Below are 110665 nucleotides of genomic sequence, written 5' to 3' on the forward strand. Positions count from 1 at the left end.
CGTCGTCGAGGCGCCCGAGGTCGATGCCGCGCACCTCGGCGCCGAAGCCCGGGCCGAGCCGGGTGATCCGGGCACCCGCCGAGGTCAGCCGGTCGGTTCCGGTGCCGGTTCGCCGTTCGCTGATGACGGTCATGTGCGTGGTCCTTCCGAGTGTCGTGTGTGCCGTGCCGGGGCTCGGACACGGACAGCAGGCGCGCCGGGGAGAGCGCGGCGTAGGCCAGGACGAGCGATGGGGAGCCGAAAGGGCGGGAGGGCAGCCGTCACGAGCGCGTGGAGAGCCGCCGGGTGGTCTCACCGGAGGGCGAGCACCTCACGGACGCGAGGTCAGCGACAACACGGGACGGAGCGACGACACAGGTCGACGACCGGGCGCTGCACCAAGGGTCCGTGATTCACAGTGCCTACTTCTACAACAGGGACAGTGCGTCTCCAAGAGCGAGTCCACCGACTGGGACGGGGCCCGGAACTCCGCGGACGGGCTCTCGGCCGCGGTCGTCGACCGTACCGTCATCATGTGTGACGGTATCGACAGATATGACTGAACTCGGAATTTCGTGGCAGGTTCTGCTGGGAAAGACGACAGACCAGCATGGGCTCCGGTTCCGGAGTGTTATGCCCGGAGGAAGGAGCCGGCCACGTCCTCCAGCGACAACGGGTCAGTGCCCGATTCCGCAGCGATCAAGCGTCACCGCACCCTCTTCCGGGCCGTCCGGCGCCGGCAGAACCCCAGGTTGCGCCGGTCGGACATCACGGTGACGGACGAGCGGGCGGTCAAGCGGGCGGTGAAGGCCGCCTCGCTCGGCAACGCCATGGAGTGGTTCGACTTCGGTGTCTACGCGTACCTGGCCGGCACCATCGGCCGCGTCTTCTTCCCGTCCGGGAGCGACACCGCCCAACTGCTGTCGTCCTTCGCCACGTTCGCCGTCGCCTTCCTGGTACGGCCGATCGGCGGCATGGTCTTCGGGCCGATGGGCGACAAGGCCGGCCGCAAGAAGGTGCTCGCGCTGACGATGATCCTGATGGCGATCGCCACGTTCGCCATCGGACTGCTGCCGTCGTACGCGGCGGTCGGCTTCTGGTCACCGCTGCTGCTGATCCTCTTCCGGCTGCTCCAGGGCTTCTCCACCGGCGGCGAGTACGGCGGTGCCTCCACGTTCATCGCGGAGTACGCGCCGGACAGGCGGCGTGGCTTCTTCGGCAGCTTCCTGGAGCTGGGCACGCTCGCCGGGTACACCGGAGCGGCGGGCCTGGTGACCGCGCTCACCGCCTGGCTGGGCACGGACGCGATGGACTCCTGGGGCTGGCGCATCCCCTTCCTGGTCGCCGGTCCGCTCGGCATCGTCGGTCTCTACCTGCGGATGAAGCTGGACGACACCCCGGCCTACCAGAAACTGGAGGAGGGCAACGTCCGCGTCCCGGATGCGGCGGGCCCGGCGGAGACCACGGCCCGGGGCGACCTCGCCAGGATCTTCCGCTCGCACTGGCGGATGCTGGTGCTGTGCATCGCCCTGGTCGGCGCGTACAACATCACCGACTACATGCTGCTGTCGTACATGCCGACGTACCTCTCCGACGAGCTGCACTACTCCGAGACCCACGGGCTGCTGATCCTGGTGGTCACCATGGTGGTGCTGATGCTGGTCATCAACCAGGTGGGCCGGCTCTCCGACCGGTACGGCCGCAAGCCCCTCCTGATGACCGGCATGGTGGGCTTCCTGGTGCTCTCCGCACCGGCGTTCCTGCTGGTGCAGCAGGGCAGCCTGGCCGCCGTCGCGGGCGGCATGCTGATGCTCGGCCTGTCGCTGGTGTGCCTGCTGGGCACGATGTCGGCGGCGCTGCCCGCGATGTTCCCCACGCCCGTCCGCTACGGCTCCCTGTCGGTCGGCTACAACCTGTCGACGTCCCTGTTCGGCGGCACCACACCGCTGGTGATCACCGCGCTCATCGGCGCGACCGGCTCGGAGATGATGCCCGCCTACTACGCGATGGCCGCCGCCCTGGTCGGCATCGTCGCGGTCGCCTGCATGAAGGAGACCGCACGACAGCCGCTGGAGGGGTCGCCGCCCTCGGTACAGACCGAGGAGGAGGCGGCCGCCATGGTGGAGGCACGGACCCCGGCGCCGAGGTTCTGACACGTGCCGGCACCGGCGGGCGGCGCGGGCGCACGATCCGCCGGGCCCCGCGACGACCGGGCGGCGTCCGGACACCGTGGTGATGTCCGGACGCCGCCCGGTCGTCCGCTGCGCTGCGGGCGCCGGCACCGCCGGGCCGGGCTACATGAACCGCCGGAAGGGAAGGACGGCGGCCTCCCGCATACGTCTCGGCACGGCACGCCGCTTCCAGCGCCGCGGGTCGACGGCCTCGCTGCGCTCCACGTCCGCCTCGTAGTCCCGGTCCAGCTCCGCGGTGAAGGACTGGTCCAGAACGGCGAGCATGACCTCCTCGTCGTGGTCCATGGAACGGCGGTTGAAGTTGGTCGATCCGACCAGGGAGGCCACACCGTCCACTGTGACGATCTTGGCGTGCATCATGGTCGGCTGGAACTGGAAGATCGACACGCCCGCTTCCAGCAGCCGGGTGTAGTGGTGCTGCCCGGCGAGCTGGCAGGCGCGCTGGTCGGTGTACGGCCCGGGCAGCAGGATCTCCACGCGCACGCCGCGCCGCGCGGCCTGGCACAGCAGGTCGATGAAGTACACGTCCGGGGCGAAGTAGGCGGTGGCCAGGCGGAAGCGTTCCTCGGCGGAGGTCAGCATGACGCGGAGCAGCGTCTGCATGTCCTGCCAGCCGATGCTCGCGGAGCCGCGGACGACCTGGACGACCGACGAGCCGGGCTGCGGCTGCTCGGTGAAACGGTCCCGGTCGTCGTAGAGGTCGTCGTGGCACTCGGCCCAGTTCTGCGCGAACGCGGCGCCGATGCCGTCCACGGCCGGCCCGCGCACACGCACGTGGGTGTCGCGCCACTCCGTGGGGTTGCGGGCGTCGCCGCACCACTCCTCGGCGATGCCGACACCGCCGGTGAACGCGGTGTGCTCGTCGACGACGAGGGCCTTGCGGTGGCAGCGGTGGTTCTGTTTGAACGGCGACACCCAGGCGGGCTTGCGGAACCACGCCACCTGCACACCGGCGTCGTCCATCGTCTCCAGGAGGTCGTGCTCGATCTTCTTGGCGCCGAAGCCGTCCAGCAGCAGCCGCACCCGCACCCCGGCGCGGGCCCGTTCGGCGAGTGCGGCGGCGAAGTCGCGGGCGATCTGTCCGCGCCAGTACACGAACGTCATCATGTCGATGGTGTGCTCGGCGGACCGGATGGCGTCGAGCATCGCGGGGAAGATCTGGTCGCCGTTGCGCAGGGCGACGAGCTCGTTCCCCTCGGTCGCCGCCACGCCGATCAGCCGCTCCAGGCGGCGGCGCAGCTTCTGGACGCGCTCCTGGGCGTCGGCGCCGGTGCCGGAATCGCCGGACGTGTCGGATGTGGTGCCGCCGGGATGTGGCGTAAGCGTGCGGTCAAGAGTCATGCCAGGTCTCCGAGACGACGAACAGCAGAACGGCGGTGGTGCGGTACCTCTGGCTGCCACGCCGCAGGCGAGGACGAACATCGTGCGTTCGTGCCCGCCCCGAGCCGTCCACTTCCCCGTGTTGTTGGGAACATGCCCGACCGGCACGGTGCCGTGGCGCCGGTGCCGGTCGACCCGGTCAGCCGCGCCCGCCCGGGGGCGCCGCCTCGCCGTCGACGGACAGACCCAGCCGCCCGGCCACGGTGGTGAGGGCCGTACCCAGGGGGAGCGCGACCCGGGTGAGGGCGTACCGGTCGCCCCGGGTCGGGTCCAGGTTCACGATCAGGACCGGCTTCCCGGCCTGGGCGGCCTGCCGGACGAAGCGCAGCCCGGACATCACCGTGAGCGAGGAGCCCAGGACCAGCAGCGAGGAGGCCTCGCGGACCAGCTCGCGGCAGTGCTCGACCCGCTGCGGGGGAACGGCTTCGCCGAAGAACACCACGTCCGGCTTGAGGACACCGCCGCAGACGGCGCAGGGCACCACGCGGAAGTCCCCGACCTGTTCGTCGGTGAGGTCGGCGTCGCCGTCCGGGTTGATCGCGGCCGCCACCGGCTCGAACCCCGGATTGGCCGCCTCCAGCCGCCGGGCGAGGTCGCGGCGCGGGCTGCGGGTGCCGCAGGACAGGCAGACGACCCGGTCCAGGCTCCCGTGGAGCTCCACGACGTCCTCGCTGCCGGCGGCCTGGTGCAGACGGTCGACGTTCTGCGTGATCACACCCGTGAGCAGGCCGTGCCGCCCGAACGCGGCCACGGCCCGGTGCCCCGCGTTGGGGAGGGCGCGGCCGAAGGTGCGCCAGCCGAGGTGGCTGCGCGCCCAGTACCGGCGCCGGGCCTGGGCGCCGGCCGTGAAGTCCTGGTAGGTCATCGGCGTGTGCCTGCTCAGGCTTCCGCCCTCGCCGCGGTAGTCGGGAATGCCCGACTCCGTGGAGATGCCCGCCCCGCTGAGCACCAGCACACCGCCGGCGCTCAGCGCGTCGACGACCGGCTGCGGATCCGTGGTCCCCGGCGGCAGGTCCTCGGTGGGGGTCCAGCTCAGGGTGGGGCGCATACGCATGCCGCAAGGGTACGGAACCGGCCGCCGGTACCTGTCCGCGACGGCGGAGGGACGGACGGGTCCCGGCGGAGAGTAACTCCACGGTTACCCCATGCTCGGCACTCGCGAGAGGAAAATCGAGTTAATCGGTTCGTAAATCGATCGCTCGATCGGTGGAACCGTCCGGTCCTCAGGGGCGCTCGGCGACCTAACGTCGCATACGTAACCGGGCCGTACGACCAGAAAGGCTCGCCGCCTCATGCCCCTCTTCGACACCGACACCGATGTCATGACGGACGCCCGCCTCGACCTTCTGACCACTGGGCCCGGCGCCGGCCACGGGCTCACGGAGGCCCTGCTGCCGCCGGTCGACGAGCTGCCCGTCGTGGCGTCCCGCCCCGAGGAGGCCGGCCGCCGCGTACGCGACGAACTGCTGCTCGACGGCAACGCGCAGCTCAACCTCGCCACCTTCACCACCACCTGGATGGAACCGCAGGCGCGGCAGCTCATGGCGGAGACGGCGCAGAAGAACCTCGCCGACCGCGCCGAGTACCGGCGGATCACCGCGATGGAGGAGCGCTGCGTGCGGATGCTCGCCCGGCTGTGGCACGCTCCGCACCCGGAGCAGGTGCGCGGGTGCGCCACCACCGGTTCCAGCGAGGCCGCCCTGCTCGGCGGGCTCGCCCTCAAGCGCCGTTGGCAGGCCCGCCGCCGGGCGAAGGGCCAGGACACCGGGCGCCCGAACATCGTCATGGGCGCCAACGTGCAGGTGTGCTGGAAGAAGTTCGCCAACTACTTCGACGTCGAGCCCCGGTATGTCCCGATGCAGCCGGGCCGCTACCACCTCACCGACCATGCGCTGACCGCGTACTGCGACGACCGCACCATCGGCGTGGTGGCCGTCCTCGGTTCCACCTTCGACGGCTCCTACGAGCCCGTCGCGGACATCTGCCTGGCCCTGGACGGATACCGGGCCGCCACCGGCACCGACATCCCCGTCCACGTCGACGGTGCCTCCGGTGCCCTCGTCGCCCCGTTCCTCGACCCCGGTCTGCTGTGGGACTTCCAGCTGGACCGGATCGCCTCCATCAACACGTCGGGGCACAAGTACGGCCATGTCTTCCCCGGTCTGGGCTGGGCCCTGTGGCGCGACGCCGCCGCGCTCCCCGACGACCTGGTCTTCGAGGTCGACTACCTCGGCGGCCGCTCACCCAGTTTCACCCTGAACTTCTCCCGCCCGGCGGCCCATGTCGTCGCCCAGTACTACACCTTCCTGCGCTACGGCCACGAGGGCCTGCGCGACCTGGCCCTCCGGTGCCGCGCGACCGCCCGCGCGCTCGCCGCGCGGATCGAGGACCTCGCTCCGTACCAGCTCATCACCGACGGCTCGCAGCTGCCCGCCTTCGCCTTCCGCCTCACGCCCGGCACCACCGGGTTCACCGTCTTCGACGTCTCCGAGCTGATGCGTGCCCGCGGCTGGCAGCTGCCCGCCTACGCCTTCCCCGCCCCGTGCCAGGACATCCGCGTGCTGCGCGTGGTGGTCCGGGCCGGCTTCACCACCGAGCTGGCCCGGCTGTTCCTCGCCGACCTCACCCAGGTCACCCAGTACCTCCGCACCCGCGGCGCGGACGCCGTCCCGTCGCTGCCCGAACCGTCCGCGGCCACCTGATCCGCACACCGCGGACCCCGCGGACGGGTGCGCACGAGCGCGTCGACCCGCCGCCGGGTGAGGCGGCGGGTCGACGCGCTCGTGCGGCTCTACGGGGCTGCGGACTCAGCCCTGCCACGACTCTCTCAGGCCCGAGGCGAAGCCCGAGTCCTCGTCCTGGGCGTCCTCGGCCTCGTCCTTGGACTCGTCCTCGACCTGGGCGGCGTTGCTGCTCTGGAACGGGTCCTCCGGGTCGGCGAGTGCGGTGCCCGCGCTCCCGAGTACGGCGGAAGCGGCGACGGCGGCGGCCGCGAGGGCGATACGAATGCGCACAGCTCTTCTCCTGACTGAAGACTGCTCAGGGTGGAACCCTGAGACGTTCGGTACTCACCGTAGTCAACGAAGTGCGCAGAGCGACGGCAGCCGGGAAGGGCATACGTGTTACATCGCACGTCGGGCCTACTGCTCGCGCGTCTGCCGGTGCCGGTTGTGCCACGCGATGGCGCGCCGGATCTCCGGCGCGTGCAGACCCGTGCGGCAGCCGAGCTGCGTGAGGGTGAGGGCCGGCGGACCGGTGGTCAGCGCCCTTGTGATCTTCGCGGCCCAGAGCTCTTCCTCGACGAACGGGCGCCGCCGGTACGTCTCCCGCAGTTCCTCCAGGTGCTCCTCGCGGCATGCGGTGAGGAGCCGGAGGCCGTCGTACCGGTCACGGGTGGCGTGCGCGGAGGACGAGTCCGGCACGTACTCGCGCACGGCCTCGTCGGCGGGGAAGGTCGCGGCGCACAGGTCGCACAGTTCGAGGGGGAGGGGCCGGGCGCGCTTCCTGCGTTTCCACATCGGGCCTCCCGCAGAGGGTGACGCGGATGTTCCGGCGCTGCGGCCGGACGACCGGCCAGGAGTCCATTCTTCCCGCTGGAGCCGGGCCCGACACCTCCGGCTCGCGCTTCCGGCGGCTCCGTCGGCAGCCTCTGTACCCGGTCGGCACCGTATCCGGTCGGCACCGTACCCGGACCTCGGAGGTCAGGCGCGTACGAGTCCCGGCCGCCCGATCTCGGAGACGAACGACGCCGCCGTCCCGACGGGCGCGCCCGGCCGGGTCACGTACGGCAAAGTGCGGAAGTCCGCCCGTACCCGCTCAGGGGTCAGGGTGAGGATCACATAGCCCCGGCGGCCGTTGTAGAACCTCATGTGCGGGTTGGCGTCCGTCATGACCGCCCAGTCGCGGGGCCTGTCGGCGCCGTCGGAACCGCTGGAGACGGAGGAGGCGAGGAACTCCACGGCGGCCGTCGGCGAGCCGGGGTCGTGGAAGTCGCGCAGGACGTCGAAGGCGTGGTGGACGTGGGCGTCGCCGGACAGGACCACCAGTCCGTCCAGGCCCGCCTGCTCGGCGCCGGCGAGGACGCGGGCCCGTGCGGCGGGATAGCCGTCCCAGGTGTCCATGGAGACCCGGGAATGCGCGGCCGTGCTGTTGGCGCGGCGCGAGAAGGCGACCTGCTGCACGAGGAGGTTCCAGGTCGCGGTCGAGGCCCGCAGCCCGTCGAGCAGCCAGCGTTCCTGGGCGGCACCGGTCATGGTGCGTGACGGGTCCTCCGACTGCGGTCCCGGGTACTGCCAGCCGTCGCCGTACGCCTGGTCCGAGCGGTACTGCCGGGTGTCCAGGACGTCCAGCTGGGCCAGACGCCCGTAGCAGAACCGTCTGTACAGCCTCATGTCGGGCCCGGTGGGCCGCTGCGCCTCCCGCAGCGGCATGTTCTCCCAGTACGCGCGGTAGGCCGCGGCCCGGCGGGCGCGGAACACCGGGACCGGGTCCGCGTGCTGGGAGACGTCGCCCGCGTAGTTGTTCTCCACCTCGTGGTCGTCCCAGGTCACGTACCAGGGATGGGCGGCGTGCGCGGCCTGCAGGTCGGGATCGCTCTTGAACAGGGCGTGGCGGACCCGGTAGTCGTCCAGCGTCCGCGTGGTGTGGTTCAGGAAGTCGGGCAGCGGGGCGCCGGTGAGCCTGCGCGCACCGCCCTGCGCGTCGATCGGGTACTCGTAGACGTAGTCCCCGACGAACAGGACGGCGTCGATGTCCTCGGCGGCCAGGTGGGCGTAGGCGGTGTAGTAACCGTCCCGGTACTGGGCGCAGTCGGCCAGTCCGAAGCGCCGGGCGGTGAGCGTCGCGCCGGGGAGGGGAGCGGTACGGGTGCGTCCGGTCGGGCTGATCCACGGGCCGGTGCGGAACCGGTAGAAGTAGGGGCGGTCGGCGTCGAGTCCGCGCACGTCGACGTGGACCGAGTGGCCGTCGGCGGCGGGCGCGTCGAAGACGCCCTGCTGCCGCACGGACGCGAAGTGCTCGTCGTCCGCGATCTGCCAGCCGACGGGGATCGCCCCGCAGGTCGGCAGGCCGCCGCCCGGCGTGTACGGGTCGGGGGCCAGCCTGGTCCACAGCACGACGGAGCCGGGCTCCGGATCGCCGGAGGCGACGCCGAGGGTGAAGGGGGTGTCGCCGTCCGGGATGCCGGTGACGGCCGTGTTCTGCGCGCTCACCCGCTCAGCGTGCCCGCGTCGGGGTGGGGCCGGAAGGCGCCGGCCGGTAAGGGTCTGGTTCGAAAGGGCGCGTCGGAATGCTGGAAAGGGGAGCATTGGCGCGTGTCGGAACAAGGCGCCCCGCACCCGGAGGAGACACCACGGTGAACCACCCGTACCTCGTCCCGCACCCGGCGCAGTGAGCGGCCCGGCACCGGTGACGCGGCCGACGGTGCGCGCCGGGTGCCGTGATCTCCCCTCCGCGTGCTTCGCCCCCCGTCATGGCCACCGGCATGGCCACCGGCATCGTCTCCCAGGCGCTCGCCCAGACCGGTGTCCGGGGCGTGTCCGCAGTGCTGTCCGGAGTCGCGGCCGCCCTGTGTCCGACGCTCCTGACGGCCGTCGCCGTCAAGGCCGCGTACCACCGTGACGCCGTCGTGTCCGAACTCGGCGACCCCGCCCGCCTGTTCGGGCACTTCACCCTGGTCGCGGCCGGCGGTGTCCTCGTCACGGGCCTCGGTCACGGCGCCGCCGTCGTGGGGTGTGTGCTCCTCGCCGTCGTGGCCGCCGCGCGGACGGCACTCGCGCTGGCGGTCGTCCGACTGCTGCGGGCCGGCCCCCACGCCGCGCTCCGACAGGCCGACGGCACCTGGTTCCTGGCCTGCGTCGGCCTGCGGAGCCTGGTCCTCTGCCTCGTGCCCCTCCGCCCCCAACGCCTCGTCCTTGCCGTCGCGACCCTGCTCTGGGGCGTCGCCGTGCTCCTCCTGCGCGGTCACGTCCGCAGCCGTCGTGCGGCGGCTGCGGTGCGGTCCGCCGCACCCCGCCGACCTGTCCGCCGGTTACTGGGTTCACCATGGGCGCCGCCGTCAGCACCCTCGCCGGCACCCGGCTCCTCGCGCACGAGGGGCTGCTGCGGCCGGCGGCCCGGGCTCCGCTCGGTACCGCGGTCACCGCGCTGTGGGTCTGGGCCACCGCCATGATCCCCCTGCTGCTGGCCGCGGGCGCCCGGCGCCACCTGCGCCACCGGGTCCCGCTCCGTCACGGCCCCGCCCTGTGGTGCATCGTCTTCCCCCTGGGCATGTACGCCACGGCCACCGCCCGACTCGTGTCGGCGCGGAGGGCCGGCGCCCTGCCGGTCCCGCAGCGTCCCCTGGCGTGGGCCGCCGCGGCGGTGTGGCCCGCCGTCGCGACGCACTGCGTCCACCACCGGTTCCGCCGCCGGGTCACATGACGGCCTCTCGGGCGGGCCGCCCGGCCGGGCGGGCACCGGCCGGCTGCCGGGAGGCGGCCCCGGCGGTGCGGCGGAACTCGCTGGGGCTGACGCCCCGGACCCGTTTGAACGCCGCGCTGAACGCGAACGGGTCGGAGTAGCCCACGGTGCGGGCGATCTGCGCGACGGTGGCCGTCTCGCGCTCGGTCAGCAGGTCCGCCGCGAGCGTCATCCGCCAGCGGGTGAGGTAGGTCAGCGGCGGTTCACCGACCAGGTCGGTGAACCGCTTCGCCAGCGTGGCACGCGACACCCCGGTCCGGGCGGCCAGTTCGGCGACCGTCCACGGCGCCGCCGGTTCGCCGTGCAGCAGGCGCAGCGCGTCGCCGACCACCGGATCCCACCCGGCGGAGTACCACCCCGGGGGAGTGCCGCCGGGCCGGTCGAAGTACTCGCGCAGCGCGCACACCAGCAACCAGTCCAGCAACCGGTCGAGCACCACCTGCTGGCCCGGGGTGTCGGCGGCGACCTCGGTGGCGAGGTGGTCCCACACGGGGTCGGACCCGCCGCCGGGAGGCACGCGCAGCACGACGGGCAGCGCGTCCAGCAGTCTGCGGCTGATCTCGCCGCGCACCGGGTAGGCGCCGACGATCAGTGTCGTCGCACCCGCACCGCCGTCACCGGGGTCGTACCAGCCGAGCCGGTGCCGGGTCCCGCCCTGATCGGGCGTCGAACAGAACGCGCCGCACGCGACGGGTTCGGCCCGCGTGCCCACCTCGTCGACGAAGAGGAACGGCGCGGGGCCCCGTACGATCACCGTCTCCCCGACGCCCAGAGGCTCGGGCGGGCGGTGTTCCGGCACGATCCAGCCGCCTCCGGAGAGGACGGTGCACAGCGTCAGTGGTGCACCGTCCACGAAGTGCAGCGCCCAGGGCGGGGTCAGGATCGAGCTGCCGAACAGCGAGCCCTGGGCCCGCACTCCGCGCAGCAGGTCACCGAAAGCGTCCATCCCACAAGAGTAGACGAGTTGGACGATCACCCAGGTGATCCGGCCTCTCACCCATGGAGGCGTCCGGGCATGTGCCGTTGAATCGCCGTCATGAGCAACGACACCACTCTCGTCCTCGGCGCGACCGGCAACACCGGCCGGCGGATCGCCGCCCGGTTGCGGCTGCGCGGCACGCGTGTGCGCGCCGCCTCCCGGTCGAGCCGGACCCCGTTCGACTGGTTCCGCCCCGACGGCTGGGACCAGGTCCTGCGGGGCGTCACCACCGCCTACGTGGTGCCCCCGCCCGTGCCCGGCCCGGCGCACGAGTTCGTGGCGCGGGCGGCGGCCGCCGGCGTGCGGCGCCTGGTCCTGCTCTCCGGTCGCGGTGCCGACGACTGGGGCGACTCCGCGTTCGGGCTGGACATGCGCTCGGCCGAGGACGCCGTGCGCGGTTCGGCGCTGGAGTGGACCGTCCTGCGCTCCTCCAACTTCGACCAGAACTTCGACGGGCCTCCCTTCCGCGCCCCGCTGGCCGCCGGCGAGCTGGCGCTTCCGGCCGGTGCGGTCCCCGAGCCGTTCATCGACCTCGAGGACGTCGCCGACGTGGCGGCCACGGTGCTGTCCGAGCCCGGCCGGCACGCCGGGCGGATCTACGAGCTGACCGGGCCGCGCGCCCTCACCTGGGCCGAGGCCGTCGAACTGATCTCCCGGGCCGCCGGGCTGCCCATCCTCTACAGGCGGGTCTCCCCGGCCGAGTACACCGCGACACTGGTCGGGGAGGGCTGGAACGAGGAGGAGGCCCGCCACCTCGCCGAGATGTTCGTGCTGCTGGAGGGCGGGGTGGCCACCCGGCCGACGGACGGCGTCGCCACCGTGCTGGGACGCGCGCCGCGGAGCTTCGAGGACTTCGTCGTGCGGGCCGCGGCGGCGGGGGCCTGGAGCCGATGACGTCACCGGGCGGCCGGTGACCTCCCGGCCGGCGCCACGGCTCCGGTTCCGGTCCCGGACCCCGCACGGTCACGCACGATCGTTCTCAGCCGCCGTGGCGCTTTTCCCCCTCGCGAGGGCGGGCACTCGCTCCGCCGGTGAGCGGGACGTTCGAGCGGGAGGGTGCCCGCCGCCGCACGGAACGACGACTGTAGGGATGCACCATGAAGGTTGTAGGCGTCACCGAGTTCGGAGGGCCGGAGGTCCTCGCCGTCCACGAGGTCCCGGAGCCGCACGCGGGTCCCGGGGAGGTCCGCATCAGGGTGCGGGCGTTCGCCGTCAGCCCCACCGACACGGCCGGGCGCGCGGGACAGCAGGACACCAGCGGTGTCGAGCTGCCGTACGTACCCGGTATGGATGCCGCCGGCCTGATCGACGAGGTCGGCGAGGGCGTCGAGGGCTGGTCCGCCGGTGATGCGGTCATGGCGATGGCGCTCCCGCTCGGAGGCGGCCGCGGCGGTGCCTACGCGCAGGAACTCGTCGCTCCCGTCGGGTCGTTCACCCGCGTCCCCGCGGGCATCTCGCTCGAGGAGGCGTCGACGATCCCGATGAACGGGCTCACGGCGACACAGATGCTGGAGAAGGCCGCCCTGTCCCCCGGGCAGGTGCTCGCGGTGCCCGGTGCGGCGGGCCTGCTCGGCAACTATCTCGTGCAGCTCGGCAAGGCGGCCGGTCTCACGGTGATCGCGGACGCCGCGGACAAGGACCGCGCCCTCGTCGAGTCCCTGGGCGCGGACCACGTCGTCGAGCGGGGGCCGGGGTTCGCCGACGCGGTCCGCCGAATCGTCCCGGAGGGTGCGGACGCGCTCGCGGACGCGTCCGTGCAGCGGGAGGAGGCGCTGCCGGCCGTCCGTGACGGCGGGGTCTCGATCGACGTGAGGTTCTGGGAGGGAACCGGTGAGCGCGGCATCCGCTTCGAGCGGGCCGTGGTGCGGGACGAGTACCGGTCCTTCGACAAGCTGGACACGCTGCGCCGGCGAGTGGAGGACGGCGTCCTCACGCCCCGCGTGGCGGAGGTGCTGCCCGCCGCGGAGGCCTCGCAGGCGCACCGGCGCCTCGAGGCCGGAGGCGTGCGCGGCCGCTTCGTACTGGTCTGGTGACCACCGGCCGGGTGACAGTTCCGCACCCGGCCGGGAACACACGGTCGCGCCGCTCGGCCCCCGGTCCGTGACCTCGCGCCCGGGGAGAACCGGCGGGGCGGCGCGGACGGCCGTGACAGTGGTGACAGGACGGTGACGGGAGATCCCGCAACCGTCGCAGGGGCTGCCGGGTCTTTGTTCACGGGTGCGACGGACGCCTGTATGAGTTGCGCGTCGGGACCGCCGCGCCCACCGACTGTCATCGCTGCCAGGGGGAACACCGTGAATCCGAACAGCCGCACGACCGCCACCGACCGTCCCGCCGCCTCGTCCCGTACCACCGCCTCGTCCCGTACCACCGTCTCGAAGGGGCACTTCCGCATGCGCGGGCGCAACACCATCGGGATCACCGCCGCCTTCGCCCTCGCCGCCGGCGCGGCCGCCCTCGCGGCGCCGGTCGCCCAGGCGGCCCCGAGCGACACGGCCGCCGTCGTCCACGAGGACGGCGAGCTCTGGTACAGGGCGGCCCCCGGCCAGCAGAACCGGCTGACGGTCGACGAGGAGATCGAGCACCGCGGGGAGTTCGAGTCGTACTACGTCCTGACCTTCCGCGACAGCTACGACATCGCCGTCGACGCGGACGCGGCGGACCATGACGAGTGCTCCTACCCCACCGAGGGCGACCGCACCGCGGTGCGCTGCGCGGTCAGGATCCCGGTGAACTCGGACGACTCGAACAGTTACAACATCGTCCTGAACGACGAGGACGACACCGCGACGCTCGAACCGGACAGCGAGGCGTGGGCCGGGGTCTTCGGGGGTCAGGGCGACGACGTGCTCAAGGCGTCCACGTCCGCCATGCTCTACGGTGAGGACGGCGCCGACCGCCTGGACGGCGGCGGTGGCCCGCTCGGCTTCGGTTCCTACGGCGGCCCGGGGAACGACACCGTCACCGACTGCGCGTACGACTGCTTCGGCGGGGCCGGCGACGACTTTCTGACCGGTACCGGCGAGGAGAACAACCTGCACGGCGACGACGGCGACGACGTGCTGCGCGGCGGGAACGGAACGGACGTCCTCCACGGCGGCAAGGGCGACGACGTCCTGTACGGCGAGGGCGGTGACGACGTCCTCTGGGGCAACAGCGGTGACGACGTCCTGTACGGCGGCGCGGGCACCGACGAGCTCAACGGCGGTGCCGGCAGCAACGAACTGCACCAGGACTGGACGCGGGTCCAGTCGCCGAGCTGAGCCGCGCCCCGGGCCACTGAGCCCGGCGTCCGCGCCCCGGCCGGTCCCGCACCCGTGGGGGACCGGCCGGGGCGCCATGACGTTCAGCGGCGTTCCGCGTAGCGCCGCACCAGCCGGTCGCCACCCCATCCACCGGCCAGAAGTCCCTGTACCCGACGATCCTGCTGTCGGTGCTGTGGATCACCCAGACCATCGGCTTCTTCGGCTGCTCCAGCCGGGCGCCGACCCTGCTGGCCGCCGAGGGCGTCAGCGTGGAGGACTCGATCCTCTACGTGGCCCTGACCACGGTCGGCGCGCCGCTCGGCTCCTTCCTCGCGGCGATGGTCACCGACCGGTTCGAGCGCAAGCGGTGCCTGGCGGTCTTCGGACTGGTCGTCGCCGGGTCCGGCCTGCTGTACGGGCTGAGCTTCACCCCGCTGCTCATCGTCGCCTTCGGGTTCCTGGTCAACCTCTTCGAGCGGGGCTGCACCGCCCTCGCCCACGCGTACTCGCCCGAGCTGTACGACACGCGGGGCCGCTCGCTCGGCACCAGCATCCCCTACGGTCTGGGGCGGCTGTCGAACGCGGTCGGCCCGCCGACGACCGCCGGGACCTACAACGGGGTCGGCTGCCAGGCGGTCTTCATCTTCATCGCCGGCACCTGGACCGTGGGCGCCGTCGTGCTGGCCGTCCTCGGGCCCGCCACGCGCGGGCAGCGGCCGGCGGCGGAGGGCGCGGCGAAGGAGCGGCAGGACGCGCTGCCTGCGGCGGGCTAGGACACGTCCTCAAGGCGCAGCCGCACGGCGGTGCGCCGCGTGCAGGGTCCCGAGCGCCCGCCGGGCCGCCCGCCCCGCCCGCAGCGCCTCGGCGTGGGCGTACGGCGCTCCGGTGCGCAGGGCCTCGGAGCGGGCCACCGCGGACAGGACCTCGCCGGTCCGCCCGGGGCCGCCGAACTGGAAGCCCAGCTGGGTGACGTACCGCCGGGCCGCGGCGGTCTTCCCGGCCAGGACGGCGCCGATGTCGACCGTCACCTCGGCCGTCCCGCGGCGCGGTCCGCCCGCGGTCCGCGGCGCGCGGGCGACGTAGGGCACGTCGCGCCACCAGCACGTCCGCGCGGACGGCGCGACGGCGGCGACCGCGCGGGCGGTGAGCAGATGGTCGACGTGACCGCCGATCGCCTGCGGGGCGAGGACCAGGTCCGCCGCCGCCAGCCGGGGGCGGAGCAGCCGCCGCAGCTCCGCCTCCGCCGTGTCGTCCGGACGGGGCGGCGTGAAGAGCTCCGGCGCGCTGCCGTAGCCCCGGTGCGGCGCCTCCGGCAGCCGGAGGTGTACGGGGGTCAGGGCGCCCAGCGTCCGCTGCGCCGCGCCGTCCTCGGCACGGCGCAGCGCCATGTAGTCGACGTCGGCGGGCAGCCCCTTGTCGAGCTGGGTGGACAGGGCGAACGGGCAGGGATCGGCCACCGACGCGGTGAAGCAGGTGACCACCCGCACCCGCCAGCCCGCGCGCACCAGGAGCGCCAGCACGCCTCCGGCGGAGAAGACCGCGTCGTCCAGATGCGGGCTGACGGCCACGGCGGTGCGGGCGGCCGGTGCCGACGCGGTCACAGCAGGTGGGGTTCCCACCGGAACCGGCAGGTCAGGTCCACGGCCGACCGCCCGGTCCCGTCCGCCGGGACCTTCCGTGCGGCGGTCCTCCGCGTCGGCCAGGAGGCACGCACCTCCTCGTAGACGGCCCCGATCCGGGCGGCGGCCACCGGCCACGACCACTGGTCCCGCACCTGGCGCAGGGCCGTCCCCGCGAGACGGTGCCGCAGCGGCGCGTCGTCGAGCAGCCGCCCGACGGCGCCGGCCAGTGCCTGCGGGTCGCGCGGCGGCACCAGCAGCCCGTTGACGCCGTCCCGTACGCAGTCCACCACCCCGACCACGTCGGTGGAGACCACGGGGAGCCCGCTCGCCATCGCCTCCAGGACGGTGTTGGAGAAGCCCTCGGCCCAGGTCGGGCTGAGGAAGAGATCGCCCCGGTGGTAGACGGACGGGGCGTCGTGGTAGCCGACGGGGCCCAGCACCTCGACGGCGCCCGCCAGATCGGCCCGGCGCGCGCGTTCGGTGAGCCGGTCCAGGTCGGGGCCGGTGCCGGAGACCAGCAGCCGCAGCCGTCGGCCTCCGGCGAGCAGCGTCCGGACCGCCTCCAGCAGGTCGAGCACGCCCTTCCGGACGTCGACCCGGCCGTGGTAGAGCAGCACCGGCGGATCGCCGAGGGCTCCCGGCTCCCGCCCGGGCCGGGGACGGAAGCGGCCGGTGTCGGTGGCTCCGGGGACCACGGTGAAGCGCTCCGCCGGCACCCGGTGCCGGGCGGCCACCTCGGCCCGGAAGGACGGCGAGCCGATCAGCAGGGCCGGGGTGTCCCGCAGCACCCGCCGGATCGCCGAGCGGTGGGTGCCGCAGCAGGTGCCGACCCAGTGGCCGTCGCCGCCCTGGATGGACACCACCGCAGGGACCCCGAGCCGGTCGGAGGCGTCCAGCGCGGCCAGTCCGGGAGGGTAGCCGTACTGGGCGTGCAGCACGTCCAGCGGCGCGCGGGCGTGCAGGGCGACGACCGTGTCGCACAGGGCACGCACGTCGGCCTCGAAATCCGCGGGCCCTCCGTCGCCGACGGCCTGCTCGCCCAGGGACTCCAGCGCCACCAGCCGCACCCCGTCGGGCACCCGCTCGGGCGGGGGAGGGCCGCCGCCGTAGACGGCACGGCCCTGCGGGTCGCCGCGGTACTGGGAGACCAGGGTGACCTCGTGGCCCGCCGCGGTCAGCGCCCGCAGCAGGTTCTCCGCGTAGGCGCTCATGCCCGACACGGCCGGCCAGTAGCGCCGCGAGACGAAGCAGATCCTCATCGCACGACCTCGATCCCCAGCGCGCCCGCGCGGAACGCGGCGGCGGGAGCGGCCACGTCCCGCAGCCCCGGTTCCCCGCCCGCCGCCACGCGTTCCGCGTACCGCAGCGCCTCCAGCGCCGAGGGCACCAGGGTGTCGGCGCGGTGCGCGTCGCGGGAGAGCTCCAGGCTCACCAGGCCGCCGTACCGCACGGCGCGCAGCGCGCCCAGTACGGCGGGCAGGTCCATGTCGCCCTCGCCCGGGGCCCGGTGCTCGTGCCGGCCGTACGGCATGTCCTCCACGGCGACCGCCCCGAGGTCCCCGGCGTGGCGCAGCACCGCCTGGCGGGGCGTCAGCCCGCCGGCGACCAGGCAGTGTCCGGTGTCCAGCGCCAGGCGCAGGCCGGGGACGCGGGCCGCGAGACGGGCGAAGCCCGCGCAGTCCTCGACGAGCATGCCCGGCTCGGGCTCGAAGGCCGCTCCCACACCCCGCTCGCCCGCGTACGCCACGACGGCGCGCACCCCGTCCACCAGGTGCCCCCAGGCCGTACCGCCCGGGGAGGCGTCCGTGCCCGGCGCCGGTACGCCCGCCCAGAACGAGACCGCCTCGCCGCCCAGGTCGGCGGCGACGTCCACGCACAGCCGCAGGAACGCCAGGCGGCGGGCCCGGCCGGCCGGGTCGGCGCTGACCAGGGTCGGCTCGTGCTTGCGCCGCGCGTCGAGCAGGAAGCGCGCCCCGGTCTCCACGGTGCAGGCCAGGCCCAGGCGGTCCAGACGGCGGGCCAGCGCCGCGGTGCGGGAGGCCAGGTGCGGCGCGAAGGGATCGTGGTGGGCCACGTCCAGGGTGAGCGCGACCCCGTCGTACCCGGTGTCGGCCAGCAGTGCCAGCGCGTCGTCCAGCCGGTGCGAGGTCATGCCGTTGGTGTTGTAGGCGTAGCGCAGCCCGTCCGCGGAGCCGGCCGGCACGGTCGAGGCCGTCATCGGGTCACCTCCTCGGCCGTGCGGGCCACCGCGTGGCGGTCGGGTTCGCGGTACAGGGGGTACAGCGCCCCCACCGCCTCCCGCGCGCCCTCGGCGTCGAACCACGCGGGCCCGCCCAGCCGTTCGCGGGCCTCCGCAGTGAGGTGCACCGGCCGTGCGCCGGGGCGGGGAGGGGCGCCCACTCCGGCCAGGGGGCGCCCGCCCGGGGTGTGCCCGCGCTCCATCAGCCGCCGTACGCCGCGTTCCCCGATCCGCGCGTAGGACATCGTCTCCACCTCCGTGCCGGGCACGAGCACCTTGACCGCGTACGCTCCCGGGCCACCCGTCGCGACCACCAGGACGTCGAAGTCCGCCAGTCTGCGCAGCAGGTCGTCGAGGAGGGCCGCGGGGTCGTCCAGCGAACCGGGCGGCACCGTCGGCAGGGACGAGAAGGGCACGGTGGCGCGCCGCGACAGCACGGTGGGCTCCAGCAGCTCCCGCAGGCGCGCGGCGTCCAGGGCGGCCCACTCCGTCATCGCCGCGAGCGCCCTGGGCTCCTGCTCCGCCAGGGGCGCGGACAGCTCGCGCTCCAGGTAGCCGGGCGGGGCGATCCGGGCGGCCGTCCCGAGCGGACCGTGGAAGAACACCTTGCGCGCCCGGGAGGAGACGTACTCGGCGAGGGCCTTGCGCAGCGCCGCCTCACGGTCGGGGTGGGCGGCCTCGCCGCACGCGGTGAGCGTCAGCGGCGACACGGCCCCCTCCGGTCCGCCGTCGGCGTCCGTGCCGACCACGTGGACGTCGGCGAGGCCGAACCGGGTGGCGGCCAGCTTCGGCAGCACCTCGACGCCCGCCCCGCGCAGCCGGTCGAGCATCGCGAGGGTGACCGGGTCGGTCACTTCGTCCAGGTCGATGACCACGCCCTCGTCCATCGCGCGGTGCGCGGTGGCGTTGCCGTCGCGCTGGAGGATCTCCAGCAGCGCGTGCGACAGGGCGCGCTGCCGGGTGTCCCCGGCTCCCAGGCCGTTGGTGACCGGTGTGGTCAGCCAGCCGCCGGGCGGGGGCCCGCCGGGCAGGTCCGCACCGCAGGCGGCGGCGAACTCGGCGGGCACCAGCACCTCCTCACCGGTGCGCAGACGGCGCGCGGGCACCCACTCCAGGGGGCGCTCGGGGGTGTAGTCCGCGCCGGCCGGCAGGACGAGTTCCACCGGGTCGGCGACCCGGTCCCGGCCGCGTTCACGCACCAGCTCGGCGTAGGAGGCGCGGCGGCGCCCGGAGCGCGCCAGGTGCCGCGCCAGCAGCACCTCCTCGGTGAGCTCGCCGTAGGCGCCGACCCGGGCCTGCCCGGCGTCCGCCCCGTAACCGCAGGCGCCCTTGCGCACCCCGGCCGCGTCCAGGTGGTCGGCGGAGACCACCGGCAGCCCGGTGCGGTCGGCGGCGCCGATGTCGAAGTCCCGCTGCTCCCCGGGGGCCAGCGCGTCGCGGTAGGCCCGCACCACCGGGTGTTCCGGCGGGTCCTCCGTCACGTCCTCCATGCAGGTGGTCATCGCAGGGCTCCCATCGGAATCGGGTCTGTACCGGGCCGCCCCGCCAGCTGGTGGTCGAACAGGCGCAGGACGTCCGCGGTGGTCACGGGGGCGGCGAACTCGAAGGGGGTGGCCACCGCCTCGAAGTCCAGCTCGCCGAGCACCGCCCGGTAGCGGCGCACCTCGTCGTGCGAGAGCGGCACCCGGGCGTGGAAGGCCTTGTGGCACGACAGGGCGCGCGGCACGGTGCCGTCCAGGTCGACCTTGAGCGTGTCGCCGCAGAAGAGGACCCCGCGGCGCGCGTCGTGCAGGACGCAGTGGCCGGGGAAGTGACCTCCGGTGCGGTGGACCGTCAGGCCGGGAGCCAGCTCCAGCGTCTCGTCCACCGGCCAGGTCACCCGGAACGCCTTCGTCCACACCAGGTCCCGCACCCCGACGGCCACCACGGGCGGCGCGAACCGCTCCTGCAGCTGCCACAGGGCGCCGTAGCCGTGGACGTGACTGGCGCCCAGCCGGGCGATCCCGCCGAGCCGCCCGATCTCGGCCAGCGCCTCGGGCGGGTAGTAGGGGGCCGCCTCCCAGGCGACGTTGCCGCCCTCGGCCCCGATCAGCCAGCCCGTCGGACCGAGGCCGAAGGAGGGGACGGTGCGGAACCCGGTGACGCCCGGGACGGGCTCGTACCAGTCGGCGACCAGGCCGGCCGCGACCTCCTTCTCCCCGGGGAAGTCCCAGCCGTCCTCGGGCAGCGCGTTGCGCACGTCGCAGCAGACCGGGCAGGCGGGCGGGGGCCCGAACCACCGTTGCCAGTGGCCGCAGTGGGAGCAGGCGTACATCGTCAGGGTCATCGGCGGCCTTCCTCGGCGGGGGACGGGGCGGTGCTCGGGGCGGTGGTCGGGGCCAGGACCGGGAGCGGTACCGGCGCGGGGGTGCGCGGAGCGGTCGCGCGGGCGCGGGACAGCGCCTCCAGGAGCAGCCGGTGCAGCGCCAGGTCGCGCCGCAGCGGCCAGGGCCAGGCCCGCTCCGCCGGCGTGCCGGCGCGTACGGCGGCCACGGCCGCGGAGAACGCGCGGACCTGGCCGGCGAAGGGGGAGGCGCCGGTGTCGAAGGGCACGGGCACGTGCCCGCCGGTGCGCGCGTCGGTGAGCCGCAGCGTTCCCCCGGCGTCCTGGCCGAGGGTGTCGGCCGCGGTGAGCTGCCCGCGGGTGCCGACGACCTCCAGCCGCCGCCGGGGCAGCGTGTCGGGGGTGTTGTAGGCGACGTGCAGGGTGAGGAGGACCCCGCCGCCGGTCCGGCCGGCCAGCACGGCGCCGTCGTCCACCGGGTACGGGTGCACCCGGTGCTGCACCAGCGCCGTCAGCTCCGTCACGTCGTCCCCGCCGAGCAGGACGCCCGCCAGGTCCAGTCCGTGCGGCGCCAGGTCGAGCGCGGCCCCGCCGCCCGCCCGCGCGGGATCGGCGCGCCAGTTGTCGTACGGGCGGCCGTCGGGCGACCAGGCGGGCGGCAGCCAGCAGCAGTAGGTGACGCGCACCGCGGTGACCGTGCCCAGCGCCCCGGAGGCCACCACGTCCCGCACGGCCCGGTGGGCCGGGTGGAAGCGCTGGTCGTAGGCGGTCGACGCGAGGACGCCGGCCCGCCGGCAGGAGGCGGCCAGCCGTTCCGCGTCGGCGAGGTCGGCGGCCAGCGGCTTCTCGCACAGCACCGCCGCCCCTGCCGCGGCCGCCGCCTCGGCCGCCGGGCGGTGGGCGTGGTTGGGCGTCGCGACGTACACCGCGTCGGGCCGGTGCGCGGCCAGCAGTTCCGCGAGGCCGGCGGCGGTCCGGGTGCCGGGCGCCCGGTCCGCCAGCCGGGCGGCGGCCGCGGGATCGGTGTCGGTGACGGCGACCAGACGGGGCACCGTGCCACCGGCCGCGCTCGCCGCGGCCGCCAGCAGCCCGGGCAGGAAGTGGTCCCGGGCCACCCAGCCGCATCCGGCGACCGCCCACCGGCACACGGCCGGCGCGGCGGCCCGCCCGCCGGCGTTCACCAGCGCTCCGGCAGGTCCAGGAGCACCCGGCGGCGGGCCAGTCCGGCCACCTCGGGCGTCAGGAGACCGGCCCGCGCGTCGGCGAGCACACCACGGGAGAGCTCGACGCGGCCCGGCAGGTAGGCGGCGACGCCCGGCCCGTACTCGTCCCGCCAGCGCGGCCCCGGCCAGCGCAGCAGACCGTCGCGGTAGAGCGGGTTGGGGCGCAGGGGCCGGCCGGGGACGGGACGGTCCGTGGAGAGGACACCGGAGGAAGGACCGCCCGAGGAAGGGTTACCGGACGCGGGACCACCGGACGCAGGGCCGCCGGACCCGGCGGTGGGTGCGAGCGGGCCGTGCACCAGGGCCATGGCCGCGCAGCCCGCCAGGTCGCCGGGCGGACGCGGACGGGGAGCGGTCTGCGCCAGCAGCGCGTGGGTCAGCTCGGCGTCGTCGTAACAGAGGGCCCCCGGCAGCAGGGCCCGCCAGCCGGCCGGGTCCAGGGGGAGGCCGGCGACCGGCCCGGGGACCAGGGCGTTGTGGCAGTGGCCCAGCACGACACCGCCGCCGTCACCGGCGTACTCCAGCGCGCGGCGCACCACCTCGTCCTTGCGCGGCAGGAAGTACAGGGCGTCGTGACAGGCCACGTAGGCGGGAGAGCCCGGGGGACGCAGCGGCCACGGCGCCGTCACGTCGGCGCACACCAGCCGTGCCCGGGGGACGACGAACCGCCGGGCCAGCCACAGTTTCGCGAACACCACGTCGACACCCGTCAGGTCCCGGTGCCCGCGCAGGCCCAGCTCCCGCAGCAGGTGCCCCGCGCCGCACGCCAGTTCCAGCACCGGCAGGCCGGCGGGGGAGTGCCGCGCGGTCAGGGCGAGCACGGCCAGCCAGGTCGGATCGCTCCACCGGTGCAGGAAGTACGCGCCGACCCTGCCCAGGCCCAGCAGGACCACCGCCTCGCGCAGGGTGGCCGCCCGCAGCGCGGCCCGTGCCGCCGCGGGTGCGGGAGCCGGGCCGTCCCACCAGTCGTCGGCGTCGGCGAGCAGCACGGCCGCGGCACCGTCCGGATCGCCCTCCTCGATCCGGCGCACGGCGTGCTCGCGGAGCGTGTCCCGGCCGGTGCGCAGCCAGGGGATGCCCGCCACGACCGGCCAGCGCCGTTCGCCGTCGGACAGGAGGCCGGGGCCGCAGGAGCGCAGGGGGGCTCCGTTCACGGGGCTGTGCAGCCGGGGCGGGATGCCGTTGCCGGAGCCGCCCGGGGCGGGCGCCCCGGCCCGCCCGGCCGCCCGGCGGCCCGCCGCGCGCCTCACACCGTCTCCGCTGCGTCCGCCGCGTCCGCCGCGTCCAGGACGGCGCGGTGGAAGCCGTACACGGCGCAGGGGTGCACCAGGTCGAGGTCGTCCAGGGCCTGTTCGGCGGTGAAGGCGGCGGCCCGCGCGTGGTGGCGGACCTGCAGTACGCGGTCGAGGACGTCGGCGGCGTGGAAGGCCCGGGCGACCGGGGTGTCCGCCGCGTCCCGGGCGGCGAGCAGCGGCTCCAGCCGCGCCGCGAGGGACGGCGGCAGGGCGGCGAGCCGCTCCCGGGTCAGCCGTGCCACGACCGCGGGCAGTTGCCCGCCCAGCAGTTCCTCACCGGTGAAGCCCGCGTCGGGCAGCACGGCGTTGTGCAGGTGGTGGGCCAGACCGAGCAGGAAGACGTCGCCGGGATCCGCGCCGAACGCCTCGGCCAGCAGCACCCCGTGGACCGCCACCGCCCAGCAGTGGTCACCGTGGCTCTCCGGCGGCTCCACCATCAGCCGGGGCCGCCCCGGGCAGGTGGCGCCCGCCCGGGGCTGGGCGCACAGGGCCGCGACGAACTCCGGGACCGGACCCGCGCGCGCCTCCTCCGCCGGGTCCGCCACCAGATCCGGCAGCGCCCCGCGCAGCGACGCGGACGTCAGCGGCCCCACCCGGCCGGCGTGCTGCGCCACCGAGCGCTCCAGCACGGCCACCGCCTCGTCGGCCGTCAGCCCGCACCGCCGCAGCACGGGGCCGTCGATCCCCGCCAGGCGCGCCCCGGCCACGGCGGCCGCGCCCGCCCGTACGGCGACCTCGCAGGGATCGGCGTCCGGCCGCACCAGCTCCGCCCAGGACCGGCGGAAGGCGCGTTCCGCCATCGAGGCGCCGCCGCCCGCGGCCGTACGGACCCGCTTCAGGTCGCCGATCTCGCGCAGCAGCGGAACGACCGCCCGGACGGCCTCGCGCGGCACCTCCGCCTCCACCGGGGCCGGCCGCACCGGACGCGGAGCGGCCCGGGTCACGGCCGTACGCTCCGCGCGGCGGCGCGGTCCGCGCCGTCCAGCCAGTCCAGCAGGTTCTGTTCCTGCCGGTGCAGGGCGTGCTCCGGGACGCCGCCGTGGGCGGTCATCGGGGCCTTGAAGAAGTACCCGAACTGCTCCTGCACCCCGCGCTCGCCGCGGCGCCGCGCCTCGGCCAGCAGCCGGACCAGCTCCAGCACCAGCGGGGCGGCCAGGACGGAGTCCCGGCACAGGAAGTCGATCTTCATCTGCATCCGGCGGCCGAGGAAGCCCACCAGGTCGACGTTGTCCCACGCCTCCTTCTCGTCGCCGCGCGGCCGGTAGAACTCGATGCGGACCCGGTGGTCCTCCACCGGGTAGCCGAGCACCGAGTCCAGCACCGACTCCTTGGTGGCCGTCTTGCTGGCCAGCGAGTCGGGGTCCTCCAGCGCCCGGCCGTCACGGTTGCCCAGCAGGTTGGTGGAGTACCAGCCCTCCACCCTGAGGGCCCGCGAGCGCAGGGCGGGGGCGAGCACCGTCTTGACCATGGTCTGGCCGGTCTTGCCGTCCTTGCCGGCGATCGGCACACCCCGCCGCTCGGCCAGGCGCGTCAGCGCCGGCACGCCCGCTCCGGCGCTCGGCGTGAAGTTCAGGTACGCCATGTCCTCGCGCAGGGCGGCGTAGGCGTACAGCATCGAGGGGGTGACCGCCTCGTCGCCGTCGTCCAGGGCCGCCTCGAACGCCTCGACCGAGGCCAGCGCGGGCGACGCCGGGTCGGGGAGCCGCTCGGTCGAGGCGAGGTTGACCACGACCACCTGGTCCACGTCCTGCTCGTCGCGGAAGCGCCGCAGGTCCTCCCGGATCCGCTCGGTCCGCGCCCGCAGGCCGTCGGCGGCCACGACGTTGGCGCCGACGACGGCACGGCAGTACTCCGGGTCCGCCACGGCGGGCCACGGCCGCAGCCGCTGCAACTGGGGTGCCACGGCCTCGATGTGCGCCGGATCCAGGACCCGGTGCAGGTGGGCGGCCTTGGCCAGGTCGTCGGCCGACACGTCCCAGCCGCCGAACACGATCTCCTCGTAGGGCACCAGGTCCGTCCGCGCCGCCAGCGGGAGCCCGTCCTGACCGCAGACGCCGAGCCTGATCAGTTCCACCCCGGCCACGGCGGTGGTGGCGACGGCCCCGCCCAGTCCCACGACGGCGGCGCCCAGCCGGCCCGCCGCGCCGCCTCCGTCCTCGTACCGGGAAAGCCGTCCCTCGGTCGGTCCGTGCATCGCTCTCTCCGTTCGACTCGCCCGTGGGGACGGGCCGGACCCCGGTCGTGAGGCGAGGGGCACGGCCGCGGTCCTCCGCGGTCCGCAGAAGCAGTCGCTCGCGCGGCGGTACGAGCCACCGCCGCGACGTCACAAGACTCCGTGGACCCACGGTCCGGCGCATCCCGCGGGACACACCGCCGCGGCGGCGTTTCGTCCGCGTCCGCCCGCCGGTGACGCGCCCCACCGCGGCACGGCGGCTCGCCGGGCGAAGCGGTGGGGGCGCCCGTACGGGACGGCCGATCGGGTGAGCCGTGGGACGAGCGGACGGGGAACGGCAGCCGGGCCGGGCGGCGCCTCATCCGCCGCCGAACGGACTCACAGCCGGTTCTCACCGAGGAACGCGCGGACGAGTTCGCCGTAACCCGCCGGATCCTCCAGGAAGGCCGCGTGCCGCCGGCCGTCCAGGACCGTGGGGGCGCCCCGCCACAGCGCGGCGTACGGGACGGCGGCGACGTACTGGTGGTTCACGAACGGATCGTCGCGCCCGTCGATGATCGCGAGCGGTACGGTCGACCGGGCGACGAGCGCCTTCTGGTCCGGCTCGTGGCCCCCGGCGAACGACTCGGACATGATGCGCCGGGCCCGTCCGTCCGTGCGCGGCACGTCCTCCACCACCCAGGCGGGGGCGGCGAGACCGTGATCTGCCCGGCGAACTCCGCCGCCCGGCCGGCCGTGAGGTCCTCGGCGCCCGCGTGGCCGACGGCCGGCAGGAAACCCTCGGCCGGCGTGTCCCTGCCGACGGGCGGCGTGCCCGTCACCGCCAGCCCCGCCAGGCCGGGGAGGAGCGGCACGAGTTCCAGGCCGATGTGCCCGCCGGGCGACCGGCCGACGACGACGGCCCGCTCGATGCCCAGCGTGCCGAGGAGCTCCGCGACCGTCGCCGCCTGACCGCGTTGGGCGCAGGCGCGCCCGGGATCGCGCGCGTCGTCGGACTCCCCGTGCCCCAGCAGGTCGAGGGCCGGCAGCCGCCGGCGGCCGAAGTCATCGGCCGGCTGCGCGTGGAAGACCTCGCGGGACGACGAGTTCCCGTGTACGAGGACGAGTGGCGGCGCGGAGAACGATCCCTCGAGGTCGGTGTCCGTACAGGCGACCCGGCCGGACCGCGTCCCGGCGCGTCGGGTGACGCCCGGCAGGGACACGGCACCTGACACCGTGTCACCTCTCATGGCGGAAGCGTATGCGGTACGAGCGGGCTTCCGGGCGCTCAGCCGAAGTACCGGACGGCCTCCTCGTACGAGAGCGGTTCGACGGCGGTCTGGTCGCGGACGATGTGCCAGTCGCGTTCTCCGGTGCGCCGCCACACCAGGGAGTTGTGGCACTTGAGGCAGGTCACCTCGCCGTCGGCCGAGGTGAGGACCGCCACGAAGACCATCCGTCCGGCCGCGAGGTCGCCGGAGACCAGCACGTCCGGCTCCTCCGGGATCGCGTGCGCCGCCGACCGCATGGCCGTGAACGCGGGCCAGAACGCCTCCGCGTAGGCGCTCACCGAGCGGAACGTCCGGCGTTGCGGGTCGGCCTCGTCGAAGAGGATCACGTCGGCGTCGAAGTCGTAGAACCGGTCGAAGACGGTGCGGAACGCGCGCGGCGCCGCCCCTTCCTCCTTGTCCCAGGCGAGGATCCAGTCACGCTGGAGCGCGGCGATGGTCCGTGTTTCGGTCCGTGCGGTCGTGTCGGACATGCTTCACCTCTGGTGGGGGGCGTCGGGAACGCGTCGAGTCTGCCCACCGTCGGGTGCCGGATCCAGGGTGTGCCGCTCCGAGGACCGGCACCCCCCGCCCCGGATCCCGGCAGGTGTGTCCCGTCCGGCCCGGGACACCCGGCACCCGGGCGGCCTGAGGGACAGCCCGCCCGCCGGAGGAGGAAGGCAGCGATGGAGGAGCGGCGGAGCCGACGCGGTGACCGGGCCGAGGGCAGGTGCAAGGCGTGCGGGAGCAGACCGGTCGTCCCGGACCCGGACGGGACGATGCTGTGCGGCCACTGCGCCGCCGCGCTCGAACTGCCGGACGCCTCGGGACTGGTCGAGGACGAGGGCGCCGCGGTCCGCCGTGCGTTCGAGCACCGTGACGTGCGCCCCGGACGCCGATCCGGGACGGACGGGCGTCACCAGTCGTGCAGCGTGCCGTCCCGCAGGCGGTTCACGGGCAGGTAGGCGGCCTGGTACGGGTGGGCGGCAGCGAGGTCCTCGTCGAGGTCCACGCCGATGCCGGGGGCGTCGCCGGGGTGGAGGTGGCCGTCGGCGAAGGTGAACGCGTGCCGGAACACCTCGTGGGTGAGGGGGGTGTAGCCGGAGTACTCCTGGATGCCGAAGTTGTGGACGGCCAGGTCCAGGTGGAGCGCGGCGGCCATGCCGACCGGGGAGATGTCCTCGGGGCCGTGGGGCGCCGACCGGATCTGGTACTGGGCGGCGAAGTCGAGCAGTCTGCGCAGCGGGGTGACGCCGCCGAAGTGGGTGACGGCGGACCGGACGTAGTCGATGAGCTGCTCGGTGACGAGGGTCTGGTAGTCGAAGAAGGAGTTGAACACCTCACCGATCGCCAGGGGCGTCGTGGTGTGCCGGCGGACCAGGCGCAGGGCCTCCTGGTTCTCCGCCGGGGTGCAGTCCTCCAGCCAGAACGGCCGGTAGGGCTCCAGGTCCCTGCCGAGCCGGGCGGCCTGGACGGGGGTGAGCCGGTGGTGGGCGTCGTGCAGGAGGGGGAGCTCGGGGCCGAACTCGGCGCGGACCGCTTCGAAGACGGCCGGCGTGTGGCGCAGGTAGGCGTCGGTGTCCCAGTCCTCGACGAGCGGGCGGGCCTGCTGGTGCAGGACGGCCGCGCCGTCGGCGTCGGTGGTGTGGACACCGTAGACCGCCCTCAGGCCGGGGATGCCGGACTGGATGCGGACGGCGGGGTAGCCCTCGTCGAGGCGGGCCCGCACCGAGTCGAGGAGTTCGGGGATGTCACGGCCGTTGGCGTGGCCGTAGGTGCGCAGCCGGCTGCGGCTCGCGCCGCCGAGCAGCTGGTAGAGGGGCATTCCCGCGGCCTTGGCCTTGATGTCCCACAGGGCGGTGTCGACGGCGGCTATGGCCGCCATGGTGACCGGTCCGCGCCGCCAGTAGGCACCGCGGTAGAGGTACTGCCAGGTGTCCTCGACGCGGTGCGGGTCCAGGCCGGTGAGGAGGGGCACCACGTGGTCGGTCAGGTAGCTGACGACGGCCAGCTCCCGGCCGTTGAGGGTGGCGTCCCCGAGGCCGGTGACGCCCTCGTCGGTCGTCAGCTTCAGGGTGACGAAGTTGCGGCCGGGGCTGGTGACGACGACCTTCGCGTCGACGATCTTCATGCGTGTGCGCTCTTTCGCAGGGGGTGTATCGGCGGATGGAGTCGGGGTGGTCATCCCTTGGTGGCGCCGGAGGTCAGCCCGGCGACCAGGTACTTCTGGCCGAGGACGGCGGCGAGCAGGACCGGCAGGGTGATGAGGGTGGTCGCGGCCATGAGCCCGCCCCAGTCGGTGCTCGCGTAGGAGATGAAGTGGAACAGGGTGACGGGCACGGTCTGGGTGCTGTCGTCCGCGAAGACCAGCGCGAACATGAAGTTGTTCCAGCTGAAGACGAACGCCAGCAGGGACGCGGTCGCGGTGCCCGGCGCCGCCAGCGGGAGCGTGATGCGCCGGAAGGCGCCGAACGCGCTCAGCCCGTCGACCTGGGCGGCCTCCTCCAGTTCGACGGGCAGTCCCGCGAAGAAGCTGATCATGATCCACATGATGAGCGGCACGGAGACGAACATGTGGCTGAGGACCAGCACGGTGTAGGAGCCGACCAGGCCCGCCTGCGCGAACAGGTAGTACCAGGGCACCAGGAGGGAGATCGCCGGCACGATCCGCGCGACGAGGATCAGGGAGGCCGTCCGGTGCATGGCGAACCGGCCGACCGCCCACGCCGCGGGCACGGCGATGACGGCGGACAGGACGGTGGAGACCACGCCGACGAGCAGCGAGTTGCCCATGGAGCGGACGATCTGGCCGGCCTCGAGGACGGCGCGGAAGTTCTCCAGGGTGGGGGTGAACCACAGGCCCACCGACGGGTCGGTGACCTGGACGTTCGTCTTGAACGCGGCGGCGAACATCCACACGATCGGCAGTCCGAGGAGCAGCACGACCAGCGCGATGGCGGTCCCGCGGGCGACGGCGAGGGCCTTGCGGCGGCGGTCCCGGGCCGCGGCGGTCGGGGGTACGGGGCTGGTGGTGGCGGTCACGCGTTCCTCCCTCCGCCGCGGCGGCGCAGGAGGACGACGACGCCGATGATGAACAGGGTGAACAGCACCAGGACGGCCGCGGCGAGGCCGTACTCCTGGTAGTCGAAGGTGAGGCCGTAGGCGTACACGTTGAGCGTCTCGACCTCGAAGTCCGAGCCGCCGCCGGGGCCCTTGGTCGCGTAGAGCAGGTCGAACGTCTTCAGGGCGTCGACCGCGCGGAGCACCAGTGCGGTGGCCAGGGTGGGCAGCAGCATCGGCAGCGTCACGTACCGGAAGCGCTGCCAGGCGCCGGCGCCGTCGACGAGCGCGGCCTCCTCGGGCTCCTCGGGCAGGGTGGTCAGGCCGGCGAGCAGCAGCAGGGTCATCATCGGCGTCCACTGCCAGACGTCGATGAGGACCAGGGTGGGCAGTGACTGTCCGACCGAGCCGAGAAACTCCTGCGGAGGCAGGCCGACCGAGGTCAGCAGGTGGTTGGCGATGCCGTTGGTGGGGTCCAGGATCAGCAGCCACAGGATGCCGACCGCCACGGGCGTGGCCAGCAGCGGAATGATCAGAACGGTCCGCACCCAGCGCATCCCGCGGAACGGCCTGCGCAGCAGCATGGCGAGCGCCAGCCCGAGGACGGCCTCCAGGAGCACGGCGCCGACGGTGAAGACGACGGTGCGCCCGAGGGCGGGCCAGAAGCGGCGGGTGTCGGCGAGGGCGTCGGTGAAGTTCGTCGGCCCGATGTGGTCCTTGGCCGCGTTCACCGCGCCGAAGGCATTGGTGAGGCTGAGGTCCGCGGTGAACACCAGCGGGAAGACGATCATGGCGCCGACGAAGAGCAGGGCGGGGGAGAGCATCGCCCAGCGCAGCCGCCGGTTGGCCTGCTCGAAGGTGACCGCGGACCGCCGTCCGGTGGGGCGGCGGGGCGTCCGCCGCTCGCCGCCGGCGGGGGCGGAGGTGAGTCCGGCCGCGCTCATCAGGACTCCTTGTGGCGGTTGTCGCGGACGAGGAACTCGCCGAACTCGGCGTGCGCGTCCCTGGCGACCGGGCCGACGTCCTGGCCGAGGACGGCGGCCACGAGGGGGCGGCCGACGATGTCCCGGGCGCGCCCCACCTGGAGCACGCGGGGCCGGTCGTGGCCGATGCCGCGGGAGGCGTTGACGCGCATGGCCTCGGCCAGTTCGGGTGGGAACTTCCTCAGTGTCTCCGGGTCCTCCCACACGGAGGTGCGGGCGCCCGGGATGCCCTCGGACTGGAGCTCACGGGACCGTTCGACACCCGCCGCCCAGCGGATGAACCGCCAGGCGTCGTCCCGCAGCAGCGAGAACTTGTTGATGCCGAGGCTCCAGGACGGGATGTTGTGCGGCCGGGCGCCCGCGGGACCGGCGGGGAAGGGGGCGAAGCCGACCGCCTCGCGCACGGCGGGGGTGGTCACCGCCGGGTCGAGGAAGCTGCTGTAGATCGCGTCGGCGTCGACGTAGAACGCGGCCTTGCCCTGGGCGAAGACCGGCATCGCCTGTTCCAGGCTCATGTTGGTCGCGCCGGGCGGCCCGGTCCGGCCGAGCAGGCGCCCGTAGTACTCGTAGGCGGCGAGCGCCTGCGGGCTGCCGATGCCGGAGGCACCGTCGACGACGAAGTCCCCGCCGTGGGAGTACAGGAAGCTGGACCACTGCGAGACGGCGCCGGCGCGCTGCCCGCGGCCCACGAACCCGAACACGCCGCGCGACCGGTCGGCCGCCTCCCGGGAGGCGGCCTCCAGCTCGTCCAGCGTGCCCGGCACTCCGCCCAGGTCCTCGGCGAGGTCCTTGCGGTAGTAGAGCACCGGCCGCTCGGTGACGACGGGGACGCTGAGGACCCTGCCGGCGGTCACCGACGCCTCGCGCGGGGCGTCCTGGAAGTCGTCCCAGGCGAAGTCCGCGTCGTTCCGTACGCGGTCGGTGAGGTCGGCCAGCCAGTCGTTGTGGGCGAACAGCCCCTGCTCCTGGAGCGCGCGCACCATCATCACGTCGACGTCCGTGCCGGACGCGTTCAGCTTGACGTTGTAGCTGCTCGCGAGCTGGTCCGCGGTGAGCAGGCTCATGGAGACCCGGCGCCCGACCAGGTCCTCGAACTCGCCCAGCCGCCGTCTGACGGCCTGGGACCAGACGTGGTTGATCGCCATGATGCGCAGGGGCGTGCCGGAGGCCGGGGTGCGGCCGCCCGGAGCGCATGCGCCAAGGGCCATGGTCGCCGCTCCGGCCGCCCCGCCGGCGATCAGCCGGCCGAAGGAGCGCCGACTCGGCGGCTGGCTGCTCGTGGACATCGTCGTCCTCTGTCTCTCTGTACGGTGCTGTGCGGCCCGCGAGGGCCTGGTCCAACTGGTAGGACCAGTTGGACCAGGCGCAACCTAACAGCAGGAAAGCCCGGGGCGACACCCCCGGGCACGGATTTTCTCGCTCGCCCGGCTCACCCCGCTCACCGGACGAGGGCCCGGCGGGCTACGCCCTGTGCTGCTCCAGGAGCGTCTCGATGTGGTTCCGGGCCATGAGGTCGACCTGTACGTCCAGGTCGGGGCCGTAGGTCCGCAGCGCCAGGGTCAGGTGCTCGCGCATCCGCCGGGCGGCCTCGTCCGCGTCGCGCCTCTCCAGCGCCTCGAAGATCTCGGGGTGGTGCGGGACGCCGGGCTCGGCGATCGAGGGGTCGGAGTTCGAGCGGAGCATCAGCTCGAACATCATGCCGCTGATCGACGACAGCATGATCCGCAGAACGGGGTTCTTGCTGGCCACGGCGATGGCGTCGTGGAAGGCCAGGTCGGCGCGCGCCTTGTCGACGACGTCGTGCGCCCTCTCCAATGCGTCCCGCGCGGCGCGCAGGGCCGCGAAGTCCTCGTCCGTCGCCCGCAGCGCGGCCAGCCGGACCATCTCGGTCTCCATCGGGACGCGCGCCTCGATGAGCTGACGGACGGTCGGACGCCCGGCCCGGTACAGCGCGTCGTAGCCGCGTGCCTGCCCCGAGCCCTGCTCCCGGACGAAGGAGCCGCGCCCCGGCGCCACCTCGATCAGCTGCTGGGCCTCCAGGCGCCGCAGCACCTCGCGCACCACGCCCCGGCTGGCCCGGAAGTCGGCCGCCAGCTCCCGCTCCGACGGCAGCTTCTGCCCTGCGGCGATCACGCCCGAGCGGATGTCGTGCTCCAGCCGCCGCGCGATCCGCTCGGTCAGCAGGCCCCGTGGGGCCGGCCCGAGGGCGGAGTCCGGCGCCGAGGAGAGATGACCGGTGGGCTGCATGCCCGTATCGTACTGGCCCGCTCCGGGCGCCTTACCGGGCGGTGGGTTCGACGTGGTGGACCGTGCGTGTCCTCAGCCGCGGTCGCGGGCGTGCCGGAAGCGCGCCAGTACGTCGGCGAGGTCGACGACGGGGGCGGGGTAGCCGAGTGCGGCGCGCCGGTCCGCCGGGAGCCGCCAGGGCTCGTGCACCACGTCGGCGTCCACGTCCGCGAGTTCGGGGACCCAGCGGCGTACGTAGGCACCGTCCGGGTCGAAACGTCTTCCCTGGAGCACGGGGCTGAGGACGCGGTGGGGGCGGGAGTCGGTGCCGGTGCCGGCGGCCCACTGCCAGTTGAGCTGGTTGTTGACGATGTCACCGTCCACGAGCCAGTGCAGGAAGTACCGGGCGCCGATCCGCCAGTCCACGTACAGCGTCTTGGTCAGGAAGCTCGCCACCAGCAGCCGCGCGCGGTTGTGGGGAGGACGGGCCCGCTGCGCGGGTCCCGTCCTCCCGGGTTCCTTCTGCGGTGCGTCCGGTCCGGCTGCGGTGTGTCCGGCCCGGCCGACGCCTGGTCAGACCGAGACGGGGTTCTCGCTGTGCTTCTCGCCGGCCAGCTGCCGGTTCAGCTTCTCGCCCTCGATGTCGAGGTCGGGCAGGACCTTGTCGACGGGCTTCGGCAGCCACCAGGCGGCACGGCCGACCAGGGACATCACCGCCGGGACCAGCGCCATGCGGACGACGAAGGCGTCGATGACCACACCGACGGCGAGGGCGAACCCGATCGACTTGATGATCGGGTCGTCCATCAGCACGAAGCCCCCGAACACGGACGTCATGATGAGCGCGGCGGCCGTGACGACACGGGCGTTGTGACCCATGCCGCTGACCATGGCCGCCTGCGGGTCGGCGCCGTGCACGAAGTCCTCGCGCATACGGGAGACGAGGAAGACCTCGTAGTCCATGGCGAGGCCGAACAGGATGCCGATGAGCAGGATCGGCAGGAAGCTCACCAGCGGGCCGGGGGTGTCGACGCCCACCAGGCCGGCGAGGTGGCCCTCCTGGAAGATGGCGACGGTGATGCCGAAGGTGGCGCCCACGGTGAGCAGGAAGCCCAGCGCCGCCTTCAGCGGCACCAGGAACGACCGGAAGACGAGCATGAGCAGCAGGATGGACAGGCCCACCACCAGCAGCAGGTAGACCGGCAGGGCGTCGGAGAGCTTCTCCGAGACGTCGATGCCCATGGCGGTCGCGCCGGTGAGGGCGATGTCGGCGCCCTCCACGTCCGCCACCCGGTCGCGGATGTCGTGGACGGCGTTCTCGGTGGCGGCGGCGGTCGGGCCCGCCTCGGGGATGATGGTCAGCAGGGCGGTGGTGCCCTGCTCGTTCAGCTGCGGCGGGGCGACGGTCAGGACGCCGTCGGTCTCCTTGATGAGGGCGGTGGCCTCCTGGGCGGCCGCCCCGGTGGACTGCGCGTCCTGACCGTTGACGACGGCGACGAGACGGCCGTTGAAGCCCTCGCCGAAGCCCTCGGACGTCAGGTCGTACGCCTCGCGTGCGGGGGAGCCCTCGGCGGCGGTGCCCGCGTCCGGCAGGGCCAGCCGCATGTCCTGGGCGGGGAGGGCGAGCGCGCCCAGCCCGACGATGCCGACGACCAGGAGCGGGATGCGCAGCTTGGTGACGAGCCGGCCCCAGGTGAAGCCGAAGCCCTCGGTGGCGGCGCCGTCCTCGGCGGCGTCGCTGTCCGCCCGGCGCTGCTTGCGCGGCAGGATCTTCTTACCGGCGAAGGAGAGGAAGGCCGGCAGCAGGGTGAGGGCGACCAGCACGGCGATGGCGACGGTGCCCGCCGCGGCCAGGCCCATCACGCTCAGGAAGGGGATGCCGACGACGGAGAGGCCCGCCAGGGCGATGACGACGGTGGCACCGGCGAAGACGACCGCGGAGCCGGCCGTACCGGTCGCGCGGCCCGCGGCCTCCTCGGGCTCCAGCCCCTCGGCCAGGTACTGGCGGTAACGGGAGGTGATGAAGAGCGAGTAGTCGATGCCGACGGCCAGCCCCAGCATCAGCGCGAGGATCGGCGCGGTGGACGACAGCTCGACGACACCGGTCAGGGAGTAGAGGCCGGCCATGCCGACCGCGACGCCGATCAGCGCGTTCAGCAGGGTCATACCGGCGGCGACCAGCGAGCCGAAGGTGATGACCAGGACCACCGCGGCGACCAGGACGCCGAGCGCCTCGGTGGAGCCGATCTCCACCTCACCGCCCATGACCTCGCCGCCGTGCTCCACCCGCAGTCCCTCGGCGTCGGCGCCGACGGCCTCGTAGGCCGACTTCGCCTCGTCACTGACCTCGTCGGCGCCCTTGTCGAACTGCACCTGCACCAGGGCGTAGCGGCCGTCCTGGGAGACGGAGCCGGCCTGGAACGGGTCCACGGCGCCGGTGACGCCGTCGATCTCGGAGGCTTCCTTCACCAGGGGCGCCACCGCGGCGGGGTCCAGCTGCTCGCCCTCGGGCGCGGCGACGACGATGGTGCCGGTGGCACCGCCGGCCTGCGGGAACTGCCTGCCGAGGTCGTCCATCGCCTGCTGGGACTCGGTGCCCGGCATGGAGAACTTGTCGCTGGTCGGGCCCATCAAGGTGGCGGCCCCGACACCCAGCAGGACCAGCAGGAGCAGCCAGACCGCGGCTATTCGGCCTCTTCTGCGGAACGAGAACCGGCCGATCCGGTACAGCAAGGTTGCCATCGAGGAAGGGTCTTTCCGTGAGGGGTCAGCTGAGGGTGGGTCAGGCGTCCGCAGCGCACTGCGGACTGTGGTCCAGCGTCCGCAGCGCACTGCGGATCATTTCGGCGCGCAGCACCTCGTCCGGTGCCACCTCGTCCTCCGTGGCACTGGTGATGAAGACGGCGCCCAGCACCATCCACGCGGCCACCCGGGACGGCGCCCGCCGCGAGTGGCCGGCCAGCGCGTCCAGCAGCCCGTCCGCCAACTCCAGGACGTTGAGGGTCTGGTGGCAGGACATCTCGGCGATGTCCTCGAAGAGGAGCCGGATCTCGCGGCGGAACCGCAGCGCCAGATCGACGTACCCGATGACGGTCTCCTCCACCAGCCGGCCGCGCTCCAGCCCCGCCACACGGTCGAGCAGTGTGGCGAGGGCGTCCCGGGCCGGGGTCAGCAGCTCGGTGAGGATCGTCTCCTTGCTGGCGAAGTGGTAGAGGAGCGACGCCTTCGAGCAGCCCGCGTCGGAGGCGATGTCCTGCAACGAGGTGCCGCGGAAGCCGTGCACGGAGAACAGTCGCAGTGCCGACTCGAGGATCTGACCGCGCATGGCGGAGGCGGTGCGTGCCATGCCACAACGGTAACTGTCCGATCGGTCAGAACTGACCGATCGGACAGTGTGTCGGGGTGATGTGTGACACACTCTTCGCACGGGGCTTGAACAGTGTGACGAGTGGTCATCGGCCGTCGCGGGCGGGCGGTTCGCTCCGCGGCGCGGTCGGTCGCCTCGACCGGTACCCACGACCCGGCGACGTTCCACTCATGTGCTGCACAGCATTGTGAAGCTGTCGTGGTGTGCACAGTCGCGGGAGGGGGAGCGGCCTGCTGTGTCCCTGACTGCTCGGGAACGCGCTCGCCCGGCTCCCTCCCGCGGACCCGGTCGCGGCCTTCGCCGACGAGGTGACGCGACGGCCGGCCGAGCGGCGGCGGCCGTGGCGCTGGGGGTGTCGGCCGGGACGGTGCGGGTGCGGCTGTCGCGCGCCAGGAGGAGACTGCGCGAACTCGCGGACGCCGAGCACGGACCGGACCCCGCCACGGCTCGTACGGCTCGCGGCCGGGCGGACCAGCGCATGGGGGAGAGCAGCCGATGACCCCTGAGCGACACCGTCGGCCGGCCACGAGGAGACGGCCGGGCCGAGAAGCGAAGCGGCCATGCCCCGGTCGTCCCCCGGCGGCGTCCGGCGGACGCCCCCCGCCTCCGGCGGCGACCGTCGCCGTGGGAAGGCGTCCGGCGGACGCCCCCGGCTCCGGCGGCCACCGTCGCCGTGGGAAGGCCGTCGTCACCGAGCAGAGCAAGCGCTCCACCGGGCCGCACGCCGGATGCCCGGCGTCACCGAGTACGCGCCCCAGGCAGGATCGGGCGCAGCGGCGTCGGCCTGTCCCTCATGCAGTGGGACGCCCTGGCGACTCGCTGCCCCGGATGACGGGGCGGTTGGCTGAACGCGCTCGCCCGGCCGCATGGTGCGAGCGGCCGGGCGAGAGGTGATCCGTCGCGGATCGGGAACAGGAACTCAGTTGCACTCATGTCTCATGACGTTGTAAGAAACCCAGCTGTTGCTGTCGCACTTCGACGCACCCGTGGAACTCTGGTCGGTGTGGTGGTCGAAGTCGTCCGCGGAGGCGGTGCCGACGGTTGCCGCGGCGGCTGCGATCATCAGGGCTACGGCGGTGACGGCGGTGCGAATACGCATGAATTCTCCTGGAGACGGTGGCCGTCCTTCACGGCTGCTCACCGCAGGCCTTCCCCGCGGCCGGGCCGTCTCCGCCGTGCCTCACTCCGACGGAGGCAGTTCTCAACCCATTGCGCGCAAGCGGACACGGCACCGGGCGAACTCCCCCGTGTACGTGCGGGACTGTCTGCCCTTCGGCAGGTCGCCGGGCCCGGGTGCGGCAGGCCGTCGACGCCGCCGAGACGGACCTGGCTCACGCAGCCCGACGGGCGGGCACCCTCCACTGCGGTCTTCACCCACCAGGTGTCCCGGTGGCCGCCCTGGGTCGCGTGACCGCCCTCGGTCCGGCACAGCACCCTGAGCAACCCGCCGCCGTGTGTCGCGGCGATGGCGGACGCCTGGTGTGATCGCAGGCCGGTCGGGCACTGGGAGGACCGCCCCGGCGGCCCACGCGGGTCACCGCACCGCCGCGCTCCTCCCCGACGGACAGCTCTTCGCCGACCTGCGCGCCGCGGATCCGGAGCCCGTACGGACCGTGGACGCCCCGGCCCGGTCACTGCGCGCCCCCGGCGTGGTCCGGACACCCCGGCCCGCGACGAGAACGACTTCCTCGGCCCGCGACGAGAACGACCTCCTCGGCCCGCGACGAGAACGACCTCCTCGGCCCGTACCGCACGCAGATCGCGCGCCGGCGCGTCCTGCCCATCCTCGACGACGCGGTCGGCGAGACCCTGCTGCGCCCGCTGTTGCCACCGGGCGGCGGCTCGGCCGTGCTGGTCACCGGACGCCGGCTCGTCGCCCTGGAGGGCGCCGCCCACCTCGATCCGGGCGTGCCCTCGACACGGAGGCACTGGATCTGACGGCCTGGTGCGCCGCGGCGGCGCGTACGCCCGGCTCTGGCATTCCTGGCACGGCGACCCGGAGACGGAGCCGGAGGGCGGCGCGGGACGGCCGGGTGACGTCGTCAGGGTCGTGGTCGTGCGGCCCGGCGGTCGGGCGCCGGTGCTTCGCCGTGCGTGCCGGGCGTGCGGTCGGTGGGACGGCTGCCGGCCACGAGACGGAGGCCGCCGCCGGTGGACTGCAGTGCCCGGTGGATGCCGAGCAGCGTGAACAGGCTCGCGTTGTCGCACCAGGTGACCGAGGACACGTCCACCACGACGGATCTCCTGCCGCCGCCCGACAGCACCATGACCACCTGGTCACACAGACCCTGCACCGTGTCGCGGTGCAGCTCGCCGGACAGGCGCAGTCGTGCGGTGCGGTCCTGGGCGGCGGAGAGATCGCGGATGACGAGGCGGGAGCACACACCCACAGCTTCCCACCGGCGCGCACACGGTACGTCCCACCAGGGCGAATCGGCAATTGCCAACGGCAGCTCCGGCGTGCCTCGGTACGGCCCGCCCCGCCGGAGGGGACGCGGGGCCGGGCGGCGCAGCGATCAACCTCTGATCATGGGATGACCGGTTATCGTGGGTGGGGTGATGCCGCCGCGCCGAAGGGACCCGCACCGTGCCGTCACCCGCCGAGGCCGACCCCAGGCCGCTGACCGGCGAGCCGCTCGCCATCGACCTGCTCAACACGCGCTGGACCGACGCCGCGGGCCGGCACGACCTCCTCGACTCCCTGGAGGGGACGGCGCTGTGGCTGAACACGCCCCTCGTCCGCGAAGCCCTCGGCGGCACCCCCGTCCCGGCCGGCCATGACACCCGCGAGCGGCTCCACCGGGCCCGCGCCGCGCTCGACGAGGCCGTCGCCGACCCGGCGCACCCGACGCCCGCCGCCGTCACGGCCGTCAACGACGTGCTCGCCCACGGCCGGCTGCGGCAGGTCCTGCGCCCCGACGGGCCGGGCACCGTGGCCGAGACGGACGATCCGGCCTGGCTGCCGGCCTGGGCCGCCGTCGCCGACTTCCTGCGGCTGCTGGCCGACCGTCCCGAACGCATCCGCGCCTGCGGCAACCACCAGTGCGTCCTGCACTTCTACGACGTGTCCAAGAACGGCACCCGGCGCTGGTGCTCGATGAGCGGCTGCGGCAACCGGGCCAAGGCCCAGCGGCACTACGTCCGCCACCGCCAGGGCTGAGGCACGGCGCAACACCGTCCGTACCCGTGCACCGTGCGCCCTCTCCAGGCCCCGCCGCACGATCGTCTCCGTCCGCGGCACCGTCGGGACGGCGACGCGGCGGCCCGGGGCGCACCCGGAAGCCGGCCGGCGCGGCCGTGTCCGGCGAGCCCGTGCGGTGTTCCACGGCGTCCCTTCATCTCGTCCGAAGAACGCCGGGGAACGGTTCACGCAGCCGCGTCGTGTGCGGCCGCCAACAGGGCGGGGTCGATGCGGTAGAAGCCGGCGGCCGCGGCGCCGAGCACGGCGGCGCGGTCGCCCGGCGACAGCGGTGAGAGCAGTTCCAGGCACGCCTCCCAGCAGCGTGCGTAGCCCCCGGCCAGCAGGGAGACCGGCCAGTCACCGCCGTACATCAGACGGCCGGGCCCGAACAGCTCCAGGGCATCCTCGACGAAGGGACGCACCTCTTCCGTCGTCCACGAGCCGAGGGGGCCGGAGGCCGCGTAGAGCCCGGAGAGCTTGGCGTGTACCCGGGGGTGACGTGCGGCGGCGGCGATCAGCCTCCGCCATCGGGCCCGGTCGCCGGGGCCGCCGCCGACCGGGGGCTTGCCGAGGTGGTCGACGACCAGGCGCAGGCCGGGGTGGCGGGCCGCCAGCCGCGGTACGTGGACCAGGGCCTCGGGCGAGGAGGTGACGTAGTCGAAGGTGTGAGGCCCGCCTCGGCGAGCAGGTCGAGTCCCCGGGCGACGTCCGGGCGGAGGATCCAGTCCCGGTCGGGGTTGTCGTGGACGAGGGCGCGCACGCCCGCCACGTGGGGATCGCGGCGCAGTTCCGTAAGGCGTTGACGGGCCCGCACGGAATTGTCCAGGGGAACCCGGGCGACGACGGCGACGACCTCGGGGTGGGCCGCGGCGGTCGCCGGCATGAGATCGGTGTCCGCGTCGTTGTCGGCGGCCTGCACGAGGACGCCGGCGGTGACCCCGGCGTCCCTCAGCGCCGGACGGACGTCGGTGAACCTCATGACCCGGTCGACCGGTGCCATCGCCGGCCCCAGCCAGTCGTAGGCGGCGCGTCGGGGGTCCCAGACGTGCTGGTGGGAGTCGATGACGGTCATCTCCGTCCTCCTGCGGTGTACGGCGCGGCGGCTGCCGAGCGGTCGACCGGCAACGGAGCGGGGCGTGCCGGCCGGTGGACCCCGCGACACCCCGCGCACCCGCCCCGGACGCGGGCACGCGGACGGCGGGAACCGCGACGGCGGAACGTTCCAACGTACCGCCTGTGACCACGGCGGCCACGCGGAGGGGGAAGGGGCGTGGGGCGTCGCGCTCAGGGCCGGGCCGGCCTTCCGAGGCGGCCGCGAGCCACCGACAGGAGCCCCCCGAATCCGTCGGGGCGGAGTCAGGAATGCGTGGACACGTGGACGTACGACTCGGCGGGGCCGCGAGCGCCGGAGACCTCCGGGCGGCGGACGCGGCAGCGGCGCGGGCCGGGCGCGGCGCCCGGTGCGGGCGGCGATACTGTGGATCGATCATCAGTGCCCACCGCGCCGTCCGGGCCCGTCCGGACCGCCCGGGGCACCCGAACCCACCGGAAGGACCGTCCGCCATGTCCGGCCCCCAGTCCGTGGACCGTGCGCTGGCCCTGCTGGACGCGGTGGCCGACGCGCCGGGACCGCTCAGCGCCAAGGCGCTCGCCCGGCAGGCGGGCTGTTCGCTGTCGACCGCGTACCACCTGCTCGGACCGCTGACGGCACGCGGTTACCTGGTCCGGGGGCCCGAGGGGTACGGGCCCGGGCCGCGGATCCCCGCTCTGCACCGGTCCTTCCGGCGGCATCTGGACGCCGGTGGCGGCGCCGTCGCCGCCCTGCTCACGCGGACGCGGCGGACCACCGGCGCCGAGGCGTACTTCACCGCGTACCGCGACGGCCGGATCGCCGTGGTCGACACCACCGCGCCCCTCACCGACCTCGGCAACCCCTGGCGACCCGGGCTGGAGACCAGGGCGCACGCGACCGCGCACGGCAAGGTGCTGCTGGCGTCGCTGCCCCGGGCCGCGCGACGCCGCTATCTCGCCGCTCACGGCATGGCCCGCCTCACCGAGCACACCATCACCGACGAGGAGCGCTTCGAGGCGGAGGTGGCCGGTGTGCGGCGCCGGGGCGTCGCGGTCTCCGTCGGCGAGAGCGACCCGGCCCACACCTGCCTCGCCGTGCCGCTGCCCGGCCGTCCGGACCAGGCGCTCTCCGTCTCGCTGCCCCTCGCCGACTTCCGGCGCCGCGGCGACGAGGTCGGCTCTCTCCTGGCACGCGCCGCGGCCGCGTTTCCGACACTGCCGGAATGACCCGGCGCCCGGCTGGCCGGAAGGCGGTGCGGGAAGCAGAGTGGAGCCATGATTTTCATCGCCGTACGTTTCACCGTCCGTCCCGAGCACGCCGACGAGTGGCTGACCCTGGTGGGCCCGTTCACCGAGGCCACGCGCGCCGAACCGGGCAACCTGTTCTTCGACTGGTCGCGCGATGTCGACGACCCGCACAGGTTCACGCTGCTGGAGGGCTTCGCCGACGACGCCGCGGGCGCGGTCCACGTCCAGTCCGAGCACTTCCGGGCGGGGCTCGCCACGATGGCCGGCGCGATCGCGGAGACGCCCGAGATCATCAACGCGAACCTGCCCGAGCAGAACGGCTGGGGCCCCATGGCGGAGCTCGCCCCGCAGGGCTGACGACCGCCACCGGGCCGGTACCGCCCCGGCGGTGCCGCCGCGGAGCCAGGCCCGGCGTACGGGCACCACGCCGCGTGGGCGCCCTCGCTCAGTCGTACCGACGGCTGATCCGTGCAGCCAGTTCGCGGATCCGGTCGCGGGCCTCCGGGGGAGCGGTCACGGTGAGGTCGTCCGCGAAGGGCAGCAACTGGCGCACGTCCTCGATCTCCCGGCATGCCACCGTGATCACGGCCTCCTTCTCGCCCTCGCCCCCGGGCGGCCGCACGGTCAGCCGGGAGCCGAGGATGCGCCGGGCACGGTCGAGCTGGCGGACGGCGAGCCGCCCGTGCACCCGGACGGCGTCGGTCGTCTCCCAGCGCGAGGTCAGTTCCGCCGCCACGTCGGCCAGGGTCGTCGCGGGCCGCAGCCGGCGCGGGGCACGCATCGGCCGCCAGTCGACGAGCCGTTCGAGGGAGTACAGCCGTGGTACGGACGCACGGTCGGCGACGAGGTACCACCGCCCCGCCTTGGCCAGCAGACCGTACGGATCCACGATCTGCCAGGCCGGTTCGGCGTCGTCACGGCGCCGGTAGCGGATGCGCAGCCGCACACCGCGGCGCACGTCACCCACGACGGCGCTCGGATCCGCACCGCCTGCGTCCTCGGCGTTCCGCCCGAACCAGGGCCTGTTGTCGGTGGTGACGACGGCACTGATCGGCAGGAGGGACGCCGCGGGGCGCCGATGTGCCGTGATCTTCGCGCGGGCCCGCCGGCTCTCGGCGTCGGCGCCCAGCTGACGCCGCTGCGTGTCGTCCAGCCCGTGGAGCGCGAGGTGGTCACGCTCGGCCGGAGTGAGCCGGGAGGTGTCGAGCGTGCCACCGGGCAGCAGCGTCACCCCGCCCCAGCGGCCGCGTTCGACCAGCACCGGGAAACCCGCCTCCTGCAGCCATCGCAGGTCTCTCAGCACGGTGCGCACCGAGACCCCGACCCGGTCCGCGAGGTCGGCCGTGGTGACGACCTCGCGGGTCCGGAGGGCCAGCAACAGGGAGAAGAAGCGATCCGGGGTCATGACGCCGAGGTTCCCACGGGAACACGACAGGATCTGTCATGTATGACAGGCAGAGTCCTCTCGTCCGGAACAACCGGCAGGACGGAAGGAGCCCCTCATGGCAGTCCCCGACATGGTCATCGTCCACGTCTCCGACGCATCGGCGTCCACCCGTTTCTACGCGGAGCTGTTCGACATCGAGCCGAGCTTCGAAACGCCCGGGTTCGTCTCGTTCCGACTCGCCGACGGGTTCGACCTGGCCCTGTGGAGCGCGATCCCGGACCACCTGTCGGCGCCGCGCACCAGCGAGCTGTGCGTGACGCTGGACGGCGGTCCCGAACGGATCGACCAGCAGTTCCGGGACTGGACGAGGAAGGGCGTCAGGACGGTGCGGGAACCCCACGACGAGGTGTTCGGCCGCACCTTCGTCGTCGCCGATCCCGACGGCAACCTGATCCGGGTGGCCCCCGTCGACTGACGCCGCGGCCGCGTACCGCCTACGCGTCCGCGGCGGTGCGGGGCCATGCCGCCTCGCGCAGCAGACGGAGGCCGTTGAGGCCGACGACGACGGTGGAACCCTCGTGCCCGGCGACGCCGAGCGGCAGCGGGAGGGTGCCGATCAGGTCCCAGGCGACCAGCACGGTGATGAACACACCGGCGATGACGAGGTTCTGGACGACCAGGCGGCGCGCGGTGCGCGACAGCCGTACGACGGCGGGGACGGCGGCGAGTTCGTCGCGGACGACGACGGCGTCGGCGGTCTCCAGCGCGAGGTCGGAGCCGGCCCTGCCCATGGCGATCCCGGAGTGGGCGGCGGCCAGGGCGGGGGCGTCGTTGACGCCGTCGCCGACGACCAGCACCCGGCGCCCCCCGGTCTGCCACTCCCTGACGGCGCCCACCTTGTCCTCGGGCAGCAGGCCCGCGCGGACCTCGGTGATGCCGACCTCGGCGGCCAGGCGCCGGGCGGCGCGCTCGTTGTCACCGGTCAGGAGCACCGGGGTGCGGCCGGTCAGCGCGGTGAGGGCGGCGACGGTGGCCGCCGCGTCCGGGCGGAGCCGGTCGGCGACGCCCAGCACGCCCACGGGCACTCCGTCGCGGAGCACGGCGACCGCGGTGTGTCCGGTCTCCTCCAGCTCGGTCACCGCCCGGTGGGGCGGCTGCCCGTCGGCGGCCGGCAGGAGACGGGCGGGGGAGCCGACCTGGACGACATGTCCGTCGACGGTGGCGGTGACGCCCCGGCCGGGGACGGAGGCGAAGCCGGCGGCGTCGGACAGGGACAGCCCCCGTTCGCGGGCGGCGTCGACGACGGCGCGGGCCAGGGGGTGTTCGCTGGGGTGCTCGGCGGAGGCGGCCAGGCGCAGCAGCGCGGGCTCGTCCAGGCCGCTGCCGGGCAGGGGGCGGATGCCGGTGACGCGGGGCGTGCCCTCGGTCAGGGTGCCGGTCTTGTCCAGGGCGACGGTGTCGACCTGGCCGAGACGCTCCATGACGACGGCGGACTTGGCGAGCACACCGTGGCGGCCCGCGTTGGCGATGGCGGACAGCAGCGGCGGCATGGTGGAGAGCACCACCGCGCACGGCGAGGCGACGATCATGAACGTCATGGCCCGCAGCAGGGCCGACTGGAGCGTGTCGCCGAAGGCGAGCGGGACGGCGAAGACGGCGAGGGTCGCGACGACCATGCCGATCGAGTAGCGCTGCTCGACCTTCTCGATGAAGAGCTGGGTGGGAGCCTTGGTCGCGGAGGCCTCCTCCACCATCCGCACGATCCGGGCGATCACCGAGTCCGACGGATCGCGCCCTACCCGCACGCGCAGGGCGCCGGTGCCGTTGACGGTGCCCGCGAAGACCTCGTCGCCCGCCTGCTTGGCCACCGGCAGCGGCTCACCGGTGACGGTGGCCTGGTCGACGTCGCTCGCCCCGTCGACGACCTGCCCGTCGGCACCGATCCGCTCCCCGGGCCGGACCAGGACGGTGTCCCCGACCGCGAGCCGGCCGGCGTCCACCCGCTCCTCGGTGCCGTCGGGCAGCAGCCGGGTCGCGGTGGCGGGGGCGAGATCGAGCAGACCGCGCACCGAGTCCGCGGTCCGCGCGGTCGCGACGGCCTCCAGGGCACCGGAGGTGGCGAAGATGACGATCAGCAGCGCCCCGTCGAGGACCTGCCCGATCGCGGCGGCGCCCAGCGCCGCGACGACCATCAGCAGATCCACGTCCAGCGTCTTGTCCTTCAGCGCCTTGAGCCCCTCCCAGCCGGGCTCCCAGCCGCCTGTGGCATAGGTCGCGGCGAACAGGCCTCCCCACAGCCACGCCGGGGCGTCCAGCAGGTACGGCGGGAGGGCGAGGAGGAACAGCACCAGGGCCGCGAGCGCCCAGCGGGCCTCCGGCAGCGTCAGGACGCGGGTGCGGCGCCGGGGCGGGGCGGGCCGCCGCCCGGCGGTGGGCGGTGCGGGCCTCTCGGCCAGGGAGGAAGACATGACGAAGCGACCCTTCGCAGACGGGCGGGGCAACGGCGTCCACCGTACAGGAATATCTGAACAGGTCTTCAAGTGTCGTCGGTATGCTGGACACATGGGCCATGGACGCGTCACCAGCAGCAGTGCCACCACCCGCGAACGTCTCGACGCGGTCGGCACCGCCGACGTCGCCGCCACCCTCCAGGCCCTCGCCACGCCCTCACGGCTGCACATCCTGGCCCGGCTCCAGGAGGGCCCCTGCTCGGTCGGCGACCTCGCCGACGCCGTCGGCATGGAGGCCTCCGCCTGCTCCCACCAGCTACGCCTGCTGCGCAACCTCGGCCTGGTCACCGGCGAACGGCACGGACGCTCGATCGTCTACTCCCTGTACGACGACCATGTCGCCGAACTGCTCGACCAGGCCCTCTACCACGTCGAGCACCTGCGCCTGGGCATCCACGACACCCCGGCGCCCGCCCCCGGCGGGACCGCGGCCGGCCCGTAGACCCCTCACCGCTCACCGCTGGTGACCCGGCCACCCGGAACACCGCGAACTCCACGCACAGCGACGGTCGTTGACGTCGGGGCGGCCCGGCACGCGGCAGCGAGATGGCAAGTCCGGTCGACCGCTCACTCGGTGGTATGAACTGTCCGCACGCTTTCGTGCCGGTTCGTCATCGGGGGTGCTGTCGGCGCGCGCGGCGTGCCTAGACTCCGCGGACATGTCGCTGTGGCTGCTCAACCATGTCAGCACCTTCACCCTCGCCCTCGTCACCGTCGGCGGCACCGTCCTGCTGGCCCTCGCCGGCAGCGTGCTGGTGCGGCGCAGATATCCGTCGGTCGCCGAGGGCGAGCACAACGACATGGTCGGGGTGGCGCTCGGGATGTTCGGCGCGATCTACGGGATCATCCTCGCCTTCGTCATCGTCACCCTCTGGACGCAGATGGAGGACACCCAGACCATCATCGCCTCCGAGGCCACCGACGCGGCGCTCATCGCCCGTGACGCGGCCGCCTTCCCCGCCCCGGTCCGCGCCCGTCTCGACGCCGAGCTCAGCGGGTACGTCCACGCGGTCGTCGAGAAGCAGTGGCCCCGGATGCGTGCGGGACGGCCGAGCTACGGGGCCACGGAGAGCCATCTGCGCGCCGCCTTCGAGGTGCTCCAGAGCTACGACCCGAAGAGCCGGCGCGAGCAGGTCTTCTACGAGGAGGCCGTCGGCAACATCAACGACATCGCCGCCCAGCGCCGCGCCCGCCTGACCATGGCGGAGCAGGAACTCCCCCCGCTGCTGCAGGTCCTGGCCTTCGGCGGCGCGTTCGTCCTGATCCCGCTCACCTTTCTCTACGGCGTACGCATGCTGCGTATCCAGCTGCTCTTCGTCGGCTCGGTCGCGGTGCTCATCGGCTTCAGCCTGCTGCTGGTCTTCGTCCTGGACCGCCCCTTCGCCGGCGAACTCAGCGTGAGCCCGGCCCCGTACCGGCAAGGGGCCCTCGCCCAGTACTGGGCCCCCTGACAAGCACTCCGCGCCGCGCCGGACCTCAGCCGGCGGCAGGTGGGTGCCGAACAAGCCGGCGGGCTCGGCGACGGCCGGGGGACGTGCTCGTCCGGCGCGGCGCACCGGCATCCTGGCGAGGAACCCGCCGCCCGCCGCGCTGTTCACGACTGCGCGCTCAGCTGCCCCGCACAGGCGCGTGCGCTGTGGTCCCCGTCGACGGGGCGACCACCGCCCGGCCGTGCGCACCGCGGGCACCGAGGCGCCGCGCCCCCGGCCACCGGCGATCTCGCCCGTCCCCGACCGGTCCCCGGACCGCCGCGGCCGACCGGACCGGCGGCTCATCGCCCCGACCGCCGCACCCGCCGCCCCCTCCCGCGACGACCTGCGCCTCCTCCGGGCGGCGGTACGCGGACCGACGGGGAGGGCCGGCCGGGCCCGGCGGTCACCGTCCGCTCTTCACGCCTCGCTCCGACCTCCACCACGACCCGGTCCGATCCTGCGGCTACGAGGCCGGGGCGGCGGCCGTCCAGGGGCACTGTCCGGCGGGCCGCGAGCGGGAGGCGGAGGCCGCGGTCCCGGTCGGGCTGTGCGAACCCGTCTGCCCCGTGGGCCCGAGGGGTGCGTACGGGAGTGGGGCGAGACGTTCCGGAAGCCGGCATGACCAGCACAGGCGGCCCGGTCCGCAGGTCCACCGGCGCGGAGGCGACATGGGACGGGACCTCCGCACCGCCGGGCACGAGTCGTTCCGCGACACCGTGCGCACCTTCCTCGCCGACGCCGACCGAACCGTTCCCCGGCAGCGGGCAGCGGGCAGCGGGCAGCGGGCCCCCGGGGTGCGCGGAGATCCGCTCCGCAGCACGCGCCGGCGCAAGGCTCAGTGGCCGCACGAACGGGCGAGGGCTGAACCACGACGGAACCGTCGCACGCGAGGGCGCACTGGACCGAGCGCCGGCGGCGTTCGTCCCCGTCGTCGACGCCGCCCGCGCCCGTCTCGCCGCCACCTTCGACCCGACGCGCCTGCACAGCGCCTACCTCTACGGCAGCACCCCCCGCGGCACCGCCACACCCGGCGTCTCCGACCTCGACCTGCAGCTCGCCCTCCACGACGAGCCCACCGGCACCGACCACGCCGACGCCGGAGCAGTCGAGGCCGCACTCGACCACGCGTCTCCCCAGACCGACGGCGTCGGGATCCTGCTCGCGAGCACGCGCGTCCTGCTCAGCGACCTCGAACGCCACGACGCCGGGTTCTTCGTCGCCTGCCTCTGCACCCCGCTCCCCGGCCCCGACCTCGCGGCGCGACTGCCCCGCTACCGCCCCACGTCCCTCCTCGCCCGCGAGACCGACGGCGACCTCACCCGTGTACTCCCGCGCTGGCGCGCCCGAGCCGCCGAAGCCGTCACGGACGCCGATCGCCGCAGGCTCGGCCGCCTCGTCGGCCGCCGGCTCGTCCGCACGGGCTCCACCTTGGTCATGCCCCGCTGGGGGGGCTGGACCAGCGGCCTCGACCGGTCCGCCGAACCCTTCGGCCACCACTGCCCCGGGCGCGCCGAGCAGATGCGCGTCGCCGTGTCCACCGGCCGCGCGCCCTCGGCCGACCCGGCAGTGCTCGGGATGCTCATCGAGGACCTGGGCCCCCGGCTCACGGCCGAGTACACGGCCGTGCACGCCGAGAAGGCCGCACGCCCCTGACGGCCCCGTCCCCGGAGACCCCGCGCGGCGCATGTGACGGGGATCACGCCACAGCGAAAACCCGCCGTCCGTGCCCGGCGTCTAGCGGGTGTGAGATCAGTCAGGAAGGCACCGGGCGAGCCGGACGAGGAGCACCTCGTCCGGCTGGTGGCCAGGGGCGACCGTGCCGCGTTCGAGGAGCTGTACCGGCGCACGGCGCCGTGGATGGCGGTGCGGCTGCGCCGCCGCTGCGCGGACGAGCAGATCGTCGCCGAGGTCATGCAGGAGACGTATCTGGCGGTGTGGCGCGCGGCGGGCGCGTTCGTCGGGACCGCCGCCGGGGGCACCGCCGTCGGCTGGCTGTGGACGATCGCGGCGCGCCGGCTCGTCGACGCGTTCCGGCGCAGGGCCCACCACGCGGAGCCGCCGCCCGCGGCCGCCCCGCAGCCCATGGCGCCCGCCGCCGAGGAGGAGGCGCTCGCGGCGACCGTCGGCGGTGAGGTCGGGGACGCGCTGCGGCGCCTCGCGCCGGAACTCAGACAGGTACTGCAGGCCATGGTGCTCGACGGGCTGTCCGTCCGGGAGACCTCGGTCCTGCTGGGACTGCCCGAGGGCACGGTCAAGACCCGTGCCCGCCGGGCCAGGATCGAGATGCGGAGGGCGCTGGCATGAGCGGGGAACACCCGGCGGTGCGGCTCGTCGACGGTTACGCGCGCGGCGACACGGACCTCGCCGCCGACGACGTGTGGGCGCTGGAGGCCCATCTGGAGGCGTGCCGGATCTGCCGTGACCGGCTGTCGGCCTCCGTCACCGCGCAGACGCCCGCCGTCACGGCGCTGGTCGGCACCGTGTGGTCCGGCCTCGAACCCCAGCTCGCCGGCACCGCCCCGGCACCGCCCCGGCGGCGCCGGTCCGCGTGGCTCTCGGGATGGCTGACACCCGTGATGGTGCCGTGGCTGGCCATGGTCGTGACGGTGACACTGCTCGCGTTGCTGCTCGACCTGGCCGGCACCGGTTCCGGCGCGGTGCCGCCGGTGCTGCTGCTCGCCCCGGTCCTGCCCGTGCTCGGCGTCGCGGCGTCGTGGTCGCGCGGCCTGGACCCGGCGTACGAGCTGACGGCCGCCGCGCCCCGGGCGGGGCTGTACCTGGTGCTGCGGCGCACCGCGTCCGTGCTCGCCGTGGTCGTCCCCGCGCTGCTGCCGGTCGGCTGGGCGACGGGGGTGATGGCCGCCCAGTGGCTGCTGCCCTCACTGGCCCTCACCTCCGCGACCCTGGCACTCGGCGGTGTCGTCGGCGTGACCCGCGCCGCCGTCGCGCTGGTGGCGGTGTGGGCCGGAGCGGTCGTCGCACCGACCCTCGCCGCGAGCCGTCCGGCCCCCGCCCTGCAGACGGGCGGCCTGCCCGTGTGGGCGCTGGTCCTCGCACTCGGCACCGCGGTCGTGCTCGCCCGCAGAAGCGCGTACTCCGTGCTGGACGCCCATCGATGACCACCTCGACCACCATCACGACCACGAGGAAGGACCACCACTTGATGTCCGCGGTGAGCGCGGCCGACATCGCACCGACGCCCTACGCCTGGGAGATCCGGGCCACGGGACTGAAGGTCGGGGTCGGCAGGAAACGCATGGCGGTCGACGGGCTCGACCTGACACTGGGCACCGGCGTCCACGGCCTGCTCGGCCCCAACGGGGCGGGCAAGACCACCCTCATCCGGGCGCTGGCCACCGTGCTGCGCCCCGCCGGGGGCACGCTGGAGCTGCTCGGCGAGTCCGTGGGCGGCAGGGGCGGGCACCGTGCGCTGCGCCGCCGGATCGGCTACCTGCCGCAGGAGTTCGGCTACTACAAACGCTTCACGGCACGCGAGTTCATCGAGTACATGGCGTGGCTGAAGGAGGTGCCCAAGGCGGACATCCCCGGGGCCGTGCAGCGCGCGGTGGAACGCGTGGGTCTCGCGGACCGCGCCGACGAGAGGATGAAGGCCCTGTCCGGCGGCATGGTGCGGCGGGTCGGCATCGCCCAGGCCATCGTCAACGACCCGGCGATCCTCCTCCTCGACGAGCCGACGGTCGGCCTGGACCCCGCACAGCGGCTGCGCTTCCGCGAGCTGCTGCAGGAGCTCGGTACGGACACCTGCGTGGTCGTCTCCACCCACCTGGTGGAGGACGTCGCCGCCGCCTGCACCGACGTGGTGCTCTTCGCCGAGGGCCGGCTGGTCTTCCAGGGCACCCCGGACGAACTGGCCGCGGCCGGCGGCCCCGAGCACGTGGGCGACAGCCCGCTGGAGCGTGGCTACTCGGCGCTGCTGCAGGGACCCGGGCGGGGAAGGGGCACCTGGTGAACACGCGCGTCCTGCGCACCGAGCTGAAGCGTTCCGTCGCCCCCTGGGCCGGCGCCGTGATCCTGACGAGCGCGCTGGCGTTCCTGTACCTGCTGGACGCCGCGTGGTGGAGGGGCACCACGGCGTGGACGGCCCAGTGGACGTCCCTGGCCCTGTGGACCCGCGGCCTGCTGTTCTACCTGTGGCCGCTCGCCGTGGGACTCGGCGCGCTGCAGGGCCTGCGCGACCACCGCTCGAAGACGTCCGAGCTGCTGGCCACCACACCGCGTCCCGCCTGGCAGCGCGCCGCCACGCTGGCGGGCACGACGGCGCTCACCGTGACCTCGGCCTTCGCGCTGCTCGTCCTCGTGGGCGGGGTCCAAGTGCTCGCCGGCACCGCGTACACGCACGCCGGATGGCTGCCGATCTCGCTGGTGGGGGCGCTCTCCCTCGTCGCGGGAGCCGTACTCGGCATGGGCGCCGGGCGCGCCCTGCCCTCCGCGCTCACCCCGCCGCTGCTGGCCATGGGCGCCTTCGTGTTCACGGCGCTCCTGCACTCGTCGCTCGGCCGGACACAGACGGTCACGGACGAGGGGCTCCCGATCACGGAGCCGAACCGCCTCTCGCTGCTGTCACCGGCGGTGGAGGAGGTGCGCGACGTGCTCGTCACCCTCTCCGCCTCCGTGCACGTCGGACAGACGATCTGGCTGCTCGGCCTGGCCGCGGCCGGCTTCGCGCTGCTGGTCGCCGCGACCCCGCGCGCCCGGCTGCTCGCCCTGACGCCCCTCCTGGCGGGCGCCGCGATCGCCCTGCTCGTCCTGCCCTCCGACCCGCGCCGCATGTACGTCGTCGACGAGACCGCCGCGGAGCTGGTGTGCGACGGCCCGGTGTGCGTGGCCAGGACGCACGAGGCACGGCTCGCCGGCCTGGCGGGCCCCGGCAAGGAGGCGCTGCGCCTGCTGCGCGGCGCCCTGGGCGACCGGGCGCCGGTCTCGGTCCGGGAGAACACCGCCGTACTGCCGGAGGGCACCACGCCGCGGTGGTCCCGCGAGACCGTGCTCTTCGGCTTCGACGACGGCATCGTCGCCGCCGCCGCGACGGACGAGGAACTGACCCGGGCCCTGATCGCCAAGGCCTTGGTGCCAGGGTGCACCCCCGTCGGCTGGAGCGGCTACGGGGGAGACGAGTACGCGCAGCCCGTCGCGGCGGGCTGGGTCCTCGGAACCTTCCGGCCGCTCCCCGGCAACGGGGAGTCGGCGAGCTGGCGCCGCGAGGCCGACGCCCGGAGCCGTCCGGTGTGGGAGCAACTCATGGCACTGCCACGGTCCGAACAGCTCCCCCGGATCGACGCGATGCGCGCCGCCGCCCTCTCCTGCGAGGGCGACCCGTTCGACGAGCTGTCCGGCGGTGCGTCCCGGTGAGATGGGTGACGCTGTACGCGCGCTCGCGGCAGGTGCCCGCGACGCTCGCCGCGGTGGTGATCGGCACGGTGGCGGTGTGGACGCTCGCCGGCGACGGCGGGGGGCCCGGCGACCCGCGGCTGCCCGCCCTCGTCCTCGCCGCGGGAGCGATGGCCGCCTCGACCGGGCTCAGCGGGCAGGACCGCGACCTGGACCGGACCGCCGCGATCCGCTGGGCGCCCCGCCGGGCGGCGCACGTGCTGCTCGCCGGCGCGGCCGTCGCCGCGGTGCTGCCGGCGGTGCAGACGACGGGGAAGGACCTGGCCACCGTCGCGTTCGTGGTCCGGGACGGCGCGGGCCTGATGGGGCTCGCCGCCGTCGGAGCGGCGGTGTGCGGCGGACAGTACGCGTGGACGCTGCCGTTCACCTGGCTCTCGTTCGCCTTCTTCGCCCCGCCCCCGACGAGTACGCCCCTGCGGGTGGCGTCCTGGATGCTGCTGCCACCCGGCACGGCGGCGGGCACCTGGACGGCACTGGCCCTCACCGTCGCGGGCACCGCCGCCTACGCCGTCGCGGGTCCGAGGCGATAGCCGGCCCGGACGACCGGACCGGCGCCGATCCCGGCGGGGCGGCCGACGCGACGGGGTCCGTCACCGCGGCCGGAGCGGCAGCGGGCCGAGAGGAAGGACGGTACGGGTGCCGCTGTCGTAGCTGCGCGCCGCGGTGAAGCTGCCGGGCCCGGGGCGGGTGCCGTCGAGCACGCCCTCGGCACCGGCCCAGTCCTGGGCGCGGTCCCGGCTGCGGGCCAGGGTCAGATGCGGGTCCCAGTCGCCGGGGCGGTGCAGCGGGTTGAGCCGGCCCGTGCCCGGCGAGGAGGCGAGCAGCCGCCACACCGCGGCGTGCACGGCCAGCAGGGCCGGGTCGGGGTCCAGCCGCCACACCAGTACGCGGACCCGCCCCTCGTACCGGTGCAGAGCGGTCACGCGCAGCGGCGGGGGCGGCACCTGCAGGATCCGGGTCAGCGCTGCCGGCACCGGCCCGGGCAGGCCGTCGCAGGCGGCGAGGGTGAGATGCGGCCGGTTGGTGGGGTGCCGGTGCCCCACCTGACTCGGCAGACCCGCCGCGGCCAGCCGCTCCCAGGCCTCCCGTACCAGCCGGCAGCTGACCGGGTCCGGCAGCAGCTCGACGGTGCGCACCCCGGCACTCTAGACCGTGCCGTACGTGGTGAGACGGACGGCTCGTCGTGGACGCCGTCCGCCGGCCGCACCGGCTCGTGCCTTGCCGGCCCACGTACGGAGTCCCGCTGCCGACCGGCGCCCCGACCGAAGGTGTCGCGGAGCCGGACGACGATCGCGGCGCTCAGACGCCGCTCAGGCGCATGCGGCGGCGAGCGGTCCTCAGGATCTCATCGCGGGCGAGATGTAGACGGGGGAGAGGCGGAAGCCGTCGAACCAGGCGGTCAGGCGCTGCGCCTCCGCTTCCAGCAGGCGCCGTTCCGTGGGCGTGACCGGCTCCAGCAGCCGGAGACGTACGTGGCCGGCGTGGTCCTGCGTCCAGCAGCCCACCGCCCGGCCGTTGACCCAGGCGGTCGTGCCGGCGTTGCCCCGGCGTTCGAACAGCTGGTCACGGTGGGGGCCGAGGTAGAAGTCACGTCCGTGCCAGCCCATCACGGTCGGATCGAGGACGGGCAGCAGAGCCGCCCAGGGCCCGGGGTCGGTGACCTGCTCAAGGTCGTCGGGCAGCAGCCAGCCGGTCGCTCCGCCGTCCAGCGTGACGGGAAGCGCATCGAGGCCGGCGAGGGCGGCACGGACGATCGCCTTGGTGGCGCCGAGCCACCACACGATGTCGTCCTCGGTACCGGGCCCGAAGGTGTACAGCCAGCGGCGCACGATCTCGCGGTAGCCGGCGGCGGCGTCGAGGGCGGCGGGCGGCGTGCCGAGCCATGCGCGCATCAGGGTCCAGCGCGGCCGGGAGGTGTACCAGCCACCGGTGTTGGCGCCGCGCACGATGTCGGCGGCGGCGCCCAGCTGGGTCAGTACCCGTGAGGCGGTCCAGGGGGCACCGGGCCTGACCGTGACCTTCACGTCGATGCCCGGTACGGCCCGGCGGATCTCCTGGGCCGTACGGCCGTCAGCGGCGGTGGCGAGCAGGGCGAGGACCTCGGCGCGGGCCCGGTCGAGCCAGTCGTGGCCGTCGGGCGCGAGGCCGGCCGCGACGATGTCAGCGGCCATGCGGGCGCGCTCGGCGGCGGCGACCCGGGCGGACGGGCCGGCCCAGGCGGCGGGGAGCAGATCCCGGGGGAAGACGAACAGCGTCCGGCGCATGGCGAGCTGCTTGACCAGGACGCGGTCGGTGTGGAGCGCGCGGGCGACCTCGGCGGTCGTCGGCGCGTCCATCCGGGCGTGACAGGCGAGGTGGACGGTGGCCGGCTCGGTGGCGTGCAGAACGGTCATCGCCCGGGTGACGGCCTGCGGCGATGCGGCACGGAACGCCGGGGCCAGCGCGTGCCGGACGGCGAGCCGGGCGCGGCGTTCCGCGTCGGTGACGTGACGCACGGGCGGGCCGGGGACGTTCCGGCTCGGTCGGGGGCGGCCCGAGGAGTCCGGTGACCGGCGCAGGGAGGCTGTTGGCATGGGATGCATCGTCCCCGGGGTAGCGGCCACCTGCTGACCGCTACCCCAGCGCCCCGGAAGTCGCGAAGCCGGGCGTGCGCCCGTCGCTCACTGCCCGCCGGGCACCCGTGCGCCGACCAGCGATCTCCCGGTACCCGGCAGGACCCGGAAGCGGGACCGCCGTGCCGGTCGTCGATGAAGTCACTGTCGCCGTGCACGACGGGGACCGGGACGTCGGCCTCTGTTCCGTACGAGGCGAGCGGCAGGCGCACGGCCGAGACGGTGCCCGGAGCACAGCCGGCCGTGATCCCCGGCGCGCCGCACGGACTCGACGTGCCGCACACCGAGGGGTTCGGCCAGGCCCTCCTCGGCTTCCTCGACGAGCTGGACCGGCCGACTGACCGACTGACCGCGTGAGCGACTGCCCCGGGTGGGCGCCGCGCCGCCCTGGACCGCCCCCGGCCCTCAACCGCCCCTTCGCGTGCTGCCGGGCGGAGGGGCGGTGTGCGCGCAGGGAGTGACTCACGGGGGGCGGGGGATGCCGGGGTGCCCGCGTCATGCCCGCCGGCCCTCGGCACGCCGCTGCTCGATCAGGGCGGCTCGCCGGGTGTGCCTCGGGCCCATGGCTCAGTAGCGCACCGCCCGGTGCACTGTCGCGCGTATCTCACCTGCCAGGTCATGGGTGCTGCGGGCGTCGGCCTCGGCCGACTTGCCGGCAGGGACGTCGCCGACAGTGACGACGGCCGTATCCAGCCGGTTGCCGTGCGGGTCGGCGAAGTCCACCTGCACGGCGAAGGACTCCCGGGAGCCCGTGGTGTTGCGCACGGTGACCGGGACCGAGGTTCGTCCGTCGCTGTCGGTGACCGGTTTGCCGAGCTGCACGTCGTTCATGACGTCGACACCGTCCCGGATCTCGTCCAGCTTGCGTTCCGCCTCGGCTGTCGCCGACGCCAGTGCCTCGGCTGCCTGCGACGGGAGTGACGACGCGGCGGAGGGAACCGCCTCGCCCAGTGAGCTCGCCGCCGACGCGGCCCGGCTGGCCGGGTCGGCGGGAGCGGCTCCGCCGCCCTCGCCGGAGCAGCCGGTCAGTGCGGCCGCGGCCAGTGCCACGACCGCTGCCAGGGCTGCTCCCGTCGCCCGGTGTGCCCGGTGACTCGCCATGTCCGCCATGCCTGCCATGTCGCCTCCAGGGTCTCGTGCGGTGTGTGCACTCACGCGCGGGGCGAGCGCCTTGCTCCGGGCCTTCGGCCGGTGTGGCCGTGTCCTGTGTCGCTTTGGTGCTGTGCGTTGTGCCGCTGTGCGTTGTGCGGAGAGGTCACGGCGCCAGAGGAAGTGGGACGTGCCCCGCCGTCTCGTCGTTCCGGGCAGCCGCACTGTTTCCGCCAGCCACCCGCTGATGGGTCGGTGCGACGCGGCGAGGTGGTGGTCAGTGATCCACGGCCCACCGACCGTCACATTGCCCCCACGCTCATCAACGCGCCGACTCACCGCGGTCGTCGAGAGGATCAGCTGCCACGGCTCGATACGAGGGCCTGAACGGTGCCGGCGGCAGCTGCGGGAGACGCGGAGCCGTGCCACCATCGCTTCCGTGCGCAGCCGCTGCGCATGCCGGCATACGAAGGTCGAGGTGGCGCGGTGACCAACCCCGATGGGGCGGCGGCTGCCCGACCGTTGGCACTGGCCTGGGCGAGTCGGCACCTGGAGGCCGGCGAACGGATCGTCGGGATCGGCGTCCTGCACGGCGGCATCACTGCCGAGATGCGGAGGCTGACCATCGGTACGCGCGACGGAGGTACCCGCGACCTGGTGCTGCGGACCTTCGTCGACCCGTTCTCGGTGGAGCGCGCCGAGGACTGGCTGAACAGGGAGGCCGGCGCCCTGCTCCAGCTCGCGGGGACCGGCGTACCGGCTCCTGGACTCGTCGCGGTCGATCCGACCGCCGCGCATTGCGAATACCCGTCACTCCTGATGACACATCTGACGGGCCGGACGGTCCTCGACGATGAAGGCCTGGAACCGCGCCTCCACCTGTTGGCTCGTCAACTCGTGGCGATCCATGCCGTGCGGCCCACCGAACGGCCCGCCGGGTATGTGACGTTGACGACCGCTGACACTGTCGTCACTCCGAAGGGCGCCGACACGGCGGCATGGGCCGCGGCGATCGACGTGCTCCGCAAGCCGCCGCCGCCCTGTGAAGGGCGGTTCCTGCACCGGGATTTCCAGCCCGGCAACGTGCTGTTCGACGCACCGCCCGAAAGGCCGGCAGATGTCCGGATCACCGGTGTCGTCGACTGGGCAGCGGCCTCCTGGGGTCCGGCGGATCTCGATGTGGCGCACTGCTCGACCAATCTCGCACTGCTCCACGGCCCGGAGTGGGGCCTGCGGTTCACGGAGGCGTACGAGGAGGCCGGCGGTGTGCTGGCTGCGGCCGCGAGCGAGCGGCTGTACTGGCGGGTGCGGGACGGGCTGGCGTGCTCGGAGGAAGTCCAGCAGGTGGCGCGGCCATGGCGGGAGGCAGGAAGGACCGAGCTGACGACGCGAGTCGTGGAGGCACGGCTGGATGCCTACGTCACCGCCCTGATGGACACACCGGGCTGAACGAGAGCGACCTGGGGCGCGGGCACGGTAGCGGGCATCGGGCCGTACACGGCCACACGCTGCACGGCCTCCGGCCCGACCCACGGGTCCTTCCGTCCCCGGCGTGGCGAGCGGCGGTGCGGAGGAGCGTACGGTCCGGCCGCGGGCGTGGGCGGCGCCGTGGTGGTCGTTCGGGTTCAGAGGATCGGCGATGCGCATGCCGATGGCGGAGAGCTGTTCGATCCGCTTCGATGCCGGCGTTGCGGCTCTGCCGGATGCCGGGTGCCGGGTGTCGGGGCGCCGGGGGATTTGGGGGTGCCCTTAGGGACTTCCCCGGGCTGGGGCCGTACGGCATCAGGGTCGAGCATCGTCGGGCGAGAGGATCCGCCGGGACGGTGTGACCGCCAGGATGAGTGCCGACCGGGAACGCCCCCGGTGCTTTCCCCGTTCGCCCGCCCTAGGAGATCCTCACTCATGAGACTGCGCGCCCGAGTTGCCGTCGCCGCCTTGACCCTCGCCCTCGGTACCGCACCACTCACCGCCCCGGTCGCCGTGGCCTCCGCCCCCGAGCCCATGCCGCTGTCGGTGCGGCAGCCGGTCACGGGGCCCGACACCGTGGCCCTGCGCAACGCCATCGCGGGCCTGCCGGACGCGGACACGTCGGCGGCCCTGATCCGGGTGGGTGGGCACGGAAGCTGGACCGGTACCGCGGGAGTGCGGGACCTGAGGACCGGCGCGCCCGCGCTGGAGCACGCACGGTTCCGGGCGGGTTCGACCACCAAGGTGGTGACGGCCGCGGTCGTCCTGCAACTCGCCGCTGAGGGCGAGGTCGACCTCTCCGCGCCCGTCACCCGCTACCTCCCCGGCCTGCTCCCGTCCTCGTTCACCACGCCGCCCACCGTGCGTCACCTGCTGAACTTCACCAGCGGCCTCCAGCCGGGCGTGAATCTGGGCGGCACCACGGAGGACATGTACGCGAACCGGTTCCGGACGCTCACCCCGGAACGGGTGGTCGCCACCGCGGTCGCCAAGGGCCCGGCCTTCACCCCGGGGCAGCGGCAGGTCTACCAGAACATCGACTACACCGTCCTCGGCATGCTGATCGAAAAGGTGACGGGAGACGACTACGCACACCAGGCCGAGGCGCGCGTCTTCCGGCCGCTCGGCATGCGGCACACCGATTTCCCCGACGGCCCCGACCCTCGCATCCACGGCCCGCACAACCGCGGCTACTCCATCGTCGGTGGCCGTACCACCGACGTCACCGAGTGGAACATGTCCGACCGGTGGGCGGCCGGCGACATGATCTCGACCACCGCCGACCTGGAGCGTTTCCTCGTCGCCCTCTTCTCGGGCCGCGTCGTGCCCGAGCCTCGGCTCAAGGAGATGTTCACCGTCCCGACGGTCCACGAAGGCACAGCGACGTACGGTGCGGGACTTGAGCGATTCGAAGTCAACGGCAAGGAGGTATGGGGCAAGACGGGTTCCCGCCCCGGCTACCACACGGTGATCGCTGCCACCGCAGACCTGTCCCGGACTCTGGTCTACTCGGTGAACAGCAAGAGCGCGCGTGAGGACGGCCTCGCACTGGCACAGCGCTTCGGTTTCCCTGCCTTCAACCGATAGGAGCGGCAGAAGCGGACGGCGGGCGGACGGCCGGCCAGCACAACCGTGACGCACCGCCACCGTCGCGCCCGGCCTGCCCACCGTCCCGGCCGAGGACCACGGCACTCAGTGGTACGCCGCCGCGCTGTGCCGCGCATCCGTTGCACGACCGGTCGTGCTCTGCCCCGGCCCGGTCCGGTATGGGGAAGTGATCGACGGTGCCCGCCTGCCGGACGAGTCGATCCGGTTCGCCGCCGGCGGTTGGAAGGGATCATGCACACGGCAGACTGGCCCCATGACCGCATCGAATCCCAAGGCTGATCTCCACTCCTACCTGCAGTCCGCCCGCGACGCCCTGCTGTGGAAGCTTGACGGGCTCTCGGAGTACGACGTCCGCCGTCCGTCGACGCCGACCGGCACCAACCTTCTCGGCCTGGTGAAACACGCGGCGAGCGTGGAGCTGGGCTATCTCGGCGAGACCTTCGGACGGCCGTCCGGTGAACCGCTGCCCTGGCTGGAGGACGGTGCCGAACCCAACGCGGACATGTGGGCCACCGCCGACGAGTCGCGCGAGTACATCGTCGGCCTCTACCGCCGAGCATGGGCCCACGCGGACGCGACACTCGACGCGCTGGCGCTGGACACGACCGGCAAGGTGCCGTGGTGGCCCAGCGGCAAGGACGAGGTGACGTTGCACCACGCAGTGGTGCGCGTCATCGCGGACACGCACCGGCACGCGGGTCATGCCGACATCGTCCGGGAGCTCATGGATGGCGCCGTGGGGGTGAACAAGGGCGACGACAGCATGGCGCCGGGCGACTCGGAGTGGTGGGACGACTATCGGAACCGACTGGAGCATGCAGCTCAGGAGGCCCACCGACGCGAGCCCACCGACGCGGAACTCCGGACCGGTTCGGCTGAGACGGGCTGAGGCGGGATGTGCGGCCGCCTGCCGGGGCGGACGCACACCGAGGCAGGTAGCGGCAACGGCCGGCCTGCCATCGTCGGCAGCCTCCTCATGCCTTCCATCGGGCAGGGGTCGCGGGTACTCCGCCGCCGCGGACCTGCCCCCGGCGCACAGCCGCGGTCGGGGCTCGCGCCGGTTCCGGAGCGCCGACGAGGCAGGCCGACGGTACGTCGCGGTGTCACGGCCCGTCCGCGCGGGTCCACTGGAGCGGACCGGGGCATGGACGAGCCGCCGGTGCCACCGCGTGCAGCTGGTCGGACTTCCGTACGTGCAGTCCACACGGACACACCGCACGTGCACATACCGAAGCAGAACAGTGGAGGAAAAGATGAAGGTGGCGGTAATGGGCGGCACGGGAATGATCGGTTCCCAGGTGGTCGAGGACCTGCAGGAGGCAGGACACGAGGTCGCGGGGTACTCCCTCTCGTCCGGTGTCGACCTGACCAGCGGCAAGGGAGTGGCCGAGGCCGTCGCCGGCAGTGACGTGGTGGTCGACGTGACCGATTCCCCCACCTTCGACGCCGCATCCGTCGACTTCTTCCGTGCCGCGACGAGCCATCTGGTGGAGGAGAGCGCGAAGGCCGGGGTCCGGCACATCGTGCTGCTCTCCATCGTCGGTGTCGATCTGGTCCCGGGCGTGGACTATTACCGGGCCAAGGTGCTGCAGGAGGACCTTCTCAAGGCCGGCCCCGTCCCGTACTCGATCGTCCGCGCCACCCAGTTCATGGAGTTCGTACGGTTCCTCGTCTCCACGGCGGCCCGGACGACGCCCGTACGCCTGCCGTCGACGCTCGTGCAGCCCATCGCCGCCCGCGAGGTCGCCGCAGCGGTCGCCGAGGCAGCGGTGAACCCTCCCCTCCGGGGCACGGTCGACATCGCGGGTCCCGAGGTCTTCCCCATCGACGAGCTCGGCCGCGTCACGCTGGCCGCCCAGGACGACAGCCGGGAGGTCGTGACCGACGACAGCGCCGGCATGCTCGCCGCGGTGCGGGGAGACGCGCTGACGGCCAAGGAGGGCGCCCGCCTGGCGTCCACGCACTACCGTGACTGGCTCTCCTGACCCGCGCCCGGCGCCCCGCCCCTTCGTGTGCGCCGGAGCTGCCCACCTGTGACCGCCGGCGGACGGCGGACTGCCGACGCCGGTGTTCCCGCGGAGCGGACCCGCTCCTCGCCCCGCCGGGGAGCGCGGGAGCGGGGGCCGCGGCTTCCCGGCGACGCCGTGCCAGGTGGTGACCGCCCGGAGAAGCGCGAGCCGGGAGACCGCGGCGGCGGACGCTCCGCACCCCGGTCCGGTCGGGACCGTGTCCCGCGAGGCTGTCGAGCACCTCTCCCGCCCGTTCGGACAGTTCGGCGCCGGCCCGCACGGACCTGGTGGCCACCCCGATGCTGTCATCGGCGGGGCACGCGCAGGCGAGGAGGACCCGGAGCAGGAGGGCCGAGCCGATCTCCCAGGACACCTCCGTGCCCGGGAAGCCGGCCAGGTCCCCGCTGCTCCCGTCCCCGCCCCTGCCACCGCCGCCGTCCGGGCACTGTCCGGACGGCGGCGGCAGTCATACGGTGCGCTCCCGCAGGCGGTGCGGATGGGCGGGGTACACGCCGAGGATCCGTACCTCGCTGGAGAAGAAGCGCAGTTCCTGCAGGGCCAGTTCGACATGAGGCTGGTCGGGGTGGCCCTCGATCTCGACGTAGAAGCAACTGGGGTTGAGGCCGGCGCCCATCTGGTAGCTCTCGATCTTGGTGAGGTTGACGGCGCTGCTGGCGAAACCGCCGAGTGCCTTGTAGAGGGCGCTGGGGATGTTCCGTACGGCGAAGAAGAGGCTCGTCATCGTCGGCTGGTCGGTGAGGGGCGCGACGGTGTGTTCACGGGAGAGCACGACGAACCGTGTGGTGTTGTCCGGGTCGTCCTCGACACCCGCTCGCAGTACCTGAAGGCCGTGGTGCCGGGCCGCGGAAGGTGGAGCGAGCGCCGCGTGCCGGGGATCTCCCAGCTCCGCGACCTCGCGGGCGGCTCCGGCGGTGTCGTCACAGACGAGCGTGCGCCAGCCGCCCTCTCGCAGCACCTTGCGGCACTGTCCGAGTGCGTGCACATGACTCCGTACACACTCCACCTCGTCGGGCGTCGTGCCGGGGATGCCCATCAGATCGAAGTGAATGGCGAGAAAGTACTCCCCGATCACGAACAGGCCCGACTCGGGCAGCAAGTGGTGCACGTCCGCGACCCGTCCAGCCGCCGAGTTGTCCACCGGGATGACCGCCAGATCTGCCGTGCCGAGCGTCACGGCGTCCAGGGCCTGCTCGAAACTCGTGCACGGCAGCTGTGTGCTCGCGGGGAACAGGTCCTGGGCGGCGGCCGCCGAGTTGGAGCCGAGTTCGCCCTGGTACGCGACGGTCGTCACGTGTGATGCCTTCCTCTGGAGGAGAGCTGACGTCCTCGGTCAGCCGAGGATCCACCGTAGCCCGCGGACGACGCGGGACCGCCGGCCTGTCCACGGGAAGAGACCGCCGGGCGACGCTCGAAGAGGACATACCGGACTCGCCGGCACTGACCCCGCCGGACTCACGGCCCGGCACCGGCCGCCGCGCGGGGTGCTCGCCCGGGACGCTGTCGAAAGGCAGCCGGACAGCGGAGCTCTTCCGGACCGCGGAGCGAGGGAAGATCACCGCGGAGAAGCGTCCGGGGACGACGCCGGACCACATCGCGCCCGGCCGGGACGCGACCGGGTACGCCGTCTTCAGCGCGGTGCTGAGACCGGCAACGTCCACCTTCGGCCCGGGAGCACAGCCACGTTCGACCGGATCGATCCTCACCACCCCGTGAGCTCGACCCCCGGCGATTAGGATCATCCGCGAGCGGGCCGTTCCCGGTGTCCCAGGACGAACACCCGCCCGTGACACACCTGTTGACCCGTGGAGGCATCGGCACCATGGACATGCACCGGCCGCCTGCCGACGACTCGCTCGACCAGGCCGCGGACACGTTCACGCGGCTGCGGCCCCGCCTGTTCGGCATCGCCTACCGCGTCCTGGGCAGCGTGTCCGAGGCCGAGGACGTCGTCCAGGAGGCATGGGTGCGATGGCAGGGCACCGACCGGAGCGTCGTGCTGGAACCGGGCGCCTTCCTCGCGAGGACGACCACGCGACTGGCCATCAGCGTGGCACGGTCGGCGCGGGTCCGCCGCGAGGCATACCTCGGGCCCTGGCTGCCCGAGCCGATCGACACCGGTGTGGATCCGCAGGTGGGTGCCGAGCGGGGGGAGGCTCTCGAGCTGGCTGTACTCCTCCTGCTGGAGAAGCTGAATCCCGTGGAACGGGCGGCCTACGTCCTGCGCGAAGCGTTCGACTACCCGTACGACCAGATCGCGGACATGCTGCAGCTGAGCCAGGCCAACACCCGGCAGGTCGTCAGCCGGGCGCGCAAGCACCTGGCGGCCGAGCGCCGTGGCCCCGTCGACACGGCGAAGCACCGACGGTTGCTGGAGGCCTTCATCACCGCCGCGCGGACCGGCGACGTCGCGGCGCTGGAGAACATGTTGTCGGCCGACGTCGTCGCGTACTCGGACGGGAACGGTGTCCGCGGGGTGGCGCGCCTGGCGGTCAGGGGCATCGAGCGCGTGGCCCGGATCAATTCCTTCTTCGACAGGTTCCTCCCGGGCGCCGGCTACCGCGTGGTCGAGGCGAACGGCATGCCCGGTCTGCTGATCACCCGGGACGGCGCCGCCGTCGCGTTCGTGAGCATCACGGTGAAGCAGAACCGGATCGACGGGCTCTACTGGATCATGACACCGGACAAGCTTCGGGCCTACGAGCGGTCGGCGCGCAGGCTTGTTCCCCAGGAGCCGTGACGACAGGAGCCGCGACGGCTGTTCGCCCCGGTCCCCCGCTCCGGGCGGGCGGCGGTACCCGTGCCGTCGGCTACGCCAGGGCCCCTGACGTCTGCGGCAGACCGCGAGATCGGGGCGTCGAGCCGTTCGTGTCGCGACCGCATCGGCTCGGCCGGTCCGGGCATCGATCGAGGGTGTGACGGACCGTGTGCGCGCCGTGGGCGGCCCCGCCCCTTCGCCGGCACCTCGTCCACGCTCGCCGCGTCGCGACTGTGCCAACGGGTACACATCGCATGCACCGTCCGGTACGTGCAGCCCGTCATCGTGTCGATCGACGTGCCGCAGACGCCGGAACAGGTTCACGACTTCCTCGACGTCATGGCTCACCACGAGCGATTCACCGATCACTACCTGACCGGCTGGCGGTACAGCGGCCCCGGTCGCGGCGTCGGACCGGGTGCCACCGTCACCGCCGCGCTGGGCGGCACGAGGACCGACATCACCATCGAGGTCGTCGAGACCGAAGTGCCATGGCGCATCGTCGAACGCAACGTCGGCGCGGCCGGCCGGCGCCTGGCCCACGGCACCTACACCATCGAACCACCGGCGGCCGGTGGCAGCCGAGTCTCGTTCGAGTACGCCTGGGCGCGCGCCCCTCTCGCCGACCGGCTGCTGGCGCCGGTCGTCCGGCCCATGACGCGGCGCGCCAATCGCACGGTCATGCGACGCCCGGCCACCGAGCTGGCCCGCCACGTGGGCACTACCCGGTCCTGACGGCGGCGGGACGCGCACTGAGCCCCGTCAGCCGTCAGCCGTCAGCCGTCAGCCGGCAGCACCGCCCGGCCGTCGCGCACCGCCACATGACGACCGGCCGGGAAGGCATCGGCCCTCCAGGGCGGCGGTGATGCGTCCCTGGTCGCCGGCGCCACCGCCACGCCGCCCTCGGGTTCGAGGCGGGACCACGAGAAGACGCCGGGGACAGGGGACGGACGTCGGCCTCGCACATGCACCGGACGTCCCCCCGGTCATGTCCCTTCTGGACGTGGCACGTGGCACGTGATTCATGACGCGTGGCGTGTGGCGCATGGCGCGCGGTCAGGCGATGGCGCGGGTGAGTCCCCGGATCAGCGCGCGTGCCACGAGCTCGGCGAAGCGCGTCGCACCGTACACCGAGGTGTGCGTGTTGTCACCGGTGACCCCGGTCGGATAGAGATCCTTGGACCCCTCCGCACCCAGCCCTTCCACAAGTCCTTGGCCAGGGCCGTCAGATCGATGAGCGGTACGTTCGGCTCGGCGGCCGGGGCGCGCGTCCCGACGGGCAGGTTCGCCGCCATGACGTGCAGCGCCACGGAGTCCAGGGTGCCGTCGTGCCGGAGGCGCCGCCGGACGACGGGGGTGACGAACACGGGTTCGCCCCCGCGGGCGACGACACGCTCGGCCATCTCCGTGAGGTTGGCCCGGCACACCTCGGCGGTGGTGGACTTGCCGTTGTGCCCGAGCTGGACCAGCACGGGATCACCGCGCTGGATCCTGGCCTCCACCGCGTCGAAGAGCAGCGGGTCGTCCAGGAACGACTGCGTACTGTCGCCCGGGTCCGCGTAGTCGGACACGGCGACGTCGCCGCGCAGGAACTGCGGCAGTCGTCGTCCCCAGCCGGCGTAGGGGGCACTGGTCTGGTCGCACACGGTCGAGTCGCCGACGAGGAGGACCTGCCGCGGCCGGCGGGCCGGAGTGACGCGCAGACCGGCGAGCTGAGGGGGCGCCGCCGCCGAGGTACAGGTCGGGACCGGGCGTGCCGGTGGGCCCGGTCGGCTGGCCCTCGCGCTCGCGCACGTCCACCGTGAAGGTGCGGACGACCCTCTCACCGGCGTCCGTGGCCGTCTCGGCGAGCATCGTGCGCCGCGTCTCGGCGGTGACGAGGGTGCTGCCCGCGGCGTCGCCGCCGATCACGGCCGTCACGTGGTAGGTGCCCTGGGGACGTCGAAACGGCAGACGACGGGGACATCTTCCGAGCAGTTGTCGGGGACGGACAGGTGGGGACGGTCATGCGCGTAGGCCGGAGCGGAGAGCATTCCCGCGCATGTGACAGTGGCGGTCAGCAGTGCGGTGCTGGTGACGCGTTGTCTCAGCCGGTTGCCAGAGGGCATGACTGTTGTCCCTTCGAGAACGGGGGTGACCTGTGGGCTCGCGGTGCTGCGGAAGTACGCGGACAGTGTGAACGTCAGGCACGCGGGAGAAGTGATCGAGCGCAGGTTCCGCACACACGGGGACTGACAACGCTTGACACGCACCTTCTGCTCTACCTGGGTTGCGCGCGTCACGACCCACCAGGTCCGGCGCAGCTTCCGCTCGCACTCGCTGCTGCCGCAAGTGTCGGCCTGTCGTCCGGTGCAGACGCCCGAGCGGCCCCGTCGGATCGGCCGGCGCCGCGGACCTGCACTGGCTCGACGGCGTGCCCGGCACCACCACGGGCGTCGGCTGGAAGGCGTGGCCGTTCCGTACCGGTGCAGAGCCGGCCGCTCGCATACGGAAAGGAGAAGGAGCACGATGACTGCGGCGACGCGGAGACGCACGATCCAGGTGGGATCCCGTTCCCCGGACCGCCCGGGCCCGGCCGGGAAGCGGACGACCACGTCATGGTCGGCGTTCCGCCCCGCCAGGTCGTGTCTCGCGACTCCCGCGGGCCGACGGGGTAGTGAAGGACCTCGCCGATGCTCGTAGAATCGGGACGTGGCATTCATGAGCACCCCGCACTGCTGCTTCCTGTGATCGGAAGGCGTTGAGGGCGATGCCGGACGGCGTCGCCCTCCTTGGCGTGCCTGCCGCGTGCACCACGCTGCCGACGCCGTCCGCTCATCCCTGAGCAGAAGACGCTCCGAGCGCGCGTGCAGGCACGGTCCCTTCCCTTCACCCTGTGCCAGGAGTGTTTCCGTGCCCGTGTCGCTTCCCCCTGCCCTCGCACTCTCCCTCGACCTGCTGCGCTGCCCGACGTGCCGCACGCGCCACCTGCGCCCCGACCGCGGCACACTGCGCTGCCCGGTGGGCCACACCTTCGACATCGCCCGCCACGGTTACGCCGGCCTGCTGACGGGCACCCGCGCCACCAGCGGTGACGACGCGGCCATGATCCGGGCCCGGGACCGGTTCCTGTCCACCGGCGCCTACGCGCCCATCCGCGAAGTCGCGGTGCGCCTGACGGCTGACGCCAGGTCCGGGCGGGCCACGGTCGTGGACGTGGGATGCGGCACGGGCTACTACCTGGCCGGGGTCCTCGACCGGCTGCCCGGCGCCCGTGGTCTGGGTCTGGACACATCGGTGCGCGCACTGCGCGCGGCGGCCCGCGCCCACGCCCGGGCCGCCGCGGTGGCCTGGGACGTCTTCCGTCCCTTCCCGCTGGCCGACAGGGTGGCCGACGTCGTGCTGGACGTGTTCGCCCCGCGCAACCCGGCCGAGTTCCACCGCGTGCTGCGCCCGACCGGCCGGCTGATCGTGGTCCGTCCCACCGGGCGGCACCTGGCCGAACTGCGCGGCCGGTTGCCTGCGACGGTCTCGATCGATCCGGCCAAGGAGCAGCGCCTGCACCGGGCGCTGGACCCCTTCTTCGAGGCCGTCGTCACCGAGCAGGTGGAGTACCCCGCGACTCTCTCCGGGCCGGAGGTCCTGGACCTGGCGGCGATGACGCCGAGCGCACGCCATGTGGGCCGTACAGAGCTGGACGAGGACGGCCTCCTGCCCGACCGGGTCACCGTCTCCGTGCTGGCCACCGCCTACCGTCCTCGGCGGCCACAAGCGGGCACGTGGGGCTGCTGACCGACGATCAGTGGACACATCCGGCGTCCTGCCTTCCCGCGACACGAGGAAGGCAGGGCGCCGGTTGGCCGACCGCCGGCGCAGCGTTGTGTCCAGTCCTGTGCTAGGTTCGGCGCGCGGACCGAGTAAAGCGATCGTTCTACTCCTTGTCGCCGCCAGTTCCCGGAGGTCCCCCTCTCATGACCGGTAAGCAGCCCGTCACCGTCATAGGACTCGGACCCATGGGCCAGGCGATGGCGAACGCCTTCCTCGACAAGGGGCACCAGGTCACCCTCTGGAATCGCACCGCGTCCCGGGCCGACGCACTGGTCGCCCGGGGTGCGGTACTCGCCGGCAGCCCTGAAGAAGCCGTCAGGGCGAACGACCTGGTCATCCTCAGCCTGATCGACTACCAGGCCATGTACTCCGTACTGGAGACGGCTCAGGACGCCCTGGCCGGCCGGGTCTTCGTGAATCTCAGCTCGGACACTCCCGGTAAGACCCGGGACGGCGCCCGCTGGATCACCGACCGTGGCGGTATCCACATCACCGGTGGTGTCACCGTCCCGCCGTCCGGCATCGGTGATCCGGAGTCCTCGACGTACTACAGCGGTCCGCGCGAGCCCTTCGAGCGGTACAAGTCCACCCTGGAGGCGCTGACCAGCACCGACTACCGGGGCGAGGACCCGGGGCTGGCCGCGCTGGTGTACCAGATCGGCATGGCCGTGTTCTGGACGTCCATGCTGGGCTATTGGCAGGCCATCGCCATCGGCGACGCCAACGGACTCAAGGCCTCGGAGGTCCTGCCCAGCGCGGAGGAGACCATGGCGTCCATGCCGGGCTTCCTCTCCTTCTACGCGCAGCGCATCGACGCAGCGAATCACGAGGGCGACGTCGACCGCCTCGCCATGGGCCTGGCCAGTGTGGAGCACGTGCTGCACACCATCGAGGACGCGGGCGTCGACACCACGCTCCAGAGCGCAGTCGTCGACCTGTTCCGCCGGGGCGTGGACGCCGGCCACGCGGCCGACAGCTTCTCCAGCCTCGTCGAGCTGATGAAGAAGAAGTCCTCGTAGACATGTGGAGTCCGACTGGGGCTGACGAAGCCCCGCGTGTGACTGAGTGCGACTGAGTGCGACAGGTAGCGCACGGCGGGCGGCACCAGCGGATCCGAGCCCGGGGGGGGGTCCGACTCAGCTCGCGCCGGGTGAGCGGCCGCACACGGTCTGGGCGGCCGCGTACGGGGCCTTGACACGCACTTCACGCCCGTGCGCTCCGGGAGAAAGTCCCGCGCACCCTGTCCCGTGCCCCCTGTCCCGTATGGCCACCGCCACCGCCATCGCGACCGCCTCACCCTGCCCGTCCAGCCCGGCCACGCCACTGCCGACCCCGAACGCAGCCCGGCCCCAGCACTACGCCTCCGTGCGTGAGGCGCCGGCCGCGTTGCCGGTGCGGGAGGAACGGTGGTGGCGCCGCCGGGCAGGCACTCTCAACGGTGGTACGCGGTGGTCGCCATGTCGGTGAACGACCGGATCAACGGGTTGGTGTCGCCTTCGTTCCATGCCACCACCACTCGGCTCGGCGGCATGTCGGTCAGCGGTACCGCGGCCAGCTGCGCGGGCAGGTCGTGTCCGAGGGGGGCCAGGCCGACGGTGCCGTTCCACAGCACGGCCTGCAGGCATTCCTGGACGACGCGCACCACCGGGCCCTCGCGTGGCCTGCCGCCGTTCCAGTACGACCGCCAGAGCGGATCGGTGTCCTGCGGGAACCGGAACCAGCGGCGGTCGTCCAGGCCGGCCAGGCGCAGCCGGTCGTGGCGGGCCAGCGGATCGTCGGCGCGCACGACCACACCGACCGGATCGCTGCGCAGCTCACGCACCGTCAGGGCGGTCTCGTCGAACGGCGCCCGCGTCAGGGCGACGTCGACCAGCCCGGCGCGCAGTCCGCAGGTCGGGTCGGTCAGGTCGGTGTCGCGGATGTGGATGTCGATGCCGGGGTGGCGTCGGCGGTAAGCGGCGGCCAGCCTGGTCGTTCCCGGATCGGTGCTGTCGCCCAGGATGCCGACGGTGAGGGTCGCGGCGCCGGCCGCCGCGCTCACGCGTGCACGGACGCGGTCGGCTTGGCCGAGCAGGGCCCGCGCCTCATCGAGCAGCACTGCGCCCACGGGGGTGAGCGTGACGCCGACAGGCGAGCGGGCGAACAGCAGGGCACCGATCTCGGTCTCCAGCTGCTTGATCGCCCGGCTCAGCGGCGGCTGGCTCATGTGCAGTCGAGCGGCGGCCCGGCCGAAGTGGAGTTCCTCGGCGACGGCCACGAAGTAACGCAGGGTACGGAGCTCCACGCTGCAACGATACCCACAGGGTATCGGCGCCGCGGAATGGATCTTGGACAGCCGCAGCGCCCCGGCGATGCACTGGGAACATGACCGAGCAAGCCAAGAGCAGCAGCGAAGCGCAGGCCGCCCCCGCCGTATCGGTGGTCGGTCCCGACGACGGCGAGATGATCGTTCTGGGCGCCACGCGCATGCGTGTCCTCGAGGACGGCAGCCATACCGAGCACCGCCTCGGCATCGCCGAATCCGTCCTCGCCCCGCACACTCCCGGACCACCGCAGCACCGCCACGCCCGGCACGACGAGGGTTTCTACATCGTCTCCGGCACCGTGCGGTTCACCGTCGGGGACAAGGACTACGACGCCACCACGGGCACGCTCGTGATGGTCCCGCCCGGCGTCCCGCACACCTTCGCCAACCCGACCGGCCAACCCGCCGTCATGCTCAGCACGTTCGCCCCCGCCCTGTACGTGCAGTACTTCCGGGACCTGCAGAGCATGAGCGCCGACGGCCGGCCGCTGACGCCGCAGGCCGCCCTCCACGTGATGGGCCGCTACGCGACCGAGCCCGCCACCGACCCCTCCCGGGACCGGCCGGATGACACCGCCCGCCCGTCTCCCCTGTGACCAGCGCAGCCGGGAGCTCCCACCTTCCACCTTCCGGGTCGCACAGACAACGGCCCGGCCTGCCCTGGGGGTTGCCCCGGGAATCGACAGGTCGCCGGCATCCGGTGACCGCGAAAAGGACTCATGACCATCGCATACTGGACCGTCGCCGGACTGCTCGCCCTCTTCTACCTGTACGCAGGCGCGGTGAAAGTGGCCCGCAGCCGAGACCGACTGCGCCCGATGATGGCCTGGGTCGACCGCACGCCCCTGTCCGCCGTCAGAGCGCTGGGGACGGTCGAGCTACTGGGTGCGTCCGGGCTGATTCTGCCGCCGCTGACCGGCATCGCCCCCTGGCTGGCGCTCGCCGCGGCCATCGGGTTCGTGCTCCTGCAGGCCGGCGCGGTCGCCGTCCACCTGACCGGTGAGGATCGCCAGATCACTCTCAACGTCGGGCTCATCGCCAGTACGGCCGTACTCATCTGGCTGGCCACCACCTGGCTGTGAGCGGGCACGGTCCCCGGCCGGCGGATGCGGCCGCGCAGGCACCGGCCCACGACCGCAACCTTGCCCCCCATATGCACCGCCGACGCCCGCCCGGGCTCCGCTCCACCGTCCGACTCCGGCACCGCCGTCCGCGCCGCGGCCCCCGCTCCCGCAGGTCGGCAGCTCGGGACGGACGGCGGACGGGAATCGCCCTCACTTCTGATTTCAGGTGGCCGGGGCCATGGCCGGGGCGGGGCTACTTCTCACCGCGACCCCGGTGCGCCCTGGGCAGGTGCGCGGGCGTCGCCCCGGTTGCGGGACCGGCGTCCAGGCGTCCCCCTGTCACCGGCCCTGCTGTTCGGGGACGCCCAGTTCGGTGGTGTCCGGGTGGCAGTGCGGGCAGGCTCTCGCGCGCTGGGCCAGTGCCCGCATCGCCTGCTCCCGTGTCACGCCTTTCGCGCGCTTGCCCGCCATGGGGCAGCCGCCCGCATGCACGTACACAGCCGTCATGCTTAGGCTGGTGAGGCTGGACTGAGCCGTAGTGAAAAGGGAGGCGAGTGATGCGTGAGCGTCTCGCTTCGTCGGCCCTGCCGGCTCCGGTTCGGGGGCGGGAGTCGCTGGAGCACCGCCCGATCGGTACGAACGGCTACGTGAGCACGTGGGGCGCGCCGGCGAGTGCCTGCCCGCCGCCGCAGGGCTGCTGAGGCCGACCGCTGCGCGCGGAGGTGCCGCACCGGACTCGAGGTCCGGCGTGTCGGCACTTGCCCCTGTTCCCTTGTACCGTCCTGGAGACCTTTCTCCCCCATGTCTGCTCTGATGCGGATCACCGCTGCCCTGCGCTCGGACGCGGTCAGTGGCTCGCTGCTGATCGGTGCGGCCCTGGTCGCGCTGGTCTGGGCGAACTCGCCCCTGTCGCCCTCCTACGAGGCCCTGCGCTCGTTCACCTTCGGCCCCGCTGCCCTGCACCTGCACCTGTCGGTCGAGGCGTGGGCGGCCGACGGGCTGCTGGCGGTGTTCTTCTTCATCGTCGGCAACGAGCTCAAGCACGAGCTCGTCCACGGCGAGCTGCGCGATCCGCGCCGCGCGATGCTGCCGATCCTGGCCGCCCTCGGTGGCGTCATCGTGCCCGCGCTGGTCTTCCTCGCCCTCACCGCCACCACCGGAGGAGAGGCGTCCGGCGGCTGGGGCGTCCCGATGGCCACCGACATCGCGTTCGCCCTCGCCGTCCTGGCCGTGATCGGCCGGCACCTGCCCGGCCCCTTGCGGACCTTCCTGCTCACCCTGGCCACCGTGGACGACATGGCCGCGGTGCTGGTCATCGCCATCGCCTACACCACCGGCCTGAACCTGGCCGCCCTGGCCCTGGCCGCGGCCGGCCTGGCCCTCTTCGGCTACCTGCAGAACGGCTCGGGCACGGCGGTGAAGCGGCTGCGAGCGGTGGTGCCGGGGTGGCTGCTCCTCGTCCCGCCGGCCGTGATGATCTGGGCGCTGATGCACGCCTCCGGGGTCCATGCCACCATCGCCGGCGTCGCCATGGGCCTGCTGATGCGTACCCGCACCCGCGAGGGCGAGACGACCCCGCCGTCACACCGGGCGGAGGAGCTGCTGCGGCCCGTCTCCGCCGGAATCGCACTGCCCGTCTTCGCCCTGACAGCGGCCGGCGTCCCGCTGTCCGGCGCGGGCGGCTTCTTCACCTCCACCGTCACCTGGGGCGTTCTCGCCGGTCTTCTGGCGGGCAAGTTCGCCGGCATCTTCGGCGTCTCCTGGCTGGCCGGCCGCTTCACCGGCGCCCGTCTCAGTCCCCGCATCGGCTGGCCGGACATCGCCGGCATCAGCCTGCTCGGCGGGATCGGCTTCACCGTCTCCCTGCTGGTCGCCGAGCTCTCCTACACCAGTCAGGCCCACCTCACCGACGCCAAGGGCGCCATCCTCCTGGCCTCCGCCACCGCTGCCCTGCTCGCCGCACTCGTCCTGGGCCGCCGCAACCGCCACTACCACCGCCTCGCCCGACAGCGCGGCGCACAGGAAGCGGAGCGCACCTGACCCCGCCGGGCCCGGCAGGGCGCATCTCCTCCTCCCACGCCGGGCGGGGCTCCTTCACTTCCCGCCGGTGACGGAGGTCGGAAGGGGCCGGTTCCTGTGGCCCCGGGCGCGACTTGGTGCGCGACCTGGGCCGCGGACCTCCTTGGTGTGCACGCGACCGCGGGTGCCGTTTCGAGGTGGCGTGGACATCACCTCGCGGGTCTGCCGGCGCAACTCGTCACGGCGCGGACAGCCGCCGCGGATCGATCCCGACTCGGCCTCTGCCTGTCCTGGCCGTGATGCACGCGCCGGACGGGGACCCGGTTACTGCGCGGTGCCGCAGCACGCCTGCCCCGTGGTGCCGGAGCTCTTGCCGAGGGCGTCGGTGTCGGCCTTGACGACGTAGACCTCCCAGGGTTCCCGGCCGGGGCCGTGGACCCAGACCTTGTCCTGCAGGGCGTAGCAGCAGGAGGTGTCGTTCTCGGCGGCGGTGGCCAGGCCGGCGTCCTTGAGGCGGGTGGTGGCGGCGTCGACCTGCTCGGTGGTTTCGACCTCGACGCCGAGGTGGTCGAGGCGGGTGTCCTGGCCGGGCTCGCCTTCGATGAGGACGAGCTTGAGGGGCGGTTCGGTGAGAACGAAGTTGGCGTAGCCCTCGCGCCGCTTGGCCGGTTCGGTGCCGAACAGCTTGGAGTAGAAGGTGATCGAGGCTTCCAGGTCGCTGACCCGCAGGGCGAGCTGGGCACGGGACATGATGGACTCCCATCGGGGTTGTATTGACATCCTTCGATGCAAGCTTTGCGGCTTGGATCGAAGGATGTCAACATAGACGCATGTCGAATCAAGAACTGGTGGTGCTGGGCCAGGACGACGGGGACCCTGCCTGCTGCCCGGGGCTGCTGACCGCGCCCCTGGATGAGGGGCAGGCCGTCGAGCTGGCGAAGGTGTTCAAGGCGCTGGGGGACCCGGTGCGGCTGCGGCTGCTGTCGATGATCGCCTCACGGGCGGGCGGAGAGGTCTGCGTGTGCGACCTGACCCCGGCCTTCGACCTGTCCCAGCCGACGATCTCCCACCACCTGAAGCTGTTGCGGCAGGCCGGACTCATCGACTGCGAGCGGCGTGGTACCTGGGTCTACTACTGGCTGGTGCCGGAGATGACCGACCGTCTCGCGGGCATCCTCACCCGCCCCGCGGGCGACCCGCTGCCCGACCGCACGGCGACGTCGGCCGGGGCCGCTTCATGACCGTACCCGCGGACGCATCCGCTCCGGAGAAGAACGTCGCGGGCCGCCTGCCGTTCCTGGACCGCTACCTCGCCCTGTGGATCCTCGCCGCGATGGCCGCCGGACTGGGCTTCGGCCGCCTGGTCCCCGGGCTGGGGGAGGCGCTGGCCGCGGTGACGGTGACCGGGGTGTCCCTGCCCATCGCGCTGGGCCTGCTGGTGATGATGTACCCGGTGCTGGCCAAGGTCCGCTACGACCGCCTCGACACCGTCACCCGCGACCGGCGCCTGCTCCTGCCGTCCCTGCTGCTCAACTGGATCGTCGGCCCGGCACTCATGTTCGCCCTGGCCTGGCTGTTCCTGCCGGACCTGCCCGAGTACCGCACCGGGTTGATCGTCGTCGGCCTGGCCCGCTGCATCGCCATGGTCATCATCTGGAACGACCTCGCCCGCGGCCACCGCGAAGCCGCCGCCGTCCTGGTCGCCCTCAACTCCGTCTTCCAGGTGATCGCCTTCGCCGCGCTCGGCTGGTTCTACCTCTCCGTCCTCCCCGGCTGGCTGGGCTGGGAGCAGACCGCGCTGGACGTGTCGGTGTGGGAGATCGCCCGCAGCGTGCTCGTCTTCCTCGGCATCCCGCTGGCGGCCGGCTACCTCACCCGCCGCCTCGGCGAGAGGACCAGAGGCCGCACCTGGTACGAGACACAGCTGCTCCCGCGCATCGGCCCCTTCGCCCTGTACGGGCTGCTGTTCACCATCGTCGTCCTCTTCGCCCTGCAAGGCGACGCCATCACCTCCCGACCCCTCGACGTCGTCCGCATCGCGCTGCCGCTGCTGGTGTACTTCGCCGCCATGTGGGCCGGATCGATGGCGCTGGGCCGCGCCATCGGCCTGGACCACCCGCGCACCACGACGCTCGCCTTCACGGCCGCGGGCAACAACTTCGAGCTGGCCATCGCCGTCTGCATCGCCACTTTCGGCGCCTCCTCCGGCCAGGCCCTCGCCGGCGTCGTCGGCCCCCTCATCGAAGTGCCCGTGCTCATCGGCCTCGTCCACGTCGCACTCCGCACTCGCCGCTACTTCCTCACTCCCACACCCCAGGAAGACCCTGCGCATGCCTGACACCGCCGCGCCGCCGTCCGTGCTGTTCGTCTGCGTCCACAACGCCGGACGCTCACAGATGGCCGCCGCCTTCCTCACCCACCTCGCGGGCGACCGCGTGCAGGTCCGCTCGGCGGGCTCCGCCCCCGCCGACACCGTCAACCCGGCCGTCGTCGAAGCCATGGCCGAGGTGGGCATCGACATCTCGGCCGAAGTGCCCAAGGTGCTCACCGTCGACGCCGTCCAGGCCTCCGACGTCGTCATCACCATGGGATGCGGCGACGCCTGCCCCGTCTTCCCCGGCACGCGCTACCTCGACTGGCAGCTCCCCGACCCGGCCGGGCAGGGTATCGCCGCCGTCCGCCCCATCCGCGACGACATCGAACAGCGCATCCGGACCCTGATGTCCGAGCTGGGCACCTGCTCCCGACCATGACCGCTACGCAGCGCTGCTGGTACCCGTGAACATCGAACAGGGCACAAGCGGGGCGCCTCTCGAGGTGCTGAGCATCTGCTGGCGGAACGCGTGAGCCGAGCCGCCCTCGCTTTGCACGGCGAAGCCGTCCGCGAGGGCGCCGTGCACGCGAGGGGTGAGCCCCCGGCGTCCGTCCGGCGGCTGCGCGGCCCGCCCGACGGGCGGCCGAGGCCGGCCTGCCGCAGCGATCACAAGACAGGACGAGCTGAGGCCGCGCTCCCCGCAGCGTAGGGGTGCGAGGAGCAAACGATTCGACCGGCCTGACAGCCTGGCATGCCCCCTTCAGCAGCAGGTCCTGACTGAGTGTTCGGTCCTGAGTCAGGGCAGTACGTCAGTTAGCAGCCGCGTGAGGGCGAGTAGTACACGAAGCGGTGCGGCGACAGGTACAGGTGGGACGGCAGCTTGTCGTAGGCGGGGGTCGGGATCGTGGTGGTGTTCTCGTAGCAGAGGGACAGCAGTTCGCGCCGCCCCGTGCCGCCCCGCCGCGGGTTCAGCTGGACGTTCGCGGACGGCTGCGGCAGTTCGCCCCGCGCGCGGGCGCGCAGGATGTCGCAGAAGGCGCTCTTCCCCTCGCCGATCACGCACACGTCCACTGCGGCGAGGACGTCGAAGAAGCGCCTCTTGTCCTCGAGGTACTTCCACACGTCCGACGCCTCCGTCCCGCCGACGAGCAACAGCGCGTCGGGGAGCCGGTCCTTGATGACGCGGGCCATGTGCAGGGCGAGGGGCAACTGGCGCCGGTAGGTGATGTTCAGCCCGACGACGTCGTACCCGGCCGACGCCGGCCGCCGCGGCAGTTCCTCCTCCAGGTACGGGGCGAAGGGTGCGCTGAGCCGGGCGAGCAGTTCCGGGTCCGACAGTTCCTCGGTACTGCTGACGTTGATGCACTCGCCGGTCAGATCAAATCCGTCGCCCGTGGCGAACTGTCCCGGCATGCCCTGCGTGCTCAGCACGTCCATCCAGCCGATGACCTGCTCGACGGCGCGCCGGTAGCTCGGGTAGTCGTAGAACCTGGACTCCTCGCGCAGTGATTGTGCAGGTGAGAAACAACGCCAGACGGTGAGTTTCGGGAACGCCTGAGCGTGCTCGGGTGCAGAGATGTCGGCGAGTTTCGGTTCTGGTCCAACTTCTGTGGTGGGCTACTCCCTGTGACCGTTGATCTTGCTGGCACGTCTCCCGAGATCGTCCGGAAACGGCCGGTGATGGCGGCGTTCGGCCTGATGGTTCTGGGCTGTGCGCGAGGTACTGCTCCGGCTGGGAGAGCTGCTCTTCCTGTCGGCTTCGGAGATCAGGGTGGTGTCGGTGCAGGACGACGGCGACGCGATCCGGGTCGGTGTCAGAGCCCGGACGGCCAAGGCTCACTGCCCGGGTTGCGGGAGCTGGTCGGGGCGGGTGCACGGCTCCTGCCTGCGATTTCGCGCCGATCTTCCCGTGGCAGGACGGCGGGTGGTGCTGCGGCTGCGGGCCCGGCGGTTCGCGTGCGAGGACGCCTCATGAGGGCGGCGGACGTTCGTGGAGCAGATCGCGGGTCCGACCCGCCGACACAGCCAGCGGACCGAACGAATGCGGTCGGCGCTGGCCGAGGTCGGCCTCGCCTTGGCCGGTCGCGCCGGTACCCGGCTGGCCGACGTCTTCGGGGTGGTCCGAATCGACGAGGAGGTGCCCGCGCATCTGCAGATCCACCTGATCGTCGACAACTACGGCACCCACACGACTCCGCGATCAGAGCTTGGCTGGCCAAGCACCCGAGGTTGGAGCGGCACTTCACCCCGACCGGCTCCTCCTGGATCAACCAGGTCGAGCGGTGGTTCGGCTACCTGGCCCACCAGATGATCCGCCGCGGCGCACACAAGACCATCCATGCCCTGGAAGCCGACGTCCGGGCCTGGGTCAAGGACTGGAACCAAGACCCCAGGCCGTTCATCTGGACCAAGACCGCCGAAGAGATCCCCGACTCCCTCGCCCGCTTCTGCCGACGGATCTCTGGCGCAGGACACCAGAACCCGACACCGACGTCAGGTGTGAGCCGGACGTGGAATCGACTGAGGTGGCCGGGCGCGGATCGGAGAGGTCGCCGCGAAGGCAGGCATCAGCGTCAGGGCGTTGCGCTACTACGAGCAGCAGGACTTGCTGCACTCCACCCGGAGTCCGGGTGGCCGGCGCCAGTATCCGGCCGGTGCCGTCGACGGGTCGGGTTGATCCAGCAGCTCCACGCGGCGGGGCCGCCCAGCAGAATCGTGCGCGAGGTGTTGCCGTTCGCCGACTCCGGTGAGGTGTCACCGCGACTGCTGGAGCTGCTCGAGGCCGAACGTGACCGCCTGGACCGGCAGATGGCGGACCTGCGGACAGTGCGCGACCGGATGGACGACTGCATCACCGAGGCGCACCAGCAGGGCCCGCACCGTCTCGACCCGGCTGCCGGGTTCCGGAACGGAACGGGAAGTGCGACCGGGGCAGCGCGCACGGGACCGGCTCTCTGAGCCGGATGCGGCGCGGATCGTGGCCGACCGGGTCGATGGCCCCGTCCCGGACGGCTGCGACGGCCGGGGCGCGAACGGCCGGCCGCGCCGGGCACTCACAGCATCCCCGTAAGCGTCCGCATAGTTGCAGACGCAACAAGATTCACTTCAATGTTACGTTCTCATCAGCCGGTCCGTATACACACGGTAGTAGATTGCATACACATGAGCACCACCTCGCCTGACAGTCGCCACGTCACCGCCTTCGCCGATTGGATCGACAGGAGTCCGGAAGAAGTCGCTGACAAGGTGTTCAGAGCCTGCGTCGCGGCCGTGCCCTCCTTCGTGACCAACGGCCCTGAGGTCGCGCGTGCGTTCCGTACGGCGTGCTCCTCGTTCCTGGCATTCGTCAGCAAGGCCGTTTCCACGGGCGAAATCACCCACGGAGCCGCGCTTCCCCCGGAGGCGGAGCATTTGACGCGCCGGCTTCCCGCGGCGGGGATCAAGCTCGTCGATCTCGTGCTCGCCTACGACGTGGCGGGCAACGAGCTGCTCGACGCCTTCGGCAAGGAACTGCGCGCCGGCTCCTGGCGGCCGGAGGGCGGCGACCGCGCCGACCTGCTGTCGGTGGTGATGGGCCGGCTGTTCCGGTTCCGCCAGACCGCGCTGTCCCAGGCGATGGCGGTCTACCGCCAGGAACAGGAACTGCTGCGGCGCCGCGAGATCCCCGACATACGGGAAGCCGTCCGGCAGGCGCTGACGGGCGAGCTGGGCGAAGCCGAGGCGGAACGGCGACTGGGCTACCGGATGAACACACGGCACGTCGGATTCGTGGTGTGGGGGCCGGAAGCCCCCGAAGCCGCTCTGAGGCAGGTCGCGGCGCGGTTGTGTGCCCAACTGCGTGCGGGGGCGGACCTGACGGTGCCGTCGGACGGGCATGCTCTGCACGGGTGGCTCAGCCTCCCGGAGAACGCCCCCGGTGTGGACGTACTGCGGGCCCGCCTGTCCGTGCCTGAGGGCATCCGCATCAGTCTGGGTATGCCCCACCACGGCGGCAACGGCTTCCGGATCACCCATCGTGAGGCGCTGGAGACCCAGTCCCTCGCCGATCGGGCCATGCCGCAGCCCACACGTCCCGACGCGCCCGCCGAAGCCGGCAGTATCGTTTCTTTCTGCGACGTCGTCGCGCTGGTCTTCGCCAGCCGCGACGTGGAACTCGCTTCGCACTTCGTCCGCTGCCAGCTCGGCAGCCTCGTCGAGCCGCGCCACTCGGTCCTGCGCGAGACGCTGCGTGTCTGGTTCGAGGAACTCGGCAGCCCGACCCGGGCCGCCCGGCGACTCAATGTTCACGTCAACACCCTCGTCAAGCGCCTCAACCGGGCTGCGGAGATCGTGGACCGGCCCTTGCACGCCGGTGACTTCGCCTTCCGTTTCGCCTTCGAGCTGTCCAGGGCCCACCACGGAAACGGTGTGGGCGAACCCCATGAGAGAGGCCGCTGACAGGGGCCCACTGAGGCACACGCCCCGGCCGGTGACGCGGAACTCCTGGCGGGAGCAACCGCGTCACCGGCCGGGGTGCCGGCCGTGCGGGACCGGCACGTGCTGTCCGTTCGCGTCGTTCACCTGCCCGGTCGCCGTGTCCTCAGCAGGGAGGCGATGTCGTCGTCCACGGTGAGGTACTGGCCGGACAGCGGATCGGCTTCACCAGCGGCCAGGCGGACGAGCATCCGCGCCGAGCGACCGGGGTCGACGAGCCGCCGGCTCTCGCGCTGGGCCAGCAGCCACGCCCTGACCTCGTCGCTCCACCGCTCCCCGGTCACCCCGCCCTCGATCTGGCGCTGGGTGATGCCGAGGTCGACCAGGCCGGGGTGGTAGCTGAACACGGTCACTCCCGTCCCCTCCAGTTCGGGCGCGAGGTTGTCACCCAGCTTGATCAACGCGGCCTTCGACACGGAGTACCCGGAGACGAGAGGCCACCGGTGCTTCCCCGCCGAGCTGACGATGTTGACGACACGGCCACCGCGCCGCTCGATCATGCCCGGCAGGACGGCACGGCAAGCGCGAGTGGTGCCCCGGAGGTTGACCTCCATGGCGTGCCACCACGCGTCGTCGTCCGTCTCCCACAGGGGGCCTGCCGGACCGGTCACTCCCGCGTTGTTCACCAGGACGTCGACCGCGTCGAACCGTTCGCCGACCGCCGCCAGCAGTCGCGGCATCGCGTCGCGGTCACTCAGATCCGTCGGCAGCGCGAGGACTTCGGCCTGCCGCTCCCGCAGCTCGTGCGCGAGGCGGTCGAGCGTGCCCACGTCCCGCCCGGTGACCACGAGGTTCGCCCCGGCTTCCGCCATCGCCGTCGCGAAGAGCTGCCCCAGCGCTCCGGTGGCCCCCGTCAGCAGGACGGTCCGTCCCTTCAGGGGGAGTACCGGCTCGGGCACCGCGGGTGCCTCGTGCACGCGCTCGACGACGCTCACCGCAGGCCTCGGCGTCTCGGCCGGCACGGTGATCTGCGTGTGCAGGTACCGTGCCAGGGCGTCCGCCGTGGGGTGGTCGAAGACCAGGGTGGCTGCGAGAGGCTGTCCCATCAGCTTCTCGACCCGGTTCCTGAGTTCGAGAGCGGTCAGCGAGTCGAACCCGATCTCGAAGAAGTTGCGGTCCGCCTCGACGTCCTCCGTGGTGGTGAACCCGAGGACCGCCGCGACCTCCTCCGCCACCACCGACTCCAGCAGCTTCGCCCGTCCGTCCTCGTCCAGCGGGGCCAGCAACTCGCCGAGCGGCCTCACGGCTTCCGCTCGGCCCGACGGCTTCGCGGCGTCCGCCGTCCGACGCAGGTGGTCACGCAGCAGCGGCGTGAGGGGCGACGCCTCGGTGTCCGACAGGTTCCGGGTGTCCAGCCGCAGCGGCAGCAGAACCGGGTTGTCCGCTTCCAGCGCCGTGTCGAAGGCCGTCAGCGCGTCGGCGGTGGCGAGGGGAGCGATGCCCAGCCGGGCGAGCCGGCGCAGGTCACCGCTGTCGAGATGCCCGCTCAGTTCGCTGCGGTCCTCCCACAGTCCCCAGGCCAGGGACAGTCCCGCGTGTCCCGCCGCACGGCGTCGCTGCACGATGGCGTCGACGCATGCGTTGCTCGCCGCGTAGTTCGCCTGTCCCGCGCTGCCCCACCAGCCCGCGGCCGACGAGCACACCACGAACCAGTCCAGCGGGAGATGCCGGGTCAGCTCGTCGAGGTGGTGCACGGCGTCCACCTTCGACGGCAGCAGGTGCTCCACACCCTCCCACACCAGGTGGCGGAAGGTGCCGTCCCGCGTCGTGCCGGCCGCGTGGACGACACCGCGCAGCGGACGGTCCGCCGGTATGTCCGACAGGACGCTCGCGAGCCGGCCGCGGTCACCGACGTCACCCGCCTCGACCGACACCGTGGCACCGAGGCCACGCAGTTCGTCCGCCAGCTCCGCCATGCCGGGAGCCCGCTCGCCGCGCCGGCTGAGCAGGACGACGTGTCCCACACCGTGCGCGCGGACCGCGTGCCGCGCGAGCGCCGAGCCCACCACCCCGCTCGCGCCCGTCACCAGCAAGGAAGCGGTCGCCCAGTCGGTGCCGGGGTCCGCCGCGAGGGCGCCGGCCGTCGCCTGTCCGGGCGCGTCCGCCGCCGTGACCAGCCGGGGAACGTACGCCTCGCCGGCCCGGAGAGCGATCTGCGGCTCGTCGCCCGCCAGGAGTGCCGTGAGCCCGTCGGCCGACGCGGGGTCCGCGTCGACATCGGCCAGCAGCAGCCGCCCCGGGTGCTCGGTCTGCGCCGTGCGGAGCAGGCCCCATACCGCGGCCTGCGCGGGGTCGGCACCCCGTGACTGCCCGTCCGTCATGACCGCGTCCCGGGTGACGACGACCAGACGCTCCCGCGGATCCCGCTCCTCGGCCAGCCACGCCTGGGTCTCCGTCAGGACGGCGGCCAGCGCGGCACGCACACGGGCGGGTACCGGAGCGTCACCGTCGAGGCACCTCAGGACGCGCACGTCCCTGCTGTCCCGCGCGATACGGGTGGCAACCGTGTCCGCCTCGGCGTCCCCGGCCAGCACGAGGTATCGGTGTGCCGGACCGTCGGCCGTCCGCGGCGCCGCCGGGACCGGCGCCCACGTGACTTCGTAGAGGCACTGCTGGGGCGTGCTCCGCAGCGCCCCGAGTTCGTCCGGCCCCATCACCCGAAGGGTCAGGCCCTCGGCCGTCATCACCGGATTGCCGTCCGGATCCCATGCGGTGAACGCCACGGTGTCGTCACCGGTGCGAACGAGCCTGACGCGCAGGCGTGCGGCGCCGTGCCGGTGGATCTCCACACCCGTCCAGGAGAACGGCAGCCGCAGTCCCGCGGCGTCCGGCAGCACTCCCGGCACCGCCAGCGGATGAAGCGCCGCGTCGAGCAGGGCCGGGTGCAGCAGATACGTGTGCGCTTCCTGCCGCACGTCTTCCGGCAGTTCGACCTCGGCGAAGACCTCCCCGTCACCGCCCAGGACGGCGCCGGCGCCCCGGAAGGCGGGTCCGTAGCGCAGGCCCTGCCATGCGAGGTCGGCGAGCGCCCCCTCCAGGTCGAGGCTCCGCGTTCCGGCGGGCGGCCAGGCCGGCATCGGGCCGGCCTCCGGAGTCGTCCCGTTCTCCTGTGCCGTGAGCCGGGCCGTCGCGTTGTCGGTCCACGGCACGTCGTCCCCGGCCGCGGCGGGCCGGGAGTGCACGCTCACGTCGCGCGGCCCCTGACCGTCGGACGGCGACACGAACAGCTGGACGTCCAGGCCGCCCTCCGGGGGGATCACCATCGGTGCGCGCAGGACCAGTTCGGCGACGCGTGCCGCACCGGCCTGCCGGCCTGCCGCGGCCAGCATCTCCAGGATCGCGGTGCTCGGCGCGACGACGGCATCGCCCACCTGGTGGTCCGGCAGCCATGTCGCGTGGGCGGTGGACAGCCGACCGGTCAGAGCCACTGCGCCGCCCGCGAGGTGGATCGCCGTGCCCAGTATCGGATGTCCCAGCTCGCCGGGCAGGTCCGCGGCGCGGCGGGCGGCCGGGGCGGGGGAGGGGTCGAGCCAGTACCGCTCTCGCTGGAAGGCGTAGGTGGGCAGTTGCAGCGGCGGCTGGGCCCCGGTCGTCTCGCCGAGCACCGAACTCCACTGCACGGGGGCGCCCTGCACGAACAGCCGGGCCACCGCCTCGAGCAGCGCCCTGTCCTCGGGCCGGTCCTTGCGCAGCGCAGGCACCAGCGTGGCCGTGGACGGCTCCCGCAGGCACCCGGCGGCCAGGGCGGACAGCGTTCCGTCCGGCCCCAGCTCCACGAGCGTCCGCACTCCCTGCGCCTCCAGCGCACGCACGCCGTCGTGGAACCTGACGGGCTCACGCACGTGCGCCACCCAGTACTCGGCCGAGGTGAGATCCCCGGTCCCGGCGGGCGCGCCGGTGAGGGTGGAGACCAGCGGGATCCGCGGCACGCCGAAGTCGATCCGGGACACGACGGCGCGGAAGCCGTCGAGCATGGGCTCCATGAGCGGCGAGTGGAACGCGTGGCTCACACGCAGCGCCCGGGTCCTGCGGCCGCGCCGCTCCAGTTGTCCGACGATGTCCGCGACCTGCCCGCTGTCGCCCGACACGACCGTGGCGGCGGGCCCGTTGACCGCCGCGACGCCGACGGCCTCATGACCCGCCAGCAGGGCCCTGACCTCGTCCTCCGGAGCCTGGACCGCGACCATGGCGCCGCCGCCGGGCAGTTCCTGCATCAGACGGCCGCGCGCCGTGACCAGTTCGGCGGCGTCCGGCAGCGACAGGACGCCGGCCACGTGCGCCGCCGCGATCTCGCCGACGGAGTGGCCGGCCAGGTACGCCGGACGCACCCCCCAGGAGGTGATCAACCGGAAGAGGGCGACCTGCAGGGCGAACAGAGACGGCTGTGCGTACTCGGTGCGGTTCAACAGCGCGGCCGCCTCGGCGTCGTCGGCGTCCGCGAACACGACGTCCGACAGCCGGCGGTCCAGGTGGACCTCCAGGGCCGCGCTCACCGCGTCGAACGCCTCGGCGTACGCGGGGAACGCCCGGTACAGCTCGCGGCCCATCGCCGGCCGCTGACTTCCCTGACCGGAGAACAGGAACGCGGTCTTACCGGCCTCCCGCGTGTCGTCGGGGAGAACGGCGTGCGGATGCCGGTCCCCGCGCGCGGCGGCGGACAGCCCGCTGAGAAGCTCCTCGTGACCCGCGCCGAGCACGACGGCGCGGTGCCTGAAGACCGCGCGTCCCGAGGCCAGCGTCGCGGCGACCGCGTGGTCGTCCGCTTCGGTCCGCCCGTCGGCGAAGTCGAGCAGACGGGCCGCCTGGGCCGCGAGGGCGTCGCGCGTCGTCCCGCTGAGCACCCACGGGAGCACGCTCGTCGCGGGCGCCTTCGGCGCGGGGCCCGCGGGGGCGGTGTCCGCCGGTTGCTCCAGGATCACGTGGGCGTTGGTTCCGCTGATGCCGAAGGAGGAGACGGCCGCCCGCCGCGGACCGTGCTCCGCCGGCCACGTCCGCTCCTCGGTCAGCAGCCGGACCGCCCCGGAGCTCCAGTCGACGTGCGGCGTGGGCTCGCCCACGTGCAGCGTGCGCGGCATGACACCGTGCTGCATCGCCATGACCGTCTTGATGATGCCGCCCACCCCGGCGGCCGCCTGACTGTGCCCGATGTTGGACTTCAGCGTGCCCAGCCACAGGGGCCGTTCACGGTCGCGTCCGTACGTCGACAGCAGCGCCTGCGCCTCGATCGGGTCGCCCAGGGCGGTGCCCGTGCCGTGCGCCTCGACCACGTCGATGTCCTCGGGGGACAGTGCCGCGTCGGCGAGGGCCCGCCGGATGACGCGCTGCTGCGCGGCACCGCTCGGGGCGGTCAGTCCGTTGGAGGAACCGTCCTGGTTCACCGCGGAGCCACGCACGACGGCCATGATCCGGTGGCCGTTGCGCCGGGCCTCCGACAGCCGCTCGACGACGAGCACACCCACGCCCTCGGCCCATCCGGTGCCGTTCGCGTCGCTGGAGAAGGCCTTGCAGCGCCCGTCCGGGGCGAGTGCCCGCTGCCGGCTGAAGTCGACGAACGTGCTGGGGACGGACATCACGGTCACCCCGCCCACGAGGGCCAGCGAGCACTCCTCCCGCCGCAGTGCCTGACTCGCCAGGTGCAGGGCGACCAGCGAGGACGAGCACGCGGTGTCCACCGTCACCGCCGGCCCCTCGAACCCCATGACGTACGAGACCCGGCCCGACGCCACGCTGCCCAGGCTGCCGTTGATCAGATAGCCCTCCATGCCGTCCGGGGTCTCGTGGAGGCGGGAGCCGTAGTCGTGGTACATGATGCCGGCGAACACGCCGGTCGGTGAGCCCTTGAGTGTCTGCGGGTTGATACCCGCGTGCTCCAGCGCCTCCCAGGACGTCTCCAGGAGGAGTCGCTGCTGGGGGTCGGTGGCGAGCGCCTCGCGCGGGGAGACGCCGAAGAACTTGGCGTCGAACCACGCGGCGTCGTGCAGGAAGCCACCGGTCCGTGCGTGGCTGGTGCCCGGCAGGTCCGGATCGTCGGCGAACAGCGTCTCGAAGTCCCAGCCGCGGTCCGTGGGGAACGGCGTCACGCCGTCGGAACCGCTCGCCACCAGGTCCCACAGGTCGTCGGGGGACTCGACGCCTCCGGGGTAGCGGCACGCCATGCCCACGATGACGATCGGATCGTCCTCCTCGGCCGTGGCGGCCTCGGCCCGTGGCACCCGGGCCGCAGCCGGTTCCTCCGGTTCCTCCTCTCCACCGAGGGTCCGCACGAGGTGATCGGTCAGCGACGGAAGCGTCGGGTGGTCGAACAGGAGGGTGGGCGGCAGCCGGAGCCCCGTGGCGTTGTTCAGGTGCTCGCGCAGTTCGAGCGCCATCAGCGAGTCCACGCCCAGCTCCGAGAACGCCGCGTCCAGCTGGTCCGCACGCAGGTCCTGGCGTCCGAGGACGGCGGCGGTGCCGGTGCGGACGAGATCCGTCAGGGCCTGACGCCGCTGCTCCCCCGAGGCAGGCGGTGCCGTGGGCGAAGGACCGGCCGGGGCGGCCACAGGGCGCGTCGACCGCACCTGTGCCGCCTGCGTACGGGCTGCGACGCGCGCACCGGCGGCGGGTGTCGCGAGGAAGGGCGGAAGGGAGCCCGGGACGGCTCCCGGAAGGCCGGCCGCGCCCAGCCGGACCGGCGCGAGGACCGGTTCCGGCCGCGCCAGCGCACGGTCGAACGCCCGCAGCGCGTCCGCCGTGGACAGCGGCTCGATACCCACGCGTGCCATCCTGCGGATGTCGACGTCGCTCAGGTGCCCGGAGAGTTCGCTCCTGTCCTCCCACAGCCCCCAGGCGAGCGACAGTGCGGGGTGGCCGGCGCGGTGCCGGTTCTCGATCAGCGCGTCCACACACGCGTTCGCCGCCGCGTAGTTCGCCTGGCCGGCCGTTCCCCACCAGCCGGCCACGGACGAGCACGCCACGAACCAGTCCAGCTCCAGGTCCCGGGTGGCCGCGTCGAGCACGTGCACCGCGTCCACCTTGGCGTCGAGCACGGCGTTCAGCCGGTCGACGGTCAGCGAGTCGAAGATGGTGTCCGCCAGCGTTCCCGCGGCGTGGATGACACCCCGCAGCGGGTGCGTGGCGGGGAGGTCCGCCAGGACCGCGGCGACCTGCTCGCGGTCGGCCGCGTCGCAGGCGGCGACGGTGACCGTGGCTCCCATCGCCCGGATGTCGTCGGCGAGTTCGGCCACACCCGGTCCCGCCGCGCCGCGCCGGCTCACGAGGACCACATGGCCGATCCCCCGGGTGGCCACGACATGACGGGTGAGTGCCGAGCCCACCACGCCTCCCGCGCCGGTCACCAGCACCGAGGCGTTCGCCCGCTCGACTCCGGCGTCACCGCGCGGGGCGCCGGCCGATGCCTCGACGTGCTCCAGCCGCGGAACGAGAAGTTCGCCGTCGCGCACGGCGAGCTGCGGTGCCGTGGCGCCCACGGCCGCGGAGAGCCCGTCGGGCACGCCCTGTGTCCCGTCCACGTCGATGAGCCGCACCAGCCCGGGGTGCTCGGTCTGCACCGTCCGGACCAGCCCCCAGACGGCCGCGTGCAGCGGATCGACCGCCGCGTCGGTACCGGCCGGGCACGCCTGCCGGGTGATCACCACCAGACGCTCGTCCTCGGGCCGCGGCCCGGCGAGCCACGACTGGATCCGCTCCAGCACCGCGGCCAGCCCGGCACGCACCCGCTCCGGTGCCGTGCCCGCGAAACCGCCGACACGGTCGGCCACCGCGGCCGTACCGGCCAGGTGGCCGAGTACCGCCTCGGCGACGGGACCGTCGCCGACCACCAGGCACCGTTGCGCCGACGGAGTCCGCCCCCCGCTCGCCGCCGCCCCGGACGGTTCCCACACCATCCGGTACAGCGGCTCCTGCCGGCCGGCGGACACCGCCGACCGCAGCTTCGCCGCCGGCACCGGCCGCAGCACCACGCCGGCCTCGGCCACGGGAGCGCCCTGCGTGTCCCAGGCCGTCAGGTGAACCGTGTCGGAACCCTCCCTCCGCATCCGCACCCGCAGGGCCGGGGCTCCGGGGGCGTGGTGGCGTACGCCGGACCAGGAGAACGGCAGCCGCGCGCCCTGCTCGTCGGGCAGCAGCTCGCCCGCGGCGAGCGGGTGCAGCACCGCGTCCAGCAGGGCGGGGTGCAGCAGGTAGGCGCCGCACCGCGCCGCACCGGCGTCCGGCAGCCGCACCTCGGCGAACAGCTCGTCCCCGGCGCGCCAGACCGCCCGCACACCGCGGAAGGCCGGACCGTAGGCGAGGCCGCGCGCCGCCAGTTCGTCGTAGTAGTGCGTGATGTCCAGCGCCACGGCGCCCGCCGGAGGCCACGCGGTCAGGGCTTCCGCGCCCTCGGGCCCGGCGGCCGGTTCCCCGCCCAGCGTGCCCGTGGCATGCGTGGTCCACTCGTCGGTGTCGGCGCACCGGGCGAGCAGGCGGAGCGCGGACACGCCGGGGGTGTCCGTCGCCTCGATGCGCACCTGGACGTCGGCCGCCCCGCCGTCGGGGACGACCAGCGGAGTGTGCAGGAGCAGTTCCGCGACCCCGCCGTGGCCGGTCTGTCCGGCGGCCCGCGCCGCCGTCTCCAGCAGCGCCGTACCCGGCACCACGACGGCGCCGCCCACCCGGTGGTCGGCGAGCCAGGGCAGGCGCCGGGTGCAGAACCGGCCGGTGAGCACCGCCCCGTCGTCCACCTGCACGGCCGCCGCCAGCAGCGGGTGTCCCACCGGGACCAGACCGGCGGAGGCGAGGTCCGCCTCCCCGGCGGGCGGCTCCAGCCAGTACCGCTCGTGCTGGAACGCGTACGTCGGCAGTTCCACCACGCGGGCGCCCGTGCCCGCGAAGCAGGCGGTCCAGTCGATCTCCGTGCCCGACGCGTGCAGCTGTCCGACGGCGAGGGCCAGCGCCGTCCGCTCCGGCCTGTCCCTGCGGAGCACCGGCACGATCAGCCGGCCGGTGTCGTCCAGGCAGCCTTGTGCCATCACGCTGAGCACGCCGTCCGGGCCGAGCTCCAGGAAGCGGGTGACGCCCCGCTCCCTGAGGTGGCGGACGCCGTCCGCGAAGCGCACCGTGTCTCTCACGTGCGCGACCCAGTGCCCCGCGTCGCCCAGTTCCCGCGCGGACGCCTCGCGCCCGGTGAGGTTGGACACGAGGGGGATGTCCGGGGCGGCGTAGGTGAGGCTCTCCGCAACGGCGCGGAAACGTTCCAGCATGGGTTCCATCAGGGGCGAGTGGAAGGCGTGGCTCACCGCCAGCCTGCGTGTTCTGCGACCGCGCCGCGCCCACTCGGCGGCCAGCGCGAGAACCGCTTCCTCGTCGCCGGACAGAACGACCGACTCTGGGCCGTTGACGGCCGCGACACCGACCCGGTCGCCGAGGTACGGGAGCAACTCCTCCTCCCGGGCCTGGACGGCGACCATGGCTCCGGCCGCGGGCAGCCGCTGCATCAGGCGGCCGCGCTCGGCGACCAGCAGGGCCGCGTCCGGCAGGGACAGCACGCCGGCCACGTGCGCGGCCGCCAGTTCTCCGACCGAGTGGCCGGTGACGTAGTCCGGCCGGATCCCCCAGGCCTCCAGCAGCCGGTACAGCGCCACCTCGACGGCGAACAGCGCCGCCTGGGTGTAGACCGTGCGGTCCAGCAGCTCCCGGTCCGTACCCCAGACCACCTCGCGCAGCGAACGGTCCAGGTGGTTGTCCAGCTCGTCCACCACGGCGTCGAACGCGGCGGCGAACACCGGGTACGCGGCGTGCAGTTCCTGGCCCATGCCCAGGCGCTGGGCACCCTGGCCGGTGAACATGAAGGCCAGTCCGCCGTCCGGCAGGACGCGTCCCTCACCCACGCCCGGGGCGCTGCGGCCGTCCGCCAGGGCCTCCAGCCCGGACAGCAGCTCCTCGTGGTCGCGGCCGGCCACCACGGCGCGGTGCGGGAAGGCGGTACGTGCGGTGGCCAGTGAGTACGCGACGTCCGACGGCCGCAGTCCGGGCCGCGCCGCGACGAAGGCGCGCAACCGCTCGGCCTGGGCCGCCACGGCGGCCGGAGACTTCCCGCTGATCACCCACGGAAGGGCCGCCCGCGCCGCCGTCGGGGGCTGCTCCCCGAGGTCGCAGGCCGGCTCGTCCGACGGCGCCTGCTCGATGATGACGTGGGCGTTCGTGCCGCTGATGCCGAAGGAGGAGACCGCCGCACGCCGGGCCCGCTCGGCCTCGGGCCAGGGCTGCGCCCGGGTCAGCAGCGCGACGGCGCCCGCACTCCAGTCGACCTTCCGCGAGGGTTCTTGCACGTGCAGCGTCCGGGGCAGGACACCGTGCCGCAGCGCCATGACCATCTTGATCACGCCCGCGACGCCTGCCGCGGCCTGGGTGTGACCGATGTTCGACTTCAGCGAACCCAGCCACAGGGGGTGCCCGGCGTCGCGTCCCTGTCCGTAGGTCTCCAGCAGCGCCTGCGCCTCGATCGGGTCGCCCAGCGCCGTACCGGTGCCGTGCGCCTCCACCGCGTCGACCTCGGCCGCCGACAGGCCGGCGTCGGCCAGCGCCTGCCGGATCACCCGCTGCTGCGAGGGACCGTTCGGCGCGGTCAGGCCGTTGGAGGCACCGTCCTGGTTGACCGCGGACCCCCGCAGCACCGCGAGGACGCGGTGACCGTTGCGCCGGGCGTCGGACAGCCTCTCGACCACCAGGACACCGACGCCCTCCGCCCATCCGGTGCCGTCCGCCGCCTCCGAGAACGCCTTGCAGCGGCCGTCCGCGGCGAGGGCCCGCTGACGTCCGAACTCGGTGAACATCCCGGGCGTGCTCATCACCGTCACACCGGCGGCCAGCGCCAGGGAGCAGTCGCCCTGACGCAGCGCCTGGGCGGCGAGATGGAGTGCCACAAGGGACGACGAGCACGCCGTGTCCACCGTGAGGGCGGGTCCCTCCAGTCCGAGGCAGTACGCCACCCGGCCTGACACCACGCTGGTCGCCAGGCCGGTCAGCAGATGTCCCGCGACGTGGTCCGGGCCTTCGTGCAGACGTGTCCCGTAGTCCCCCGCCATGGCCCCGGCGAACACTCCCGTCCGGCTGCCCCGGAGGGTGTCCGGCACGATGCCGGCCGCCTCCAGCGCCTCCCACGACGCCTCCAGCAGCAGTCGCTGCTGGGGGTCCATGGCGAGCGCCTCGCGCGGCGAGATGCCGAAGAACTCGGCGTCGAACCCGGCAGCGTCGTACAGGAAGGCGCCCTTGCGGGGCCCTCGCTCGCCGGCCGGACTCCCGGCGAGGGGGTCCAGCACGTCCCAATGGCGGTCGTCGGGATAGTCGCCCAGGGCTTCTCCCGCGTCACGCACCAGCCGCCACAGATCCTCCGGGGAGCGGACACCCCCCGGGAAGCGGCAGCTCATGCCGACGATGACGACGGGGTCGTCCTCGCCCCCTGCCGCCGGGGCCCGTACGGCCTCGGCCACCGCCGCGGAAGCGCCGCCCGCACCGCGACGGGCCGCTATCTCCCCGGCCAGGCGCTCGGGGGTGGGGTGGTCGAAGACGACGCCGGACGGCAGCGTGAGTTCGGTGGCGGCGTTGAGCCGGTTGCGCAGCTCCACGGCCATGACCGAGTCGAAACCCTGGGCCTTGAACGACCGGTCGACCCGGACGTCCGCCGGATCCGTGCGCAGAACCAGAGCGGTCTGCGCGCGGACGAGTTCCAGCGCGGAGACCTTCGTGCCGGTCTCCTGCCGCTCCGGCCCGGCGCCGTGCTCCTGCGGTGCGGCGGCGGCCGGCGCGGGACCGCCGGGGCGCGCGGGCCCGGCGCTGATCCAGTGCCGCCGCCGCTGGAACGCGTACGTCGGAAGCTCGTGCGCCGGCAACGGCTCGACGCCGGCGGGAAGGAACTCCGCCCAGCGGACGGGCGCGCCTCGCACGTACGTCTCCGCGAGGCAGGTGAGGAACCGCTCCAGCCCCCCGTCGTCGCGCCGCAGCGAACCGGTCGTGAAGACGTCCGGTACGGCTGCCTCGTCGGCGATGTCGGCGACGGCCGCCGTCAGCACGGGGTGCGAACTGCACTCGACGAAGTTCGTGTGGCCCGCGGCCAGCAGTTCTCGGACCGCCGCGCTGAAGCGCACCGGTTCGCGCAGGTTGCGCACCCAGTACGCGGCGTCCAGGGTGGAACCGTCCAGCCAGGCGCACTCCACCGTCGACATCAGGGGCACCCGCCCGGCGACCGGCGCGATACCGGCCAGGCCGTCGAGGAGTTCGTCCCGCAGGGAGTCCACGTGCGGGCTGTGCGAGGCGTAGTCCACGGCGATGCGCCGGACCTTGGTGCCGGCCCGTTCCCATTCGGCCTCCAGGATCCCGAGAACCTCCGGATCGCCGGAGAGCACGGTCGACCTCGGGCCGTTGACCACGGCCACCGAGACACCCGGGTGGGACTCGATCCGCGCACGCACCTCGTCGGCCGGCAGACCGACCGACGTCATGGCTCCCTTCCCGGCCAGCCGGCCGGAGATCAGCCTGCTGCGCAGCACCACCACCTTCGCCGCGTCCTCCACGGACAGCGCGCCGGCGACGACGGCAGCCGCGATCTCCCCCTGGGAGTGGCCGACCACGGCGTCGGGTGACACGCCTGCCGCCTCCCACATGGCCGCGAGGGACACCATGACGGCCCACGAGACGGGCTGGACGATGTCGACCCGCTCCAGTCCCTCCCCGCTGCGCAGCACATCGCGCAGCGACCAGTCCACGTGGGCGCCGAGTGCCCGCTCGCAGCGTGCCACGCAGTCGGCGAACACGGGGGAGGAGGCCAGGAGTTCCCTGCCCATGCCCGCCCACTGGGCGCCCTGGCCGGGGAAGACGAAGACGTGGCGGGTGTCACGCGAGGAGTCCGCGCGCCCCACGACGGCACCCGCACTCGGGACACCGCGCGCCATCCGGTCGAGGTCCGCCAGCAGCGCGTCCCGGTCCGGGGCCAGGACGACGGCCCGGTGGTCGAAGAGGGTACGGGAGGAGAGCAGCGGGGAAGCGGCGCCGACGGGGTCGAGGCCGGGCTGCCGCGCCAGGAACTCGTGCAGTCGCGCGGCCTGGCCGCGCACGGCCGCCGCGCTCGTGGCGCTGAGCACATAGGGCACCGGCACTCCACCGGCGGCCGCCGGGGCGGCAGGCACCTCGGCCGCGGGCGGGGGCGTTGTCCGGGGCGCACCGGCAAGGACGACGTGGCAGTTGGCCCCGCCCATGCCGAAGGAACTCACGCCGGCCAGCCGCTCGTGGGCCGGGCGGCCCCAGTCGGCGAGCTCCGTCTGGACGCGCAGCCCGAGCTCCGCGAAGGGGATGCGCGGATTCGGCCGCTCGAAGTTCAGGCTCGGCGGAAGCTGGCCGTACCGGATCGCCAGCACCGCCTTGAGCAGCCCGGTGATGCCCGCGGCGCCCTCCAGGTGGCCGACGTTCGTCTTGGCCGACCCCACGGCGAGCGGTGCGTCGTCCGCCCGCCCGGGGGCGGTCACCGCGCCCAGTGCGGCGGCCTCGATCGGGTCGCCGACCTTGGTGCCGGTGCCGTGCAGTTCGACGTACTGCACCCTGCTCGGCTCGACGCCCGCCCGCTCGTACGCCGTCCGCAGGACGGACTCCTGCGCCGAGGCGTCGGGGGTGGTGAGACCGTCGCTCGCCCCGTCGTTGTTCACCGCGCTGCCGCGGATCACGCAGTACACCGTGTCGCCGTCGGCCAGTGCCTTCCGCAAGGGCTTCAGGACGACCAGGCCGCCGCCCTCGCCCCTGACGTACCCATTGGCCCGCTCGTCGAAGGTGTGACAGCGCCCGTCGGGCGACAGCCCGCCGAACTTGGAGGCGGCGAGGGTGCTGTCGGGCGCGACGTTCAGGTGCACACCGCCGGCCAGCGCCAGTTCGGATTCGCCGGACCGCAGGCTCTCGCAGGCCAGGTGCACGGCGACGAGCGAGGAGGACTGGGCGGAGTCCACGACGAAGCTGGGACCCCGCAGCCCCAGCGCGTAGGACACGCGGTTCGCGATCAGGCCACGGCTCAGGCCGGCCATGGTGTGGTGGTCGACGCCCTCCGGTCCCTGCTGCCCGCTGAGCGTCGCGTAGTCGGCGCCGATCGCGCCGGCGAACACGCCCACGTGCGCTCCGCGCAGCGTACCGGGCACCACACCGGCGTTCTCCAGGGCCTCCCAGCCGAGTTCGAGCATGAGCCGCTGCTGCGGGTCCATGGCAGCGGCCTCACGGGGGGAGATGCCGAAGAACTCCGCGTCGAAGTGGCCGACGTCCTCCAGGAAACCGCCCCGGCGCGAGGAAATGCCGTCCGGACGGACGGAGTCGGAAGCGCGGAGCGACGACGTGTCCCGCCGCTCGTCGGGGGTCTCGGTGACAGCGGTCTCACCGGCGCTGAGCAGGCGCCAGAAAGCCGAGGGATCCTTCGCGCCGGGCAGGCGGCACGAGAGTCCGATGACCGCGATGTCATCGCTGGGGCCAAGGGGGTCCGGAGAAGCGCTCATTGCACTGTTCCCATCTTGCGGCAGTGACAAAATGCTGGCGGGTCGGTGACCCACGGTGTGAAGAAGCTAAGCGCGAAGGAGGGCGCGAAAGGAGACGCCCTGTTTCGTCGCGGGAGAAGAAAAGGGGGCGGCGGGACGAAAGGACGGATCCGCGTGTCGTTTTCCGTTCACTCGCACCGACGTCATCCAGGAAACAGACACGGACTTCACGCGCACATGCCCCATTGCCGTGCCGTGCCGTGCCGTGCGAAGAACCGCGTATTTCGAGCGATCAACGCATCACAGCGAGGCATCACCCGAGAGGCGAGCTCCCCCTTTCAGGTGTCGTGCCGGCCGAACGGCTTTCCGGTGCGTGCGTGATCAACGTTAGGCATGCCGGCGATACGTCATCAAGGGGCTCTCCCTACACCGCTGGGTGGTGTCACCCGCCCCCCGGCCTCGGTGTTGTGGAGATTGCGTGGACGAGGCGTCAAGCACTTCTCACGTCGTCCGCGGGAAGACGCCCGGCCGTCCCGGACAACTGGACGGACCGGCAGAGCCGTGTGAACAGTGACCCGGTCCCCGCGTCACCGGACACTGTTGGCCACTCAGAGGCGCCGGCTATTCGGGCCGGACAGTGCTGTCCGGCCGAGTCGGCGCCCACGGCCCGTCTTCCTGTCCGCATTCGTCGAAGCGCAAGCCGGGTTCGTGGCGATTCACCGTCGGTATCGTCGTCGTCCGACGCATGCCCGTGCCAAGGGGAACGGGCGCAGCACCCCGACGGTCCTCCCGCCGGAGATCTTCCTCGGGCGGGTCTTCAGCCGTCACGGACCCACCGTCGAGGAGCAACCATGGTGAGCCACACCGCCCGCGTCACGAGCAAGGGAATACAGCAGTTCTCTTCGTCCCCCGGCGCGGAAGCAGCCCCGGTGTGCTTTCCGCACGCCGGTGGCGCCGCTAGTTATTACCGGCCGCTCTCCACCGCGCTGGGGACCGACATGGACGTTCTGGCGGTCCAGTGCCCCGGGCGCCAGACCGCAGGACCGAGCCGCTCGCCCGCACCGTCGACCAGCTGGTCGACGACAGAGTGGAGGCACTGGAGCCGTGGGCGAACCGGCCGCTCTCCCTGTTCGGGCACAGCATGGGGGCAGTGGTCGCCTACGAGGTGGCCAGACGGCTGACCGCGGCCGGCAGTCCGCCCGTCACCCTCGTCGTCTCCGGCCGTCGCGCCCCCGGTGACGAGCAACGGGGTGAAGTGCACCTGCGGGACGACGCCGGTCTCCTGACCGAGATCAGGAGGCTGGGCGGCACGGACCTGCGCGTGCTGGAGAGCCCGGACATGCGTGCCCTGTTCCTGCCGGTTCTCCGCGCCGACTACCAAGCCGTGGAAACCTACCGGCACACCCAGGAGCCACAGCTCTCCTGTCCCGTGCTCGCCCTGGCCGGCGAGAGCGATCCGGTGGCGTCCCCGGCCGAGATGCGGCACTGGGCTGCACGGACATCGGCAGGGTTCGACGTGCTCGCCTTCAGCGGGAGACACTTCTACCTGGCGGAGAACTCCGCGGCGGTGGCGTCCGCGGTACGCGACCATGTCATCGCGCTGACCCGCTGACCCGCTGACCCGCTGACCCGCTGACCCCGTCAGCGAACCGTCAGCACAACCGACCACGCGTGTATCGAAAGAAGCATGCCGTCCCCCTTCCTGCCGCCTCCGCCGTGTCAATGCCCGCGCATCCTGCATTCGATCGCAGTACCTGATCAACGGTCTTGCAGATCATTCACCCCCCGGGCCGTGTCGATCTTCCGATAAGTCGTCAGTGGTGTCTGAGAAGGGCCGGTCAGTGTCGGGCTCTTTCCACGCGGTGCAGTAGGAGCATGACTGTGGCCAGGTAGACGGCGTTCTCCTGGCTGGAGGCCAGGTACTCATAGTCCTTGGACAGCCTTCGATACCGGCCCAGCCAGGCGAAACTCCGCTCGATCACCCAACGGCGCGGGACCACCTCGAACATTGGCACCACGCGTGGTGGAGCGTCGGCCTTGGCCAAGTACGCCTGAAGGCGGCATCTGTCCGCTGCACGATCTGGATGGCGATGCCGGTCTCCTCTTGAACCCAGGCCAGGAAGTCACTGCCGCGATAGCCCTGGTCCGCCCACAGGTGCCGAAGCCGCGGGAACTTGCCCGCACACCGGGCCAGCAGGACCGCCGCCCCGTCGCGGTCGCCGACATTGGCCGGGCTGACACACACGGCCAGGACCGGTCCGAGCGTGTCGACCATGAGATGCCGCTTGATGCCCAGGACTTTCTTGCCGCCGTCGTAGCCGTGCCAGCCGCCCCGCTCGGTGGCCTTGACGCTCTGGCTGTCCAGCACCCCGGCGCTCGGAGTCGGTTCCCGGCCTCGACCAGCTCGTTCGCGAGCACGCAAGGCGTCGAGAATCTCCTCCCAGCGGCCCTCGATGCGCCACTGCCGCCAATAGTGGTAGACGGTCTGATAGGGCGGGAAGTCGTGCGGCAGCAATCGCCAGGCGCAGCCGGCCCGCAGCCAGTACGCCAAGGCGTCGATCAGCTCACGGCGCGGATGCCTGGGCGGGCGACCACCTGGCTTCGGCGGCGGAACCAGTGGTTCGAGCACCGCCCACTCGGCATCGGTCAGATCTGTCGGATATGCACGCCGACCGGCCATCCCCGCCTCCCCGAAGTGCAGGAACTATCAAGCCACCTGCCCTGGATGGCCTTCTCAGACACCCACTACTGACCTTTCCGGTGTGTTGTCGCAACGCTTCATGCCGATGGCCGTTCCACCGGGTCGGGGCGCATGCGGGTGGGAGCTGTGGCGGCCCAGCCGAGGGCGATGCGCAGCGGCCTGGCCGAGGTGGCGGTGGACCTGGAGGGCGGTGCGATCGGTGTCGGTCCACTCGCGCAGTCGGGGCCCAGGCGCGCAGCAGGGCGGCGCTGACCGGGGCTGACACGGTGCGGGGCCAGGGCGGGCATCGGCTTGGGCGGTGTCCTCATCGCGCCGGCCGGCGCGGCTCGGCCACACTAGCCGTGGCGGGTGTGGTCGTAGCCGCGGCCGGCGTACAGCCGGACCGCCCGGCGACGGCCCCGTGCGGCTCTCCCTTTCGCTGCCCTGACATGAAAGGAGTCGACCACGCGGCGGCCCAGTCCAGCCTCCGGTCCGCGTTCAGCTTCGCGAGCAGAGGACCTCGTGCAGCCGCTGCCGGACCCCGGCCTCGTTCCCGTCCCGCAGCCGCCGCCGGCACGTCATGCCCGACCCGAACCCCAGCTCCTGCGGCAGGTACTCCCACCGTGTGTCCCTGTGCAGCACTTACGAGAACCCGCACGCACAGTCCCTGCCGGTCCGCCGGCGGCATGCGGCCCGGACAGCGGAACCGGCGTCCCTGCGTGCGGGGTCAGTGCCAGGCCTGGCGTTCCAGGCTGCGGGGGTCGTCGGCCAAGGCCCACTCGGCGTCGATGCGCATGGTGGCCCGCCGGTCGGTGTCGTAGGGGTCCCAGCCGGGGTTGCCGGTCCTGGCGAAACGGATCCAGGCCTCGTGTACACGGGTGGCGAGGTCCGCGGGGGGCTTGTCGGGGCCGAGCAGGGCGGTGGGGCCGTTGAGTTCGGGCCGGTCCGCGAGGTCGAAGACGAAGGGCAGCTCGACCGCGTGGGTGGCGCCGAGCTCTCCGTCCAGGGCGTGGGAGCGCCAGGCGAACTCGTAGACGTAGGTGGCGGACTTCGGGTGGGCGGCGTGGGCGCCGGCGAGGGCTCGGCTGCCCGCGCCGAACAGGGCGTCGGCCATGATGGCGGATCGCAGTTCGGCGTGGGACGCCTCGGGGCGGGACGTGCGGTAGGTGTGGACGAGCTGCGCCGGATCCGGGTGTGAGCGCGCCGCGGTCTCCTCGACGTCGGCGGTGGTCGAGGTGGCGTACTTGCCCACCGGGACCAGGTAGAGGTTCGCCTCCTCGGTGTTGGTGCCGACGAGCAGGTCGACGCCGGCGCCGAGGCCGGCGGCGACGGCTTGGGCGGGCTGTGTGTCGAGGACCAGGCTGAAGGGGCTGAGCCCGAGCAGGGGGTCGTGGTGGGTGTCGGTCTGCAGGTCGATGCCCGCGAGCCGGGAGGCGGCCTCGACCAGGCGCTCGTCGGAGATACCGGCGAAGGCGTCGACGTGGGGATCGACGCCCAGGGCCTCGGCCGCCGCGCGGGTGACGCGGGCGGCCTGCTCGGTGCTGAAGGCGCCCAGGCCGCTGCCGCTCTGGACGATCGCCCGGCGGAACAGGCCGGCGCCCTCGCGGGTGGCGAGGACGCCGCCCACGGTGGTCGCCCCGGCCGACTGGCCGAAGAGGGTGACGTTGTGCGGGTCCCCGCCGAAGGCGGCGATGTTCTCCCGCACCCAGCGCAGCGCGGCGACGACGTCGAGCAGGCCGCGGTTGGCGGGCGCCCCGGGAAGGTCGAGGAACCCGGCGATGCCGAGCCGGTAGTTGAGGGTGACGAGGACGACGCCGTCGCGGGCGAAGGCGGAGCCGTCGTACAGGGTGGACCGCGTGGACCCGGCGACGAATCCGCCGCCGTGGACGAACACCATGACCGGCAGTCCGTCACCGCCGGCGGCGGGCGCGAAGACGTTGACGGTGAGGTAGTCCTCACCGCGGCTCCAGCCGGTACCGAAGTAGGGACTCAGGTCCACGTTGCCGAGCCTGCGTTCGGACTGCGGTGCGTTGGGTCCCGGCACGGTGGCGTCCCGTACGCCGTCCCATGGCTCGTGCGGCTGCGGCGGCGCGAAGCGGCCGGCGCCGCGGGGCGGGGCGGCGTAGGGGATGTTCAGGAAGGTGCGGGTGTCGCCCTGGCGCAGGCCGCGGACGGCGCCCTGAGCGGTGGTGACGACGGGTTCGGGATGGTGGTTCATGTCTCGTGTCTCTCCCCGAGCCTCAGGCCTGCTCGGTGTACGGGGCGAAGGGCGCCCAGCCCTTGATGGCGAACTTCTCTCCCTCGCGGACGACCTCGGTGGCGCCGTGGCCGCCGAAGTGCGCGGGGAAGACAAGGGCGTTGCTGTCTGCGGCCTGGCCCAGGAGCTTGCGGCGGGTGGCGCGGGCTTCGACGGGGTCCTCGCAGAAGCAGCTGTTGGCGTCGGGCTCGACGATCTGGATCGGGCTGTGCGTCAGGTCGCCGACGAAGAGGGCCCGGTCGGATCCGGACTCCAGCCTCAGCACGGACGAGCCGGGGGTGTGGCCGGGTGCGAGGTCGAGGCGCAGGTTGGCGTCGATCCGGTGGCTGTCCTCCCAGAGGTGGGTCAGGCCGGCCTCGTGCACGGGGACGACGCTGTCCTCGAAGACGTTCTGGTTGCCGCGGCCGAGCAGGGTCTTGTGCTCGTTGGCGGGGTTCCAGTAGTCGAAGTCGGCCTTGGCCATGAGGTAGGTGGCGTTGGGGAACGTCGGCGCCCAGGTCCGGCCGTCGAGGTAGGTGTTCCAGCCGACGTGGTCGACGTGCAGGTGCGTATTGATCACGATGTCGACGTCCTCGGGGCGGACTCCGGCACGGGCGAGGTTGCCCAGGAAGTCGGTGTTCAGACGGCTCCACACGGGTGCGTAGGGGCGGTCCTTGTGATTGCCGACGCCGGTGTCGACCAGGATGGTCCTGCCCTCGCTGCGCAGTACCCAGGTCTGGACCGCCGAGTTGACGATCCCGGTCTCAGCGTCCAGGAAGTCCGGGATCAGCCAGGACCGGTGGGCCTCCCACGCCTTGGCGGGGCTCTCCGGGACGAACGCTTCGGGCGTGAGGCCGACGGGACCGTAGTACTCCCGGACCCGGGTGACGGTGACATCGCCCAGGGTGATGGTGTCCATGGTTCTCTCCGATTCGGTCGGTTCCGTGAGCGCGGGCCGCGGGGCGCGGGCCCGGGCGAGATGCGGATGAGCGGTGCTCTTGACGGGTACGGGGGGTGCGGCCGTTCCATGAACGGCCCTGTTCCGCTCCTCGTCGATATCGCCGCCACCCCCCTTCGGGCCGCGTGAGTCCCGCGCGGCCGCAGTCGGTGGTGCAGGGGGCGCGGCGAAGCCATCGTGAACGTTCGGACGGCGCCGCTTTCGAGGGGGCGGTCGGGTGATGTCCTCGGTGATCTGGTCCGGGGGATGGGCGAGCGACGGCCTGCCTCGTCGACCGTCAGCAGCGTTGTGTGGTGTGTGTGGGCTGTGGGCCGCGCGCGTCGGAGATCACCTGGGCAAGCAGGCGCAGTGCTTCCTGCGAAGCGGAGTCACGTGCGGCTGTGGCAAGCACCAGATGGGAATCGTTGTTCAGCGGTGGCCGCAGGCTCTGCTGGGTGACGGTGAGGACGCCGACCAGCGGGTGGTGCATTTCGTACACGTTCGAGTCGCAAGGCCTCACCCTGTGATCGGCCCACATGGAGGCGAACTCCGGACTGCTCATGGCCAGCTCACCGACGAGCGAGGTGAGCCGGCCGTCGTCCGGATGGCGCCCTGCCACCATACGCAGGTTCTCGACGACGGCCCTTGCCTTGCCGGACCAGTCGGTGTACAGCGCACGGATGTGGGCGTCGAGGAAGATCATGCGGGCCAGATTGGGACGGTCGTTCGGACACTGCGGCGCGAAGGAGTCGAGGTGCGAGGCGAACAGGGCATGGCCCATCGCGTTCCACGCCAGCACATCGCCCCTGCGTCCACTGACCAGGGCCGGGACGTCGCCGAACGCATCCAGCAGATCGAGCATGGAGGCGTCGGCATGTTCTTCGGGCGGCCGGCGGACGACCGGGCGCCGTCTCACACTGCCGGCCAGGTCGTGCAGGTGGCTGCGTTCAGCCTCGTCCAACCGCAGGGCCCGGGCAAGGGCGTCCAGCACCTCGGGAGAGGCCCCCACGGACTGCCCCTGTTCAAGGCGCGTGTAGTACGAGGAGCTGACCCCGGCCAGCAGCGCCAGCTCCTCGCGCCGGAGTCCCGGCACCCGGCGCCGGTCTCCGTAGTCCGGCAGACCGACATCCTCCGGGCGCAGGCGAGCCCGGGAAGCCTGCAGGAAATCCCCGAGTTCTCTGTGTCCATGCATGAACCCCAGTCTGCGGGCGCGCCCGGCACGGAGCCTGACCCCGTCGGGGATAGGCACGGGCGGGTCCGGCTGCCCCTTCCGGCCTACGGTGCGGCTGTCGGCGTCGATCGGGTGGCTGTCCCCAGAGCTGAGTGGCCCTGGCCAAGGCGATGGTCCGGCGGGCGATCGCGGACCGGGTCCCGTTCGGGTGGGTGACCGCGGACGCCGCCTACGGCTACTCCAAGGGCCGGCGGTTCGAGCTGGAGCAGCGGACGTCTTCCACGTCATGGCCACCACCCGGCACGACACCGTGGTCACCCGCTGGGCGCTCGACCATCCCGTCCACGGCCTCTTCGACGGCCTGCCGCGGCAGAAGCAGAAGCGCCGCACGTGCGGCGACGGCGCCCACGACCGGCGCGTCCACGACTTGGCCCGGGCGGAGGCGCGGACCTGGCACCGGGACCACCGCCGGCCTGTGACGATCACGGTGGTTGTGCTCGCTTACGCCGGGGTGAGCCCCGAATGGCTCTCGGGCGCCGCGGCTCTGGTCGGCGTCCTGACGAACTCTGTGCAGCGCCGTTAGCACCAGCCGCGCTGGACCCGGCGCGGTGACGGCTCGCTCGACTCTCGACGAGTGACCGTCATTGTCTGAGCGTCTCGGTTGGCCAGCGTGGCCAGCCGAGACGCTCAGAGGCCGTTCCCTTTCCGAACCTCGTGTGACATCTTCGCTGGTCAGGCATGAAGTAGCGGCTGCCGCGGAAGTCTGGGCTTGTTGCCGGGCGAGAGGTCGTGGAGGTGACGGACGCCGTCGATGCGGGCGGTTCTGGAGATGCGGCAGAAGGCCGCGGCCGCGCAGGTGAAGCAGCTCGAAACCGAGCTGGAACGGGTGCGGTCGGCCCGGTCGGACGCGGAAGAGGTGCACCGGCGCCGGGTGATCGGCCTGGAGCAGTACCTGGAGGCGCTGGCCGAGGAGAACGCACCCGCCGACGCGGCCGGCGAGGTGTCACGGAGGAAGGCGGTCGGGCCGCGCCGGGCGGTGCCGCACCGGCGACAGGCGAGTGAGGTGGCGGAGTTGTCGCCGGACTACCAGGCGTTGATGGCCGCCGCGGCCGATGCGGGAGGCGGCGGGCTCGGTGCCCGGCGGGCAGCGGTGGTGCTGGGCTGGGACAGCGCGTCCGCCTCCCGTGTCGAAGGCGCGAGGGCCCGGCTGAAGCGGCTGGTGGAACGAGGCTGGCTGGTCGAGGCGAGACCGGGCAGGTTCATGCCGCCCGCGCCGGAACAGGCCCCTGATCCCGGGCGGCCAGGCGGCGGCTCATGAGCATGGTCGTCGACCACAGGATGACCGTCTCGCTGGTGTCGGTGCGGCGCTCGTAGTCCCGGACCAGACGCCGGCTGCGCAGGCACCAGGCGAAGGATCTTTCCACGACCCAGCGGCGGGGCAGGACCTGGAAGCCGCGGATGTCGTCGCTGCGGCGGACGATGTCCAGGACGACGCCGAGCTGCGTTGCACTCCAGTCGACCAGGTGGCCGGTGTATCCGCCATCGGCCCAGACCCGTGCCAGTCGCCCGAAGCGGCCCCGGGCCGCGGGCAGCAGGGTGCGGGCGGCGTCCCGGTCGGTGGTCGAGGCCGGGGTGACCAGCACGGCCAGCAGCAGGCCGAGCGTGTCGGTGAGCAGGTGCCGCTTGCGCCCGTTGACCTTCTTGCCGGCGTCGAAACCGCGTGAGGCGTGGGCGACGGCGGCGTCCGCCTTCACCGACTGCGAGTCGATGACCGCCGCACTCGGCTCCCGGTCACGGCCCTCAGCATCACGGACCGCCTCGCGCAGCCGGTCGTGCAGCTCGGCCACGCATCCCGCATCCCGCCAGCGGGCGAAGAAGGCATACACGCGCGGCCAGGGCGGGAAGTCCGGCGGCATCGCCCGCCGCTTGATGCCGTTGTCGACGAGGTAGCGCACCGCGTCGATCATCTGCCGGTGGCAGTAGCCCTCCGGCCGCCCGTCCCGGCCCGCCAGCCATCCCGGCACCGGCAGCAGGTCCCGCACTGCTGCCCACTCGGCATCGCTCATGTCCGAGCCGTACCGGGGCCGGCGCCCCGGGCGGTCGGCCGCGTTCCCGAACCGGTGGGCGAGACAGTCACACCCAGGAGTCGACGGACTGGACCCGGCCACCGACCACGCGACACTTCGACAACAGGGCCTCTTGCTTCTCGCTGGACTCGACACCCGCGAGCTACCAAGAGGCCCTCCCTTCATGCCCGTGCACCCGACAACTCACCCGATCCAGCACCCTGTTCGAGGCCCGGCCGACCACGCACACGGATAGAGAACAGCCAGCAAGCCGCAGGCGCGTCGGAACATGCTGCTCGACACCATCGAGCCCAGATTGACGGCGCGAGCAGACCGCGACCTGCTCGAGGCGGTGCGCGCTTTCACCGGGACACCCGACAAGTTGCCCAGCGACAGCAAGATCTCTCGACTGGTGGAGGCTCCCCGAGCCCGGCGAGTCGTACGGCGTCCAAAGAAGAATTGAGCAGGGTGGGCCCGACCACGGGCGTCGGGCCCACTTCGTCACCCGGATGTCCCGACGGCCCTACCGGGACGCCGCCGACACAGCGTTCGCACCGTACCGGGCCGCGCCACCAGCTTCGCACTGCCCGTTGCATCCGCCCGCTCCCGGACCGGGCGCGACGGCGTAGAGGCTGTTGCCTGCATTACCCCGGGATGAAGCCGGTCACGCGGGGCGGTCGGCGCAGTAGGCTGCCCATGCCGGTAAGAGGTTCTCGTCCGCTTGCCGGCATGGGGGATGGCATGTTGGATCAGGCGTTGTTGGCCTTGGCGTCGGCAGCTGGGGTGGCGGTGGCTCAGGCGGCCGGCACGGACGCGTGGCGGGGTTTTCGGGAGCAGGTGGCCGGTTTGTTCGGCCGCGGTCCGGCACCGGACGCCGCCCAGGCGGTGGCCGTGGAGCGGCTGGACCGGACGGCGGTCGAGCTGGAGAGGGCCGACGCCAGGGAGGCCGAGCGGGTCCGGGAGCAGGTGGCGGCCTCCTGGCAAACCCGGTTTCAGGACCTGCTGGAGGACCTGGACGATGCCGGCCGGCAGCAGGTAGCCGTGGAGCTGCGTGACCTGGTGGCGCTGGCCGACCGGGCGTCAGGAGGCGTTTCGGCCGGCGACGAGGGCATCGCCATCGGTGGTGATGCGCACATCCGGGCCGAAAACCAGGCGGCGGCCGCCGTGAAGATGGGAGATGTGATCTTCGGAAACCCTCCGCCGCCGGAGCGGGAGCAGAGGAGGAGCTGACCGCGCCCGGCACGGGGCCAGCCCCGCAGATCGCCGCCCGCACGTCGATTGTTGCGCGAGGCGGAGCGGTTGCTGCCCAGCAGATCGGCACGCTGGCGTATCACGCCGCGCCGCGGGCCCCGGTGTCCTGGCCGCATCGCAGCGGCAGCCCTCTGCCGCGGCAGGCGGACTGCTTCCAGCACCGTGCCGAAGTCGAGCACCTGGCGGCTGCGGTGGCCGGGGAACAGACGGTGGTGCCGTGCCAGGTACTGACGGGCACCGGGGGCATGGGCAAAACCCAGCTGGCCGCCCACTACGCTCGTACCGCCTGGCGGAGCGGGCAGCTGGACCTGCTGGTATGGGTGTCGGCCAGCAGCCGGGACGCGATCATCAGTGCTTACGCGCAGACCGGCGTCGAGGTGGCCGGGGCCGAGCCGGAGGATGCCGAGCGGGCCGCGGAGCGATTCCTGCACTGGGCGGAGACCACCGACCGGCGGTGGCTGATCGTTCTCGACGATGTGACCGACCCCGCCGACCTGCGCGGCCTGTGGCCACCCCACAACCCTCGCGGTTGCACCCTGGTCACCACCCGCCGCCGCGATGCTGCCCTGACCGGCCCCGGCCGCCACCGCATCGACGTCGGCATCTTCACCCCTGCAGAAGCCGTCACCTACCTGACCACCACCCTCGCCGTCCACGACCGCCACGACGACCCGGAAGAGATCGCCGGGCTCGCCGCCGACCTGGGCCATCTGCCCCTGGCCCTCGCCCAGGCCGCCGCCTACCTGACCGACCTCCATCTCGGCTGCGCTGCCTACCGGGCCCGCCTGGCCGACCGCACCCGCACCCTCCCCGCTCTCCTTCCCGACGCCGACGGGCTACCCGATGACCACCACACCACCGTCACCGCCACCTGGTCCCTGTCCATCGAACAGGCCGACCGGCTCCGCCCCCGCGGCCTGGCCCGCCCCCTGCTCCACCTGGCCAGCATGCTCGACCCCAACGGCACCCCCACTACCGTCCTGACCAGCTTCCCTGCCCTCACCTACCTCACCGAACACCGCACCCCCGTCGTGCCCGGCGACCAGCCCGCCCAGCCGCACCCGGTGAGCGCCGAAGACGCCCACGATGCACTGCGCTGCCTGCACCGACTCAGCCTCGCCGACCACACGCCTGACAGCCACCAACAGGCGGTACGCGTGCACTCCCTCATCCAACGTGTCACACGCGAGAGCCTGCCCGCGGCCCAGCGGGCCTCCCTCGCCCGCACCGTCGCCGACGCTCTGATCTCCGCCTGGCCCGACTTCGGCGGCGAGACGGGCCCCGGCAAGGCCTTGCGTGCCAACACCGAGACGCTGATGCACCAGGCGGACGACGCCCTGTACCAGTCAGGGCTCCACCCCGTGCTCCTCCGTCTAGGCAAGAGCCTCGGCTCGAGCGGACAAGTCGTCTCGGCCATCACACACTTCCGCCACCTGGCGCACGCCGCGCACCAACGCCTCGGCTCCGATCACCCTGACACCCTCACCGCACGGGGCGACCTCGCCCACTGGCAGGGGGTAGCGGGAGACTGGGCCAACGCATTCACGTCCTTCAGAGACCTGCTGGAGCATGCGATTCAGACCCTTGGCCCCGATCACCCGTTCACTCTCACCGTCCGCGGTCACCTCGCTCATTGGAGGCAGGAACTCGGGGACGAGGCCGGTGCAGCCGCCGACCTAGACGCTCTACTGGCTGACCGGAAACGGGTGCTGGGCTCCAACCATCCTGACACCCTGACCACGCAGGGGGATCTTGCCAGAGTGCGGGGGAAGCTGGGGGACGCGGCGCGTGCCGTGGCCGAGCTGGCCAGCGTGCTGGAGCAGGAAACACAAGTGCTCGGACCTGACCATCCCTCTACGCTCACCACCCGGCACAATGTGGCCTTCTACCGGGGGCAGGCGGGAGACGTTGCCGGTGCTGCGGCCGATCTGGCCGATCTACTTGAGCAGACAACACGCGTACAGAGCGCCAACAGCATGCTGACCCTCACCACGCGGGCCAACCTTTCCGAACTGCGGGGCAAGCTGGGGGACACGGACGGTACTGTGGCGGCCCTGGCCGACCTGCTGGAGGACATGCTCGCGGTGCTGGGCCCTGATCACCTCGCGACCCTCAGTACCCAGCGGGACCTTGCGCGTTGGAGGGGAAAGGCAGGCGATGTGGCCGGTGCTGTGACGGACTTGGTCAATCTGGTGAAGCATGCGAGCCGGGTGCTGGGCTCCGACCACCCCTACATGCGCACCATGCGCGCAGATCTTGTGCACTGGCAGGGGAAAGCAGGAGAAGCAGACGCCGAGCAAGGGACGAGCACTCAGGCGGTCGAGTGACCTAGGCAGTTCTCTTTTGGATCAGTCGGTCGTTGGTCCGGGTATGCCGTTGACCGATGCGCAGTGGGCGCGGATTGAGCCCTTACTCCCGGACCGGACGCCGAAGCGGGGTGGCCGCTGGCGGGGCCATCGTGAGGTGATCGACGCGATCGCCTACAAGTTCCAGACCGGTACCAGTGGGTCCATCTGCCGGAGAAGTACGGCAACTGGCGAGGGGTCCACTCAACCGGCTGCGGATGTGGGCCGTCGACGGGACCTGGGAGCGGGTCTTCACCGCGTTGACGGCCCAGGCCGACGCGGAGGAAGACCTCAACTGGGCGGTCTCGGTGGACTCCACGATCGTGCGGGCTCACCAGCACGCGGCCGGCGCCCGCGAAAAGGGGCTTCGGCCGGCGAACCCGACGACCATGCCATCGGTCGGTCCCGGGGCGGACTGACCACAAAGATCCCCCCTTGTCGCCGACGACCGCTGCCGGCCTCTTGCGTTCGTCCTGACCGCAGGCCAAGCTGGCGGCGCGCCTGTCCTCACCGATGTCATGGCCCGCCTGCGGATTGCCCGCCGCCGAGGCCGGCCACGCACCAGACCCGATGTGGTTCTGGCGGACAAGGCGTACTCATCCCGCGCGATCCGCGAGCATCTGCGAAAGCGCCATCCGGCCAGTGATCCCCGTCCCCGCTGACCAGCGCGGACACCGGCTGCGACGGGGCAGCCAAGGCGGCAGGCCGCCGACCTTCGACCGGGAGGCATACAAGCAGCGCAACACCGTCGAGCGGTGCATCAACCGCCTGAAGCAGTGGCGAGGCATCGCCACCCGCTACGAGAAGACCGCCACCATCTACCTGGCCGGACTCCACATCGCCGACGTCTTCCTCTGGTCCGCCCGATGATCCGAACGAGACCGTCTAGCTGCGGGAGCAAGAGGTACAGGACCTCATACGACATGCCCCAGCATTCGCCGTAGGGGGCAGCAAGTCGTTCCCGACCCGAGCCGACCACGGGCTACGAGATCTCGTATGACCCTGAAGCTACGCCCCTCTTTCGAATGACCGGGCTGCCTCGCCCCACCAATAGGCAAGGCCGTGACGGCAGGTCAGGGTGTCGGGATGGTCCGGGCCCAGCACTCGCAGCATGTCGGGCGGCAGTTCCTCCAGGGCGGTCGCGGCGCCCGCCGCATCCCCCGCCCACCCGCGCCAGGCGGCAAGATTAGCGTGGGCGGCAAGGGTGCCGTGATGATCTGGACCCAGCACTCGCAGCATGTCGGGCAGCAGTTCCTCCAGGGCGGTCGCGGCGCCCGCCGCATCCCCCGCCCACCCCCGCCAGAACGCGAGGCCATGGCGGGTGGCAAAAGTGTCGGGATGGTCCGGACCTAACACCCGCAGCCGATCGGACAGCAATTCCTCCAGGGCGGCCGCGGCGCCGACCGCATCCCCCGCCCACCCCCGCCAGAAGGCAAGGTTGGCGCGGCAGGTCAAGGTGTCGGGATGCTCCGGGCCCAGCACTCGCAGCATGTCGGGCGGCAGTCCCTCCAAGGCGGCCACAGCGCCCGCCGCATCCCCCGCTTCCCCCCGCCAGAAGGCGATGTCGTGGCGGGTCGCAAGGGTTTCGGGATGGTCCGGACCCAGCACCCGTAACCGGTCAGACAGCAGCTCTTCCAGAGCGGCTGCGGCGCTTTCTGCTTCCCCTGCCCACCCCCGCCAGGCGGCGAGGCTGGCGTGGGTGGCGAGTGTCTCGGGGTGGTCCGGGCCCAGCACTCGCAGCATGTCGGGCAGCAGTTCCTCCAGGGCGGCCACAGCGCCCGCCACATCTCCCGCCTTCCCCCGCCAGAACGCGAGGCCATGGCGGGTGGCAAGGGTGTCGCGGTGGCGCGGGCCCAGCACCCGCAGCCGGTCGGGCAGCAGTTTCTCGTAGGCAGCGGCAGCGCCCGCCGCGTCCCCCGCCCACCCCCGCCAAAAAGCAAGGTCGTTGCGAGTGGTCAGGGTATCGGGGTGGTCCGGGCCCAGCTTCTGCCAACACGCTTCAGTCAGACGTCGGAAGTGTTCGGTAGCTGCCTGCAGTTGACCACTCTCAACGAGGCTGCGGGCGCTGCGGAGCAGGACTGGGTGGGCAGCCGGGGCGTAGAGAACCTGTTCGGCATGGTGGATGAGGGCAGCGGTGTTGCCGCGCAGTGCTTGCGCCAGAGCGGTGTCGCGTTCGGTCGCGGGCCAAGCGTCGAGAAGAGCTTCCGCGGCAGCGCGGGCGGCACGGTCTCGCTGGTCAGGAGGGAGGCTGTCGCGGATGGCGCGCTGGATGAGCTGATGCACGCGCACAGCTTGATGCGGGGAGCCGGGATTGTGGTCGGCCAGGCTGAGCCGGTGCAGGATCCGGAGTACTCGGTGCACCTCCCCAGCGTCGGCCTCCTTGCGTCGCCGGGGGGTCTGCCCCGATCCGGAAGGCCGACGGCGTGACAGCCACAGGCCGAGACGCCGACCGGGTGGCTGGGGAGACGCTGTGCAGGCATTCAAGTAGGCGCAGGCTGCGGGAGCGGTCAGGACAGCGCTGGGAATGCCGGCAGGGTTGAGGAAGGCAGCCAGGTGAAGCAGAGGGCGGGCGAGTCCGGCCGTGTGCCGGTCAGCACGCTCCAGGGACAGATGCCAGGTGGCGGCCGCGGTGCGGGTCTGCTCGTCGGGCAGCAGGTCCGGGGCGAGGGCGGCAAGGGGGCGGCTGTGGTCGGCCAGTTGGCGGTGGTAGTCGGCGGCAGGCAGGTGGGCGTCGATGAGGTAGGCGGCGGCTTGGGCGAGCGCGAGGGGTAGGCGGCCCAGAGCGTCGGCCAGGGCGTCGAGGTCCGCGGTGGGTTCCTGGCGGTGGTGGGCAGCCAGGGTGGCGGCCAGGTAGGCGCGAGCCTGGCCCGCTGTGAAGACGTCGACGTCGAGGCGCCGTCGGCGGGCCCCGGTGAGAGGCGCTTCGCGCAGGCGGGTGGTGACCAGAATGCGGCCCCGGGGTGTGTCCGGTGGCCACAGTCCGTGCATCAACGTGGTGGCGGCCGGACCGGCCGGATCATGCTCGGGGGCGGCCAAGTCGTCCAAGACGATCAACCAGCGTTTGTCGGTGGCGGCCAGCCAGGCCAGCAGCTGCTCCACGGCCCGAGGGCCGTCCTGCTCCGTGCCGAGGAGGTCCTCGGCGGCCGCACGGTAGGCGTCGATAACCGCCTCTCGAGTGGCAGCAGTGATCCAGATGAGTAGGTCAAGTTTTCCCTGTTGCCACAGGCTGTAGGCGTGGTGGGCGGCGAGCTGTGTTTTACCGACTCCGCCAAGCCCGGCCAGTACTTGGCAACGCGCCTCCCGGCCGCCCTCGGCGGCGGTACGCTCCAGCCATGCGGTCTGATCGCGAGGCTGGAAGCACTCCGCTTCCGAAGGCGGGGTGCCAATGCGGCGCGGCCAGGTGAGCGGCGGGCGCACCAGCGCGGTCTTGCTCACTTCCGGTGTGCCGGAGACTATGCCGATTTCTGCCGCTGTGGAGGACGGGGCCGGGGTAAGGAGCCGGTCCAGTTGCTGCAACTGCTGCTCGCGGCCGGTGAACCCGGTTACGTCGCCAGGTAAGAGGCATGGCGCCTGTGCCGGTGCGGAATGCTGAGGGGCGGGCGGGGCCAGGGCGGGGTCGGCACTCAGCACTGCTCGTTGCAGGTGCTGCAGTTGCGGGCCGGGCTCGATGCCCAGCTCCTCTGCCAGCT

At 73.0% G+C, this 110665-nt stretch carries 86 protein-coding genes and 8 pseudogenes; 45 read left to right on the top strand and 49 right to left on the bottom strand.

The genetic code is table 11. The annotated features are described in order from the left end of the window. The first annotated feature begins 659 nt into the window (after window positions 1-659). Window positions 660-2132 (top strand): glycine betaine/L-proline transporter ProP, encoded by a 1473-nt coding sequence (gene proP, locus IEZ04_RS29600; RefSeq protein WP_189220070.1) that lies wholly within the window; start codon window positions 660-662, stop codon window positions 2130-2132. A gap of 141 nt (window positions 2133-2273) precedes the next feature. Here the strand turns inward: proP and IEZ04_RS29605 are convergent, their stop codons facing one another. Further along, complete coding sequence (locus IEZ04_RS29605) at window positions 2274-3512, bottom strand: phospholipase D-like domain-containing protein (RefSeq protein ID WP_189220071.1); 1239 nt, start codon at window positions 3510-3512, stop codon at window positions 2274-2276. Between the two features lie 178 nt (window positions 3513-3690). Beyond that, a complete protein-coding gene (locus IEZ04_RS29610) occupies window positions 3691-4605 on the bottom strand; it encodes an NAD-dependent protein deacetylase (RefSeq protein WP_189220072.1) in 915 nt (304 codons plus the stop codon). Between the two features lie 238 nt (window positions 4606-4843). Here IEZ04_RS29610 and gad point away from each other — a divergent pair, with 238 nt between their 5' ends. Continuing rightward, window positions 4844-6253, top strand: a complete 1410-nt coding sequence (gene gad, locus IEZ04_RS29615; protein WP_189220073.1) for a glutamate decarboxylase — start codon at window positions 4844-4846, stop codon at window positions 6251-6253. Between the two features lie 105 nt (window positions 6254-6358). On the opposite strand, the gene IEZ04_RS29620 is transcribed toward gad, so the two are convergent. The 3 genes from IEZ04_RS29620 to IEZ04_RS29630 all read right to left on the bottom strand — a co-directional run bounded on the left by IEZ04_RS29620 (window position 6359) and on the right by IEZ04_RS29630 (window position 8857). Then, window positions 6359-6565, bottom strand: a complete 207-nt coding sequence (locus IEZ04_RS29620) for a hypothetical protein (protein WP_189220074.1) — start codon at window positions 6563-6565, stop codon at window positions 6359-6361. Between the two features lie 126 nt (window positions 6566-6691). Next, entirely contained in the window at window positions 6692-7069 is a 378-nt protein-coding gene (locus tag IEZ04_RS29625) for a hypothetical protein (RefSeq protein WP_189220075.1), read from the bottom strand. A 183-nt stretch (window positions 7070-7252) separates the two neighbouring features. Beyond that, window positions 7253-8857, bottom strand: coding sequence for an alkaline phosphatase D family protein (locus IEZ04_RS29630; protein WP_189220076.1), 1605 nt, complete (start codon window positions 8855-8857; stop codon window positions 7253-7255). Window positions 8858-9033: 176 nt separating this feature from the next. Between IEZ04_RS29630 and IEZ04_RS36075 the strand changes: the two are divergent. Beyond that, window positions 9034-9444: pseudogene (locus IEZ04_RS36075) on the top strand (SLAC1 family transporter); the annotation flags it as partial. Window positions 9445-9593: 149 nt separating this feature from the next. Continuing rightward, complete coding sequence (locus IEZ04_RS29640; RefSeq protein WP_229821368.1) at window positions 9594-9971, top strand: SLAC1 family transporter; 378 nt, start codon at window positions 9594-9596, stop codon at window positions 9969-9971. Here the strand turns inward: IEZ04_RS29640 and IEZ04_RS29645 are convergent. Further along, a complete protein-coding gene (locus tag IEZ04_RS29645; protein WP_189220079.1) occupies window positions 9964-10956 on the bottom strand; it encodes an AraC family transcriptional regulator in 993 nt (330 codons plus the stop codon). The genes IEZ04_RS29640 and IEZ04_RS29645 overlap by 8 nt on opposite strands. Before the next feature lie 90 nt (window positions 10957-11046). Here IEZ04_RS29645 and IEZ04_RS29650 point away from each other — a divergent pair, with 90 nt between their 5' ends. The 4 genes and pseudogenes from IEZ04_RS29650 to IEZ04_RS29665 all read left to right on the top strand — a co-directional run. Next, window positions 11047-11883 carry an NAD(P)H-binding protein gene (locus tag IEZ04_RS29650; RefSeq protein ID WP_189220080.1) on the top strand — a complete coding sequence of 279 codons (837 nt, stop codon included), beginning with the start codon at window positions 11047-11049 and terminating at the stop codon, window positions 11881-11883. Between the two features lie 203 nt (window positions 11884-12086). Further along, window positions 12087-13022 (top strand): NADP-dependent oxidoreductase, encoded by a 936-nt coding sequence (locus IEZ04_RS29655; protein WP_189220081.1) that lies wholly within the window; start codon window positions 12087-12089, stop codon window positions 13020-13022. A 261-nt stretch (window positions 13023-13283) separates the two neighbouring features. Next, complete coding sequence (locus tag IEZ04_RS29660) at window positions 13284-14252, top strand: calcium-binding protein (protein ID WP_308429841.1); 969 nt, start codon at window positions 13284-13286, stop codon at window positions 14250-14252. A gap of 140 nt (window positions 14253-14392) precedes the next feature. Beyond that, a pseudogene (locus IEZ04_RS29665) lies at window positions 14393-15007 on the top strand (MFS transporter); the annotation flags it as partial. Window positions 15008-15016: 9 nt separating this feature from the next. On the opposite strand, the gene IEZ04_RS29670 reads toward IEZ04_RS29665, so the two are convergent. The 12 genes and pseudogenes from IEZ04_RS29670 to IEZ04_RS29725 all read right to left on the bottom strand — a co-directional run bounded on the left by IEZ04_RS29670 (window position 15017) and on the right by IEZ04_RS29725 (window position 26850). Next, the gene (locus IEZ04_RS29670; RefSeq protein ID WP_189220082.1) at window positions 15017-15835 is read right to left on the bottom strand and encodes a PIG-L deacetylase family protein; all 819 of its coding nucleotides are present in this window, start codon (window positions 15833-15835) and stop codon (window positions 15017-15019) included. Next, a complete protein-coding gene (locus tag IEZ04_RS29675; protein WP_189220083.1) occupies window positions 15832-17115 on the bottom strand; it encodes a glycosyltransferase family 4 protein in 1284 nt (427 codons plus the stop codon). The genes IEZ04_RS29670 and IEZ04_RS29675 overlap by 4 nt, the downstream gene beginning before the upstream one ends. After that, window positions 17112-18074 carry a sugar phosphate isomerase/epimerase family protein gene (locus IEZ04_RS29680; RefSeq protein ID WP_189220084.1) on the bottom strand — a complete coding sequence of 321 codons (963 nt, stop codon included), beginning with the start codon at window positions 18072-18074 and terminating at the stop codon, window positions 17112-17114. The genes IEZ04_RS29675 and IEZ04_RS29680 overlap by 4 nt, the downstream gene beginning before the upstream one ends. Continuing rightward, the gene (locus IEZ04_RS29685; protein WP_189220085.1) at window positions 18071-19597 is read right to left on the bottom strand and encodes a YcaO-like family protein; all 1527 of its coding nucleotides are present in this window, start codon (window positions 19595-19597) and stop codon (window positions 18071-18073) included. The genes IEZ04_RS29680 and IEZ04_RS29685 overlap by 4 nt, the downstream gene beginning before the upstream one ends. Further along, window positions 19594-20421, bottom strand: coding sequence for an MBL fold metallo-hydrolase (locus IEZ04_RS29690; RefSeq protein ID WP_189220086.1), 828 nt, complete (start codon window positions 20419-20421; stop codon window positions 19594-19596). Before IEZ04_RS29690 ends, IEZ04_RS29685 begins: the two co-directional genes overlap by 4 nt. Then, window positions 20418-21599 carry a Gfo/Idh/MocA family protein gene (locus tag IEZ04_RS29695; protein WP_229821369.1) on the bottom strand — a complete coding sequence of 394 codons (1182 nt, stop codon included), beginning with the start codon at window positions 21597-21599 and terminating at the stop codon, window positions 20418-20420. Before IEZ04_RS29695 ends, IEZ04_RS29690 begins: the two co-directional genes overlap by 4 nt. After that, window positions 21596-22891, bottom strand: coding sequence for a class I SAM-dependent methyltransferase (locus tag IEZ04_RS29700; protein WP_189220087.1), 1296 nt, complete (start codon window positions 22889-22891; stop codon window positions 21596-21598). The genes IEZ04_RS29695 and IEZ04_RS29700 overlap by 4 nt, the downstream gene beginning before the upstream one ends. Then, the gene (locus IEZ04_RS29705) at window positions 22888-23880 is read right to left on the bottom strand and encodes an HD domain-containing protein (protein WP_229821370.1); all 993 of its coding nucleotides are present in this window, start codon (window positions 23878-23880) and stop codon (window positions 22888-22890) included. Before IEZ04_RS29705 ends, IEZ04_RS29700 begins: the two co-directional genes overlap by 4 nt. After that, window positions 23877-25130, bottom strand: a complete 1254-nt coding sequence (locus IEZ04_RS29710; RefSeq protein ID WP_189220088.1) for an inositol-3-phosphate synthase — start codon at window positions 25128-25130, stop codon at window positions 23877-23879. Before IEZ04_RS29710 ends, IEZ04_RS29705 begins: the two co-directional genes overlap by 4 nt. 357 nt (window positions 25131-25487) lie before the next feature. Further along, a complete protein-coding gene (locus tag IEZ04_RS35285) occupies window positions 25488-25775 on the bottom strand; it encodes an alpha/beta fold hydrolase (RefSeq protein WP_229821371.1) in 288 nt (95 codons plus the stop codon). A gap of 233 nt (window positions 25776-26008) precedes the next feature. After that, window positions 26009-26338: pseudogene (locus tag IEZ04_RS36080) on the bottom strand (alpha/beta fold hydrolase); the annotation flags it as partial. Window positions 26339-26376: 38 nt separating this feature from the next. Continuing rightward, window positions 26377-26850 carry a YybH family protein gene (locus IEZ04_RS29725; RefSeq protein ID WP_189220091.1) on the bottom strand — a complete coding sequence of 158 codons (474 nt, stop codon included), beginning with the start codon at window positions 26848-26850 and terminating at the stop codon, window positions 26377-26379. A 192-nt stretch (window positions 26851-27042) separates the two neighbouring features. On the opposite strand from IEZ04_RS29725, the gene IEZ04_RS29730 reads away from it, so the two are divergent. After that, window positions 27043-27321 (top strand): hypothetical protein, encoded by a 279-nt coding sequence (locus tag IEZ04_RS29730; protein ID WP_189220092.1) that lies wholly within the window; start codon window positions 27043-27045, stop codon window positions 27319-27321. Here the strand turns inward: IEZ04_RS29730 and manD are convergent. From manD to IEZ04_RS29780, 10 genes and pseudogenes are all read right to left on the bottom strand, one after another. After that, the gene (manD, locus tag IEZ04_RS29735) at window positions 27273-28487 is read right to left on the bottom strand and encodes a D-mannonate dehydratase ManD (protein WP_189220093.1); all 1215 of its coding nucleotides are present in this window, start codon (window positions 28485-28487) and stop codon (window positions 27273-27275) included. The two genes, IEZ04_RS29730 and manD, sit on opposite strands and share 49 nt — an antisense overlap. Before the next feature lie 50 nt (window positions 28488-28537). Continuing rightward, the gene (locus IEZ04_RS29740; RefSeq protein WP_189220094.1) at window positions 28538-29398 is read right to left on the bottom strand and encodes a carbohydrate ABC transporter permease; all 861 of its coding nucleotides are present in this window, start codon (window positions 29396-29398) and stop codon (window positions 28538-28540) included. Then, on the bottom strand, window positions 29395-30360 hold the full coding sequence (locus IEZ04_RS29745; RefSeq protein ID WP_189220095.1) for a carbohydrate ABC transporter permease: 966 nt from the start codon (window positions 30358-30360) through the stop codon (window positions 29395-29397). The genes IEZ04_RS29740 and IEZ04_RS29745 overlap by 4 nt, the downstream gene beginning before the upstream one ends. After that, window positions 30360-31685 (bottom strand): ABC transporter substrate-binding protein, encoded by a 1326-nt coding sequence (locus tag IEZ04_RS29750; protein WP_189220096.1) that lies wholly within the window; start codon window positions 31683-31685, stop codon window positions 30360-30362. Before IEZ04_RS29750 ends, IEZ04_RS29745 begins: the two co-directional genes overlap by 1 nt. A gap of 175 nt (window positions 31686-31860) precedes the next feature. Continuing rightward, window positions 31861-32646 carry a FadR/GntR family transcriptional regulator gene (locus IEZ04_RS29755; RefSeq protein WP_189220097.1) on the bottom strand — a complete coding sequence of 262 codons (786 nt, stop codon included), beginning with the start codon at window positions 32644-32646 and terminating at the stop codon, window positions 31861-31863. Window positions 32647-32718: 72 nt separating this feature from the next. Beyond that, window positions 32719-33102: pseudogene (locus IEZ04_RS29760) on the bottom strand (FAD-binding domain-containing protein); the annotation flags it as partial. Window positions 33103-33198: 96 nt separating this feature from the next. Next, window positions 33199-35367 (bottom strand): MMPL family transporter, encoded by a 2169-nt coding sequence (locus IEZ04_RS29765; RefSeq protein ID WP_189220098.1) that lies wholly within the window; start codon window positions 35365-35367, stop codon window positions 33199-33201. A gap of 40 nt (window positions 35368-35407) precedes the next feature. Further along, the gene (locus IEZ04_RS29770) at window positions 35408-35971 is read right to left on the bottom strand and encodes a TetR/AcrR family transcriptional regulator (protein WP_189220099.1); all 564 of its coding nucleotides are present in this window, start codon (window positions 35969-35971) and stop codon (window positions 35408-35410) included. A 940-nt stretch (window positions 35972-36911) separates the two neighbouring features. Continuing rightward, the gene (locus IEZ04_RS29775) at window positions 36912-37091 is read right to left on the bottom strand and encodes a hypothetical protein (RefSeq protein WP_189220100.1); all 180 of its coding nucleotides are present in this window, start codon (window positions 37089-37091) and stop codon (window positions 36912-36914) included. A gap of 943 nt (window positions 37092-38034) precedes the next feature. Beyond that, complete coding sequence (locus IEZ04_RS29780; RefSeq protein WP_189220101.1) at window positions 38035-38376, bottom strand: STAS domain-containing protein; 342 nt, start codon at window positions 38374-38376, stop codon at window positions 38035-38037. 203 nt (window positions 38377-38579) lie between these two features. Here IEZ04_RS29780 and IEZ04_RS29785 point away from each other — a divergent pair, with 203 nt between their 5' ends. Then, the gene (locus tag IEZ04_RS29785) at window positions 38580-39152 is read left to right on the top strand and encodes a CGNR zinc finger domain-containing protein (protein WP_189220102.1); all 573 of its coding nucleotides are present in this window, start codon (window positions 38580-38582) and stop codon (window positions 39150-39152) included. Window positions 39153-39358: 206 nt separating this feature from the next. Here the strand turns inward: IEZ04_RS29785 and IEZ04_RS35660 are convergent, their stop codons facing one another. Then, window positions 39359-39805, bottom strand: coding sequence for an amidohydrolase family protein (locus tag IEZ04_RS35660; protein ID WP_268245698.1), 447 nt, complete (start codon window positions 39803-39805; stop codon window positions 39359-39361). Further along, window positions 39688-40245: an amidohydrolase family protein gene (locus IEZ04_RS35665; protein WP_268245695.1), complete on the bottom strand. Its 558-nt coding sequence runs from the start codon at window positions 40243-40245 to the stop codon at window positions 39688-39690. The genes IEZ04_RS35660 and IEZ04_RS35665 overlap by 118 nt, the downstream gene beginning before the upstream one ends. Window positions 40246-40736: 491 nt before the next feature. On the opposite strand from IEZ04_RS35665, the gene IEZ04_RS29795 reads away from it, so the two are divergent. Both IEZ04_RS29795 and IEZ04_RS29800 read left to right on the top strand, forming a co-directional pair. Further along, a complete protein-coding gene (locus tag IEZ04_RS29795) occupies window positions 40737-41471 on the top strand; it encodes an IclR family transcriptional regulator (RefSeq protein ID WP_189220103.1) in 735 nt (244 codons plus the stop codon). Between the two features lie 48 nt (window positions 41472-41519). Further along, window positions 41520-41849 carry a putative quinol monooxygenase gene (locus tag IEZ04_RS29800; protein WP_189220104.1) on the top strand — a complete coding sequence of 110 codons (330 nt, stop codon included), beginning with the start codon at window positions 41520-41522 and terminating at the stop codon, window positions 41847-41849. A gap of 88 nt (window positions 41850-41937) precedes the next feature. Here IEZ04_RS29800 and IEZ04_RS29805 read toward each other — a convergent pair whose 3' ends face one another. After that, entirely contained in the window at window positions 41938-42897 is a 960-nt protein-coding gene (locus tag IEZ04_RS29805) for a helix-turn-helix transcriptional regulator (protein ID WP_189220105.1), read from the bottom strand. Window positions 42898-42994: 97 nt separating this feature from the next. Here IEZ04_RS29805 and IEZ04_RS29810 point away from each other — a divergent pair, with 97 nt between their 5' ends. Next, complete coding sequence (locus IEZ04_RS29810; protein ID WP_189220106.1) at window positions 42995-43354, top strand: VOC family protein; 360 nt, start codon at window positions 42995-42997, stop codon at window positions 43352-43354. A gap of 19 nt (window positions 43355-43373) precedes the next feature. On the opposite strand, the gene IEZ04_RS29815 is transcribed toward IEZ04_RS29810, so the two are convergent. Next, the gene (locus tag IEZ04_RS29815; RefSeq protein ID WP_189220107.1) at window positions 43374-45347 is read right to left on the bottom strand and encodes a heavy metal translocating P-type ATPase; all 1974 of its coding nucleotides are present in this window, start codon (window positions 45345-45347) and stop codon (window positions 43374-43376) included. Window positions 45348-45441: 94 nt separating this feature from the next. Between IEZ04_RS29815 and IEZ04_RS29820 the strand changes: the two genes are divergently transcribed. From IEZ04_RS29820 to IEZ04_RS29855, 8 genes are all read left to right on the top strand, one after another. Continuing rightward, entirely contained in the window at window positions 45442-45831 is a 390-nt protein-coding gene (locus tag IEZ04_RS29820) for an ArsR/SmtB family transcription factor (protein WP_189220108.1), read from the top strand. Window positions 45832-46048: 217 nt separating this feature from the next. Continuing rightward, entirely contained in the window at window positions 46049-46840 is a 792-nt protein-coding gene (locus IEZ04_RS29825) for a bestrophin-like domain (RefSeq protein WP_189220109.1), read from the top strand. A gap of 825 nt (window positions 46841-47665) precedes the next feature. Continuing rightward, complete coding sequence (locus IEZ04_RS29830) at window positions 47666-48514, top strand: nucleotidyltransferase domain-containing protein (protein ID WP_189220143.1); 849 nt, start codon at window positions 47666-47668, stop codon at window positions 48512-48514. A 90-nt stretch (window positions 48515-48604) separates the two neighbouring features. Then, a complete protein-coding gene (locus tag IEZ04_RS29835; protein WP_189220110.1) occupies window positions 48605-49165 on the top strand; it encodes an RNA polymerase sigma factor in 561 nt (186 codons plus the stop codon). After that, entirely contained in the window at window positions 49162-49980 is an 819-nt protein-coding gene (locus IEZ04_RS29840; RefSeq protein WP_189220111.1) for a zf-HC2 domain-containing protein, read from the top strand. The genes IEZ04_RS29835 and IEZ04_RS29840 overlap by 4 nt, the downstream gene beginning before the upstream one ends. Beyond that, the gene (locus IEZ04_RS29845; RefSeq protein ID WP_373296378.1) at window positions 49977-50831 is read left to right on the top strand and encodes an ABC transporter ATP-binding protein; all 855 of its coding nucleotides are present in this window, start codon (window positions 49977-49979) and stop codon (window positions 50829-50831) included. Before IEZ04_RS29840 ends, IEZ04_RS29845 begins: the two co-directional genes overlap by 4 nt. Next, window positions 50828-52231 carry a hypothetical protein gene (locus tag IEZ04_RS29850; protein ID WP_189220112.1) on the top strand — a complete coding sequence of 468 codons (1404 nt, stop codon included), beginning with the start codon at window positions 50828-50830 and terminating at the stop codon, window positions 52229-52231. The genes IEZ04_RS29845 and IEZ04_RS29850 overlap by 4 nt, the downstream gene beginning before the upstream one ends. Beyond that, complete coding sequence (locus IEZ04_RS29855) at window positions 52228-52800, top strand: hypothetical protein (protein WP_189220113.1); 573 nt, start codon at window positions 52228-52230, stop codon at window positions 52798-52800. Before IEZ04_RS29850 ends, IEZ04_RS29855 begins: the two co-directional genes overlap by 4 nt. 60 nt (window positions 52801-52860) lie before the next feature. Here the strand turns inward: IEZ04_RS29855 and IEZ04_RS29860 are convergent, their stop codons facing one another. Continuing rightward, a complete protein-coding gene (locus IEZ04_RS29860; RefSeq protein WP_189220114.1) occupies window positions 52861-53406 on the bottom strand; it encodes a 2'-5' RNA ligase family protein in 546 nt (181 codons plus the stop codon). A gap of 201 nt (window positions 53407-53607) precedes the next feature. Further along, window positions 53608-54843 carry a winged helix DNA-binding domain-containing protein gene (locus tag IEZ04_RS29865; protein WP_229821373.1) on the bottom strand — a complete coding sequence of 412 codons (1236 nt, stop codon included), beginning with the start codon at window positions 54841-54843 and terminating at the stop codon, window positions 53608-53610. Between the two features lie 261 nt (window positions 54844-55104). Here IEZ04_RS29865 and IEZ04_RS35670 point away from each other — a divergent pair, with 261 nt between their 5' ends. Continuing rightward, window positions 55105-55239, top strand: a complete 135-nt coding sequence (locus tag IEZ04_RS35670) for a hypothetical protein (RefSeq protein WP_268245696.1) — start codon at window positions 55105-55107, stop codon at window positions 55237-55239. Between the two features lie 210 nt (window positions 55240-55449). Here the strand turns inward: IEZ04_RS35670 and IEZ04_RS29870 are convergent, their stop codons facing one another. Then, window positions 55450-56001 (bottom strand): FxLYD domain-containing protein, encoded by a 552-nt coding sequence (locus IEZ04_RS29870; protein WP_229821374.1) that lies wholly within the window; start codon window positions 55999-56001, stop codon window positions 55450-55452. Between the two features lie 426 nt (window positions 56002-56427). Between IEZ04_RS29870 and IEZ04_RS29875 the strand changes: the two genes are divergently transcribed. The 4 genes from IEZ04_RS29875 to IEZ04_RS29890 all read left to right on the top strand — a co-directional run bounded on the left by IEZ04_RS29875 (window position 56428) and on the right by IEZ04_RS29890 (window position 61031). Continuing rightward, window positions 56428-57420 (top strand): phosphotransferase family protein, encoded by a 993-nt coding sequence (locus IEZ04_RS29875; RefSeq protein WP_189220147.1) that lies wholly within the window; start codon window positions 56428-56430, stop codon window positions 57418-57420. A gap of 453 nt (window positions 57421-57873) precedes the next feature. After that, window positions 57874-59025, top strand: a complete 1152-nt coding sequence (locus tag IEZ04_RS29880; protein ID WP_189220115.1) for a serine hydrolase domain-containing protein — start codon at window positions 57874-57876, stop codon at window positions 59023-59025. A 274-nt stretch (window positions 59026-59299) separates the two neighbouring features. Continuing rightward, a complete protein-coding gene (locus IEZ04_RS29885; protein WP_189220116.1) occupies window positions 59300-59935 on the top strand; it encodes a DinB family protein in 636 nt (211 codons plus the stop codon). A gap of 364 nt (window positions 59936-60299) precedes the next feature. Further along, entirely contained in the window at window positions 60300-61031 is a 732-nt protein-coding gene (locus IEZ04_RS29890; RefSeq protein ID WP_189220117.1) for an SDR family oxidoreductase, read from the top strand. A 490-nt stretch (window positions 61032-61521) separates the two neighbouring features. Here IEZ04_RS29890 and IEZ04_RS29895 read toward each other — a convergent pair whose 3' ends face one another. Then, window positions 61522-62367: a prephenate dehydratase gene (locus tag IEZ04_RS29895; RefSeq protein WP_189220118.1), complete on the bottom strand. Its 846-nt coding sequence runs from the start codon at window positions 62365-62367 to the stop codon at window positions 61522-61524. Window positions 62368-62895: 528 nt separating this feature from the next. Here IEZ04_RS29895 and sigJ point away from each other — a divergent pair. Beyond that, window positions 62896-63813 carry an RNA polymerase sigma factor SigJ gene (gene sigJ / locus IEZ04_RS29900; protein WP_189220148.1) on the top strand — a complete coding sequence of 306 codons (918 nt, stop codon included), beginning with the start codon at window positions 62896-62898 and terminating at the stop codon, window positions 63811-63813. 288 nt (window positions 63814-64101) lie between these two features. Continuing rightward, a complete protein-coding gene (locus tag IEZ04_RS29905; protein ID WP_189220119.1) occupies window positions 64102-64566 on the top strand; it encodes an SRPBCC family protein in 465 nt (154 codons plus the stop codon). Between the two features lie 350 nt (window positions 64567-64916). Here IEZ04_RS29905 and IEZ04_RS35860 read toward each other — a convergent pair whose 3' ends face one another. Beyond that, on the bottom strand, window positions 64917-65477 hold the full coding sequence (locus IEZ04_RS35860; protein ID WP_308429842.1) for an SGNH/GDSL hydrolase family protein: 561 nt from the start codon (window positions 65475-65477) through the stop codon (window positions 64917-64919). A 1246-nt stretch (window positions 65478-66723) separates the two neighbouring features. Between IEZ04_RS35860 and IEZ04_RS29915 the strand changes: the two genes are divergently transcribed. After that, window positions 66724-67602, top strand: a complete 879-nt coding sequence (locus IEZ04_RS29915; RefSeq protein WP_189220120.1) for a methyltransferase domain-containing protein — start codon at window positions 66724-66726, stop codon at window positions 67600-67602. A gap of 179 nt (window positions 67603-67781) precedes the next feature. Further along, window positions 67782-68657 carry an NAD(P)-dependent oxidoreductase gene (locus IEZ04_RS29920; RefSeq protein WP_189220121.1) on the top strand — a complete coding sequence of 292 codons (876 nt, stop codon included), beginning with the start codon at window positions 67782-67784 and terminating at the stop codon, window positions 68655-68657. A gap of 413 nt (window positions 68658-69070) precedes the next feature. On the opposite strand, the gene IEZ04_RS29925 is transcribed toward IEZ04_RS29920, so the two are convergent. After that, a complete protein-coding gene (locus tag IEZ04_RS29925) occupies window positions 69071-69922 on the bottom strand; it encodes a LysR family transcriptional regulator (protein ID WP_229821375.1) in 852 nt (283 codons plus the stop codon). 80 nt (window positions 69923-70002) lie between these two features. Between IEZ04_RS29925 and IEZ04_RS29930 the strand changes: the two genes are divergently transcribed. Together IEZ04_RS29930 and IEZ04_RS29935 are read left to right on the top strand one after the other, a co-directional pair. After that, entirely contained in the window at window positions 70003-70539 is a 537-nt protein-coding gene (locus IEZ04_RS29930; protein ID WP_189220122.1) for a cupin domain-containing protein, read from the top strand. 123 nt (window positions 70540-70662) lie between these two features. Beyond that, entirely contained in the window at window positions 70663-71025 is a 363-nt protein-coding gene (locus tag IEZ04_RS29935) for a DoxX family protein (protein WP_189220123.1), read from the top strand. Between the two features lie 321 nt (window positions 71026-71346). Here the strand turns inward: IEZ04_RS29935 and IEZ04_RS29940 are convergent, their stop codons facing one another. Beyond that, window positions 71347-71514: a DUF6233 domain-containing protein gene (locus IEZ04_RS29940; protein WP_189220124.1), complete on the bottom strand. Its 168-nt coding sequence runs from the start codon at window positions 71512-71514 to the stop codon at window positions 71347-71349. A 294-nt stretch (window positions 71515-71808) separates the two neighbouring features. Between IEZ04_RS29940 and nhaA the strand changes: the two genes are divergently transcribed. After that, window positions 71809-73047, top strand: a complete 1239-nt coding sequence (nhaA, locus tag IEZ04_RS29945; protein WP_189220125.1) for a Na+/H+ antiporter NhaA — start codon at window positions 71809-71811, stop codon at window positions 73045-73047. A gap of 303 nt (window positions 73048-73350) precedes the next feature. Here the strand turns inward: nhaA and IEZ04_RS29950 are convergent, their stop codons facing one another. Beyond that, window positions 73351-73776: an ArsI/CadI family heavy metal resistance metalloenzyme gene (locus tag IEZ04_RS29950; protein ID WP_189220126.1), complete on the bottom strand. Its 426-nt coding sequence runs from the start codon at window positions 73774-73776 to the stop codon at window positions 73351-73353. Between the two features lie 80 nt (window positions 73777-73856). Here IEZ04_RS29950 and IEZ04_RS29955 point away from each other — a divergent pair, with 80 nt between their 5' ends. The 3 genes from IEZ04_RS29955 to IEZ04_RS29965 are packed head-to-tail and all read left to right on the top strand — an operon-like array spanning window position 73857 to window position 75779. Further along, window positions 73857-74267 (top strand): ArsR/SmtB family transcription factor, encoded by a 411-nt coding sequence (locus IEZ04_RS29955; protein WP_189220127.1) that lies wholly within the window; start codon window positions 73857-73859, stop codon window positions 74265-74267. Further along, complete coding sequence (gene arsB / locus IEZ04_RS29960) at window positions 74264-75364, top strand: ACR3 family arsenite efflux transporter (protein ID WP_189220128.1); 1101 nt, start codon at window positions 74264-74266, stop codon at window positions 75362-75364. Before IEZ04_RS29955 ends, arsB begins: the two co-directional genes overlap by 4 nt. After that, entirely contained in the window at window positions 75357-75779 is a 423-nt protein-coding gene (locus IEZ04_RS29965) for an arsenate reductase ArsC (protein ID WP_189220129.1), read from the top strand. Before arsB ends, IEZ04_RS29965 begins: the two co-directional genes overlap by 8 nt. A 374-nt stretch (window positions 75780-76153) precedes the next feature. Here the strand turns inward: IEZ04_RS29965 and IEZ04_RS29970 are convergent, their stop codons facing one another. Beyond that, window positions 76154-76777, bottom strand: a complete 624-nt coding sequence (locus IEZ04_RS29970; protein ID WP_189220130.1) for a radical SAM protein — start codon at window positions 76775-76777, stop codon at window positions 76154-76156. Between the two features lie 274 nt (window positions 76778-77051). Between IEZ04_RS29970 and IEZ04_RS29975 the strand changes: the two genes are divergently transcribed. Continuing rightward, entirely contained in the window at window positions 77052-77315 is a 264-nt protein-coding gene (locus IEZ04_RS29975) for a transposase family protein (protein WP_189220131.1), read from the top strand. Here IEZ04_RS29975 and IEZ04_RS29980 read toward each other — a convergent pair. Then, window positions 77310-77501: a hypothetical protein gene (locus IEZ04_RS29980; RefSeq protein WP_189220153.1), complete on the bottom strand. Its 192-nt coding sequence runs from the start codon at window positions 77499-77501 to the stop codon at window positions 77310-77312. The two genes, IEZ04_RS29975 and IEZ04_RS29980, sit on opposite strands and share 6 nt — an antisense overlap. A gap of 68 nt (window positions 77502-77569) precedes the next feature. Between IEZ04_RS29980 and IEZ04_RS36285 the strand changes: the two genes are divergently transcribed. Both IEZ04_RS36285 and IEZ04_RS29995 read left to right on the top strand, forming a co-directional pair. Further along, window positions 77570-78298 carry a MerR family transcriptional regulator gene (locus tag IEZ04_RS36285; RefSeq protein ID WP_428838058.1) on the top strand — a complete coding sequence of 243 codons (729 nt, stop codon included), beginning with the start codon at window positions 77570-77572 and terminating at the stop codon, window positions 78296-78298. Window positions 78299-78502: 204 nt separating this feature from the next. After that, window positions 78503-79777: a PucR family transcriptional regulator gene (locus IEZ04_RS29995; RefSeq protein WP_189220132.1), complete on the top strand. Its 1275-nt coding sequence runs from the start codon at window positions 78503-78505 to the stop codon at window positions 79775-79777. 119 nt (window positions 79778-79896) lie between these two features. Here IEZ04_RS29995 and IEZ04_RS30000 read toward each other — a convergent pair whose 3' ends face one another. Further along, window positions 79897-94311 (bottom strand): type I polyketide synthase, encoded by a 14415-nt coding sequence (locus IEZ04_RS30000; RefSeq protein WP_189220133.1) that lies wholly within the window; start codon window positions 94309-94311, stop codon window positions 79897-79899. Between the two features lie 830 nt (window positions 94312-95141). Here IEZ04_RS30000 and IEZ04_RS30005 point away from each other — a divergent pair. Then, window positions 95142-95902: pseudogene (locus IEZ04_RS30005) on the top strand (thioesterase II family protein). A gap of 226 nt (window positions 95903-96128) precedes the next feature. Here IEZ04_RS30005 and IEZ04_RS30010 read toward each other — a convergent pair. The 4 genes and pseudogenes from IEZ04_RS30010 to IEZ04_RS30025 all read right to left on the bottom strand — a co-directional run bounded on the left by IEZ04_RS30010 (window position 96129) and on the right by IEZ04_RS30025 (window position 101335). Then, window positions 96129-96970, bottom strand: a pseudogene (locus IEZ04_RS30010) (IS5 family transposase). Window positions 96971-97697: 727 nt separating this feature from the next. Beyond that, window positions 97698-99188, bottom strand: coding sequence for a carboxylesterase/lipase family protein (locus tag IEZ04_RS30015; protein WP_189220135.1), 1491 nt, complete (start codon window positions 99186-99188; stop codon window positions 97698-97700). A 22-nt stretch (window positions 99189-99210) separates the two neighbouring features. After that, window positions 99211-100125, bottom strand: coding sequence for an MBL fold metallo-hydrolase (locus IEZ04_RS30020; RefSeq protein ID WP_189220136.1), 915 nt, complete (start codon window positions 100123-100125; stop codon window positions 99211-99213). 316 nt (window positions 100126-100441) lie between these two features. Next, complete coding sequence (locus IEZ04_RS30025) at window positions 100442-101335, bottom strand: helix-turn-helix transcriptional regulator (protein WP_189220137.1); 894 nt, start codon at window positions 101333-101335, stop codon at window positions 100442-100444. Between the two features lie 131 nt (window positions 101336-101466). On the opposite strand from IEZ04_RS30025, the pseudogene IEZ04_RS30030 reads away from it, so the two are divergent. Next, a pseudogene (locus IEZ04_RS30030) lies at window positions 101467-101786 on the top strand (transposase); the annotation flags it as partial. Window positions 101787-102125: 339 nt separating this feature from the next. Beyond that, complete coding sequence (locus IEZ04_RS30035; protein WP_189220138.1) at window positions 102126-102632, top strand: hypothetical protein; 507 nt, start codon at window positions 102126-102128, stop codon at window positions 102630-102632. Here the strand turns inward: IEZ04_RS30035 and IEZ04_RS30040 are convergent. After that, the gene (locus IEZ04_RS30040) at window positions 102574-103380 is read right to left on the bottom strand and encodes an IS5 family transposase (RefSeq protein ID WP_189220139.1); all 807 of its coding nucleotides are present in this window, start codon (window positions 103378-103380) and stop codon (window positions 102574-102576) included. The two genes, IEZ04_RS30035 and IEZ04_RS30040, sit on opposite strands and share 59 nt — an antisense overlap. A 729-nt stretch (window positions 103381-104109) precedes the next feature. Between IEZ04_RS30040 and IEZ04_RS30045 the strand changes: the two genes are divergently transcribed. The 3 genes and pseudogenes from IEZ04_RS30045 to IEZ04_RS30055 all read left to right on the top strand — a co-directional run bounded on the left by IEZ04_RS30045 (window position 104110) and on the right by IEZ04_RS30055 (window position 107846). Further along, on the top strand, window positions 104110-104610 hold the full coding sequence (locus tag IEZ04_RS30045; protein WP_229821376.1) for a hypothetical protein: 501 nt from the start codon (window positions 104110-104112) through the stop codon (window positions 104608-104610). Window positions 104611-104732: 122 nt separating this feature from the next. Beyond that, a complete protein-coding gene (locus IEZ04_RS30050; RefSeq protein ID WP_229821377.1) occupies window positions 104733-106958 on the top strand; it encodes a tetratricopeptide repeat protein in 2226 nt (741 codons plus the stop codon). Between the two features lie 43 nt (window positions 106959-107001). Continuing rightward, window positions 107002-107846, top strand: a pseudogene (locus tag IEZ04_RS30055) (IS5 family transposase). A 138-nt stretch (window positions 107847-107984) separates the two neighbouring features. Here the strand turns inward: IEZ04_RS30055 and IEZ04_RS30060 are convergent. Next, the coding region (locus tag IEZ04_RS30060) for a tetratricopeptide repeat protein (RefSeq protein WP_308429843.1) at window positions 107985-110665 on the bottom strand (2681 nt) is incomplete at its 5' end.

It is taken from the genome of Streptomyces ruber (genome assembly GCF_014648075.1).
Lineage (GTDB): Bacteria > Actinomycetota > Actinomycetes > Streptomycetales > Streptomycetaceae > Streptomyces > Streptomyces ruber.

Bases quoted from the DNA above. Each gene is read 5' to 3' on its own strand.
- IEZ04_RS29605 (WP_189220071.1), bottom strand. From the start codon at position 3,512: ATGACTCTTGACCGCACGCTTACGCCACATCCCGGCGGCACCACATCC.
- IEZ04_RS29610 (WP_189220072.1), bottom strand. From the start codon at position 4,605: ATGCGTATGCGCCCCACCCTGAGCTGGACCCCCACCGAGGACCTGCCG.
- gad (WP_189220073.1), top strand. From the start codon at position 4,844: ATGCCCCTCTTCGACACCGACACCGATGTCATGACGGACGCCCGCCTC.
- IEZ04_RS29625 (WP_189220075.1), bottom strand. From the start codon at position 7,069: ATGTGGAAACGCAGGAAGCGCGCCCGGCCCCTCCCCCTCGAACTGTGC.
- IEZ04_RS29630 (WP_189220076.1), bottom strand. From the start codon at position 8,857: ATGCTCCCCTTTCCAGCATTCCGACGCGCCCTTTCGAACCAGACCCTT.
- IEZ04_RS29640 (WP_229821368.1), top strand. From the start codon at position 9,594: ATGGGCGCCGCCGTCAGCACCCTCGCCGGCACCCGGCTCCTCGCGCAC.
- IEZ04_RS29645 (WP_189220079.1), bottom strand. From the start codon at position 10,956: ATGGACGCTTTCGGTGACCTGCTGCGCGGAGTGCGGGCCCAGGGCTCG.
- IEZ04_RS29650 (WP_189220080.1), top strand. From the start codon at position 11,047: ATGAGCAACGACACCACTCTCGTCCTCGGCGCGACCGGCAACACCGGC.
- IEZ04_RS29655 (WP_189220081.1), top strand. From the start codon at position 12,087: ATGAAGGTTGTAGGCGTCACCGAGTTCGGAGGGCCGGAGGTCCTCGCC.
- IEZ04_RS29675 (WP_189220083.1), bottom strand. From the start codon at position 17,115: ATGAGGATCTGCTTCGTCTCGCGGCGCTACTGGCCGGCCGTGTCGGGC.
- IEZ04_RS29680 (WP_189220084.1), bottom strand. From the start codon at position 18,074: ATGACGGCCTCGACCGTGCCGGCCGGCTCCGCGGACGGGCTGCGCTAC.
- IEZ04_RS29685 (WP_189220085.1), bottom strand. From the start codon at position 19,597: ATGACCACCTGCATGGAGGACGTGACGGAGGACCCGCCGGAACACCCG.
- IEZ04_RS29690 (WP_189220086.1), bottom strand. From the start codon at position 20,421: ATGACCCTGACGATGTACGCCTGCTCCCACTGCGGCCACTGGCAACGG.
- IEZ04_RS29710 (WP_189220088.1), bottom strand. From the start codon at position 25,130: ATGCACGGACCGACCGAGGGACGGCTTTCCCGGTACGAGGACGGAGGC.
- IEZ04_RS29725 (WP_189220091.1), bottom strand. From the start codon at position 26,850: ATGTCCGACACGACCGCACGGACCGAAACACGGACCATCGCCGCGCTC.
- IEZ04_RS29730 (WP_189220092.1), top strand. From the start codon at position 27,043: ATGGAGGAGCGGCGGAGCCGACGCGGTGACCGGGCCGAGGGCAGGTGC.
- manD (WP_189220093.1), bottom strand. From the start codon at position 28,487: ATGAAGATCGTCGACGCGAAGGTCGTCGTCACCAGCCCCGGCCGCAAC.
- IEZ04_RS29745 (WP_189220095.1), bottom strand. From the start codon at position 30,360: ATGAGCGCGGCCGGACTCACCTCCGCCCCCGCCGGCGGCGAGCGGCGG.
- IEZ04_RS29750 (WP_189220096.1), bottom strand. From the start codon at position 31,685: ATGTCCACGAGCAGCCAGCCGCCGAGTCGGCGCTCCTTCGGCCGGCTG.
- IEZ04_RS29755 (WP_189220097.1), bottom strand. From the start codon at position 32,646: ATGCAGCCCACCGGTCATCTCTCCTCGGCGCCGGACTCCGCCCTCGGG.
- IEZ04_RS29765 (WP_189220098.1), bottom strand. From the start codon at position 35,367: ATGGCAACCTTGCTGTACCGGATCGGCCGGTTCTCGTTCCGCAGAAGA.
- IEZ04_RS29770 (WP_189220099.1), bottom strand. From the start codon at position 35,971: ATGGCACGCACCGCCTCCGCCATGCGCGGTCAGATCCTCGAGTCGGCA.
- IEZ04_RS29775 (WP_189220100.1), bottom strand. From the start codon at position 37,091: ATGCGTATTCGCACCGCCGTCACCGCCGTAGCCCTGATGATCGCAGCC.
- IEZ04_RS35665 (WP_268245695.1), bottom strand. From the start codon at position 40,245: ATGACCGTCATCGACTCCCACCAGCACGTCTGGGACCCCCGACGCGCC.
- IEZ04_RS29795 (WP_189220103.1), top strand. From the start codon at position 40,737: ATGTCCGGCCCCCAGTCCGTGGACCGTGCGCTGGCCCTGCTGGACGCG.
- IEZ04_RS29800 (WP_189220104.1), top strand. From the start codon at position 41,520: ATGATTTTCATCGCCGTACGTTTCACCGTCCGTCCCGAGCACGCCGAC.
- IEZ04_RS29805 (WP_189220105.1), bottom strand. From the start codon at position 42,897: ATGACCCCGGATCGCTTCTTCTCCCTGTTGCTGGCCCTCCGGACCCGC.
- IEZ04_RS29810 (WP_189220106.1), top strand. From the start codon at position 42,995: ATGGCAGTCCCCGACATGGTCATCGTCCACGTCTCCGACGCATCGGCG.
- IEZ04_RS29815 (WP_189220107.1), bottom strand. From the start codon at position 45,347: ATGTCTTCCTCCCTGGCCGAGAGGCCCGCACCGCCCACCGCCGGGCGG.
- IEZ04_RS29820 (WP_189220108.1), top strand. From the start codon at position 45,442: ATGGGCCATGGACGCGTCACCAGCAGCAGTGCCACCACCCGCGAACGT.
- IEZ04_RS29825 (WP_189220109.1), top strand. From the start codon at position 46,049: ATGTCGCTGTGGCTGCTCAACCATGTCAGCACCTTCACCCTCGCCCTC.
- IEZ04_RS29840 (WP_189220111.1), top strand. From the start codon at position 49,162: ATGAGCGGGGAACACCCGGCGGTGCGGCTCGTCGACGGTTACGCGCGC.
- IEZ04_RS29845 (WP_373296378.1), top strand. From the start codon at position 49,977: ATGACCACCTCGACCACCATCACGACCACGAGGAAGGACCACCACTTG.
- IEZ04_RS29865 (WP_229821373.1), bottom strand. From the start codon at position 54,843: ATGCCAACAGCCTCCCTGCGCCGGTCACCGGACTCCTCGGGCCGCCCC.
- IEZ04_RS29870 (WP_229821374.1), bottom strand. From the start codon at position 56,001: ATGGCAGGCATGGCGGACATGGCGAGTCACCGGGCACACCGGGCGACG.
- IEZ04_RS29875 (WP_189220147.1), top strand. From the start codon at position 56,428: ATGCCGGCATACGAAGGTCGAGGTGGCGCGGTGACCAACCCCGATGGG.
- IEZ04_RS29880 (WP_189220115.1), top strand. From the start codon at position 57,874: ATGAGACTGCGCGCCCGAGTTGCCGTCGCCGCCTTGACCCTCGCCCTC.
- IEZ04_RS29885 (WP_189220116.1), top strand. From the start codon at position 59,300: ATGACCGCATCGAATCCCAAGGCTGATCTCCACTCCTACCTGCAGTCC.
- IEZ04_RS29890 (WP_189220117.1), top strand. From the start codon at position 60,300: ATGAAGGTGGCGGTAATGGGCGGCACGGGAATGATCGGTTCCCAGGTG.
- sigJ (WP_189220148.1), top strand. From the start codon at position 62,896: ATGGACATGCACCGGCCGCCTGCCGACGACTCGCTCGACCAGGCCGCG.
- IEZ04_RS29920 (WP_189220121.1), top strand. From the start codon at position 67,782: ATGACCGGTAAGCAGCCCGTCACCGTCATAGGACTCGGACCCATGGGC.
- IEZ04_RS29930 (WP_189220122.1), top strand. From the start codon at position 70,003: ATGACCGAGCAAGCCAAGAGCAGCAGCGAAGCGCAGGCCGCCCCCGCC.
- IEZ04_RS29935 (WP_189220123.1), top strand. From the start codon at position 70,663: ATGACCATCGCATACTGGACCGTCGCCGGACTGCTCGCCCTCTTCTAC.
- IEZ04_RS29940 (WP_189220124.1), bottom strand. From the start codon at position 71,514: ATGACGGCTGTGTACGTGCATGCGGGCGGCTGCCCCATGGCGGGCAAG.
- nhaA (WP_189220125.1), top strand. From the start codon at position 71,809: ATGTCTGCTCTGATGCGGATCACCGCTGCCCTGCGCTCGGACGCGGTC.
- IEZ04_RS29950 (WP_189220126.1), bottom strand. From the start codon at position 73,776: ATGTCCCGTGCCCAGCTCGCCCTGCGGGTCAGCGACCTGGAAGCCTCG.
- IEZ04_RS29955 (WP_189220127.1), top strand. From the start codon at position 73,857: ATGTCGAATCAAGAACTGGTGGTGCTGGGCCAGGACGACGGGGACCCT.
- arsB (WP_189220128.1), top strand. From the start codon at position 74,264: ATGACCGTACCCGCGGACGCATCCGCTCCGGAGAAGAACGTCGCGGGC.
- IEZ04_RS29965 (WP_189220129.1), top strand. From the start codon at position 75,357: ATGCCTGACACCGCCGCGCCGCCGTCCGTGCTGTTCGTCTGCGTCCAC.
- IEZ04_RS29970 (WP_189220130.1), bottom strand. From the start codon at position 76,777: ATGGACGTGCTGAGCACGCAGGGCATGCCGGGACAGTTCGCCACGGGC.
- IEZ04_RS29995 (WP_189220132.1), top strand. From the start codon at position 78,503: ATGAGCACCACCTCGCCTGACAGTCGCCACGTCACCGCCTTCGCCGAT.
- IEZ04_RS30000 (WP_189220133.1), bottom strand. From the start codon at position 94,311: ATGAGCGCTTCTCCGGACCCCCTTGGCCCCAGCGATGACATCGCGGTC.
- IEZ04_RS30015 (WP_189220135.1), bottom strand. From the start codon at position 99,188: ATGAACCACCATCCCGAACCCGTCGTCACCACCGCTCAGGGCGCCGTC.
- IEZ04_RS30020 (WP_189220136.1), bottom strand. From the start codon at position 100,125: ATGGACACCATCACCCTGGGCGATGTCACCGTCACCCGGGTCCGGGAG.
- IEZ04_RS30025 (WP_189220137.1), bottom strand. From the start codon at position 101,335: ATGCATGGACACAGAGAACTCGGGGATTTCCTGCAGGCTTCCCGGGCT.
- IEZ04_RS30035 (WP_189220138.1), top strand. From the start codon at position 102,126: ATGCGGGCGGTTCTGGAGATGCGGCAGAAGGCCGCGGCCGCGCAGGTG.
- IEZ04_RS30040 (WP_189220139.1), bottom strand. From the start codon at position 103,380: ATGAGCGATGCCGAGTGGGCAGCAGTGCGGGACCTGCTGCCGGTGCCG.
- IEZ04_RS30045 (WP_229821376.1), top strand. From the start codon at position 104,110: ATGGGGGATGGCATGTTGGATCAGGCGTTGTTGGCCTTGGCGTCGGCA.